Origin of the sequence: Rhizobium sp. SG570, from assembly GCF_012275345.1 — a bacterium.
Classification (GTDB): Bacteria; Pseudomonadota; Alphaproteobacteria; order Rhizobiales; family Rhizobiaceae; genus Rhizobium; species Rhizobium lusitanum.
Map to the genome: position 1 here is coordinate 1 of NZ_JAAZQI010000011.1, position 115,343 is coordinate 115,343.

At 60.7% G+C, this 115,343-nt stretch carries 100 protein-coding genes and 3 pseudogenes (1 of these 103 running past the window's edge); 50 read left to right on the top strand and 53 right to left on the bottom strand.

Annotated elements, in window-relative coordinates; genetic code table 11:
* From FHT28_RS21335 to FHT28_RS21350, 4 genes and pseudogenes are all read right to left on the bottom strand, one after another.
* A pseudogene (locus tag FHT28_RS21335) lies at positions 1-416 on the bottom strand (galactosyl transferase); the annotation flags it as partial.
* 90 nt (positions 417-506) lie between these two features.
* Positions 507-1,997 carry a lipopolysaccharide biosynthesis protein gene (locus FHT28_RS21340; protein ID WP_168597285.1) on the bottom strand — a complete coding sequence of 497 codons (1,491 nt, stop codon included), beginning with the start codon at positions 1,995-1,997 and terminating at the stop codon, positions 507-509.
* 295 nt (positions 1,998-2,292) lie between these two features.
* Positions 2,293-2,925, bottom strand: coding sequence for a DnaJ domain-containing protein (locus FHT28_RS21345; protein WP_037193235.1), 633 nt, complete (start codon positions 2,923-2,925; stop codon positions 2,293-2,295).
* A gap of 196 nt (positions 2,926-3,121) precedes the next feature.
* On the bottom strand, positions 3,122-3,817 hold the full coding sequence (locus tag FHT28_RS21350; RefSeq protein ID WP_168597286.1) for an NUDIX domain-containing protein: 696 nt from the start codon (positions 3,815-3,817) through the stop codon (positions 3,122-3,124).
* 129 nt (positions 3,818-3,946) lie between these two features.
* On the opposite strand from FHT28_RS21350, the gene FHT28_RS21355 reads away from it, so the two are divergent.
* Positions 3,947-4,966 (top strand): SPFH domain-containing protein, encoded by a 1,020-nt coding sequence (locus FHT28_RS21355; RefSeq protein ID WP_037192525.1) that lies wholly within the window; start codon positions 3,947-3,949, stop codon positions 4,964-4,966.
* 4 nt (positions 4,967-4,970) lie between these two features.
* Positions 4,971-5,924: a sugar kinase gene (locus tag FHT28_RS21360; protein WP_168597287.1), complete on the top strand. Its 954-nt coding sequence runs from the start codon at positions 4,971-4,973 to the stop codon at positions 5,922-5,924.
* 60 nt (positions 5,925-5,984) lie between these two features.
* Here FHT28_RS21360 and FHT28_RS21365 read toward each other — a convergent pair whose 3' ends face one another.
* From FHT28_RS21365 to FHT28_RS21375, 3 genes are all read right to left on the bottom strand, one after another.
* A complete protein-coding gene (locus FHT28_RS21365) occupies positions 5,985-7,487 on the bottom strand; it encodes a DegQ family serine endoprotease (RefSeq protein ID WP_168597288.1) in 1,503 nt (500 codons plus the stop codon).
* A gap of 265 nt (positions 7,488-7,752) precedes the next feature.
* Positions 7,753-8,409 carry a DUF2161 family putative PD-(D/E)XK-type phosphodiesterase gene (locus FHT28_RS21370; RefSeq protein ID WP_168597289.1) on the bottom strand — a complete coding sequence of 219 codons (657 nt, stop codon included), beginning with the start codon at positions 8,407-8,409 and terminating at the stop codon, positions 7,753-7,755.
* 35 nt (positions 8,410-8,444) lie between these two features.
* Positions 8,445-9,341 (bottom strand): LysR family transcriptional regulator, encoded by an 897-nt coding sequence (locus tag FHT28_RS21375; protein ID WP_168597290.1) that lies wholly within the window; start codon positions 9,339-9,341, stop codon positions 8,445-8,447.
* Positions 9,342-9,487: 146 nt separating this feature from the next.
* Here FHT28_RS21375 and FHT28_RS21380 point away from each other — a divergent pair, with 146 nt between their 5' ends.
* Both FHT28_RS21380 and FHT28_RS21385 read left to right on the top strand, forming a co-directional pair.
* Entirely contained in the window at positions 9,488-10,681 is a 1,194-nt protein-coding gene (locus FHT28_RS21380) for an MFS transporter (protein ID WP_047554983.1), read from the top strand.
* Positions 10,682-10,709: 28 nt separating this feature from the next.
* Complete coding sequence (locus tag FHT28_RS21385) at positions 10,710-11,540, top strand: aldo/keto reductase (protein ID WP_047554614.1); 831 nt, start codon at positions 10,710-10,712, stop codon at positions 11,538-11,540.
* A gap of 51 nt (positions 11,541-11,591) precedes the next feature.
* On the opposite strand, the gene FHT28_RS21390 is transcribed toward FHT28_RS21385, so the two are convergent.
* From FHT28_RS21390 to FHT28_RS36875, 3 genes are all read right to left on the bottom strand, one after another.
* Entirely contained in the window at positions 11,592-14,852 is a 3,261-nt protein-coding gene (locus tag FHT28_RS21390; protein ID WP_168597291.1) for a cellobiose phosphorylase, read from the bottom strand.
* A gap of 186 nt (positions 14,853-15,038) precedes the next feature.
* Positions 15,039-17,510, bottom strand: a complete 2,472-nt coding sequence (locus FHT28_RS21395) for a glycoside hydrolase family 2 protein (protein WP_168597292.1) — start codon at positions 17,508-17,510, stop codon at positions 15,039-15,041.
* Between the two features lie 28 nt (positions 17,511-17,538).
* A complete protein-coding gene (locus tag FHT28_RS36875; protein ID WP_245297463.1) occupies positions 17,539-18,237 on the bottom strand; it encodes an FCD domain-containing protein in 699 nt (232 codons plus the stop codon).
* Positions 18,238-18,365: 128 nt separating this feature from the next.
* On the opposite strand from FHT28_RS36875, the gene uxuA reads away from it, so the two are divergent.
* The 3 genes from uxuA to FHT28_RS21415 all read left to right on the top strand — a co-directional run bounded on the left by uxuA (position 18,366) and on the right by FHT28_RS21415 (position 22,395).
* Complete coding sequence (gene uxuA, locus FHT28_RS21405; RefSeq protein ID WP_168597293.1) at positions 18,366-19,544, top strand: mannonate dehydratase; 1,179 nt, start codon at positions 18,366-18,368, stop codon at positions 19,542-19,544.
* Between the two features lie 186 nt (positions 19,545-19,730).
* On the top strand, positions 19,731-21,821 hold the full coding sequence (locus FHT28_RS21410; protein WP_168597294.1) for a bifunctional diguanylate cyclase/phosphodiesterase: 2,091 nt from the start codon (positions 19,731-19,733) through the stop codon (positions 21,819-21,821).
* A gap of 142 nt (positions 21,822-21,963) precedes the next feature.
* Complete coding sequence (locus tag FHT28_RS21415; RefSeq protein WP_168597295.1) at positions 21,964-22,395, top strand: glyoxalase/bleomycin resistance/extradiol dioxygenase family protein; 432 nt, start codon at positions 21,964-21,966, stop codon at positions 22,393-22,395.
* A gap of 61 nt (positions 22,396-22,456) precedes the next feature.
* Here FHT28_RS21415 and FHT28_RS21420 read toward each other — a convergent pair whose 3' ends face one another.
* The 5 genes from FHT28_RS21420 to FHT28_RS21440 form a co-directional block, all read right to left on the bottom strand.
* Complete coding sequence (locus FHT28_RS21420; protein WP_047638431.1) at positions 22,457-23,287, bottom strand: alpha/beta hydrolase; 831 nt, start codon at positions 23,285-23,287, stop codon at positions 22,457-22,459.
* A gap of 37 nt (positions 23,288-23,324) precedes the next feature.
* Positions 23,325-24,572 carry a kynureninase gene (kynU, locus tag FHT28_RS21425; protein WP_168597296.1) on the bottom strand — a complete coding sequence of 416 codons (1,248 nt, stop codon included), beginning with the start codon at positions 24,570-24,572 and terminating at the stop codon, positions 23,325-23,327.
* A 16-nt stretch (positions 24,573-24,588) separates the two neighbouring features.
* Entirely contained in the window at positions 24,589-25,512 is a 924-nt protein-coding gene (locus FHT28_RS21430) for an ABC transporter permease (RefSeq protein ID WP_168597297.1), read from the bottom strand.
* Positions 25,513-25,516: 4 nt separating this feature from the next.
* The gene (locus FHT28_RS21435; RefSeq protein ID WP_168597298.1) at positions 25,517-26,296 is read right to left on the bottom strand and encodes an ABC transporter ATP-binding protein; all 780 of its coding nucleotides are present in this window, start codon (positions 26,294-26,296) and stop codon (positions 25,517-25,519) included.
* A gap of 87 nt (positions 26,297-26,383) precedes the next feature.
* A complete protein-coding gene (locus tag FHT28_RS21440; protein ID WP_168597299.1) occupies positions 26,384-27,370 on the bottom strand; it encodes an ABC transporter substrate-binding protein in 987 nt (328 codons plus the stop codon).
* A 183-nt stretch (positions 27,371-27,553) separates the two neighbouring features.
* Between FHT28_RS21440 and FHT28_RS21445 the strand changes: the two genes are divergently transcribed.
* The 3 genes and pseudogenes from FHT28_RS21445 to FHT28_RS21455 all read left to right on the top strand — a co-directional run bounded on the left by FHT28_RS21445 (position 27,554) and on the right by FHT28_RS21455 (position 29,906).
* On the top strand, positions 27,554-28,282 hold the full coding sequence (locus tag FHT28_RS21445) for a GntR family transcriptional regulator (RefSeq protein WP_047554986.1): 729 nt from the start codon (positions 27,554-27,556) through the stop codon (positions 28,280-28,282).
* 408 nt (positions 28,283-28,690) lie between these two features.
* Positions 28,691-28,803, top strand: a pseudogene (locus tag FHT28_RS36320) (glycine/betaine ABC transporter); the annotation flags it as partial.
* A 149-nt stretch (positions 28,804-28,952) separates the two neighbouring features.
* Complete coding sequence (locus FHT28_RS21455; RefSeq protein ID WP_168597300.1) at positions 28,953-29,906, top strand: NAD(P)-dependent oxidoreductase; 954 nt, start codon at positions 28,953-28,955, stop codon at positions 29,904-29,906.
* Between the two features lie 19 nt (positions 29,907-29,925).
* On the opposite strand, the gene FHT28_RS21460 is transcribed toward FHT28_RS21455, so the two are convergent.
* Positions 29,926-31,134, bottom strand: coding sequence for a TIGR03862 family flavoprotein (locus FHT28_RS21460; protein ID WP_047554633.1), 1,209 nt, complete (start codon positions 31,132-31,134; stop codon positions 29,926-29,928).
* A gap of 257 nt (positions 31,135-31,391) precedes the next feature.
* Between FHT28_RS21460 and FHT28_RS21465 the strand changes: the two genes are divergently transcribed.
* From FHT28_RS21465 to FHT28_RS21480, 4 genes are all read left to right on the top strand, one after another.
* Positions 31,392-32,099: a TetR/AcrR family transcriptional regulator gene (locus FHT28_RS21465; protein ID WP_081938700.1), complete on the top strand. Its 708-nt coding sequence runs from the start codon at positions 31,392-31,394 to the stop codon at positions 32,097-32,099.
* A 128-nt stretch (positions 32,100-32,227) separates the two neighbouring features.
* Complete coding sequence (locus FHT28_RS21470) at positions 32,228-33,385, top strand: Gfo/Idh/MocA family oxidoreductase (protein WP_047638436.1); 1,158 nt, start codon at positions 32,228-32,230, stop codon at positions 33,383-33,385.
* Positions 33,386-33,397: 12 nt separating this feature from the next.
* Complete coding sequence (locus FHT28_RS21475) at positions 33,398-34,573, top strand: dihydrodipicolinate synthase family protein (protein ID WP_168597301.1); 1,176 nt, start codon at positions 33,398-33,400, stop codon at positions 34,571-34,573.
* Between the two features lie 20 nt (positions 34,574-34,593).
* Positions 34,594-35,418 (top strand): sugar phosphate isomerase/epimerase, encoded by an 825-nt coding sequence (locus tag FHT28_RS21480; RefSeq protein ID WP_168597302.1) that lies wholly within the window; start codon positions 34,594-34,596, stop codon positions 35,416-35,418.
* 182 nt (positions 35,419-35,600) lie between these two features.
* Here FHT28_RS21480 and FHT28_RS21485 read toward each other — a convergent pair whose 3' ends face one another.
* From FHT28_RS21485 to FHT28_RS21520, 8 genes are all read right to left on the bottom strand, one after another.
* Positions 35,601-36,707: a branched-chain amino acid ABC transporter substrate-binding protein gene (locus FHT28_RS21485; RefSeq protein ID WP_047554640.1), complete on the bottom strand. Its 1,107-nt coding sequence runs from the start codon at positions 36,705-36,707 to the stop codon at positions 35,601-35,603.
* Between the two features lie 327 nt (positions 36,708-37,034).
* Complete coding sequence (locus FHT28_RS21490) at positions 37,035-38,420, bottom strand: FGGY-family carbohydrate kinase (protein WP_168597303.1); 1,386 nt, start codon at positions 38,418-38,420, stop codon at positions 37,035-37,037.
* Positions 38,417-38,743 (bottom strand): L-rhamnose mutarotase, encoded by a 327-nt coding sequence (gene rhaM, locus FHT28_RS21495; RefSeq protein WP_168597304.1) that lies wholly within the window; start codon positions 38,741-38,743, stop codon positions 38,417-38,419. Before rhaM ends, FHT28_RS21490 begins: the two co-directional genes overlap by 4 nt.
* The gene (locus tag FHT28_RS21500; RefSeq protein ID WP_168597305.1) at positions 38,740-39,753 is read right to left on the bottom strand and encodes an ABC transporter permease; all 1,014 of its coding nucleotides are present in this window, start codon (positions 39,751-39,753) and stop codon (positions 38,740-38,742) included. The genes rhaM and FHT28_RS21500 overlap by 4 nt, the downstream gene beginning before the upstream one ends.
* Positions 39,750-40,754 carry an ABC transporter permease gene (locus FHT28_RS21505; RefSeq protein WP_047554646.1) on the bottom strand — a complete coding sequence of 335 codons (1,005 nt, stop codon included), beginning with the start codon at positions 40,752-40,754 and terminating at the stop codon, positions 39,750-39,752. Before FHT28_RS21505 ends, FHT28_RS21500 begins: the two co-directional genes overlap by 4 nt.
* A gap of 10 nt (positions 40,755-40,764) precedes the next feature.
* Positions 40,765-42,300 carry a sugar ABC transporter ATP-binding protein gene (locus FHT28_RS21510; RefSeq protein ID WP_047554647.1) on the bottom strand — a complete coding sequence of 512 codons (1,536 nt, stop codon included), beginning with the start codon at positions 42,298-42,300 and terminating at the stop codon, positions 40,765-40,767.
* Positions 42,301-42,373: 73 nt separating this feature from the next.
* Positions 42,374-43,369, bottom strand: coding sequence for a rhamnose ABC transporter substrate-binding protein (gene rhaS / locus FHT28_RS21515; protein ID WP_037192463.1), 996 nt, complete (start codon positions 43,367-43,369; stop codon positions 42,374-42,376).
* Between the two features lie 53 nt (positions 43,370-43,422).
* Positions 43,423-44,235 (bottom strand): DeoR/GlpR family DNA-binding transcription regulator, encoded by an 813-nt coding sequence (locus tag FHT28_RS21520; RefSeq protein WP_037192461.1) that lies wholly within the window; start codon positions 44,233-44,235, stop codon positions 43,423-43,425.
* Positions 44,236-44,443: 208 nt separating this feature from the next.
* Here FHT28_RS21520 and FHT28_RS21525 point away from each other — a divergent pair, with 208 nt between their 5' ends.
* Positions 44,444-46,540 carry a bifunctional rhamnulose-1-phosphate aldolase/short-chain dehydrogenase gene (locus FHT28_RS21525; RefSeq protein ID WP_168597306.1) on the top strand — a complete coding sequence of 699 codons (2,097 nt, stop codon included), beginning with the start codon at positions 44,444-44,446 and terminating at the stop codon, positions 46,538-46,540.
* A gap of 226 nt (positions 46,541-46,766) precedes the next feature.
* The gene (gene rhaI, locus FHT28_RS21530; protein ID WP_037192457.1) at positions 46,767-48,059 is read left to right on the top strand and encodes an L-rhamnose catabolism isomerase; all 1,293 of its coding nucleotides are present in this window, start codon (positions 46,767-46,769) and stop codon (positions 48,057-48,059) included.
* 5 nt (positions 48,060-48,064) lie between these two features.
* Here the strand turns inward: rhaI and FHT28_RS21535 are convergent, their stop codons facing one another.
* From FHT28_RS21535 to ggt, 3 genes are all read right to left on the bottom strand, one after another.
* Positions 48,065-48,511 (bottom strand): type II toxin-antitoxin system VapC family toxin, encoded by a 447-nt coding sequence (locus tag FHT28_RS21535; protein ID WP_168597307.1) that lies wholly within the window; start codon positions 48,509-48,511, stop codon positions 48,065-48,067.
* Entirely contained in the window at positions 48,511-48,756 is a 246-nt protein-coding gene (locus FHT28_RS21540) for a type II toxin-antitoxin system Phd/YefM family antitoxin (RefSeq protein ID WP_037192453.1), read from the bottom strand. The genes FHT28_RS21535 and FHT28_RS21540 overlap by 1 nt, the downstream gene beginning before the upstream one ends.
* A 66-nt stretch (positions 48,757-48,822) precedes the next feature.
* Complete coding sequence (gene ggt / locus FHT28_RS21545; protein ID WP_037193204.1) at positions 48,823-50,412, bottom strand: gamma-glutamyltransferase; 1,590 nt, start codon at positions 50,410-50,412, stop codon at positions 48,823-48,825.
* A gap of 397 nt (positions 50,413-50,809) precedes the next feature.
* Here ggt and FHT28_RS21550 point away from each other — a divergent pair, with 397 nt between their 5' ends.
* From FHT28_RS21550 to FHT28_RS21585, 8 genes are all read left to right on the top strand, one after another.
* Positions 50,810-51,601 (top strand): aldolase/citrate lyase family protein, encoded by a 792-nt coding sequence (locus FHT28_RS21550; protein WP_037192451.1) that lies wholly within the window; start codon positions 50,810-50,812, stop codon positions 51,599-51,601.
* Between the two features lie 528 nt (positions 51,602-52,129).
* On the top strand, positions 52,130-53,191 hold the full coding sequence (locus FHT28_RS21555; RefSeq protein WP_348645009.1) for a LacI family transcriptional regulator: 1,062 nt from the start codon (positions 52,130-52,132) through the stop codon (positions 53,189-53,191).
* A 248-nt stretch (positions 53,192-53,439) separates the two neighbouring features.
* Positions 53,440-54,369, top strand: a complete 930-nt coding sequence (locus tag FHT28_RS21560; RefSeq protein ID WP_168597309.1) for a sugar phosphate isomerase/epimerase family protein — start codon at positions 53,440-53,442, stop codon at positions 54,367-54,369.
* 11 nt (positions 54,370-54,380) lie between these two features.
* Positions 54,381-55,502, top strand: a complete 1,122-nt coding sequence (locus tag FHT28_RS21565) for a Gfo/Idh/MocA family oxidoreductase (RefSeq protein WP_047554663.1) — start codon at positions 54,381-54,383, stop codon at positions 55,500-55,502.
* 208 nt (positions 55,503-55,710) lie between these two features.
* Positions 55,711-56,958, top strand: coding sequence for an ABC transporter substrate-binding protein (locus tag FHT28_RS21570; RefSeq protein ID WP_080760457.1), 1,248 nt, complete (start codon positions 55,711-55,713; stop codon positions 56,956-56,958).
* A 72-nt stretch (positions 56,959-57,030) separates the two neighbouring features.
* Positions 57,031-57,969, top strand: a complete 939-nt coding sequence (locus tag FHT28_RS21575) for a sugar ABC transporter permease (protein ID WP_080760458.1) — start codon at positions 57,031-57,033, stop codon at positions 57,967-57,969.
* Positions 57,969-58,877, top strand: a complete 909-nt coding sequence (locus tag FHT28_RS21580; RefSeq protein WP_051963305.1) for a carbohydrate ABC transporter permease — start codon at positions 57,969-57,971, stop codon at positions 58,875-58,877. The genes FHT28_RS21575 and FHT28_RS21580 overlap by 1 nt, the downstream gene beginning before the upstream one ends.
* A gap of 3 nt (positions 58,878-58,880) precedes the next feature.
* A complete protein-coding gene (locus FHT28_RS21585; RefSeq protein WP_047554665.1) occupies positions 58,881-59,966 on the top strand; it encodes an ABC transporter ATP-binding protein in 1,086 nt (361 codons plus the stop codon).
* Positions 59,967-60,012: 46 nt separating this feature from the next.
* Here the strand turns inward: FHT28_RS21585 and FHT28_RS21590 are convergent, their stop codons facing one another.
* From FHT28_RS21590 to FHT28_RS21640, 11 genes are all read right to left on the bottom strand, one after another.
* Positions 60,013-61,074 carry a class I SAM-dependent methyltransferase gene (locus FHT28_RS21590; protein ID WP_168597310.1) on the bottom strand — a complete coding sequence of 354 codons (1,062 nt, stop codon included), beginning with the start codon at positions 61,072-61,074 and terminating at the stop codon, positions 60,013-60,015.
* Positions 61,075-61,261: 187 nt separating this feature from the next.
* Positions 61,262-61,813, bottom strand: coding sequence for a glutathione peroxidase (locus FHT28_RS21595; RefSeq protein ID WP_037192437.1), 552 nt, complete (start codon positions 61,811-61,813; stop codon positions 61,262-61,264).
* Between the two features lie 79 nt (positions 61,814-61,892).
* A complete protein-coding gene (locus tag FHT28_RS21600; protein ID WP_168597311.1) occupies positions 61,893-63,743 on the bottom strand; it encodes an ABC transporter ATP-binding protein in 1,851 nt (616 codons plus the stop codon).
* A 52-nt stretch (positions 63,744-63,795) separates the two neighbouring features.
* Entirely contained in the window at positions 63,796-64,554 is a 759-nt protein-coding gene (locus tag FHT28_RS21605) for a DUF1028 domain-containing protein (RefSeq protein WP_168597312.1), read from the bottom strand.
* Between the two features lie 5 nt (positions 64,555-64,559).
* Positions 64,560-66,347, bottom strand: a complete 1,788-nt coding sequence (locus FHT28_RS21610) for a gamma-glutamyltransferase family protein (protein WP_168597313.1) — start codon at positions 66,345-66,347, stop codon at positions 64,560-64,562.
* A 22-nt stretch (positions 66,348-66,369) separates the two neighbouring features.
* Positions 66,370-67,248, bottom strand: coding sequence for an ABC transporter permease (locus FHT28_RS21615; RefSeq protein WP_037192429.1), 879 nt, complete (start codon positions 67,246-67,248; stop codon positions 66,370-66,372).
* Complete coding sequence (locus FHT28_RS21620) at positions 67,245-68,192, bottom strand: ABC transporter permease (protein WP_037193196.1); 948 nt, start codon at positions 68,190-68,192, stop codon at positions 67,245-67,247. The genes FHT28_RS21615 and FHT28_RS21620 overlap by 4 nt, the downstream gene beginning before the upstream one ends.
* Before the next feature lie 73 nt (positions 68,193-68,265).
* Complete coding sequence (locus tag FHT28_RS21625; protein ID WP_047638450.1) at positions 68,266-69,774, bottom strand: ABC transporter substrate-binding protein; 1,509 nt, start codon at positions 69,772-69,774, stop codon at positions 68,266-68,268.
* Positions 69,775-69,867: 93 nt separating this feature from the next.
* Positions 69,868-70,605 (bottom strand): FadR/GntR family transcriptional regulator, encoded by a 738-nt coding sequence (locus FHT28_RS21630; RefSeq protein WP_168597314.1) that lies wholly within the window; start codon positions 70,603-70,605, stop codon positions 69,868-69,870.
* A 190-nt stretch (positions 70,606-70,795) separates the two neighbouring features.
* Entirely contained in the window at positions 70,796-72,238 is a 1,443-nt protein-coding gene (locus FHT28_RS21635) for a M81 family metallopeptidase (protein WP_168597315.1), read from the bottom strand.
* Between the two features lie 7 nt (positions 72,239-72,245).
* Positions 72,246-73,379, bottom strand: coding sequence for an ROK family transcriptional regulator (locus tag FHT28_RS21640; protein WP_168597316.1), 1,134 nt, complete (start codon positions 73,377-73,379; stop codon positions 72,246-72,248).
* Between the two features lie 324 nt (positions 73,380-73,703).
* Here FHT28_RS21640 and FHT28_RS21645 point away from each other — a divergent pair, with 324 nt between their 5' ends.
* Positions 73,704-75,200 carry an MDR family MFS transporter gene (locus FHT28_RS21645; RefSeq protein WP_113108899.1) on the top strand — a complete coding sequence of 499 codons (1,497 nt, stop codon included), beginning with the start codon at positions 73,704-73,706 and terminating at the stop codon, positions 75,198-75,200.
* 70 nt (positions 75,201-75,270) lie between these two features.
* On the opposite strand, the gene FHT28_RS21650 is transcribed toward FHT28_RS21645, so the two are convergent.
* On the bottom strand, positions 75,271-76,065 hold the full coding sequence (locus FHT28_RS21650; protein WP_168597317.1) for a FadR/GntR family transcriptional regulator: 795 nt from the start codon (positions 76,063-76,065) through the stop codon (positions 75,271-75,273).
* A gap of 417 nt (positions 76,066-76,482) precedes the next feature.
* Between FHT28_RS21650 and FHT28_RS21655 the strand changes: the two genes are divergently transcribed.
* Positions 76,483-77,946, top strand: coding sequence for a DHA2 family efflux MFS transporter permease subunit (locus FHT28_RS21655; RefSeq protein ID WP_168597318.1), 1,464 nt, complete (start codon positions 76,483-76,485; stop codon positions 77,944-77,946).
* A 29-nt stretch (positions 77,947-77,975) separates the two neighbouring features.
* On the opposite strand, the gene FHT28_RS21660 is transcribed toward FHT28_RS21655, so the two are convergent.
* Positions 77,976-78,116: a hypothetical protein gene (locus FHT28_RS21660; RefSeq protein WP_167669539.1), complete on the bottom strand. Its 141-nt coding sequence runs from the start codon at positions 78,114-78,116 to the stop codon at positions 77,976-77,978.
* A 257-nt stretch (positions 78,117-78,373) separates the two neighbouring features.
* Between FHT28_RS21660 and FHT28_RS21665 the strand changes: the two genes are divergently transcribed.
* Together FHT28_RS21665 and FHT28_RS21670 are read left to right on the top strand one after the other, a co-directional pair.
* A complete protein-coding gene (locus tag FHT28_RS21665) occupies positions 78,374-79,420 on the top strand; it encodes an NAD(P)-dependent alcohol dehydrogenase (RefSeq protein ID WP_047554681.1) in 1,047 nt (348 codons plus the stop codon).
* Between the two features lie 146 nt (positions 79,421-79,566).
* On the top strand, positions 79,567-81,309 hold the full coding sequence (locus FHT28_RS21670; protein WP_168597319.1) for a cation:proton antiporter: 1,743 nt from the start codon (positions 79,567-79,569) through the stop codon (positions 81,307-81,309).
* 15 nt (positions 81,310-81,324) lie between these two features.
* Here the strand turns inward: FHT28_RS21670 and FHT28_RS21675 are convergent, their stop codons facing one another.
* Together FHT28_RS21675 and FHT28_RS21680 are read right to left on the bottom strand one after the other, a co-directional pair.
* A complete protein-coding gene (locus tag FHT28_RS21675) occupies positions 81,325-82,236 on the bottom strand; it encodes an acetamidase/formamidase family protein (RefSeq protein WP_047554683.1) in 912 nt (303 codons plus the stop codon).
* A 179-nt stretch (positions 82,237-82,415) separates the two neighbouring features.
* Complete coding sequence (locus FHT28_RS21680) at positions 82,416-83,366, bottom strand: helix-turn-helix domain-containing protein (RefSeq protein ID WP_168597320.1); 951 nt, start codon at positions 83,364-83,366, stop codon at positions 82,416-82,418.
* Between the two features lie 85 nt (positions 83,367-83,451).
* On the opposite strand from FHT28_RS21680, the gene FHT28_RS21685 reads away from it, so the two are divergent.
* From FHT28_RS21685 to FHT28_RS21695, 3 genes are all read left to right on the top strand, one after another.
* The gene (locus FHT28_RS21685; protein WP_037192406.1) at positions 83,452-84,141 is read left to right on the top strand and encodes a DJ-1/PfpI family protein; all 690 of its coding nucleotides are present in this window, start codon (positions 83,452-83,454) and stop codon (positions 84,139-84,141) included.
* Positions 84,142-84,415: 274 nt separating this feature from the next.
* Positions 84,416-85,414: an alpha/beta hydrolase gene (locus tag FHT28_RS21690; RefSeq protein ID WP_246704922.1), complete on the top strand. Its 999-nt coding sequence runs from the start codon at positions 84,416-84,418 to the stop codon at positions 85,412-85,414.
* Between the two features lie 330 nt (positions 85,415-85,744).
* Positions 85,745-86,578, top strand: coding sequence for an alpha/beta hydrolase (locus FHT28_RS21695; RefSeq protein WP_173411936.1), 834 nt, complete (start codon positions 85,745-85,747; stop codon positions 86,576-86,578).
* A gap of 79 nt (positions 86,579-86,657) precedes the next feature.
* On the opposite strand, the gene FHT28_RS21700 is transcribed toward FHT28_RS21695, so the two are convergent.
* From FHT28_RS21700 to FHT28_RS21720, 5 genes are all read right to left on the bottom strand, one after another.
* Positions 86,658-86,831, bottom strand: coding sequence for a hypothetical protein (locus FHT28_RS21700; protein ID WP_168597323.1), 174 nt, complete (start codon positions 86,829-86,831; stop codon positions 86,658-86,660).
* Between the two features lie 230 nt (positions 86,832-87,061).
* Positions 87,062-87,280 carry a hypothetical protein gene (locus FHT28_RS21705; RefSeq protein WP_037192400.1) on the bottom strand — a complete coding sequence of 73 codons (219 nt, stop codon included), beginning with the start codon at positions 87,278-87,280 and terminating at the stop codon, positions 87,062-87,064.
* A 626-nt stretch (positions 87,281-87,906) separates the two neighbouring features.
* On the bottom strand, positions 87,907-88,137 hold the full coding sequence (locus FHT28_RS21710; RefSeq protein ID WP_037192396.1) for a hypothetical protein: 231 nt from the start codon (positions 88,135-88,137) through the stop codon (positions 87,907-87,909).
* Between the two features lie 47 nt (positions 88,138-88,184).
* On the bottom strand, positions 88,185-88,424 hold the full coding sequence (gene rpsU, locus FHT28_RS21715; RefSeq protein ID WP_168597324.1) for a 30S ribosomal protein S21: 240 nt from the start codon (positions 88,422-88,424) through the stop codon (positions 88,185-88,187).
* A gap of 449 nt (positions 88,425-88,873) precedes the next feature.
* A complete protein-coding gene (locus FHT28_RS21720) occupies positions 88,874-89,083 on the bottom strand; it encodes a cold-shock protein (RefSeq protein ID WP_037192391.1) in 210 nt (69 codons plus the stop codon).
* A gap of 513 nt (positions 89,084-89,596) precedes the next feature.
* Between FHT28_RS21720 and htpG the strand changes: the two genes are divergently transcribed.
* From htpG to FHT28_RS21745, 5 genes and pseudogenes are all read left to right on the top strand, one after another.
* Positions 89,597-91,483, top strand: a complete 1,887-nt coding sequence (gene htpG / locus FHT28_RS21725; RefSeq protein WP_168597325.1) for a molecular chaperone HtpG — start codon at positions 89,597-89,599, stop codon at positions 91,481-91,483.
* 185 nt (positions 91,484-91,668) lie between these two features.
* Positions 91,669-91,966, top strand: a pseudogene (locus tag FHT28_RS21730) (PIG-L family deacetylase); the annotation flags it as partial.
* A gap of 320 nt (positions 91,967-92,286) precedes the next feature.
* Positions 92,287-93,060: a siderophore-interacting protein gene (locus FHT28_RS21735; protein WP_168597326.1), complete on the top strand. Its 774-nt coding sequence runs from the start codon at positions 92,287-92,289 to the stop codon at positions 93,058-93,060.
* 341 nt (positions 93,061-93,401) lie between these two features.
* Positions 93,402-95,135 carry a type I secretion system permease/ATPase gene (locus FHT28_RS21740; protein ID WP_168597327.1) on the top strand — a complete coding sequence of 578 codons (1,734 nt, stop codon included), beginning with the start codon at positions 93,402-93,404 and terminating at the stop codon, positions 95,133-95,135.
* Between the two features lie 2 nt (positions 95,136-95,137).
* Entirely contained in the window at positions 95,138-96,448 is a 1,311-nt protein-coding gene (locus FHT28_RS21745) for an HlyD family type I secretion periplasmic adaptor subunit (protein WP_168597328.1), read from the top strand.
* A 29-nt stretch (positions 96,449-96,477) separates the two neighbouring features.
* Here FHT28_RS21745 and FHT28_RS21750 read toward each other — a convergent pair whose 3' ends face one another.
* On the bottom strand, positions 96,478-97,917 hold the full coding sequence (locus FHT28_RS21750) for a family 16 glycosylhydrolase (RefSeq protein ID WP_168597329.1): 1,440 nt from the start codon (positions 97,915-97,917) through the stop codon (positions 96,478-96,480).
* A 310-nt stretch (positions 97,918-98,227) separates the two neighbouring features.
* Here FHT28_RS21750 and msuE point away from each other — a divergent pair, with 310 nt between their 5' ends.
* The 4 genes from msuE to FHT28_RS21770 all read left to right on the top strand — a co-directional run bounded on the left by msuE (position 98,228) and on the right by FHT28_RS21770 (position 100,451).
* On the top strand, positions 98,228-98,788 hold the full coding sequence (gene msuE / locus FHT28_RS21755) for an FMN reductase (protein WP_168597330.1): 561 nt from the start codon (positions 98,228-98,230) through the stop codon (positions 98,786-98,788).
* A gap of 62 nt (positions 98,789-98,850) precedes the next feature.
* A complete protein-coding gene (locus FHT28_RS21760; protein WP_245297462.1) occupies positions 98,851-99,027 on the top strand; it encodes a hypothetical protein in 177 nt (58 codons plus the stop codon).
* Between the two features lie 65 nt (positions 99,028-99,092).
* Positions 99,093-99,677: an alpha/beta hydrolase gene (locus FHT28_RS21765; protein WP_168597331.1), complete on the top strand. Its 585-nt coding sequence runs from the start codon at positions 99,093-99,095 to the stop codon at positions 99,675-99,677.
* A gap of 114 nt (positions 99,678-99,791) precedes the next feature.
* Positions 99,792-100,451, top strand: coding sequence for a peroxiredoxin (locus FHT28_RS21770; RefSeq protein ID WP_037192372.1), 660 nt, complete (start codon positions 99,792-99,794; stop codon positions 100,449-100,451).
* A gap of 61 nt (positions 100,452-100,512) precedes the next feature.
* On the opposite strand, the gene FHT28_RS21775 is transcribed toward FHT28_RS21770, so the two are convergent.
* Positions 100,513-101,415 (bottom strand): LysR family transcriptional regulator, encoded by a 903-nt coding sequence (locus FHT28_RS21775; RefSeq protein ID WP_168597332.1) that lies wholly within the window; start codon positions 101,413-101,415, stop codon positions 100,513-100,515.
* A 93-nt stretch (positions 101,416-101,508) separates the two neighbouring features.
* Between FHT28_RS21775 and FHT28_RS21780 the strand changes: the two genes are divergently transcribed.
* Entirely contained in the window at positions 101,509-102,543 is a 1,035-nt protein-coding gene (locus FHT28_RS21780) for an aldo/keto reductase (RefSeq protein WP_168597333.1), read from the top strand.
* 85 nt (positions 102,544-102,628) lie between these two features.
* On the opposite strand, the gene FHT28_RS21785 is transcribed toward FHT28_RS21780, so the two are convergent.
* Entirely contained in the window at positions 102,629-103,660 is a 1,032-nt protein-coding gene (locus FHT28_RS21785) for an aldo/keto reductase (protein WP_047638574.1), read from the bottom strand.
* Positions 103,661-103,919: 259 nt separating this feature from the next.
* On the opposite strand from FHT28_RS21785, the gene recX reads away from it, so the two are divergent.
* The 9 genes from recX (at position 103,920) to FHT28_RS21830 (ending at position 112,530) form a co-directional block, all read left to right on the top strand.
* Positions 103,920-104,456, top strand: coding sequence for a recombination regulator RecX (gene recX, locus FHT28_RS21790; protein WP_047638464.1), 537 nt, complete (start codon positions 103,920-103,922; stop codon positions 104,454-104,456).
* Between the two features lie 103 nt (positions 104,457-104,559).
* A complete protein-coding gene (locus FHT28_RS21795; RefSeq protein ID WP_168597421.1) occupies positions 104,560-105,135 on the top strand; it encodes a DUF922 domain-containing protein in 576 nt (191 codons plus the stop codon).
* 112 nt (positions 105,136-105,247) lie between these two features.
* Entirely contained in the window at positions 105,248-106,297 is a 1,050-nt protein-coding gene (locus FHT28_RS21800) for a LacI family DNA-binding transcriptional regulator (RefSeq protein ID WP_168597334.1), read from the top strand.
* 82 nt (positions 106,298-106,379) lie between these two features.
* Positions 106,380-107,987, top strand: a complete 1,608-nt coding sequence (locus FHT28_RS21805; protein WP_168597335.1) for an ABC transporter substrate-binding protein — start codon at positions 106,380-106,382, stop codon at positions 107,985-107,987.
* 11 nt (positions 107,988-107,998) lie between these two features.
* The gene (locus FHT28_RS21810) at positions 107,999-108,967 is read left to right on the top strand and encodes an ABC transporter ATP-binding protein (protein ID WP_168597336.1); all 969 of its coding nucleotides are present in this window, start codon (positions 107,999-108,001) and stop codon (positions 108,965-108,967) included.
* Positions 108,957-109,826: an ATP-binding cassette domain-containing protein gene (locus FHT28_RS21815; RefSeq protein WP_168597337.1), complete on the top strand. Its 870-nt coding sequence runs from the start codon at positions 108,957-108,959 to the stop codon at positions 109,824-109,826. Before FHT28_RS21810 ends, FHT28_RS21815 begins: the two co-directional genes overlap by 11 nt.
* Before the next feature lie 11 nt (positions 109,827-109,837).
* A complete protein-coding gene (locus tag FHT28_RS21820; RefSeq protein ID WP_168597338.1) occupies positions 109,838-110,764 on the top strand; it encodes an ABC transporter permease in 927 nt (308 codons plus the stop codon).
* A gap of 25 nt (positions 110,765-110,789) precedes the next feature.
* Positions 110,790-111,677, top strand: coding sequence for an ABC transporter permease (locus FHT28_RS21825; protein ID WP_168597339.1), 888 nt, complete (start codon positions 110,790-110,792; stop codon positions 111,675-111,677).
* Positions 111,678-111,717: 40 nt separating this feature from the next.
* Positions 111,718-112,530, top strand: a complete 813-nt coding sequence (locus FHT28_RS21830) for a glycerophosphodiester phosphodiesterase family protein (protein ID WP_168597340.1) — start codon at positions 111,718-111,720, stop codon at positions 112,528-112,530.
* Between the two features lie 41 nt (positions 112,531-112,571).
* Here the strand turns inward: FHT28_RS21830 and FHT28_RS21835 are convergent, their stop codons facing one another.
* The 3 genes in view from FHT28_RS21835 to FHT28_RS21845 are tightly spaced (at most 55 nt apart) and all read right to left on the bottom strand, a layout consistent with a single transcriptional unit that may run on beyond the window.
* Entirely contained in the window at positions 112,572-113,297 is a 726-nt protein-coding gene (locus FHT28_RS21835) for a ribonuclease activity regulator RraA (protein WP_168597341.1), read from the bottom strand.
* Positions 113,298-113,315: 18 nt separating this feature from the next.
* The gene (gene araD / locus FHT28_RS21840; RefSeq protein ID WP_168597342.1) at positions 113,316-115,052 is read right to left on the bottom strand and encodes an L-arabinonate dehydratase; all 1,737 of its coding nucleotides are present in this window, start codon (positions 115,050-115,052) and stop codon (positions 113,316-113,318) included.
* Between the two features lie 55 nt (positions 115,053-115,107).
* A protein-coding gene (locus FHT28_RS21845; protein WP_037192342.1) for an ABC transporter permease crosses the window boundary here: on the bottom strand, positions 115,108-115,343 show its final stretch. Its footprint extends 628 nt past the window's final position; only the last 236 of its 864 coding nucleotides appear in the window; its start codon lies beyond the right edge, outside the window — the gene reads right to left on this strand; it ends in the stop codon at positions 115,108-115,110.

Here is a 115,343-nt window from a genome sequence, read left to right on the forward strand (position 1 = left end):
CCGCGGTCGATCTTCCAGCCATTGGCATCGGCGTTTCTTGCGGCAAACTCGACGATGTTGGCGCTGACGAAATCATCGTCGTCGACGATCATGAAGAAGCGCGTGTCGCGGGCGGAAAGCATTCCGGCCAACACCCGGCGACCCTTGTCCAGACGGAATGCGTCGTAGACTTTTTCGCGGTCGGCGCCGTTGATATCGTGCAGCTGATTTGGCGGGAAGGTTACGCGCTCTGCCGAGAATTTCGGTGGCAGGTCAGGCAGATCGGCGCCCTCATTGGCAACGATCACGGCGCGCCAGTCGCCGTTGGATTGTCCGGAAATCGAGGCTATCGTTTGCGACAGCCTCCTCTTCAACGAAGGCCAATCGTTCGAATTGGCCTGATGACGAACCGGGATGATGAAGGTAACCAGCGTCATAAACGCGCCCTTTCTGACAGTTGGTGCTGCCATGGCGGGGGTCGAAGTGGCATTTGCTGCCTTGTTTCGATCCGTTGTCCGCGACGGCAGTTATTGAGCTTTTGCGCGACGACCTTGCAGCGTCGTGCGCACCAGGAAGAGGATCCTTTCCCTGCACAGGAGGAGGATCAGAGCTGAGTAGGTGATGCCGCCGATCAGGATTTCGCAGACCAGACGCGAGGCTATGGACCAGTCGCGCATGGCCGACGATATCGCCAGTACCGCGACAAGCATGCCGAGATAGGCGGCGATCGGTCTGATGAACTGGCCGAAATATTGCGGGATGCTCAGGCCGATCAACCGGGAGACCATCCACAGCGTCGCAGGCCACAGCATCAGCACTTCGACCATCAGCGCAAAGACGATGGTGGTAACGCCATATTTATAAAGAAGAAGCACGGTCAGGATGGTGACGATGTTGCGCACCAGCTGGTAGTAGAACCACCAATCGGATTTACCCTGGCTTGTGATCAGGGATGCCTGGATCACGCCGATGCCGGCCATCAGGCCGATCACGCAGAAGAAGCGCACCGGCCAGATGGCAGCCGCCCAATGCGGGCCGAAGATCAGCGGGATGGCATCGTCGGCAACGGCTGCGAGGCCCATGAAAGCCGGAAAGGAAATCAGCGAGCAGCCGAAGGTGGCCATGAGGAAGGCTTCGCGGACCTTGTTCTGATCGTGCTGCAGGGAAGAGAGCAGGACATGGCTCACCGAGGTCAAGCCGCCGGCGACCACGTTGTTCAGCATCTCGTACAGGCGTCTGGCGAAATTATAGATACCGAGCGCAGCCGGGCTCACCAACGTGCCGATGATCAGCTGATCGAGGTTCATGGTCTGCAGGAACCGGTTGCCGGAGGCGAATATGCCGTAATGCAGCAACTCGCGCAGGCTTGAGAGCTTGATCCGGACGCCGGGTAGCCAATTGGCGCCCCAGAAAGCCGCGACACAGGCTGCGGCCGGCGCCGCGATCTGCGCGATCGCAAGCGCCCAGAGGCCGAAGCCGGCGAAGATCAACGACAGGCAGATGGTTGCGGACACGCAGGTGGCGATCGCGGTACGCGCCGCCGCCAGATGAAAGGACATCGTCCTGCCGATCAAGGCGTTGGGAACGATGATCATCATGTCGAAGAAGATCTTCAATCCGATGATCATCAGCAGGCTGACGATCTCGTCGTGGCCGACCCAATGGGCAACGGTCGGGGAAAGGAAAAACAGCGCGGCATAGAGAATGGCCGCCGAAAGGAAGGAGAGCCAGAAGACCGTGTCGAGATGGCTGCGCCGGATCGACTTCTGCTGGATCAGCGCTTCGCCGAAGGCTGTAGGCCCAAAGCCGGCGGTGAAACTGACGATGGCGAAGGCGAGCGCAACGAGACCGAAATCTTGCGGCAGAAGAAATCGCGACGTGACGACGAAGACGAGACTGTTGAGCGCCGTCGGGATCAACGTGTCCAGTGCCGACCAGAATGCACCCCTCAATGCGGCCCGCGATCGGTTTTCGCTCAGATGTTCAAAGACGATGTCATCCGCTTGGGAAGCCAGCAATCGCATACTCCACGTTTTAAATTTTCAACCGGCGCAGGCGTCTTCCGGCGTCGGCCGATCGCCGTGTCGTCATCTTTGATGGAATCGAACGGCTCACTTGAGGCTTGATCTAGGCCAGCCCTTCGATTTGTCTAGGGACGATTGTTGCATTGCAACATAGCGTTGCTGAAAAGAGTCGGCGATCGAGATAAGGGCGAGCAAACCGACCGTCTCAAGGTGGCTTCGATCGACCGCAAAGATCAGCTTGGACGGGCTTATCTATGTCCCCGCATGCGAGCCATGATCAATGGCGCAATCACTGGGCGGCGGAGCGGACCTTAGGCACTTCGTCCCATTCGATATCGGGCGCTAATTCCGCCTCGTCATGAGATTCGTCCATGACATAGAGATAGCCGTCGAGCATGTCGCAGGCGCGTTCGTTGGCGCCGATCTTTGATTCGGTCTCACTGATCGCGGTGGCAATCGCCTTAATGCGGGCGCGCAGCATGTGGCCGACAACGTCCTTGCCGGGGCGTTTTCCAAGACGGTCGAGATGAAGGTTGATCCGATTGGAATGCCGCTCCAGTTCGCTCTTGCTGAAATGCGCCTTGCGGATCTCTTCGAGAAGAGCCGCCCGCATTTTGGCAACCGGATCGAAGGTCCCGGGCTCGCGTTCGTCCAGAACCATATCGGTAATAAGCTTCTCGATGGCGACCAGCGCCTGCAGATCGACGGCATCGGTCAATTCGACATCATAGCCGGTATCGTCGAAGACTTTTCGGCGCACGGGATCCAGAAGCAGCTCATAGGCCTTCTGCAATTGCGAGAAGGTCTCGGTATCGCCGCCGGAATCGGGGTGTGCCGCCTTCGCCCGTTTGCGATAGGCCGCCTTGATCTGCTCTTCGCCCGCATCGCGCGCAACGCCGAGAATGTCGTATGGATCAGTCACTCCAACTCCTGCCGCCGCTTCGTCCTGTCCCAAGGGCAGAAGCCCTTTGCCGTTGAATTTTCCGGCAGACAAAAAGGTCCCCCATCGGGTCGTTCCTATCTGCCCACGACGTCTTTGTACCATCACAAAGGCAGAGTTTGGACAAAAACAATCACGTGTCAAAGCCGAAGTGTCTCTTCTGTGGAAATGCGGCTTCCTAGATCGTTCGATCGAAGAAGACGGTCGAGCGTGCCTGCTTCAGCCGATAGAGTTGGGCCGGGCGATTGCTGGCACGGCGCATTTCTCCTTCTATTGGCTCGATGAAATCTACTTCCGCCATGCGTTTGCGGAAGGCCGATTTGTCGAGACTGCGGCCCAAAAGGCGCTCGTAGACGGCCTGTAATTCGCCCAATGTGAAGGCTTCCGGCAGAAGGTGGACGGGCAGCGTCGAATATTCGACCTTGCTTCGCAGCCTTGCGGTCGCCGCCCTCAGAATGGCGGCGTGGTCAAATGCAAGGGGCTCCATAACCGCCTCGCCGCTGATTGGCCGCCAGGCAACATCAGTCACGTTACCCCCGTGCCGCAAGGTGAACGCATCCGGCGAAATCAACGCCATGTAGGTTACGCTCAAGCTCCAGCCGCGCGGATCGCGCAACGCATCGCCGAAAACGCCGACTTGTTCGAGATAGGGCGCCGTGATTCCCGCTTTGTCGGCCAGGACACGCCGCGCCGCCGCTTCGAGGTCGCGGTCCTTGTCGACATGGATCCACCCGCCCGGCAGCGCCCAATCGCCGGCAAAAGGATCCGTGCCGCGACATGCCAGCAGGACCTCGAGCCCAGCAGGTACCAGGGCAAAAATGGCAAGATCGACCGAAACGATCGGCCTTTGATAAAGGTCTTCGGGGCTATTCATGCTCCCGAATATAGCGCGCCTTCATCTTAGTGTAAAGTTTCAACTAACTTAGTTGACATTTGACACTAAGTGGTGTTTCTTCGCGACGTGGCGGCTGGGAAGGCCGTCGTGTTCGCTCAGGAGGCAGTCATGTTCGGATTTCGTTTCATCAAGGCGCAGCCGACCCAGCATGTGATCCAGTATCGCGATGGTCGGCCCCAGCGGGAGGGCGCAGGGCTTTCCTTCTGGTATTTCGCGCCTTCGACGTCGCTGGTCGTGGTGCCGACGGCGAGCGTCAACGAACCGTTTATTTTTCCGGAGGTGACGTCCGACTTTCAGGAAGTGACGATCCAGGGCCAGATCACCTACCGCATTGCCGATCCGAAGCGAACAGCGGAGCTGCTTGATTTCTCGCTCAATGCCAAGGGTACCTACGGTTCGGAGGATCCGCAGAAGCTGTCGCAGCGGTTGATCGACCAGGTTCAGGTGGCGATGCGTGCCGAGGTGCAGGCCTTGACGCTGAAGGAGGCTTTGGCGGCCAGTGAATTGCTCGTCGGGCGCGTCGCCACCACGCTTCATGGTCATCCGGCGCTGCAGGCGCTCGGCCTTGAACTCCTCAGCCTGTCCATCCTGGCGGTAAAGCCGAAGCCGGAGACCGCCAAGGCTTTGGAGGCAAGCGCACGCGAAGCGCTGCTGCGCAGTGCCGACGAGGCGATTTATGCGCGTCGCAACGCCGCCGTCGAGCAGGAGCGTACGATCAAGGAGAACGAGCTCTCCACCGAGATAGCCGTCGAAAACAAGAAGCGTCAGGTCCGCGAGGCGCAGATGGATGCGGAGCGTTCGGTTCAGGAGCGGCAGCTGCAGATCCGCCGCGAGGAGATGACCGGCAAGATCGCCCTGGAAGAGCAGAACAAGGCGCTTGTCGCTCTCGCCTCGACCAATGCGCGCGAAGAGGCGGATGCCAAGGCTTATGGTCTCGCCGTCATGATGAAGTCGTTCGGCGACGCCGATCCCAAGGTGCTGCAAGCCTTGGCGTCTGTCGGCATGGACCCCGGCCAGCTGATGGCGCTCGCCTTCCGCGATCTCGCCGATAATGCCGCCAAGATCGGCCAGCTCAATGTCTCGCCTGATCTCCTGCGCGAAATCATGCAGCCGCAAGCGAGGGGGTAAGCCAATGCCGACCTCGGAGTACGGGAAGTATGACGACAGAAAGATCGTGCTGATCGTGCGCGACACGCGTCTCGATGAACTGGTTGTGCGGTTCAACACCGTCCAGCAGGCGCAGTTCTATGTCGAGCATCTCGGTGCGGATTTCGGCGATTATCTGGCGGAGCAGCAGCATTACCGGGAAGCCGTGCACGAGGTCGAAGCCAGCCTGCGCGAAGTTGCCCGGGTGCAGACGCTCAATCGGCGCTATCTCGGCAATTTCATCTTCGCCGTCGATGATATCGTCGTCGTGCTGGGGCAGGACGGTCTGGTCGCCAACACGCTGAAATATCTCGACGGGCAGCATGTGCTCGGCGTCAACCCGGATCCGAAGCGCTGGGACGGCGTGCTGCTGCCGTTCCGTGTGGCCGACGTCCGCAAGGTCGTGCCGGAAGCTTTGGCGCAGCGCCGATCGCTTAAGCGTGTCAGCATGGCGAAGGCCTCGCTCAATACCGGCGAGGTCCTCTATGCCGTCAACGACCTCTTTATCGGTCCGCGCAGCCACGTTTCAGCCCGTTACGATCTCCAAATCGGCGAGAGACGCGAAAGGCAATCGTCGAGCGGCATCATCGTCTCGACCGGCATGGGCTCGACCGGATGGCTGAAGAGCCTCTACGCGGGCTGGGCGGGAGCGGCCGCCAGTTTCGGCATGGAGGTGCCGGCTGCGCTTGCCGACGCTACGTTTCCCTGGGATGCCGAGTTCCTGCATTACTTCGTGCGGGAACCCTTTCCCAGCCGGACGACGAGTGTCTCCCTGGTTTCGGGACAGATCGCCGCCGAGATTGGGATGACCGTCGTATCCGAAATGGCGGAGCACGGCGTCATCTTCAGCGACGGCATCGAGACGGATTTTCTCCCTTTCAACGCCGGAACCCTGGCGAGGATCGGTCTTGCCGAACGGCAGGGGCTGCTTGTCATCTGAACGCAAGCGGCCCGCCTCCCGGAATGGGAGACGGGCCGCTTTGTACTATCGGTTCAGGCGTCAGGCGGCCGAGAACGGTACGGCCACGAACGTCTTGTCGCCATCACGCTCGATGAGGAGCAGGACGGATTTGCGGCCATCCTTGCTTGCCTGTGCAACGGCGGTTTGCACCTCGTGGGCGTTGCGAACCGGCTGGTCGTTGACCGAGACGATGATGTCGCCGGTCTGGATGCCGGCCGCAGCGGCTGGCTTGTCCGGGTTGACGCTGGCAACGACCGCACCTTCGACGCCGTGCGGCAGGTTCAACTGCTGGCGTAGATCGGGAGTGAGGTTGGCGAGGCCGACGCCGATGCTCGGCTGGTTGGAAGGCTGAACCTTGCCATCGCCATTGTCATTGGCGGCCTGCTTGCTGTCGTCGTTGCCGCCGATGGTGACATTGACATCCATGCTCTTGCCGTTGCGCCACAGGGTGACCGAACGCTGGTCGCCCGGGGACAGATCGGCGACGAGCCGCGACAGATCCTTCGGCGTCTTGACGGTCTCGTTGCCGACGGCAGTGACGATGTCGCCGCTCTTGATGCCGGCACGGGCAGCGGGGGTTCCGTCATTGACGCTGGCGACGAGCGCACCCTGCGTCTGTGACAGGCCCATGGCGTTGGCGACATCCGAGGTTACGGGTTGGATCGCGACGCCGAGATAACCGTGATCGATGGAGCCATTCTTTTCCAACTTGGCGACGATCGTCTTGGCTTCGTCGGAAGGAATGGCGAAGCCGACGCCGACACTGCCGCCGTTCGGCGAATAGATGGCGGTGTTGATGCCGACCACATTGCCTTCGCGGTCGACAAGCGGGCCGCCGGAATTGCCGTGGTTGATCGGGGCATCGATCTGGATGAAATCGTCATAGGGGCCGCTGTGCAGGTCGCGACCACGGGCCGAGACGATGCCGGCGGTGACTGTTGTACCGATGCCGAAGGGGTTGCCGATGGCCAGGATCTGGTCACCGAGCTTCAACTTGTCGGAATCGCCCCAGGCAATGGTTGCCAGCGGCTTCGGCGCCTTGATCTTCAGGACGGCAAGGTCCGATTTGGCGTCGGCGCCCAGCAGCTTGGCCGGCAGTTCGGTGCCGTCGTCGAGTGTCACCTTGATGTCGACTGCGTTCTGGATGACGTGGTTGTTGGTGACGATGATGCCGTCAGGGCTTATGACGAAGCCGGAGCCGAGCGCCATGGCGTGCTGGTTCTGCTGTTGGCGCGGCGCCTGTTTCGGGAAGGGGATACCCTGGTTTTCGAAGAACTGGCGGAACTGCTCGTCCATCGGCGAGTCGCCGCTGTCGGCGCTCGTGTCCGTCGCCTTCATGGTTGTGGTGACGGTGACGACAGCGGGCTTGTCGGCGTCGACGATCGGGGCAAAGGAGCCGCCGGGAGCGATGATGCCGGCAGGCTCGGCTGCGGCTGCTGGGGTTGCGGAGGTGCCGAAGGCAAAAGGCAATGCGCCCGCGCCGACAATGATGGCGGCTCCGACAATGGCGGCGGTGCGATGTTTGCGAAGAATAGATGACATGGCAAAAGTCCCTTGCGAGATTGTTGGCGAATTGGCGTCTTGTCCATCTCCGGGACAGGCGTCGAATGGGTTCGCGTCAATTCTTTCCGGCAGCCTTTGTTTCCCGCATTTACTGTGGGGAAGCAAAGTATAAAATTGAATTGGCGCTGTCATGTAATATGATCCGCCAATTGACTTTTACAAATTAAATATTGATCATGTTATTATTGCAAAATTTTAAGATATTACATGAATTTAATGTTTGGCGGCCCGAATTTCTCCATATTCAGGGCTGTGGCGCCGGCCATCGTTTAAGCGCCTCCGCCCCGACTTCCGTCAGCGCATAGATGCCGCGATCGACGCGTTCGAACCAGCCGTAGACGTTATCCCTCAGAATTTGCGGCGCCTTTGGTGCTGCAGCACGCATATCCTTCGGTTTCTGCACGCCGTTTTCGATCGCTGCGGCGCAGGCAAGGGCCTGCTGACGATAGGCAGTCATGATCGGTTTGCGCGTGCTGCCGCCAAGTGCCGGATCGCCCTTTCGCCGGCGATGTTCGTCAACAAGCCGTGATCTGCGGCGCGCATTCTTGCGCGGCATCGGCGAGACAGGGCTGACGACGATGTCGACGGTGCCGCTGTCGGACACCGCCAGCATGCCGAAGCCCAGCCGCCGGCAGAGATCGCGGAAGCGCCGGTCGCTTTCCCGGCCCTTGCCCTTCGCCGAGACCCGGGCGGCAATCCAGACTTCGTCACTGGCCGCGGCACGATCGACCGCCTGCAGGATCAGTTCGAGATTGAAAGTGAGCTTCAGCTCGCAGATGACGACGACGGGCGGCTCGCCGTCATTGAGCCCGACGAGATCGCAGCCGCCGATCTCGCCCTTTACGGCGTAGCCCGCCATCTCGAGAAATGACTTGATCGGGAGATAGAGTTCCGTTTCCAAATCCTGCTCTCCGCTCTGGAGTGTCCGGATTCGGTTTATCCGATTCGGTTAACCAGAAAGTCGATAAAGGCGCGGATGCGGGCCGCCAGGTGCTCATGGCCGGCATAGACGGCATGGATGTTTTCGATATCCTCCGGATTGAAGTCTTCCAGAACTGGCACCAGCCGTCCAGAATCTATATCCGGCTGCACGTGAAATTGTCCGATGCGGGCAAGCCCCATTCCCTCGAGGCAGAGGCTGCGCACGGTCGGGCCGTTGTTGGCTTGGAGATTGCCCTCAACGATTTTCACAAATTGCGCGCCGGTGCGTGGATCGCGAAAAGGCCAGCCTTCGGCCGTCGGACGGAAGTTGAAGGTCAGGCAATTATGATGGTCGAGTTCTTCCGGCGTTTTCGGAAGACCCTTCCGTTCGATATAGGCCGGCGATGCAACGACGAGGCGACGGCTTTCCAGAAGCTTGCGGGCCTTTAGCGAGCTATCCCGCAATAGCCCGGAGCGAATGGCGACGTCGGCGCGCTCGCCGACGATATCGATGACGTTGTCGGTGAGCGAGATGTCCAGTTCGATCTCGGGGTAGCGTCTCAGGAAATCGGGAATGAGTGGCACAAGGCAGCTTACCCCAAAGGCGACGGAGGCGCTGACCCGCAGCAAACCACGTGGCACGGCCGCCCCGCCGGCTGCCACGATCCTCTCCGCTTCCTGAATATCCGTGAGGATCGCCTGCGCCTTTTCCAGATAGATCTCTCCTTCCGGCGTCAGTTGCAGGGAGCGGGTGGTCCGCACCAGAAGACGGGTGTTCAGCCGCTCTTCCAGCCGGGTGATGAGCTTGCTGACGGCAGACGGAGACAGGCGCAGTTTCCGCCCGGCCGCCGAGAAGTTGCGAAGGGTCGCCACCTGAACGAAGACATCCATCTCGCCGGCGCGATTGTCCACTTCTTCCTCCTGGCTTTGAATTGAATTCACAAGTGTTGCGTTTATATAGGCGATTATCGCTTGAATGTCTTGGCCCCATATTCTCTCCCGAACAAGAACCTGTGCAGCCGGAATTCTCCGGCCTGCCTTTTGGATCGGGTGATCTCATGCCTCTCGCTCTCTTCGCGTTGACGATCGCTGCCTATGCGATCGGGACAACCGAATTCGTCATCGTCGGTCTGCTCCCCACTGTGGCGAACGACCTCCACATCAACCTGCCGCTTGCCGGCCTCATCGTCAGCGTCTATGCGCTCGGCGTCACCTTCGGCGCACCGATCCTGACGGCGCTCACCGGCCGCATCGAGCGCAAGCCGCTGCTGCTTGGCCTGATGGCGCTGTTCATCGTCGGCAACGGCATGGCTGCCTTGAGCCCGGGATATGCGCCGCTGCTCGTCGCGCGCGTGCTTTCCGCCTTCGCCCACGGCGTGTTCTTCTCCGTCGGCTCGACCATCGCGGCCGATCTCGTGCCGGAAAACCGCCGTGCCTCGGCAATTGCCATGATGTTCATGGGGTTGACGGTTGCGATCGTGACAGGCGTTCCCCTCGGCACCTTCATCGGCCAGACCTTCGGCTGGCGCGCCACCTTTGCCGCCGTCGCAGCTCTCGGTGTCATCGCCTTCGCCGGCATTGCGCTGCTGCTGCCGTCGAACCTGAAGAAGGCACCCGCGGCCGGCATCGGTGAGCAGATCCGCGTGCTTGCAAGCGGCCGCTTGCTGATCGTCTTCGCCATGACGGCGCTGGGCTATGGCGGCACTTTCGTTGCCTTCACGTTCCTGGCTTCCATCCTGCAGGACGTGACCGGCTTTGAAGCCTCCGCCGTCAGCCTCATCCTGGTACTCTATGGCGTCGCCATTGCCATCGGCAATGTCGTCGGCGGGCGCCTCGCCAACGGCAATCCGGTGCGCGCGCTGACCTGGCTGTTCATTGCCCAGGCTGTGGTGCTCGTCCTGTTCAGCTTCACGGCTGTCTCGCCCTGGCTTGCCATCCCGACGCTGGCCGCTCTCGGCTTCCTGTCCTTCGCCAATGTGCCCGGGCTGCAGCTCTATGTCGTCCAGCTTGCCCGGGAGGTTCGCCCTGCCGCCGTCGATGTGGCCTCTGCCCTCAATATTGCCGCCTTCAATCTCGGCATTGCCGCGGGTGCGTGGGTCGGCGGCCTGGTGGTGGAATCTTCGCTTGGCCTCGGTGCCACGCCCTGGGTCGGCGCGATCCTGGTCGTCGCTGCCTTGCTTTTCACTCTCTGGAGCGGCGCGCTCGACCGCCGCTCGGCCTCCACGGCGCAGGCCGTCTCCTCCGCTGCCTGATCAAACTTTGCAATCGAAAGGACAATCCATGCAAATCGTCAGCGCCAACGGCGCCTCCATCCCCGCTCTCGGCTTCGGCACCTTCCGTGTGCCGGGGCCTGACACCGAACGCATGGTGGCGCATGTGCTCCGCAACGGCTATCGCCACATCGACACCGCCCAGATCTATGGCAACGAGGCCGAAGTCGGCGATGGCATCCGGCACTCCGGCATCGCCCGCGCCGATCTGTTCCTGACGACGAAGGTCTGGGTCGAAAATTATCGCCACGAGGCTTTCGTCGCCTCGGTCGACGAAAGCCTGAAGAAGCTGAAGACCGATTACGTCGATCTCCTGCTTCTTCACTGGCCGAACGCTACAGTGCCGCTTGCCGAACAGATCGGCGCGCTGAACGACGTCGCCAGGGCAGGGAAGGTGCGCCATATCGGCGTCTCGAACTTCAATCGGGTGCTGATGCGCGAGGCGGCAGCGTTGAGCGAACTGCCGCTCGTCACCAATCAGGTCGAGTATCACCCCTATCTCGATCAGTCCGCTGTCATCGAGACGGCAAGAAGCCTGGGCATGTCGGTGACCGCCTACTATGCCATGGCCGACGGGAAGGTATTGTCTGACACGCCGCTGAAGGAGATCGCCAGCCGGCATGGAAAGTCGGTTGCCCAGATCGTCCTGCGCTGGATCGTGCAACAGGGTCTGGTCGTCCTATCGAAGACCGTGTCGGAAAGTCGCGCGATGGAAAATGCCGCTATCTTTGATTTTGCCCTGACGCAGGATGAAATGGCGGCAATCCACGCGCTTAGCCGCCCAGATGGCCGCATCGTCAGTCCCGACGGCCTAGCACCTGTCTGGGATGAGGCAGCTTGAATTCTAAAAATGAGGGAGCCGCACCAGCGGCTCCCTCATGTGTTTATCGGTTCAAGCCTTGAAATCCAGCTTGACCTCGCACGCACCAACCGAAGCCGGCAAAAGCGGCTTGCGGATGCGCTGGCCGAAGTCCCGCTTGAAGCCGAAGACATTGCCGATCAGGCTCTTGGTATAGAGGCCCGGGCCGCTCGAGTACGTGCGCCAGCCGCCATCGACAGCAATATCGCCCGCCTTGACGCGCGCCCAGTCGGACGAAGCATGATAGCGATCGTCGAAGGCGGCGTCGCTGCTGCTGAAATAGGTGTTGCGCTGGCGCAGTGACGCATGGTCGAGCCGGCCGCTGACGGCGATTGGATTGGCGAGCGCCAGGGCAGCCCATACCGCTTCGGCATCGTCATCAAGCGCCAAGGCTTCGCAATAGCGCAGATGTGCATGCACATACATCAGCCCGATCTCACGCCCGAAGAAGGAGGAGGATTCGGCGCGCCGGAACAGCGTTTCAGGCCCACCGGCATAGGTCGCCGGCTTTTCCATCAGCCGAACACCATCCGGGAACAGTAGGTTCTCGCGAATAATCTTCATATGGCTGTGACGCTGCTCCGGCGTGAACAGGCCGCCGATCATCGGCTGCGTCATCGCAATCAGCGAATAATGCAGGCCGGTCCGGGTATCCTGCGGGTGCAGCAGCAGTTCGACGCCATCATGGCTCGGATCGAATACGCCGTAGCCAGCGACGATGCCGTCGCGCATCAGGAGCCGGTTGAAATCGCTGCGCATGGCGGCTGCAGTCTCTTGCAGTGCCTGCGCCTCATCGCTGCGGCTGGCGAGCGTCAGGATCTTGGCATAGCGCACCAGCTGCTCGTAAAGCAGCGAAACGGTCCAGCTGCTGACCATCCAGTCGCGCAGGTGCGGGTCGGCCGGCTGCAGGCTGTCGTTCCAGTCGCCATCGCCGTAGCGGATAAGGCTTGTGCCCTTCACGAAGCGGCTGCGCACGGTTTCGAGCAGCTTTTCGACGTGATCGGAGATCGTCGCGCGCTCCGAGGTCAGCAGCATGGTGTCGTCGGCACGCCACGGCACGGTTTCGGCAAGGAAAGCGATATTGCCCGTCGCCTCGATATAGTCGCACAACGCCTTCAGCGGCCAGACGACGATATCGCCATGGGCCTCGCCGGCGCGGATATTGGCGTAGGGCTCCAGCATGAACCATTGCGGCCAGTCGCCCCGATCCCGATACTGCTCGGAAAAGACGGTGCTCAGAACCTGCCGGGTTTCCTCGTCATGCTCATAGGCAAGCAGGAATTCCACCGGTCCCTGGCAGACGTCACGCGTTCCCCAGGCAGCGCCGGTATATTGCTCAAGTCCATGCGGCACGCTCAAGTGCACGATCGCATCATGGGCGATCCAGGGCAGCATGACGGCCTGGGCTGTTACATCCGGATCGTCGCCTTCGATGCGTGCGTTGCGCGTCACATGGCTCCAGAACCGTTGCGCAGGCGCCAGCATCTCTTCGCTCTTCACACCCGAGGCGTAGCGCGCCGAAAAGGTCTCGCCGGCAGCCGCATCGGCCATCGAACCGGTGACGGCAAAGCGCAATTCCTGCGTGGGATGCGATTTCAGCGCGATGAACGGGCCGTTGCGGGAGTTGCCATCGTCATAGAGCAGTTCGTCGCCGCCGATGGCCTCGAAGGCATCCGGCGTCGGGGTGACGAGGTGATAGGCCGCCTGCGGGTAGCGGTCCCACAGCCACGAGGGCTGCGGGCGGAAGGAAATTCGTTTGTTCTCGGTATCGATGGCGATATCGGCGACTGCTTCATAATCGCGTTCGCCGAGTACGATATGGCCGAATACCAGGAAGCGGCAGGCGGCCCCTTCGACCGAAACGCTCCACTGCATGGCCGGATCGTCGCCGGAGGCGATTGCCGACACAGTGATGGTGCGGTGGGACAGCCGATAGATCCAGCTGGTGTCGCTCAGCCCCATCTCGAAGGCAGCGGGCACGCCGAGCAGGCGCCAACCGTCGCCGAAATCGACGAGAATGCGCAGGCCGCTCGACCGCGTCAAATTGTAGGGATCGCGGGAGACGGAGAAGAGTTTGTGGAAGGAAGTGTTGCCGATGGTCAGCTGCGCGGCAAAGATGCCCTGCATCCAGCAGGTCGCCGCCAAGGTCTGGTCGTCGAGCAGCATGTTCTGCCCGCTGCGGATGATGGCGCCGTGGCGGCGCGCCACGACACGTTCCTTTTCGCTGAGCACGACGTGCCTATTATGCGGGCCATCCGGCACGAAGAAGGAAATGAGCTTCCCGTCGACATGCTCCTCGAGCATGCGCTTGGGATAAAGCGCATCGATGTCGGCCTGCTCGAGGGTGTCGCTGACGGCGAAAGATGCGTCCTGCACAAGGCTGCGGGCCGGCGGCGCGGCGACAATCGCGTCCTTGGCCAGTTCATCTCGCAATTTTGGCAGGTTATCGAGGCGCGCAAGGTCGGCATCGCTCGAGGCGGCCGGATGGTCGGCAACGAAGAGACCGAAGAAGGACGTTGTAGCTGCCGCGCCTGGTGCCAGAGAAAGCGGCTTCGACTGGATCGCCGGGCAGGCGACCTCGTGCTGTCGGCGTACGCTCGGCAGGCTGATGCCGAAGTCCGGCACCATGACGCCGTCATTGTCCTTGGACGGCACGAGGAGTTGGATCGCGTCGGTGGCAAAGGCCGCTGCACCCTCGAGGCAGCCTTGCGCCAGCCAGGGGTTGCGTTTGCCACCCTGTTTGAGGTTCTGCCGGTTCATAACCACTGGTCCGAAGACGGCATGGTTGGCGATATGGTGATCGATATATTGCGACGCGTAGGCCTCGCTGTTCATCAGGAAGCCGCGATCGCCAAGGCCGACGTCCTGAAGGAGAACGAGATCGGCCGCGAGCGTCGTGCCGGTGGTGTTTTCGAGCGATACCTGCCAGAACCACGCGGCCTCGCTCGGGTGCAGCCGCAGGCTGACCGTGTGCTTGATGCCGGCCGTCTCGCCGCTCCAGCAAAGGCCGCTCTCGGCATGGCCGAAACGCACGGCCGCCTTCGGGCCGACGATCTCGGCCGTTTCCGGCTTGGCGCCGCCGACGCGCAGATAAAGACGGCCGATGCCGCCATAGACGGGCGATCCAAGCACCTGGTTGATCATGACGCCGCCCTGCTGGTCGGCAAAATCGATTGAAAACAGCGTGCCGTTCGGCAGCGCTGAAACCGAAAGGCCGGCACTATTGGTAAGCGTGGTAAGACCGAGTTCTTCGCGACGGGGCGTCTGAAAGCTGCGATTGAAGTCCGAGGACATAAGCTAGGTCTCGCTGATTCATGGATCGGATGGGGGTACTAGATCACAAGGCTGAGCCCGATCATAGGCGGCATTTTTGCCATTCGCGACAGCAATCTTTCGTGACGGCTGCCTGCTGGCTCACGGAAAACATATGACTCGACCCGGCAAGGGCGCCGGGTCATTCGACTGGAAACGCTGTCACTTTCATCGATGCATCGGCGTCTCCGCGACCTGATTGGCGGTGCGCACGATGGTTGAAAGATCGGCGTTGTCGAAGGCTTCCTTCGAAATGCCGCTGACGTGGAAAGTCCTGCTTTCCCCCGGCATCAGATTGACGAGCATATCGTCGACCTCGGCATTCGGGCGAATGCGATCGACGAACAGGCAGAGGTCGCGCAGCAGCGTCTGTGCCGTAATGGTGACTGCAATTCCATTGGCCGCCTGCACGCTCTGGATATCGAAGCGCGGCTGCGGATAGTGCAGCTCCATGTCCTTCTCGAAGAACCACCACGCTTCGGCGTCACCCAAACGGGCACGCAGGAATTCCCGCCGGGGATCATCAGGCGTCGCCACGTCGCTGGGGATCGGAATGTCGGTATTCTCGAAACGATCGCACAGAACGCGCCAGACGGAGTGATGTGCAAGCAGCTTGCCGTTGACATCGAAACGTTCGACGGTGAAGGGCACGCGCCAGAATAGCGTCGCATCGTTCACGGCAACGGCGGCAACGCCGTCGCCGCGCGGCTGGATAGTAAGAAGATGCGGGGCATAGCTGTGGCGCAGCGCGTACCAGAGCGGCTTTTTGCGCCCCGCGCCGTCGATCGCCGCCCAGGAGGTCACCGGCCAGCAATCGTTGAGCTGCCAGACGATCGTGCCCATGCAGGTCGGCCGGTGCGAGCGCATGTGGTCGATGCCGAAGCCAATGGCGCGCGCCTGATTGAGCTGTGTGACGAACAGCCAGTCGTCGAAATTTTCCGGATGGGGGAACCAACCATCCAAGCCTTTCAGCAGCTTGTCGTTGCCGGTGGTCGCTTTCTGATGGTGCAGGACGCCGGGGGAGGCGGGTGCACGATCCTTCTCGCGCACGGATTGCGTCAATGTCGCGAAGGTTGAAGGTGCCTGCCATCCGAATTCGGAACAGAAGCGCGGGATGTAGTTGCGGTAGGTCTCGTAGCCTACCTCGTTCCAGACATCCCAGATGTGCTTGCAGCCGTGCTCGTCGGCATTCGGCGCGATTTCCATCGAGCCGGAATAGGGGCTTCCCGCCCAATAGGGCCGCGTCGGATCGATCTCGGCCACCAGTTTCGGCAGGAGATCGAGATAATAGCCGGCGCCCCAGGGGCGATTGCCGAGTACATCCTGCCAGCCCCAGTCGAAATAACCCCAGATATTCTCGTTATTGCCGTTCCAGATCACCAGCGAGGCATAGGGCATCAGCCGGGTGATTGCCTCGCGCGCTTCGGCCTCGATCTCGCTGTAGACGGGCTCTTCTTCGGGATAGGTGGCGCAGGCAAACAGGAAATCCTGCCAGACCATGATGCCCGCTGCGTCGCACTCCTCGTAGAAGGTATCGGTCTCGTAGATGCCGCCGCCCCAGACGCGCAGGAGGTTCATGTTGGCATCGCGGGCCTGGGCGATCCGCTCGCGATAGCGCTCCCGCGTCACGCGCGGCAGGAAGCAGTCGTCCGGAATCCAGTTGGCGCCGCGGGCAAAGACCGGTACGTCGTTGACGACGAGGGTAAAGGCCGAGCCGATCTCATCCGGCGTCGTGTCGAGCCGCACGGAGCGGAAGCCGACACGACGCTTCCAGCCGTCCAGCACCGCGCCATCGGAGCCCTGAAGCTGAAGATCGAGGTCGTAGAGCGGCTGGTCGCCGAGCCCGTGCGGCCACCAGACCTGCGGATTGTCGATGCGGCATTCGATCTGCGCGTGGGTCTCTCCCTGCGCGACGCGAACTTCCGAGCGCTTGCCGCCGACCGACAGCACCAGTGCCACGCTATCCGTACCCTTCGCGGCCCATTCGATCTCGACATGCAGGCGGGCGACGCCCTGGCCGCCTTGCAGCGTAATTTCCGGGCGGATGCTGCCGAGGCGTGCCTTCGACCAGCTCTCGATGGCGATGGGCTGCCAGATGCCCGAGGTGACGACGGTCGGACCCCAATCCCAGCCGAAATTGCAGGCCATCTTGCGGATGAGATTGCCGGGGCCGGGATAATTTGTGGGTATATCGGCTGCGCTGCCGAGCTGCTTGCGCACGGCTTCGCCATGCTCGTAGGCCGATTGGAAATCGACGATCAGTTCGTTGCGGCCGCTCTTGAGGTTGGCGCCGATGTCGAAGCGATAGCTGCGATGCATGTTGCGGGTCTCGCCGAGCACGGTGCCGTTCAGCTCCAGGCGCGCCGCCGTATCGAGGCCGAGGCAGGAGAGATCGATACGCTCGGCCTCTTCGCTCTCCCAATCGAAGGCGAGGCGATAGCGCCAGGCGGCGCGGCCGATCCAGTCCTGCGAGATCTCGTTGACGTCGAGATAGGGGTCGGTGATCAGCTGGGCGGCCATCAGGTCGAGATGCACGTTGCCAGGCACAGCGGCCGGGATCGTATTCGGCAGGGACGGCGCGGTGGAGGGTGCGCGAAGGCGCGAGATGGTCCAGCCGGTGTCGAGCGTCTGTCTTTTCATGTCATGGATCCGTGAAGAAATGGGCGTCTCAAACGGCGTTCGGCGCGATGAATTGCAGCCCGGCCTGCAGGTGGCGGTTCATGTGATAGGCGTAGGCGATTCGATCCCGTTTTATCAACGCCTCGATGATGTCGCTATGTTCGTCATAAGCGTTGTCGACGGCTTCGCGGGACCGCTTGCCCGCCTCCATCAGCCTTTGCAACAATGGCTGCAGAATACCATAGACTTGTGACAGCGTTTGATTGCCGGCAAAGCCGACGAGAGTGGCGTGGAACTTGAAATCCAGCGCGGCGGCCTGCGAAAGTTCCGGTGCAGCTTTCATTGAGTCGTTGATCGATCGCAGCGTTTCGATGGCGGCATCATCGATGCTTGAGAACAGAAGATCGCAGAGATTGACCTCGATCAGGCGGCGAAAACCCTGGATATCGAGGAAGCTTTCCGCCGATATGTCGATGGCGAAGGAGAACTGATCCATCAGTGCCTGTTGACGCCGGTCGGTGATGACGGCGCCAACCTTCTGGCGGCTTTCGACAATGCCGTAGGCCTTGAGGATGCGGATTGCCTCGCGGACCGTATTGCGGCTGCTGTTGAACATCGAGGCGAGCTCCGCCTCAGAGGGCAATGCATCCCCAAGGCCGAGATTGCGCTCGCGCATCAGTCGCCGCAGCGCATCGACCACCTGGTCCACTGCCGAGCCTCTATCCTCGATATCAGCGGTCTCCACCACGATTCATCCTCCATGGCCGGAAACATATTGTTGGTCAATAAGGACTGTCAAGCGCGGCAAAAGATGTGTTGTGAGTGGACATTTGCGGATACGGCGATATTTTGACCAACAAATGGAGGAGGTGTCGCATGGAGAGCTGTTGGCGTTGGTTTGGGCCGAAGGATCTTGTTCCGCTTCAGCATGCTCGTCAGGCCGGGGCGACGGGCATTGTCACGGCGCTGCATGAGGTCGCCTATTCACGCTCCTGGACGCCGGCTGAAATCGAAGCGCGAAAGGCCCTGGTGGAGGCGGCGGGCCTGCGCTGGAGCGTATGTGAATCGATCCCCGTGCCCAGCGCCATCAAGCTTGGCGGCGCCGGAGCCAGGGCCGCGATCGGCATCTGGAAGGACAGCCTGGTCAATCTCGCCCGGTCCGGCATCAAGACGATCTGCTATAATTTCATGCCGGTGGTCGATTGGACGCGGACGGATCTGCGCTTTGAAATGCCGACCACGGCGCTTGCGCTGCGTTTCGACATGGTGGAATTCATCGCCTATGACGTCTTCGTCCTGCGCAGGAAGAGTGCCGAGGCGGATTATGCGCCGGAGCTGGTGCAACGCGCCGAGGAGCGGCTGAAGGGCCTTTCCGAGCAGGCGGTGCAACGGCTGGAAAACAACATCATCGCCGGGCTTCCGGGCGGTGAGGACAGCTACGGTCGCGAGGCGATCCGCTCGGCCATCGCCCTCTTCGAGGGAACGACGGCTCGGGATCTTCAGTCCAATCTCGAGATGTTTCTGCAGGAGGTTGCGCCCGTTGCAGCCGAGCTTGGCGCGAGGCTCGCAATCCACCCGGACGATCCGCCCATTTCGCTTTTCGGCCTGCCACGCGTCGTTTCAACGGCGGCGGATCTGCGCCGCATCCTTGGCAGCGTCGACCATCCGGCCAACGGCTTGACGCTCTGCGTCGGATCGCTCGGGTCCCGCGCCGACAATGACGTGCTTGATATCGCGCGTGAATTTGCCCCACGCATCAATTTCGCCCATTTGCGCGATGTCGCGATCGAGGCCGACGGTTCCTTCGTCGAGGCTTCCCATCTGGAGGGGCGCAGCGACATGCACGCCATCCTGCGAACGCTTTTGGCCGAGGAGGCGCGCCGACGCGCCGAGGGTCGCGATGATCATCTGATCCCGATGCGGCCGGATCACGGGCATCTCATCGGCGACGATATCGATAAGCCGACCAACCCGGGGTACTCTTTGATCGGCCGCCTGAAGGGGCTGGCGGAACTGCATGGCGTCATTCACGCCATCGGTAAGGCTGGCCTGTAAGCATCACGCTTGTCCGCTGTTGGACTGCGTGGCCGTGAGCGTAGAAAGCAAAGCGTGTGGTTGCATATTCGGTAGGCTTTTGCTCAAAGTTTAGGCGAGCTACCATTTTGATTTTATTTAACTTTTTAGAATATGACTTTCCAATTCTCTGGTAGTTCAACTCGAATTTGCAAGGTCGATCCGTCCATGAATTCCGTTTGGCCCGACGCCCCGAACGACGATTTTCGGTCGCTTTTCAAGACGCATCCCTCGCCGATGTGGGTCTATGATCCCAAGACGTTGAAATTCCTGATCGTCAATGACGCCGCTCGCGATCTCTATGGCTACAGCCACGCTGCCTTTTCGGTCATGACCGTGCTCGATATCCGGCCGGCGGAGGAGCGCGAGCGCATGCTCGAAGCGGTTCACCAGCGCACCGACATGGAAACGGCGCAGCGCTGGACGCATCTGAAAGTCGATGGCCAGACGTTCGAGGTTTTGACCTATGGGCGTGAAATTTACTTCGACGGCAAGGCGGCGATCCTGGCGATCGTTCAGGATCGCACCGAGGTCAACGCTGCCCGGCGGCAGGTCGATGCCACGCAGTCGCTGCTCGACAGCATCGTCGACAATCTGCCGGTCGGCGTTTTCGTCAAGGATATGGCGAAGGGCGGCCGCTATATCCTGTTCAACGAGGCGTGCGGAGGCATTGTCGGGCTGCGGGCGAAGGACGTGATCGGCAGGCCGGACGAAGCTATATTTTCCGACGAGCAGACGGCGATCCTTCGCGAACAGGACAGGCTTGCCTTCGACGCGGCGACGACCGTCGGCTTCGAAGAAACCATCCACGCACGGGATGGAGTTCCGCGCATCGTGAAGACCGCCAAGCGGATACTGCCAGCGCCCAAAGGACAGGCGCCGCGCTACCTTCTCGGCATCTCGCAGGATGTCACGGAGGAGCGCAATGTCGAGGCGAAGCTTGCGCATCTTGCCATGCACGATTCCCTGACCGGCCTTCCGAATCGTGCTTTCTTTTCCGAGAGCATCGTCAAGCAGGTGGCTGCCGCGACACCGGAGAAGCCGATTGCGCTTCTCTACATCGATGTCGATCATTTCAAGGATATCAACGACAGCAAGGGCCATGCCGCCGGCGACATGCTGTTGCGCCAGGTCGCCCAGCGTCTCCTGCAGCTTGCCGAGAAGAACGATCTTGTCGCCCGCCTCGGTGGTGATGAGTTCGCCTTGGTCCTGAAGATGACGGATGCCGGGCGGGCCCAGCGCTTTGCCGACCTGCTGCTGCTATCGCTCTCCGTGCCTTTCGATCTCGATGGCGTCCGCGAGCACGTTACCTGCAGCATCGGCATCGCGATGGCGCCGGAACATGGCGGCGATGCCGACGTCTTGATGCGGGACGCCGATCTGGCGCTCTATGCGGCAAAAGGCAGTGGCCGATCGACCTATCGCTTCTATCAGACTGATATGCGGCTTGAGGCGGAGCGGCGCTATCAACTCACCCTGGAGCTTCGCGAAGCCCTGCAGAAGAACGAATTCGAGCTCTATTATCAGCCGATCATTCGGCTGGACAATGACGGGTTGTCGGGTTTCGAGGCTTTGATCCGCTGGCACCATCCCACGCGTGGGCTCATTGCGCCTGCCGAGTTCATCCCCGTTGCCGAGGAAACCGGCATGATCGTGCCGATCGGCGACTGGGTATTGCGGGAGGCCTGCCGGACCGCGAGGCAATGGCCAGGCGATCTGAAAATCGCCATCAACCTTTCCGTCTATCAGTTTCGTCATGCGAGCCTGCTCGCGACCGTCGTTTCGGTTTTGGACGAGACCGGCCTTCTCCCCGAGCGACTGGAGATCGAGGTTACCGAATCCGTCCTGCTTTCCGAGGTCGAGCAAAGCCTGTCGCTGCTGCGCGCCCTGAAGGAACTCGGCATCCGCATCGCCATCGACGATTTCGGCACCGGCTACTCATCGCTCAGCTACCTGCGCTCCTTCTCTTTCGACAAGATCAAGCTCGACCGCAGCTTCGTCGCCGGCATGGAGACCGATCCCGGCAATCTGGCGATCGTGCGTGCCGTCGTCGGCATTGCCTCGGGCTTCAATGCCGTAACGCTGGCGGAAGGCATCGAGACCGAGGAGCAGTTGGCGAAATTGCGCGCCGAGGGCTATAGCGAAGTACAGGGCTTCCTGCTTGGCCGGCCGATGCCGCGCGAGGAGGCGGAAGCACGCATCTTCAGCGAGATCTATCCCGCCAAGGCGCTTCGCGCCCGAAAGCCGGCGCATGGGTGATCCTCGGACAGGATGCCCCCTGCTTCCGAAAAGATAATTTAAAAAATCGATCTCCTTTTGTCGGGAAGTCTTTTCGGCCGACGTCCTTGGGGCGGCCCACCGCAAGGGCGTGACATGCAAACCCGTTCGCAAGGAGACGAACATGACCGATACAGCAGAACAGACGCAATCCTCGCAGCCCCGCGTGCCGGTTCACGGCGGCGTTGTGGCCTATCTGACGGTGGATGGCGCTGTAAAGGCAGCCGATTTCTACAAGCGTGCCTTCGGTGCCGAAGAGGCCTTCATGTTCCCGGTCGACGAGAAGGGCCGGACGATGCACATCCATCTCTACATCAACGGCAGCTCGGTCATGCTCGGCGATGCCTTTCCCGAGTATGGCCACGCGCTGGAAAAGCCGCAGTCGTTCGTGATGCAGCTGGTCGTCGAGGACTTCGATGCCTGGTGGAAGCGTGCCGTCGATGCAGGCTTGGAGGTCGTCATCGAGCCGCAGGTGATGTTCTGGGGCGATCGCTGGGGCCAGCTCCGCGATCCCTTCGGCGTCACCTGGGCCATGAATGCGCCCGTCAACGAGTGATATCTGCCAACCCTCGGCGCGGACGATGCGCGCCGAGGGCATGTTTCATTGACTGCAAGCTTCAATCCGCGAGCAAGGATCGCGTCAGTGGATGAGAGACATCGGTGAGGCCGTCGAGTACCGTATAGTGATTCCGATCCGGCTCGATTACCACTTCCGTTGCAGCGCCAAGCCCGGTCCAGATATTGGCAAGCAGCGCATTCTGACGCACGAATTCGGCACGCTCCGCACCGCCGACCCAGCACGTGAGGCGGATATTGCTTAAGGGTTCCAGGAGCGCGGGGCTCTCGCTTTGTGCCTCGGCCATATCGATGCGAAGCTGCGCGTTCATGCTCCGCTTCATGATCGGGCGCAGATCATGCAGGCCGGAAATCGCGAGGACATGGCGGATGCGTTTGAGGATCGTCTCGTCCAGCGGCGATGTCGTCGTCATCATGCGGGCCACGAGCTGACCGCCGGCCGAATGTCCCGTCAGGATCACGGGGCCATCGATGATGCCTGCCGCCGTTGTGATCGCCGCTGCGACTTCCCTGCCGATCCCGCCAATGTGGATTGCAGGGCAGAGCGTGTAGGACGGGATGGCGACTGCGTAGCCTGCAGCAATCGGACCTGCTGCCAGATGCGACCAGTAGCTTTTGTCCAGTTGCAGCCAGTAGCCGCCATGAACGAAGACGACCAATCCCTTCGGATGTCCTTCGGGCAGGAAGAGATCGAAGCGATTGCGCTCGGCGGGACCGTAGACGAGGTCTAGTCTGGCACGTCCGGCTGTTGTCAGGTTGTCACGGAAGGATCGAGCGGGCTCGACCCATGCATCCGGCCACCGATCGCCGTCGACGATGTAGGCGCCGTTGGTATAGGCACTATCCCAATCGGTGACCTTGAAATAGCTCATCTATGGCTCCTCCGTTTCGGCGATCGGCAACAATGGATCAGGTTACAGCCGAGCGCACGGCAAAGCGTGCGTCCTGCCACGATCCGCTGCTCAGAATCTCTTCCAGCACCGAAGCTGCCAGCCACACATCGCGATAGCTGACATAAAGCGGCGTGAAACCGAAGCGCAGCGTGGAGGGCGCGCGGAAATCGCCGATGACGCCACGCTCGATCAGCGCCTGCATGACCTCATAGCCATTGCCGTGGGTGAAGGAGACCTGGCTGCCACGCCTTTCGCTGTCGCGCGTGGTGTCCAATACGACGCCATATCGGCCGCACTTCGCTTCGACCAGCCGGATGAAGAGATCGGTGAGCGCTATGCTTTTTCGGCGCAGAGCATTCATGTCCACTTCGTCCCACATCGAAAGAGCACCCTTCAGCGCCCGCAACGACAGAATGGACTGCGTGCCGCAGAGGAAGCGCTTGATGCCGACGTCGCCGTCGAAGCTTCGCTCGAAGGCAAAGGGACGAGCATGGCCCCACCAGCCGCTGAGCGGCTGGACGATAGATGCATGGTGGCGGCGGGCCGCATAGATGAAGGCCGGCGCGCCGGGGCCGCCGTTCAGATATTTATAGGAGCAGCCGACGGCGAAATCGGCGCCCGCGCCATCGAGATCGACCGGCAGGGCGCCGGCGCTGTGGCACAGGTCCCAGATGACGAGCGCGCCGGCCGCCTGGATGCGCTTCGTCAGTGCCGCCATATCGCGCAGCTCGCCGCTCTTGTAGTTGACATGATTGATGAGGACGACGGCGACGCTCTCGTCGATCAATTCCTCAATGGTATCGGCATCGCGACCCTCGAGACGGAGCGTAACCCCAGGACGGGTCGAGGCCACGCCCTCGGCCATATAGAGGTCGGTCGGGAAACTGTCGCCTTCGGCAACGATGACGTTGCGGGCCGGCCGCATCGTCAAAGCCGCATGAAGCGCCTTGTAGATGTTGATCGACGTGGAGTCGGTCACGACGGTCTGGCCTTCGGCGGCGCCGATCAGCCGGCCGATGCGATCGCCAAGTTCGAGCGGCAGATGAAACCATCCGGCGCTGTTCCAGCTGCGGATCAGGCCGTTGCCCCATTCTTCCATGGCCGCCTGGCGCACTTCGGCAAAGACCTCGTGCGATGCCGCGCCGAGCGAATTGCCATCAAGGTAGATGACACCGGCCGGCAGGGCAAAACGGCCGCGGAAGACACGCAGCGGATCGGCCTCGTCCAGGGCCTCGACGGCGGCGAGATCGGGAAGGCTGTCCATGATATTGCCTCTTGATTTATTCGCGAATGGTTTCCCGCGCGGGCGCTCCCCCGCGGCTGCGGCGGATGCTCGGCAGCGCCAGCATGGCAAGCACGAACAGGCCGGTCGCAAGCTTCAGGTTCGGCGGCGGCATGCCGGCTGCAAGGCAGAGCGACACGAGCTGATAATAGATGATCGACCCCACGAAGGGGGCCAGCAGCTGACGCAGTACGCTCTGCTTACCGGTGAAGGCTTCGCCGATCATCAGCGCGGCAAGGCCGTTGATCAGGATGCCGATCCCCATGTTGACGTCGGCAAATCCCTGCGACTGCACCATCAGTGCGCCGCCTGTTGCGGAAAAGGCGCTGGCGATGCCGACGCCGCCGATGGTCGCGGCCCGGACATTGATGCCCTGTGCCTCGGCCATGTCGGGATTGGAGCCGACGGCGCGCATGGCCGTGCCCTTTTCCGTCTTGAAGTAGAGATTGAGTGCAATCAGCACGACGAGAGCGATGAAACCGGCAACGACGATCTTGCTCGCGGGAAAGCCGGCCTCCGTGAACGGCACCCAGTCGAACACGGTCGGCGAGCCGAAGACGGAAAGGTTCGATTTGCCCATGATGGCGAGGTTGATGCTGTAAAGCATGGTCGACATCAGGATGCCGGCAAGCAGCGTATGGATGCGGAAGCGCAGGTGGATAAACGCCGTGCAGCAGCCGGCGGCAAGGCCGACGGTGAAGGCCACGACGATGGCAAGCGGCGGTGTGACGCCGGCTGCAAGCAGAATGCCGCTGATGCAGCCGCCAAGCGGAAAGGCGCCCTCGCTGGTCAGGTCCGGAAAGCTCAGCATGCGGAAGGGGATCATGATGCCGAGGACGACGAAGCTCAGGATGAAGCTCTGCGCCAGCGTGACCGGGATGAGCGAGACGAAGCTCGAAAAGGTTGTCTGAATGAAATCCATGATCTCAGCTCACCAGCAGCATGCGGTCGGTCTTGACGGCGAAATGGCCGATCAGTTCGGGCACCGTGATGCGCCGCTTTCCTTCGCCGGTAATTTCGAGATGGACGCGCCCGGCGTCGAGCATGATGATACTGTCGCCGAAATCGACGGCGTGTTGCATGTTGTGCGTCACCATCAGGGTCGTCAGCTTCAGCGCTTCGACGGTGCGCACCGTCGCCTGCATGACGATGTCGGCGGTGCGGGGATCAAGCGCTGCCGTATGTTCATCGAGCAGCAACACATCGGGGGAGCCGCCGACCGCCATGATGAGGGAGAGCGATTGCCGCTGGCCGCCCGAAAGCAGCTCCACCTTGGTATCAAGCCGGTTCTCGAGGCCGAGGCCGAGAACGGAGAGGCGCTCCTTGTAGGTGGCGAGGCGGGAGGCGTTCAGTCCGGGTCGCAACCCGCGTTTCTTGCCGCGCAGTTCGGCAAGAAGCATGTTCTCGCCGACCGTCATGCTGGCGGCGGTTCCTTTCATCGGATCCTGGAACACACGGGCAAGGCGCGCGGCGCGCTTGTGCACCGGCATGGCGGTGACGTCGTCGCCGTTGATGAGTATCTCTCCGGAATCGAGGCTGAGCGCGCCCGAGATCGCGTTGAGCATGCTGCTCTTGCCCGCGCCGTTCGAGCCGATGACGACGCCGAATTCACCGGATTTGAGGGAGAGTGTCAGGCCGTCGAGCGCGACTTTCTCGTCCGGCTGGCCCCTGTAGAAAACCTTGCGCGCGGATTTGATGTCCAGCATCCGTGCCTCCCCTGCAGTGTAGGCTTGGAAAATGGCGGCGTTCGTGACGCCGCCATGGATCGAATGATCGTTAGACGATGACGCCGATCACTTCGTGAAGCAATTGCAATCGGCAAGCGATGCCGGCACTTCGGCGCCGAATGCCTTCAGCACCGTCTTGTTGATCAGCGGCGCATGGTCGGCATAGGCCGGAAGCGAAGGCTTGATCGTCTTCGGATCGGCACCCTTGAGGATCTGGGCCGCGATCTTGCCGGCATTTTCGCCGACCTGCTCGTAGTTGACGGCGAAGCTCGCGGGCACGATGCCATTGCGAACCGCGGCGTCGTCGGAATTGACGATCGGGATCTGGGCCTGACGGGCAGCGGAAGAAACGGCGGTGATTGCCGGCTGCAGGAGATTGGAGGCGGGCGTGTAGATCACGTCTGCCTTGCCGGCGAGCGATGCGATGCGCTGCTGGATGTCGTTGACGTTGTCGACGCCGACGGGAACCACTTCGAAGCCGGCTGCCGGTGCGGCCTGCTTGACCTTTTCGAGAAGGGCAACGTCATTGGCCTCGCCCGGATTGTAGGGGACGCCGAAGCGCTTGGCATTCGGAAGCAGTTTCCTGGTGAAGGTCATGATGGCGGCGATGTCCTGCAGGTCGCTGGCGCCGGTGATGCCTTCGCCGCCGGCATCCCAGGAGGGGACGAGCTTGGCGGCGACCGGATCGGTCACGGCCGAAAAGACGATCGGAATGCCGGAGCCTGCGAGCGCCTTCTTGGCGATCTGCGAAACCGGCGTCGTGACCGTGTACATCAGCTTCGGATGTTCGGACTGCAGCTTGGCGATCATCTGCGGCACAAGCGAGGCGTCGAAGCTCGTGTTGCTTTCGGAATAGACGACATCCTTGCCTTCGATGAAGCCACTGTCGGCGAGCGCCTTTTTGAAGCCGGCGATCGAGGCATTGAGCTGCGGATGCTCGCCGAAGTTGGCGATTGCGATCTTGATGGGTTCTGCCGACGCCGAGGCGACGCCTGCCATGAAGGCACCGGCAACCACGAGGCTGGACAGCCATTTGGACGTAGATTTCAGCATATTTCCCTCCCGCATGTGTCAAGGAGCCGTGTTTTTCGGCTTTCTTGGGCGGGATCATAGCGACTGCTGCAAGCCTGTCAATTTGCGATATATGATATGCACCACGGGCGGCTTTAATATATAATTTCTCGATATGGCGATTTTATATATAATCTGGGGAATGTGAGGATTGGGATGGGCGTCATGCAGGACAAGGACGCGTTGAGCAAGACGGAGGCGGCCTATTGGCTGTTGCGGCGCGACATTCTCAACACCAGGCTGAGGCCTGGCGCATCCCTGCGGCTTGCCGCCCTGCGCGATGCCTATGGCGTCGGTTGGACTCCGCTTCGCGAGGCGCTGTCGCGGCTGGAGGCCGAAAAGCTGGTAACGGCCGTCAGCAATCGCGGCTTTGCGGTCGCCCCCGTATCGCGCGCGGAACTGGAGGACCTGATGCGGGCGCGCATGGTCGTCGAACTGCCGCTGCTGTTGGAATCAATCGAAAAGGGCGGTCCGGATTGGGAATCGGCCGTCGTCACCGCGCATTATCGCCTGTCGCGCTGCAAGATCGTGCCCGACGCCGCTTCGGACGAGATGGCTGACGAATGGGACGAGAAGCATACGGCCTTTCATGCTGCGCTTGTCAGCGCGGCGACATCGAACTGGCTCTTGCGCTTCCAGGCCACCATCACCGACCAGCTTCGCCGCCACCACCGTTTCCTTGGTCTGGCGCCGACCCAGCGCGCCGCCGCCGGCCTGACGATCGGCTATGAGAAGGCAGCCGCAGCCCTGCAGGATGCGATGGCGATCGAGCATCACACGGCGCTGATGGAAGCGGCCCTCGACCGCGATCTCGAGCGCGCCAAGGCGCTGATGACGGAGCATATCGGCTATACGCTGCAGGTCTATATCCGTTCTGAGGATGAGAACGGATAGCGTCACAGTGTCCGGATATTGTAAATAACAATATAATATCAATGGATTAGACATTAAATCGGGAGCGCCCGATTGGGCAGGTCAAAGGCGCGAAGTTCGAGTTGGACGCCATGAACCCCAGGATTGCGAAGCGTTCGAACGAGAATCGCCTACTTACAGTCGATAGCAGGCGGCGTTGCTTACGCAGCAGCGCGGCGGGATTGGGGGCCAGACGGCACTTCGCTCAATTCGAAATGCGTCACCAATTCGCGCAACCGCTCTGCCTCGCCGGCGAGCGTGACGCTGGCAGCGGTGGTCTCTTCTACTTTTATGTCGCTCGGAAATTAGTCGCGAGAATACGGCTGTTTCTGCGGGTCTTCACGTTCAAGTATTATAATATTGAGGAAGAATTCCCAGGTTAGCTGTAATCGTGTCGGCCTGGCTCGCGCGATTGCCGCAAATCCGGAAATCATTCTTATGGACGAACCGTTCAGCGCAGTCCTGATCTTATCCGTTCGGAGGGCTGCGACGATGAACGGGAAGGGCCAAAGCTGCGCATCGGCGCGGCCGTAAGAAAATCCCCGTTTCCTTTCCTCTCGGAGGGTGACAAATCGGTGTGCGCTCCTATTCTCAAGGGCGGATCATTTTTTGAATTTCGATAGGATCCGGCTTTTGACTTTGGGAGGACATCATGACGCGTGCAGTGGTAATCGGCGCAACCGGCCATGTCGGCACCTATCTCGTGCCGCGGCTGGTCGAGGCAGGGTACGACGTGGTGGCGATCAGCCGTGGTCAGGCAAAGCCCTATTCGCCGAACCGGGCCTGGGACGACGTCGAAATGTTGACGATGGACCGCTCCGCCATGGAAAAGGACGGCAGTTTTGGTCCGGCGATCCGCGCTTTGAAGGCGGATATCGTCATCGACATGATCTGCTTCACGCTCGACAGCGCCAGGCACCTGACGGATGCGCTGACCGGTCATATGAGCCATTTCCTGCATACGGGCACGATCTGGACGCACGGCTTCTCGATGGTCGTTCCGACGCCGGAGGAGACACCAAAGCGGCCCTTCGGGGACTATGGAATCCAGAAGGCAGCCATCGAGGCGCATCTGCTGGGTGAGGCGCGCCGCAAGGGCTTTCCCGCGACGCTGATCCATCCGGGCCATATTGTCGGCCCTGGCTGGGCTCCCCTTAATCCGGCCGGCCATTTCAATCTGTCGGCATTTTCGACGCTGGCGCGGGGCGAAACGCTCGTCTTGCCGAATTTCGGCCTGGAGACTGTTCACCATGTCCATGCCGATGATGTCGCGCAGATGTTCATGGGGGCGATCGCCAATTGGCGGGCTTCGACCGGGGAGAGCTTCCATGCCGTCTCGGGCGGTGCGGTGACGCTTCGAGGCTATGCTGAGGCGATGTCGCGCTGGTTTGGTCACGAACCGAAGCTTGAATTCCTGCCCTATGAGACATGGGCGAGAGATCGGACTCCGGAAGATGCGCAGGCGACATGGGAGCATATCGCCCGCAGTCCGAACTGCTCGATCGCCAAGGCACAGCGACTTCTCGGCTACGAGCCGCGATATACATCGCTCGAAGCTGTTCAGGAATCGGTGGCATGGCTGATGGCGAACGGGCGTATCGGCTGAGAAGCTCAGACCTTATCGCTCAACGCTTGAGCCAGGCGTCGATGCCCTTGGCCGCCGCGCGGCCGGTGGCAAAGCAAGCCGACAGGAGATAGCCGCCTGTCGGCGCTTCCCAATCGATCATTTCCCCGGCGACAAAGATACCAGGGAGCTTCTTCAGCATATAGCCGTCATCGAGTTCGCCCCAACGGATGCCACCCGCAGACGAGATGGACTCGGCAATGGGTCTTGGTCTCAAAAGCGGAATCGGCAAGGCCTTGATCAGGCGCGCCAGACTTTCCGGATGCGAAAGGGTCGCCGGATCGGCAAGCTCCCGCAGAAGGCCGACCTTGACGCCTTCGATCCCCGCGCCCTTGCGCAGGCGATTGGAAAGGCTGGCTTTCGGATCCTGTCGAGCCAGATCGCGCGACAGCCGTGCCGCTGTTCGGCCGGGCGCCAGATCGATGATGAGCGCGGCTTTGCCTTCGCTTGTTAGGCGATCGCGCAAGGTGGCGGCATGGGCATAGACGAGACTGCCTTCTATACCCGCCTGCGAGACGACGAATTCGCCTGGGAAGGTCCCCGCCTCGGATGTTGCCGTCACGGCTTTGAGCGGCATGCCGGCAAAACGTTCCTTGAATGGCCCACTCCAGGCGACGTCGAAACCGCAATTGGCGGGCTGGAAATCGGCAATGTCGATGGCCTTGCCTCGAAGCCAACCGGTCCAGGCCGCATCCGAACCCAGCCGAGGATAGCTGGCACCGCCGAGCGCGAGCAGAACGGCATCATAATGGACGATGCTGCGCCCCTGCGGTGTCTCGAATGCCAGACCGCCGTCTGCGAAGCCAGACCAACGGTGCCGTGTCATGATACGCGCACCTTGCGCCTCCAGGCGGGCGAGCCAGGCGCGCAGCAATGGCGACGCCTTCATGGTCTTCGGGAAGACGCGGCCGGAAGAGCCGATGAAGGTCTCCGTTCCCAGCCCCGCCGCCCAGGCTCTGATATCGTCGGGCTTGAAGCCATCGAGTGCCGCGCGCAGCCGGGGCGAGGCCGCGCCAAAGCGGTCGGCGAAAAGGCCATAGGCTTCCGAATGCGTGATGTTGAGGCCGGATTTGCCGGCCAGCAGGAATTTGCGCGCGACGGTCGGCATGCTGTCATAGACGGTGACGCGATGGCCCGACAGAGACAGGGCTTCTGCCGCCATGAGCCCTGCGGGGCCGCCGCCGATGATTGCGATCTGCTTCTCAGCCATAAGCCGTCCGGTGCCAATTCCTATCCGCTCTCTTGGGCCGGACCGGTGTCGAAAGCAAGGTCAGCCCATTCATTTGTCAGGGAAATTCATGCCACAGGGAGGGTCTTGCCTGACACATATCCACATTTAAATCGATATAACCATCTGGTTACTATGACCAGCGATTCGCGAGGGACTGTCAACTTATGAGATGATCGGTTACTTATCGGCGTCAGGAATGGCCGCACAAGCCTTGAACGATGCCGCCGGGAGCCATGATGTCGGAAGCCAGAACCGTGAAGCGCCGCGCAAAGAACGCAGACCTTGCGAATATCGATCAGGCGTCATCGCGCGCAACGCCGGAACGGCCCCGTCTCAGGGATGCGGAACGCACGAGCAAGGCGATCCTGGCCGCCGCGACCAAGGAATTCGCCGAGCGCGGCTATGGCGGCGCGCGTGTCGATGCGATCGCCGAGCGCGCCAAGATCAACAAGCGGATGCTCTACCACTATTTCGGCGGCAAGGACGCTCTTTACGTCGCCGTTCTCGAAGGCAGCTACATCGCCATCCGCTCGGCCGAGGCAAGGCTTGACCTTTCGCATCGCTCGCCTGTGGAAGGCATGCGGGAGCTTGTTGTTTTCACATGGCAATATTTCTTGGATCACCCTGAATTCCTTGGTATTCTCAGCACGGAAAACATGCACAAGGCCCGCTTCCTGAAGCGTTCGGCGCGTATTTTCGAGCTGCATTCGCCCCTGGTTTCAGAGATTTCCGACCTGCTCGACCGGGGTGCGGCAGCCGGCGATTTCCGCCCCGGCTGCGATCCCGTCAAGATCTATATGAGCATCGCAGCGCTCGGCTCGTTCTTCCTCACGAACCGCTGGACGCTATCGACGATCTTCCGGCGCAATCTTTCCGACAAGGCGGAAATCGACGCCTGGGGCGAGCACATCGTCGACGTCATCTTCGCCTATCTGCGCCCCTAGGCGCCCTCTCGCGACAAGTTCAGCAATTGCGGGTGATTGCCGCCGCGGCCATCGACGATGACCGTTGACAGCCTCGCTTCGCCATGTCAGTTATGTAACTATATAGTTATTTACGGGAGGAATGACTTATGGTGACGAAGCCGATCGGTATCATCATGCACGGCATCACCGGACGCATGGGCTATAATCAGCATCTGGTGCGCTCCATTCTGGCAATCCGCGAACAGGGCGGCGTCTTGCTGGCCAACGGCGATAAGCTGATGCCCGAGCCGATCCTCGTCGGCCGCAATGCCGAGAAGATCGAGGCGATCGCCCGCAAGCATGGGCTTTCCAAAACGACGACCGATCTCGACAGCGCCTTGGCCGATCCCGACAATACGATCTTTTTCGATGCCGGCTCGACGCAGATGCGCGTCGACCTGCTGGAGCGGGCAATTGCCGCCGGCAAGCACGTCTATTGCGAAAAGCCGATCTCCGAGACGCTTGCCGAGGCGCTTTCGGTCGCCGCTTCGGCGGAGCGGCGCGGGGTCAAGAACGGCGTGGTGCAGGACAAGCTGTTCCTGCCGGGCCTGCGCAAGATCGCCATGCTGCGCGACAGCGGCTTCTTCGGCAAGATCCTCTCCGTGCGCGGCGAGTTCGGCTATTGGGTCTTCGAAGGGGATTGGGGCGTGCAGGCGCAGCGCCCGTCGTGGAACTATCGCAAGGCCGACGGCGGCGGCATGATCCTCGATATGCTGCCCCATTGGCGCTACGTGCTCGACAACCTGTTCGGTGAGGTCAAGGCCGTCAGCTGCCTCGGCGCCACACATATTCCGAGCCGCGTCGATGAGAGCGGCAAGACCTATGTCGCGGATGCAGATGATGCGGCCTATGCCACGTTCGAACTTGAAGGCGGCATTGTCGCCCATATCAATTCCTCCTGGGCGGTGCGTGTGCGGCGTGATGATCTCGTTACCTTCCAGGTCGACGGCACCCATGGTTCCGCCGTCTGCGGCCTGATGCGGTGCTGGACGCAGCATCGCGTCAACACGCCCAAGCCGGTCTGGAATCCGGACCAGCCGCAAACGATCAATTTCTTCGACACCTGGGACGAGGTGCCGGACACCCAGGTCTTCGACAATGGCTTCAAGGTGCAATGGGAAGGTTTCCTGCGCCATGTCGCCGAGGACGCGCCGTGGAAGTTCACGCTTCGCGAAGGCGCCAAGGGCGTGCAGCTGGCGGAGCTGGCGCAGAAGAGTTGGACCGAGCGTCGCTGGGTCGATGTGCCCGCACTGACAGCGCTATAGGAGATCGGCCTCATGACGAGAAGCCTTCGTTTGCCGACGGTCGGCGGCGGCCTTGCCGACTTCACGCTCACCAACGCACCGTTGAGCGCTCCGGTAGAGCCGGCCGGCGGTCATCATTTCAACCGCGTCGCCTACGCTGCCGCCCACGTCGTCGTCGACCCCTTGGCAGACAACGATCCCTGGCTCGATCGCAACATCGACTGGGAACGCACCATCGCCTTCCGGGAATACCTCTGGGATCTCGGTTTCGGCGTGGCGGAGGCCATGGATACGGCACAGCGGGGCATGGGTCTCGATTGGACCGGCGCCAAGGAGCTGATTGCGCATGCGCAATCGGCCGCCCGCAATCGGCCGGATGCGCTGATTGCCTATGGCGCCGGCACCGATCACGTGCCGCCCGGCCCGGATGTGACGATCGACGATGTCATTCGCGCCTATGAGGAGCAGATTGCCTATGTGGAAGGGCAGGGCGGCCGCATCATTCTGATGGCGAGCCGCGCGCTTGCCGCGGCGGCCAAAAGTCCGGACGATTATATCCGGGTCTACGACCGTATCCTCGGGCAGGTAAAGGAGCCTGTGATCATCCATTGGCTCGGTTCGATGTTCGATCCGGCGCTGTCAGGCTATTGGGGATCGCCCGACGATCTGCAGGCGATGGAGACAGCGGTCGCAATCATCAATCAGAACGCCGCCAAGGTCGATGGCGTGAAGATCTCGCTGCTGTCGGCCGAGAAGGAAATCGTCATGCGCCGCCGGCTCGACCCGTCGGTGAAGATGTATACGGGCGACGATTTCAACTATGCCGAACTGATCGCCGGCGACAGCCAAGGCTATTCGCATGCCCTCCTCGGCATCTTCGATGCCATCGCGCCGGCGGCGAGCGTGGCCTTGGCGAAACTCGCCCAGAACGATCTCGATGCCTTTCATCGGATACTGGCACCGACCGTTCCGCTGTCGCGGCATATCTTCAAGGCGCCGACACGCTTCTACAAGACCGGCGTCGTCTTCCTCGCCTATCTCAACGGCTTCCAGGATCACTTCCAGATGCTCGGCGGCCAGCAGAGCACGCGTTCCATCCTGCATCTTTCGGAACTGTTCCGGCTGGCGGAGGCGGCACGTGTTTTGAAGGATCCGGATCTGGCGGTGCGCCGGATGAAGACGATCCTCGCCACCGTCGGCATCGACTAACGGACAAGAGGATCATCGCAATGGCCGTAGAGGGTCTGTCCATCAATCTGGCGACGGTGCGCCAGCAATACGACATGCGCCAGGCGGTCGAGGCCTGCCTGAAGCAGGGTATCGTCGCGATCGCCCCCTGGCGCGATCAAGTGCACAAGATCGGCCTCGCGGAGGCCGCAAGGATTGTGGCAGACAACAAGCTCAAGGTGACAGGCCTTTGCCGCGGCGGCATGTTTCCCGCTGCGGACGCCAATGGGCGGGCTGTGGCGATCGACGACAACAAGCGCGCAATCGATGAGGCCGCCGCGCTCAATGCCGATTGTCTTGTCCTCGTCGTCGGCGGTTTGCCTGAGGGTTCGAGGGATATCAGCCACGCCCGCGAGATGGTGGCCGACGGTATCGCGGCGATCCTGCCGCATGCCCGCAGCGTCGGCATTCCCTTAGCGATCGAGCCGCTGCATCCGATGTATGCCGCCGACCGCGCCTGCGTGAACACGCTGGAGCAGGCGCTCGATATCTGCGACCTGCTGGGTGAGGGCATCGGTGTCGCCATCGATGTCTATCATGTCTGGTGGGATCCGAAGCTTTACGAGCAGATCGCGCGCGCCGGTGCCGGCGGCAGGATCCTGGCGCACCATATCTGCGACTGGCTGGTCCCGACCACGGATCTGTTGCTGGATCGCGGCATGATGGGCGATGGTGTCATCGATCTGAAGGGCATTCGCGCCGAGATCGAGAAAGCCGGCTATTTCGGCCTGCAGGAGGTCGAAATCTTCTCACAAGACAATTGGTGGAAGCGCCCGGGTGAGGAAGTGCTGGCCACCTGCATCGAGCGGTTCCGCACTGTTTGTTAGAGCAATTCCAGGAAAAGTGCGTAGCGGTTTTCCGTCCGGAATTGCGCAAAAATAATAAGCTAGAGCGGTCAGGCGATTCCGTGAAACGCGTAACCGCTCTAGCCAGCATAGTGTGAATTAGGCATAAAAAAGCCGGGCCAGCATGTGGCCCGGCGAGATTTTGAGAGCGTCGATCCGACGGCTTATTCGGCCGAAACGATCTTACCGCCTTCCCATTTGTAGAGCGAGAAGCTCTGCGAGGTGAGGTCGCCGGTTTCGCCATAGGTGACCTTGCCGATGGCGGTATCGACAGGCTCGCCCTTCTTCAATGCAGCGCCGGCGGCTTCGGCGTCGTCTGGCTTGCCGGCCTTCTCGATGCCGGCCTTCAACACTTGCACGGCGGCATAGGCGTTGAGCGTGAAGGCTTCAGCCGGAATGTTGCGTGCCTTGAGCGCGGCAACGGCGCTCTGCGAAGCCGGGTTCTTCAGGGCGTCGGCCGCATTGGTGAAGATCGTGCCGGCAGCGGCGTCATTGGCGATCGCCCAATATTCGGTGTTGGAAAGTCCGTCGCCGCCGATGATCTGCGCCTTGACGGAGATGTCATGCAGCTGGCGAGCCAGCAGACCCGCTTCCGGATGATAGCCACCGAAGTAGATCACCTCGGCACCGGCCTGCTTCAGCTTCGACGTCAGGGCGCTGTAGTCCTTTTCACCTGGCGTCAGGGAATCGTCCAGCACCTCGGTCACGCCGCCCTTGTTGAGGGTAGCCTTGAAGGCGTCCGCCAGGCCCTTGCCGTAGGCGCCCTTGTCGTTGAGGATGGCGATCTTCTTGTCCTTGAAGTTCTTCACGACGTAGTCGGCCGCAACGGTTGCCTGCTGGTCATCGCGGCCGCACGTGCGCAGGATGTTGGTCAGGCCGCGATTGGTCAGGTCCGGAGCGGTCGCGGTCGGCGTCACCATCAGGATGCCGTTTTCGGCAAGCGCATCCGAAACCGGAATGGCAACGCCCGATGTGACCGGGCCGACGACGAAGTGGATGCTGTCACCGACGAAGCCGTTGGCGACCGATACGCCTTGCTTCGGGTCGCCGGCATCGTCGCCGAGCTTCAAGACCAGCTTCTGGCCGAGAACGCCGCCGCTCTTGTTGATTTCCTCGATAGCGGTTTGCGCGCCGTTCTTGACCTGTTCGCCGTAAGCGGCGACCGGGCCGGTCAGTGGCGCGATGAGGCCGATCGTGATGTCCGCGTGCGCGAGAGGCGCAAAGGCCAGCGAAGCGACGAAGGTCGCGGCCGTCAATGTCTTCAGACTCATTTTATCTCTCCTTGGATGGGCGCGGCAGCGCCCTTTGAACCCGCCCAATGGCCTGTCTCGACGCGCAAACTGCCGTAAGGCGTGCTCTTAAAGAGAACAGAACTGACATCGAAGCTGACGACCGCTTTCGGACATTTTTGACCTCGAGAGCGCTCATAAGAGTATTTTCTGTAGGAATATTGCGACGATTCCGCAAGAAAATAACCGTCGCGAAGACAATTTTAGCGACTTTTCGGAAATTTTCGTCGAGGGATGGTTGTTGTAGTCTTGCAGTCAAGGGTTGTTCCCTGTCCCGACCACCCGTCACTCGGCGCGGATTGACCAAACCTACCCGGCCAAAGCCTCGCGCCAGGTCTGCCGATAGCGAATCAAACCCGGCAGGTCGGCGTGGACTGGCGGATTTTCCGTCGCAGCCGGCGGTCGGATGCCGGTGAGCAAGGCCGCACCCTGGCTGGTCCCCGTCGAGCCCGCCACAGCGATGACGTCAGTCCTCGTCAGGGCGGACAGCGCGACGAGATAGGCGCGATTAAGGGCAAAAGGTCCCTCGACGAAGATCGGCCCTCTGGCGCCGATCAGGCCGAGGCAGGCTTCCGTCATCAGGGCAAGATAGAGGCTGACGGCTGCAAGACGTTCGGCATTGCTTGTTGAGGCATTCCCGATCCACTGCATCTTCCTGTCAGGGAACGGTCCCGATCCCTCGACAATGTTCGGCAGCAGCATGAGGCCATTTCCGATCACCGTCTCAAGAGCGGCTTCGATCGCCTCGGGAGGTGCTTCGCCGATGTCTGCAGCCAAAATCTCGAACTCGCGGCCGCCCATGAAGCGGGACGAGGGCACGGCGCGGCCATAGGCATCGACATTGGCAAGCGCATCGCGTGCCGGGTCGAGATGTTCGAGATCGCCGCCGACGGCGAAGTTGATCACCCAGGTTCCCGTCGACACCACGGCGAAAGGTGCCTCGTTCTCGACCAGATGCGGCAGTAGGGAAGCATTGGAATCATGGATGCCGCAATAGACCGGGGCCGGCGCCGCAAGGCCGATATCAGCCGCAAGTGCCGGCAGTACCGGCCCAAGCGCGTCGAAAGCCGAGCGAACCGGCGCCATCAAAGTGCGAATGCCAAGCGTGTCGACCAGGGAAGAATAGGTTCCGGTCGTCGGGTTCCAGAGATCCGTGTGGCAGCCGAGCGAGGTCACCTCGCTGGCAGCGACGCCCGTCAGGCGAAACGCCCAATATTGCGGATAGGTCAGGATCGTCGCGACGTGGGCGAAGTCTTCGGGAAAGACGCTTTTCTGATAGTGGATCTGCGCGCCGACATTCAGGCCGCCGGAGAGGCTTGGCGAGAAGGTTTCCGTAAAGGCCGGGCGCAATTGCCCATAGGCGTCCTGTATGGCTTGCGGATAGGTGTGCTCATAATCGAGAACCGGCAAGGCAAGGCCGCCATCGACATCGAGCAGCACCGCCGAGGCTCCGTGCGTGGTGATCGATATGGCATCGAAGCCCGGCGCTGTTGCAAAGCCCTTCAGCGCAATGATGATGAAATCCCAAAGTCTCTCGATATCGTAATGCGGATAGAGGCCGGTCTTCAGCACGCCGTTGCTCGTTTTGACGACGGCGATTTCGCCCCCGGTCTCAGCATCGAGCACCACGACCTTGGCATTGGTCTTGCCGATGTCGATCACGGCGATATGGCGATAGGCTGATACGGCGGTCATGGCAGATGGAAGACCGTAACGAGATCGCTCTGAACCGGCGAATTGTCGGGATTGGTCACCATGATATCGGCCATGTGCGCCCACCATTTCTTCATGATGGGATGGTCTGGCAGGCTCGCCATCGCGTGATCCTTCGGTCGCGTCAGCACGCCGAAGAGCGTGTTCGTCTCACGATCGAGATGGATGGAATAGTCGCTGGCGCCGGCCTCATGCAGCAGCGCCACGAGTTCGGGCCAGATCTCGTCATGGCGTCTTTTGTATTCCGCCTCCATGCCGGGATTGAGCTTCATCTTGAAGGCGTGGCGTTCGAGAGCTGCGGTCATCTGGAACTCATGGTCTTGATGCGTCTTGCGACGATCGGCAGTGCGATGGTGATGATGAGAAGGAGGCCGATGAAGATCGACATGACGATGCCCGGGACGTTGAGCAGGCCGAGGCCGAAGGTGACGAGGCCCATAACGAAGGCGGCGATGACGACCCCGCCGATCGTGCCTGAGCCACCGAGGATCGAGACCCCGCCAAGCACGACCATGGTGACCACTTCGAGCTCCCAGCCGAGCGCGATCGACGGGCGGGTCGAGCCAAGCCGCGAGGTCAGGCACACTGCTGCGATGCCGCTCATGAGACCGGTCAGGAGAAACAGGATGAATTTGACCCGTTCGACAGGGATGCCGGAGAAGCGTGCCGCAAAGTCATTGTTGCCGATCGTATAGACCTGCCGGCCGAAATTCGTCGCATGCAGCAGGATCGCGAAGACGATCGCCAGCACGATGAAGAGAACGAATTCGAAGGAGAAGACCCAGACGACATAGCCCTGGCCGAAATAGGCGAAGCTGTCTGGGTAGTTGCCATAGGCCTGGTCGCCGAGAACGATGTAGGAGATGCCGCGGAAGAGGCTCATCGTGCCGATGGTGACGACGATCGACGGCAGCTTCATCCCGGAGACGAGGAAGCCGTTGAACAGGCCGCAGAACAACCCGACCCCAAGCCCGATGGCAACGAGGCCGACCGTATCGACGCCGACCTGCGCCGCAGCGCCCATGGCCGTCGAGGCAAGCGCGATGATGGCGGCGACCGAAAGGTCGATCTCACCGGCAATGACCAACAGCGCCATGGCAAAGGCGATCATCGCCTTTTCGGTGAAATTGAACGTCGCGTCCGAGAGATTGTAGGGATCGAGGAAGTAGGGCGAGGCCAGCGAATTGAAGATGAAGATCGCGACTGCGACGCCGAACAGCAGCGTTTCCCAGCTTGCCAGAATGCGTTTGAGCGGTGTTCCCAACCGGTCTGGAATGGCGCGCTTTTCCGTCTTTGATTGAGAAACGGTGCTCATGCGCTTGCTCCATGGCTGGCGGTGTCCTTCGCCGCCTGATCCCGCAGGATGATACGGCCGCGATTGCGCTCGCGCCGGGCGTTGAAGACGACGGCGAGGATGATGACGGTGCCTGATATCGCCATCTGCGTGAACGGCGAAATGCCGATGACCGGAAGGGCGTTCTTGATGACGCCGAGGAAGAGTGCGCCGAGTACGGCGCCCGCCACCGAGCCGACGCCACCGGCAATCGAGATGCCGCCGATGACGCAGGCTGCGACGCTGTCCAGTTCGAAGCCGCTGGCGATATCGACATAGGCGACCGCATAGCGCGACACCCAGAGATAGCCGCTGAGGCCGGCAAGCGAGCCTGAGAGTACAAAGGCGAGGAAACGCGTCCAGCCGACGTCGATGCCGGCATAGACCGCCGCCACCGGATTGCCGCCGCTGGCATAGGTGGAGCGGCCGAACCGCGTGTAGCGCAGCACGAAATACATGATCAGCACGATGGCGATGCCGATCCAGGCGAGCACGGGCAGGCCGAGCAACGGTGTGCGCGGCACGCTGAGGAAATTCGGCGTGAACTGGTGGGCGTTGACCCAGGCGCCACCCGACAACACGAAGGCCATGCCGCGATAGATGGTGAGTGTGCCGAGCGTGACGACGATCGGCGGGATCTCCAGCGCCCAGACGAGATAGCCGTTGATGGCGCCGAGAGCCGCGCCCATGACGATCGCCGTGATCACGAGGACGATCAGCGGCAGATCGGGATAGGCAGCATTCAGCATCGCCACCGCCATGCCTGTAAAGGCAAGATTGGCGGCAACCGACAGATCTATCGATTTCGTCAGGATGACCGTCATCTGCGCCAAGGCGAGGATGATGAGGATCGACGTATCATTGAAGATATTGGCGAGATTGGCGGGCTCGGCAAAACCGGCCGCGCGTGTCGCAAAGCCCGCGATCATCACGGCGATGATGATGGCAAGCAGCGTTTCGCGTCTTTTGAGGATGCGTGGCATCCCGTCCTCCCTATGCGTTGCCCGTGGCGGCGCGCACCAGCGCTTCCGGTGTCAGCCCTTCGCGCTCGAACAGGCCGGCCGACAAGCCCTCTTTCATGACCAGCACGCGATCCGCCATGCCGATGATCTCTGGCAGCTCGGAGGAAATCATGATGATGCTGAGGCCTTCTGCCGCCAGTTCGCTGATGAAGCCGTGCACGGCCGCTTTCGAGCCGATGTCGATGCCTTTTGTCGGTTCGTCGAGAATGATGATCTTCGGCTGCGTCGCCAGCCACTTGCCGATGACCACCTTCTGCTGGTTGCCGCCGGAGAGCGTGCCGACCGGAACGGAAAGGGCAGCGGCGCGAAGATCGAGACGTTCGGCATATTTGCGCGCCAGCGCGAATTCGTTGGCGGCCTTCAGGAAGCCCTTGCGCGAGGTGCGTCCGAGTGAGGGCAGCGACATGTTCTGATAGATCGGCATCGGCAGTGCCAGACCGTGGCGTCCGCGTTCTTCCGGCACATAGACGATACCGGCGCGAATGGCGTCCTGCGGCGAACGGACGTGGATTTCCTGCCCATTGAGCGTCAATCGTCCGGAAAGCGGTTTGGTAATGCCGAAAAGGGACTGACAGAGTTCGGAGCGTCCGGCTCCGATCAGGCCGTAGACGCCAAGGATCTCGCCGCGGCGGAGCTTGAAGGAGATGTCGCGAAATTCTGTGCGGTGGCAATAATTTGCGACGTCCAGCACCGTATCGCCAATCGTCACCGAGACTTTCGGGAAAGCGTCCTTGACGTCTCGGCCGACCATCATGCGGACGATCTCGTCCTGCGGCGTTTCCTTGAGCGTGCCGTGCCCGACGGCGCGGCCGTCACGGAAGACGGCGAAATTGTCGGCGATCTCATAGAGTTCGTCGAACTTGTGGCTGATGAACAATATGGCCTTACCCTTGGCCTTCAACCCCTCGACGATGCGGAAGAGATCGTCGATCTCCTTGCGGGAAAGGGCGGCGGTGGGCTCGTCCATGATGACGATGCGGGCATCGATCGAGAGTGCGCGCGCGATCGCGACGAGGTGGCGCTGCGCGATGGAAAGATCTTTCAGACGGGTGGAGGGATCGATGGCGCTTTCCAGCGATTCCAGCAGTTGCCTGGAGCGGCTGTTCATCGTCTTCCAGTCGATGGTGCGCCAGGACGTGCGCGGCGCATGTCCGAGAAAGATGTTCTCGGCAACCGTCAGTTCGTCGAAGAGCACGGTTTCCTGATGAATGGCGGTAACGCCGGCATCGATGGCGGCCTGGGCATTGGTAAAGGTCGTTGGCTCGCCGTCGATGAGGATCTCGCCTTCGTTCGGGCGGTAGATCCCCGTCAGGATCTTGACGAGGGTCGATTTGCCGGCGCCGTTTTCGCCGATCAGGGCGGTGACCTTGCCGGGGTAGAGAGAAATGCTGACGCCATCCAGCGCTTTGACGCCCGGGAAGATCTGAGAAATGCCGCGCATTTCCAGGATGGCCTGACTGTTCGCGGCTGGTGTGTCCGCTAGGGATCGTTGAAGGACTGTGGTCATCAGCAATGTACCGGATCAATGAAACCAGGTCCGGCGGCTGACGCCGCCGGAGAGCTGCGGATAAGATCTTCGATCAGAAAACCTTGGAGAACTGATCGATATTCGTGGCGTTGTAGACGAACGGATCGGCCATGGCGGCTTCGCCGTTTTCGCCAACCTTGATCTTGCCCATGCGACCGGCATTGATCTCGCTGCCCGGCTTGCCGTCGGTCTCACCCTTGACGAGGCGGTAAGCGATCTGCGTTGCCGAATAACCAAGGTCGATCGGGTTCCAGATCGCGAATTCCTTCGTCGCGCCCGACTTGATGGCGCCGGCCATTTCCGACGGCAGGCCGAGACCGGTCACGTAGACCTTGCCGATCTTGCCGGCATCCTTGACGGCCTGTGACGCGGCCAGCACGCCGACGGTGGTCGGAGCGACGATGACCTTGACTTCCGGATGCGAGGTCAGGAGGCCCTGGGCTTCGCGATAGCTCTTGTCCGAAAGGTCGTCACCGTAAACAGTGGTTACCAGGTTAAGGCCCGGGAAGTCCTTGAGCTGCTTCTTCATCTCGCCGATCCAGATGTTCTGGTTGGTCGAGGTCGTCGTGGCCGACAGGATGGCGAAGTCGCCCTTGCCGCCGTCAAGATGATCCTTCGCGAGCGTCAGGCACATCTTGCCGATCAGCGCGTTCGAAGAGGGGTTCAGCTGCAGGATGCGGCCGGCCGGCGCGACGCCGGAATCCCAGGAGATGACCTTGATGCCGCGTTGTGTTGCCTTCTTCAGGGCAGGGACGACAGCGTCCGGATCGTTGGCGGAAATGGCGATCGCATCGACACCCTGCGCGATCAGCGAGTTGATCACTTCGATCTGGCCTTCGGCCGTGGTCGAGGTCGGGCCGGTGTAGATCACCTGCACGCCGCCGAGGTCCTTGGCTGCTTCCTGGGCGCCCTTGTTGGCGGCCTCGAAGAAGCCGTTGCCCAGCGACTTCACCACAAGACCGATCTTGATGTCTTTCGCGCTTGCCGTGCCGGCCATCAATGCCGCAGCGAGTGCGACGCCGATCGCCAGTTTCTTTGCTATGTTCATGTTTCTTCCTCCCAAGTTGATAGGCTATGCTCACCCCGCCACAGCCGCGTCCCTTATGCGACCGACGGGGAATCTTCCTCCTCGGCCTCAGCCGAAACGCTTGTAATAATCAGCGATACGCCTGCATCCTCGATCATCCGCACGGTGTCTGCCGAAATGCCGTCATCGGTGATGATCGTCGTTACTTGCTCGAGCGGGCAAAGGATCAGGCTGGAGCGCTGACGGAATTTGCTCGAATCGACCATGAGGATGAGTTCGTCGGCCTGGCGCATCAGCTTCTGCTCGCTCTGGATCAGCAGCCCGTCGGCCTCCATGATGCCGAGCGGGCCGACGCCCTGCGCGCCGATGAACATGCGTCGTGCGTAGAAATTGCGGGTCGTGTCGTTGTCGAAGGGCGAGAGAATCAGGCTCTGCTCGCGATAGATCGCGCCGCCCGGAACCGTCACCGTATTTTTCGAATGCTTGACCAGATGTTCGGCGATGGCGAAGGAATTGGTCATCACCTGCAGCCGGAAACCCGAAATGTAATGCACCAGCTGAAAGGTGGTCGTGCCGCCATTGATGATGATGGCGTCGCCCGGATTGCACAATTCAGCGGCCTTGCGCGCAATTGCGCGTTTCTTATCGATATTGACCGCTTCTGAGACACGGAAGGGGCGGCCGGCCAGATTGCCGAGCTGCGGAGGGTGGATCGATTCTGCGCCACCACGGACGCGGCGAATCTTCCCTTGCACATGCAGGGCTGCGATATCACGGCGTATCGTCGCTTCCGAAGCTTCTGTCAGCTCGGAAATATCCTGAATGGTCACCACAGGCTTTTCCTGTACGGCGCTCAGAATAATGCGATGGCGTTCACGTTCGTGCATCGGCTCCTCCTTGTTGGCGGTTATTTCGCAAATATGACAAAGTGTCAATCATAAACGATCACAAACTTTCATATTGCATCGCAGCATTATCGAATATGATCGTTTTCGATTGACAAGGTGACTGTGTGTGAGCGATACCCTGCTCACAAAGAGTGGTACCTGCATGTTCCGGTTCCGCTTGCAAGACTTGATTTCAAGGGAGGATGACATGGCGGCTGACGTTCAGCTTCTGAAGAACCGTTGGGATGATGCATATGCGGCCGGCCTCGATGAGCCGGGCAAACTGCTTTACCGGTCCAACCTGCTTGGCGCCGACAAGCGTATCACCAACTACGGCGGCGGCAACACGTCGGCCAAGGTCATGGAAACCGATCCGCTGACCGGCGAGAAGGTGAGGGTTCTCTGGGTCAAGGGCTCCGGCGGTGATGTCGGCACCATCAAGCTCGATGGGTTTGCCACGCTCTACCAGCAAAAGCTCGATAGTCTGAAGGCCATCTATCAAGGCGTTGCCGATGAGGATCGCATGGTCGGCTTCCTGCCGCATTGCACCTTCAATCTCAATGCGCGCGCTGCCTCCATCGATACGCCGCTGCATGGCTTCGTGCCGTTCACCCATGTCGACCATATGCACCCCGATGCCATCATCGCCATCGCCGCCTCGAAGAATTCGCGCGAACTGACACGGGAGATCTTCGGCGAGGAGATCGGCTGGCTGCCATGGCGCCGTCCCGGCTTCCAGCTCGGCCTCGATCTCGAAGCCTTCGTCAAGGCGCATCCGAATGCCAAGGGCGTCGTGCTCGAAAGCCACGGCCTGTTCACCTGGGACAATGACGCCAAAGCCTGCTACGAGCTGACGCTTCAGATCATCAACAAGGCCATCGAATGGTTTGCCGCCAAGACCGAAGGGAAGACGATCTTCGGCGGTGCGGCCGTCCAGAGCCTGCCACAGGCCGAACGGCGTGCGGTCGCTGCGCGGCTGATGCCGGAAATTCGCGGCCGGATCGGCAAGGCGGAGCGTAAGCTCGGCGACTTCGACGATCAGGCTGCCGTGCTCGAATTCGTCAACTCCAGGAATTTGCGGCCGCTCGGTGCGCTCGGCACGAGCTGCCCGGACCATTTCCTGCGCACCAAGATCCGCCCGCTGATCGTCGATTTCGATCCGGCCAAGCCCGATGTCGATGCCGTTATCGCCGGTCTCGACAAGGCGCTGGAAGACTACCGCGCCGATTACGCCCGCTATTACAACGACTGCAAGCACGACAACTCGCCCGCCATGCGTGATCCCAATCCGGTGATCTTCCTGGTGCCGGGCGTCGGCCTGCTGTCCTTTGCCCGTGACAAGGCGACCGCCCGTATCGCCGGCGAATTCTATGTCAACGCCATCAACGTCATGCGCGGCGCCTCCACCGTGTCCGAATATCAGGGCCTGCCGGAGCAGGAAGCTTTCGATATCGAATACTGGCTGCTGGAAGAGGCAAAGCTGCAGCGCATGCCGAAGCCGAAGAGCCTTGCCGGCAAGGTTGCCTTCGTCACCGGCGGTGCCGGCGGTATCGGTCGCGCCACGGCGGCGCGTCTGGCCGGCGAGGGTGCCTGCGTGGTGCTGGCGGATATCGATCACGCGGCACTTGAGGGGACGCACGAGGATTTCGCCAAGAAATTCGGTGCCGATACGGTGCGCAGCGTCAAGCTCGATGTCACCAAGGAAGACGCTGTCATTTCCTCCTTTGCCGAGGCCTGCGTCGAATTCGGCGGCATCGACATTCTGGTATCCAACGCCGGCATCGCCTCCTCGGCGCCGATCGAAACCACCGAGCTTTCGATGTGGAACCGTAATATCGACATCCTCGCGACAGGCTACTTCCTCGTTTCACGGGAGGCTTTCCGGCTGTTCCGTCGGCAGAACCTCGGCGGCAATGTCGTGTTCGTCGCCTCGAAGAATGGCCTTGCTTCATCGCCGAATGCGGCGGCCTATTGCACGGCCAAGGCCGCCGAGATCCATCTCGCACGTTGCCTGGCGCTGGAAGGTGCCGAAGCCGGCATTCGCGTCAACACGGTCAACCCGGATGCCGTCCTGCGCGGTTCGAAGATCTGGAACGGCGAATGGCGCGAACAGCGGGCGGCCTCTTCGAAGATCGAGGTGGACGAACTCGAGGAACATTACCGCAAGCGCTCGATGCTGAAGCTCAACGTCTTCCCCGAGGACATTGCCGAGGCGATCTACTTCCTGGCTTCTGACCTTTCCGCCAAGTCGACAGGCAATATCATCAACGTCGACGCCGGCAACGCGCAAAGCTTCACGCGGTGATGGATACGCTCTCCCTTCTCCCCGACGGGGAGAAGGTGGCCCGAAGGGTCGGATGAGGGGGCGCGGCAAAACGCAGTTTTATCTTTTGCTGGTGCTCAAGATACTCGTCGCCACGCTCCTTGTCCCCCTCATCTGCCCGTTGGGCATCTTCTCCCCGCTGGGGAGAAGAGGAGGCCGCACGATCGAAACGCTGTAACATTTCGAATGACGTATCTGGGAGGAAAGAATGGCCGAGTTTAGAATTGCGCCTGATCTGGTCGCTGCCGAAAACGACAAGCGCGCCGCTGCGCTCAAATCCGATTACGAGGCGCTGGGCGCCACACTCGCCCGCCGTGGCGTCGATATCGAAACCGTGACGACGAAGGTCTCGGAATTCTTCGTCGCCGTCCCGTCCTGGGGTGTCGGCACCGGCGGCACGCGCTTTGCCCGCTTCCCTGGCACCGGCGAGCCACGCGGCATTTTCGACAAGCTCGACGATTGCGCCGTCATTCAGCAATTGACGCGCGCAACGCCCAAGGTCTCGCTGCATATCCCTTGGGACAAGGCGGATCCCCGCGAATTGAAGGCGAAGGGCGATGCGCTCGGCCTCGGCTTCGATGCCATGAATTCCAACACTTTCTCCGATGCGCCCGGCCAGGCGCATTCCTATAAGTTCGGTTCGCTCAGCCATGTCGATGCCGCAACCCGCGCCCAGGCCGTCGAGCACAACATCGAATGTATCGAGATCGGCAAGGCGATCGGCTCGAAGGCGCTGACCGTCTGGATCGGCGACGGTTCGAACTTTCCCGGACAGAGCAATTTCACGAGGGCATTCGAGCGCTATCTCGCGTCCATGGCGGATATCTACAAGGCGCTGCCTGATGACTGGCGGTTGTTTTCCGAACACAAGATGTACGAGCCGGCCTTCTATTCCACGATCGTGCAGGATTGGGGCACCAACTACCTGATCGCGCAGACACTGGGCCCGAAAGCCCACTGCCTTGTCGACCTCGGCCATCACGCGCCGAACACCAACATCGAAATGATCGTCGCGCGCCTCATTCAGTTCGGCAAGCTTGGCGGCTTCCACTTCAACGATTCCAAATATGGCGATGACGATCTCGACGCCGGCGCCATCGAGCCCTACCGCCTGTTCCTCGTCTTCAACGAGTTGGTCGATGCCGAACGGCGCGGCGTCAACGATTTCAATCCGGCGCACATGATCGACCAATCGCACAATGTCACCGATCCGATCGAGAGCCTGATTTCCAGCGCCAACGAGATCCGCCGCGCTTATGCGCAGGCGCTGATCGTCGACCGAAATGCGCTGGCGGACTATCAGGATGCCAACGACGCGCTGATGGCGTCGGAAACGCTGAAGCGCGCCTATCGCGCCGATGTCGAGCCGATCCTCGCCGAAGCCCGCCGTCGCGCCGGCGGCGCCATCGATCCCGTCGCGACCTACAGGGCAAGCGGCTATCGCCGCAAGGTTGCCGGCGAACGACCGACCTCGGTTGGCGGCAGCGGCGGGATTATCTGAGGACCTTATAGTTCCGGTGGATTGGCGAACGGATCGAGCGAGCGAACATCCATTAACTCGAAGTGTCTCAGGTTCCGGGTGAGAACCGTGTAATCATGCCGCAGCGCCGTTGCGGCGATGGCTGCATCTTCGAACCCAGGGTTTCCGCCACTCCCGACCGCTTGGTCGAACAGGCGACCGGCGATGCGGGCCGTTGCCGCGTCGAACGCCAGGATACGTTCGCCATAGAGATGGAGGACGAGCGCGAGCCATTCGCCAAGCAGACTGGCTTTCTGGCTGGCACCTGTTCGATGGGCCTTCGCGATCCCAGTTTCTATTTCAGCGACGGTTATCGCGGATAGGAAAAGCCGATCGGCATGGGCCGCAACCCATGCCCGAACCGTTTGTGACAGTAAATCTTGCGCACGCAGCGGCGATGTCGCGGAAATGATGTTCGTATCCAGAAGATACATCAGATATCGTTATCGCGCAGCAGTCGGCCCGGCTTGCGCACGGGCAGGTCGTCATCTTCCAGCGGTGCATTGGTTAGCAACCAACCAAAGGACGGAACCTGCTTCAGCTTTTGATATTCGTCATAGGAAATGATGACGGCGGTGCGTTCGCCATGGCGGGTGATGACGGCCGCATTGCCGCTGAGAGCGTCATCGACAACGGCGGAAAGTGTTGCCTTCGCGTCCTTCAACTGAATTTCTCTCATAGGTCACCTATATGACTAGTGTAGTCATAATATAGGCCCCACCTCTTGCTCCGTCAATATTCGAACTCAATAGCCAAGCGCGATGCCATCCTTGCGGTGGTCGGATCCGCCGAGCAGGATGCCGCGCTCGTGATCGATCATGATCGCTTGCGCACCGCCGATCGGCTCGTCCGCCCATTCGACGACATGGCCGCGGCGTTCGAGATTTCGCTTGGTTTCTTCCGATATCGTCGGCTCCAGCGACAGCTTGCCGCCGAAGCAGAAGCTGCGTGGCTGGTCGCTTGCCTGCTGCGGATCGAGATCGCGGTCGAGGATCTGGGTCAGCATATGGGCATGGCCAGCCGCCTGATATTGCCCGCCCATGATGCCGAAGCTCATGAGCACCTTGCCGTTTTCCATCAGCATCGCCGGGATGATCGTGTGGAAGGGCAGTTTGCCGGGGCCGATGGCGTTTGGATGGCCCTGCTTGACGACGAAGCCGGCGCCGCGGTTTTGCAGCAGGACACCCGAGCGCGGGGCATAGATGCCGCTGCCGAAGGCCATGAAGACCGAATTGATCAGTGAAATGGTGTTGCCATCGCGATCGACGACGGAGACGTAGACGGTGTCGCGATGCGTCGGCCCATCCCAGATTTTGGCATCGGCGGCGCGCTCGAGGCTGATCTTTGCCCGCATGGCCGCGACCGAGTGCTCCGACAGCAGTTCGTCTATGTCGAAGGTCAGATAATCGGGATCGCAGATCAGTTGATCGCGCATGGCATAGCCCGCCTTGGTCGCTTCGGCATGCAGGTGGATGCGATCGGCTTCGGAAAGCTTCGGGTCGCGAAGATCGAAACCGTCGAGGATGCGGGTGATCAGCAACGCCGCAAGGCCCTGACCGTTCGGAGGGCATTCCAGAAGATCGCGGCCGCGGAACTTGCCGGAGATCGGCTTGGTCTCGAACGCCTTGTAGTCGGCGAAATCGCTTTCCTCGTGCAGGCCGCCCAGCGATTTCAGAAGCGCGGTGATCTCCTCGGCCACCGGGCCGCGATAGAAGGCGTTGCGGCCATCCCTGGCGATGGCCTTCAGCGTCGCGGCGAGGGCGGGATTGGTGACGCGTTCACCCGTTCTCGGCGCCCGGCCGTTCGGCAGGAAGTAGGCGGCCGAATCCTGATATTTGGCGACGCGGTCGCTGTAACGATGCCAGTCGAGTTCGACACGCGGCGTGATGCAATAGCCGTCTTCCGCGGCGGCGATGGCCGGAGCCAGTACGCGGCCCATATCCAGCCTGCCGTAGGTGCCGATCAGCCGGCACCATGCATCGATCGCGCCGGGAATGGTGACGGCATGTGGGCTGTCGTCGGGAATGGCGGTGAAGCCCTGTTCGAGGAAATAGTCGAGTTTTGCCTTTTGTGGCGCGCGGCCGGAGCCGTTGAGCGCGACCGGCATGCCGCCGGCGGCACTATAGAGGGCGAAGCAGTCGCCGCCGATGCCGGTCATGTGGGGATCGATGACCGACTGCAGCGCGACCGCAGCGACCGCGGCGTCGACGGCATTGCCGCCGGCACGCAGGATGTCGACGGCGGCGAGTGTTGCCAGCGGATGGGAGGTGGCGGCCATGCCCTTGTCCGAAACGGTGACCGAACGGCCGGGCTTGAAAAAGTCTCGCTGCTGCATGTCGTCGACGTCCTCTGTCTGCCTTGTGTGCATCCGCGCGCATGGCGCGGCGTCGATAGTGTTTTACGGTGTTTTTTCCGTCATGGAAGCCATGGCCTTGCCGCGTTGTGATTTTCAAACATCTTGTCATCAACCGATCGTGCTATCGGCCAGCCAAGCAGCGAAAATATCCGGATATTTGTCATGTTCATCTGTCAGGTTCGGGATGAAGCGGCCCGCCGTGCGGTGGCAATCACGCTAGGGTCGGCTTTTTTGACGCGCTTGCGTCGGATGGTCACTTTCGAGTGGCCCGGGCGTCGGAATTGAGTATTGTCGGCGGTAGTGGCGGCCTTGATTTGATTGTCGAAGGCCATCTCGAAAGATAGGGCTTGCGCTCGATTAGGTGAGGAAAATCAATATGACGACTGACATTAACGGCTTTGCCGGGCGCCTGAAGCGTCGCGAGAATGGCGGTATGATCTCTGCCTGGATCGGCACACCCGACCCGCTGTTCGTCAATCACCTGGCGCAGGAAGACTTCGATACCGTTGTGCTGGATATGCAGCATGGCATGTGGGACATGGCGTCGGCCGCCAACGGCATTGCGCATGTAAGGCTCGCCGGCAAGCCGGCGATCGCCCGCATCCCGGTCGGCGATTTCGCCTCCGCCTCGCGGCTTCTGGATGCGGGTGCCTCCGCCATCATCGCGCCGATGATCAATTCCGCCGATGACGCTCGCGCTCTGGTGAAGGCGACGAAATATCCGCCGCTCGGCGAGCGTAGCTGGGGGCCTTCGCTTGCGCTCAATCATTTCGGCATTTCAGCGGAAGACTATCTGCAGAGCGCCAATAGTCTGACCGTCACCATCGCTATGGTGGAAACCCGCATGGCGCTCGACGCCATCGACGAGATACTTGCTGTCGATGGTATCGATGGCATTTTTGTCGGCCCATCCGATCTTTCCATCGCGCTTTCGAACGGTGCGCGATTGGCGCCGGAAAGTGCGGCGATCGATCAGGCGCTGTCGACGGTGCTTGCACGTTGCCGCGCCCATGGCAAGGTGATCTGCGCCTTCGGCGGCGATGGCGATCGCGCCGGGCAATATCTGAAACTTGGCCTCGATCTGGTCATCGCCGGCGCGGAAACGGCGCAGTTGCGGGCCGGTGCCCGCACGGCCATTCAGACTGCACGAAAAATCGCTAGTTCATAAACGATTGGGTAGCAAAGAGGCTGCCCGGGAGCACTTCCGGGCATGCCATTGCCACTATCTGCGATGTCGATCCGCAGTTTCGGATCCGCCGATATCGGCCCAAACGGCAGATCCGGAGAATCCGGTCAGCGAGCTCGGGCTGCGAACGATGGGTTTTGTTAGTTTACGAGCTTTACGTAGCAGGGCCTATAAGTCTCCAAACCACAACCGCCACCGACGGCTTGTGCCGGCGTGATCGTGTTTTGGATGGCGATCGCTGCAAGCGCGACGGCAATGATTGACAAAACAGTTTTGGTATATTTGTCCATGAGCTATTCTTTCAAAAGTAGCGAGCAATGATTTGCACTTTAAAATTGCCTTTATGAATGTCAATTACAAAAAGTTGCATTAAGCAATTTGCTGTCGAGCATATGCGCCGGCGGGGCCTGCTGGTCTTTCCGTTGCGATGAGCGCGGCTCCGCGCTTGCGTCGCCATTCGCCGGCGGGCATTGTCACGTTGATATGACGGAGCAGAAAGATTTGTCGAAAGTGCATGGATTGGGACTAGGGCGCGGCCTGCGGCGCGAAGCTGGCCAGCGCGTGACTTTGCGAACGGTCGCGACTGCTCTCGGCCTTTCGGTCACAACCGTCAGCCGGGCTTTGAAAGAGGGACCCGAGGTCAATCGCGAGACGATCGAACTGGTCAAGCGAGCGGCGAGCGAGCTTGGTTATCGCCCCAATCTCGGCGGTATCAATCTGCGCACCGGCAAGACCCACGCCATCGGCATCGTGCTGCCATTCGGGCGCGAGGGCGAGGTGAATATCGTCGTCGCCTCGCTGATCGAGGGTGCGTCGCGCTACATGAAGGCGCGGGGATACCGGACCACCATCGTGCCGCAACTGCAGGCGGATGATCCCTTCGCGACGGTGCGCGATATCGTCGAGGAAGGGTCCGTCGACGGCATCATCATCACGCATACGACGCCGCAGGACGACCGCGTCAAATATCTGCTTGAGGTCGGCATGCCTTTTGTCACCTTCGGCCGCACCGAATTGTTGAGCGTCCATCCGAGCATAGACCTTGATCACGAGGTGATCGGCGCGCAGGCCGCGCGCCTGCTTCTGGATGCCGGTCATCGCAAGCCGTTGCTGATCGCGCCCAGCAGTCAATTCACCTATAGCCTTCAGTTCGTCCGGGGATGGCGCAAGGCCTTTGCCGAGCGGCATCTCGATGTTACGGGCGAACAGATCCACTTCACGGCGGGAACGCCGGATAATGGTCGCGAATTGGCAAAGCGCGTCGTCACGCAAAATCCGGAAGCGACCGCCGCCTTCGTCGCGAGCGAGGAGGCGGCTCTGGGCTTCCTGGCCGGCTTGCGGGACGCAGGCCGACAGGGTGGGCAGGATTTCGCGCTGATCACCTATGGCGGCACGGCATTGCCCGATTTCTTCAATCCACCGCTCAGTACTTTCTATTACTCCAATCATGCGATCGGCGAGCGGTTGGCCGCCTTTCTAACCCGGGCGATCGCCGGTGACGATCCCGCTGAGCTACGCGAAATCGTTCAGGCCGAATTCGTCGATCAAAATAGTCAGCTACTCTCTGCCTGATATGCGCAGCAGTCGGTAACATCAGCCGAGCCCTGGAAGATATTCGTAACGTTACGATTTTGCGCATTTATGGGAAATGCCGCGCCTGTTGCTGAGAAAATGATCGCTTGACAGCATCGTGATTATCCAACAATCGTAACGTTACGAATTGTCATTCGGAGGGGTTTGAGGCTCCGATTGGCAAAAATATCGACGAAGGCACGGAGGCCCTGCCGCAGGCGGGCAGCCACATTCCAAGGGAGGATGACGTGAGCCAAGGCGCGCTTTTTTTCGGATCGCCAATCTGGACGTTCAACTGGAACCCGCCTTACGCGGCACCGCTGCGGCGACTTGCCCGCACCGGCTGCAAGGGCTTCGAACTCACCGCATGGTCGGTCGACATGCTGGCCTATTACACGCAGGAGACCATTCGCGAGCTGAAGCAGATCGCCGATGGCGAGGGGCTGGTGCTCACCAACTTCTTCTTCAATCTGCCCTTCAGCCGCGTGGCGGAAGCGGCGACTTCAAGCGTCGATCTCGATGGCTATAAGCGCGGAATGGATGTGGCGGCGGAGATCGGCACGCCCATCGTCACCAGCATGACGCCCTATCCCTTTCAGTCCGACGTCAAGCCGATCTTGCAACGGCCGATTTCGCAGGAGTGGACGGCGGCGGTCGAGCCGCAATGGGACTGGACGGGCGAATATGATGTGGTCGTCGATGGTTTTGCCAAGGCTTGCGAAATCGCTGCTTCGGCAGGCCTGCGCGTGGCGATCGAGCCGCATCCCTATCGCTGGGTCAGCTCTGGCCAAGGCATGCAGCGTCTGATCGAGCGCACAGGCGCTCCCAACCTCGGCCTGAATTTCGATCCGAGCCACCTCTTTCCGGCCGGCGACATGCCGCACTACGTCGTGCTGGCACTCGGCGACCGCATCTTCAACACCCATTTCTCCGACAATGAGGGCCATACCAATGCCCACTGGCGGCCGGGGCGCGGCAAGATCGACTGGAAGGCGATTTTCGCGGCACTGCAGGCGATCGGCTATTCCGGTCCGATCACGCTGGAGCTGGAGGATGCGCCGGGAGCGTCTCACTGGACGCATTTCCGTGAAGCGACACCGGAATTCGACGAGGAGATGCGACGCGGCATGAGCTATCTGCGCGCCGCCGCCGCCGAACTCGACATCATCATTTCCTAGAGGCAATCCCAATGAGCAATGAGCCCATGAAAGTCGGCATCGTCGGCGCCGGCAATATCAGCGCCACCTATGTCGCAACCCTGCATATGTTCGATTTTATCCGTGTGAAATCGATCTACGATCTCTATGATTCATCGGCGCAGAAGCTGGCTGCGCAGTTCGGTATTGAGGCCGTGGCGCTGGATACGATGTTGGCCGATCCGGAAATCGGCCTGATCATCAATTTGACGACGCCAGTCTCGCATTATGCCATCAGCAAGAAGGCGCTTCTTGCCGGCAAGCATGTCTATTCCGAAAAGCCGCTCGGCGTTTCCATGGCAGAGGCCGAGGAACTCATGTCGATCGCCCGTGCCGGTGACCTGCGGCTCGGTTGCGCGCCCGACACCTTCCTCGGCGGCGGTCATCAATTGACACGGCGGCTGCTGGATGAAGGCCGCATCGGCAAGACGATCTCGGCCACCGCCATGCTGCTCTTGCCCGGCCATGAGCATTGGCATCCCAATCCGGCCTTCTTCTACGGCCGTGGCGGTGGGCCGATGCTGGATGTCGGTCCCTACTACGTGACCAACCTCATTGCCTTGCTCGGCCCCGTGCGCGAGGTTTTCGGCACCGCCAAGATCACTCGCATCGAGCGCACGGTGAAGACCGATCCGCATCGCGGCGAGACGATCAAGGTACTGGTGCCGACGCATCTGACTGGCGTCATGGAGTTCCATAGCGGCGCGACGGTGACCATCGCGACCAGCTTCGATGTCATCAAGCACAAGCACAACCAGATCGAGCTTTATGGCTCGGAAGGAACCATGGTGACGCCGGATCCGAACAACTTTACCGGCAAGGTCGAGATATTCCGCGAAGGCACTGATGCCTGGGAGGAGGTTCCGGTCGACCATCCCTATACCGAGGGTGTGCCCGGCCATCTCGGGCTGCGCGGTTTGGGCGCGGCTGAAATGGTTGATTCCCTTCGCTCGGGACGCCAGCATCGGGTATCGTCGGAACTTGCCTTCCACGCCTTGGAAGTCATGACGGCATTCGAGCGGTCGGCCCAGTCACGCGGCGTGGTTGCAATCCACAGCAGCTGTGGTCGCCCGGATCCGATAGATCGCACAATTAATGAGGGACGTTTCGCATAGGCTGCGCTATAGGTTGGGAAAATGCAGTCCTTTCGGACTGTGGGCTTGACGAAGGGACGATGCGTAAGGGAGCATTGGCCACTCGCCGCAGGGAATGGAGGCCCGGCGGTACGGTTTTGGAGGACCGTGAAATTCGGCATCCGATGTCTGAAGATGGCGGCGGCTGAGCACGGGCGTTTGGAGAACGTTATCAAAGGAGGAGGAACGTATGCGTAAATTGATGATGGCATTGGTCGGCGCCACGGCGCTGGTCGCGGCAAGCGTGACCGGCGCTCTGGCCGACGGCAAGAAAGCCGAAGTCTTGCATTGGTGGACATCCGGGGGCGAAGCCGCCGCCGTGAAGGAACTGGCCAAGGCCTTCAACGCTGCCGGCGGCGAATGGGTGGATACCGCGATTGCCGGATCCGGCTCGACCGCTCGCCCGATCGGCATCAACCGCATCATCGGCGGCAACCCGCCGACGGCCATGCAGTTCAACACCGGCACGCAGATGAACGACCTGGCCCAGCAAGGTCTGCTGCGACCGCTTGATGATCTGGCCAAGGAGCAGGATTGGAAATCCGTCCTGACGCCCGCCTTCTATCAGGCGATTCAGTTCCAGGACCATATCTACGGCGCGCCGATCAATGACCACGGCCAAAACTGGCTGTTCTATTCCAAGCCCGTTTTCGCCAAGGCGGGCGTGACCGAGGAGCCGAAAACCTGGGATGAAATGTTTGCCGCGCTCGACAAGATCAAGGCCGCCGGGCTGATCCCGGTCGCCGTTGGCGGCCAGCCCTGGCAGCTCCAGTTGATGTTCAACGCCATCCTTCTCGGTGAGGGCGGCAAGGATCTCTACGGCAAGGTCTGGAAGGATCTCGATAAGGATGCGGTCAAGTCCGACAAGTTCAAACATGTCGCCGAGGTCTTCGCCAAGCTGCGCAACTACCAGGATCCGGGCAGCCCGAACCGCGACTGGAACGTCGCGACCGGCATGCTGATCGACGGCAAGGCCGGCATCCAGTTTATGGGCGACTGGGCCAAGGGCGAATTCATCCATGCAGGCCTCGTCGCCGACAAGGATTTCGGCTGCATCCTCGGGCCGGGCGAATCGAACTTCATGATGGGCGGCGACATCTTCGTCTTCCCGGTCCTGAAGGACAAGGCAGCGGTCGACGCTCAGACCCTGCTGGCAACGGTCATCATGTCCAAGGAAGGCCAGCTCGCCTTCAACTCCAAGAAGGGTTCGGTACCGGTTCGTCTCGACGTCGACACGTCGAAGCTCGATGCCTGCGCTCAGAAGGGTCTGAACGCGCTCAAGGATCCGAGCCGTCAGATCCTGACCTCCGACGTGCTGACATCGCAGGATATCGTTCAGACCGAACAGGACCTCGTCGCCCAGTACTGGACGACACCGAGCATGACGCCCGATCAGTTCGCCGACCAGTTTGCCAAGGTCATAGAACAGGCGAAGTAAGCTTCAGTCGACATCCATGCGGCGGCAGGGCCGGCCTGCCGCCGGTTTTCATGAATGCTGAGGAGGAGCGTCATGAGCACACCTGAAACAAGCGCCGCCACTGTCGGTGTGACCGTCGTAAAGACGGGCGCCACCCGCAGGAGAATGCGTTTTTCGCCCTATATCGCCCTTTTCCCTGCTTTCGTCATCGTCCTTCTCGCCTATGTCGTGACGGTTGTCTGGAACATCTGGATATCTTTCACAGACAGCAAGGTGCTGCCGGTCAACATCTTTGTCGGCACCAAGCAGTACGAGCGGCTGTTTGACACCGCACGCTGGCAGATATCGCTGCAGAACGTCGTGCTTTTCGGCTTTCTGTTCATTGCCGGCTGCCTGATCCTCGGCTTCCTTCTTGCCGTGGCGCTGGACCAGAAGGTTCGCTTCGAAAATACGTTCCGGACGATCTTCCTCTATCCCTTCGCCATGTCCTTCATCGTGACAGGCCTTGTCTGGCAGTGGATCATGAATCCGACGCTCGGCCTGCAGAAGGTTGCAGACAGCATCGGCTTCACCTGGTTCCGCTTCGACTGGATCGTCCAGAGCAATCTGGCGCTCTACGTCATCGTGCTTGCCGGCATATGGCAATCGACGGGCCTCGTAATGGCGATCATGCTGGCGGGATTGCGCGGCGTCGACCGCGAGCTGTGGAAGGCGACGCGCATCGACGGCATCCCGAGCTGGCGCGTCTATCTCCACATCGTCATACCGATTCTGAGACCGACCATTATCACCGCCAGCGTTCTTCTGGCGATCGCCGTGGTCAGGGTCTATGAGCTGGTTCTGGCGACCACCGGCGGCGGCCCGGGAATTTCGACCGAGGTGCCCGGGAAATTCATCATGGATTACCTGTTCGGCCGCGGCAATATCGGCCTTGCCACAGCGGCGTCGACCGTCATGTTCGTCACCGTGGTCATCGTGGTAACGCCCTGGCTCTACTACGAATATTTCCGTGAAAAACCGAGGGGGAACTGATGACGATGCCATCTTCCGTCGCAGCCGCCATGCAGGGCCCGACCGGGCGCAAACCGCAGCACTTTACTCCCGGGCGCATCGGCCTCTACGCCTTTCTCGTCATGGCGGCAATGTTCTTCCTGCTGCCGCTTTATGTGATGCTCGTCACCTCGTTCAAATCCATGCCGGAGATCCGGCAGGGCAATATCTTTGCCTTCCCGCTGATGTGGACGACGGAGGCCTGGGTGCAGGCGTGGAGCACGGCCTGCACCGGCCTTGAATGCGGCGGTATCAGCGTCGGCTTCTGGAACTCGGTAAAGATCCTGATTCCGAGCATGATCCTGTCGATCTTCATCTCGTCGCTGACCGGCTATGCGCTTTCCTTTTGGCGGGTGAGGGGCTCGAATGTCCTTTTCGCCATCCTCTTGCTGGGGGCCTTCATTCCCTACCAGGTCTTCATCTATCCGCTGGTTCTCATCTATCGCGATGTCGGCATCTATTCGACGCTGCCCTGCATCATCATCACCCATACGGTGTTCGGCCTGCCTGTTCTGACGCTGCTGTTCCGCAATTATTATTCCAGCCTGCCGATGGAGCTGTTCAAGGCTGCCCGCATCGACGGCGCGGGGCTATGGCAGATCTTCTTCCGGCTGATGATCCCCATGTCCATTCCGATCCTTGTGGTGGCGGGGATCCTGCAGGTCACCGGTATCTGGAACGACTTCCTGTTCGGCGTCGTCTTCGCCGGCCGGGAAAACTTCCCCATGACCGTGCAGCTCAACAATATCGTCAACTCCACCCAGGGCGAGAAACTCTACAACGTCAACATGGCGGCAACCATTCTGACCGCCCTGGTTCCGTTGATCGTCTATTTCGGTTCGGGTCGCTGGTTCGTGCGGGGTATCACCGCCGGCGCAGTCAAGGGATAGTTCATGGCCAATGTTTCCATTCGCGAACTTGCAATCGGTTTCGGCAGCGTCGGCGTCCTGAAATCGCTCAATCTCGAGGTGAGGTCGGGCGAGTTCATCGTTCTGCTCGGTCCGTCCGGCTGCGGCAAGTCGACCCTGCTCAATGCCATTGCCGGCCTCACCGATATCAGCGATGGCCAGATCTGGATCGGCGACAAGAACGTCACCTGGGAGGAGCCGAAGGATCGCGGTATCGGCATGGTGTTTCAATCCTATGCGCTCTATCCGACGATGACGGTCGAAGGAAATCTCTCCTTCGGGCTGCGCATCGCCGGCATGGCGAAGGAGGAGATTGCCAAGCGCGTCGACCGCGCCGTGCAGATCCTGCAGATCGACCCCCTGCGCAAGCGGCGACCGGGAGAATTGTCCGGCGGCCAGCGCCAGCGCGTCGCCATCGGCCGCGCCCTGGTGCGCGACGTCGATGTCTTCCTGTTCGACGAGCCGCTGTCCAACCTCGATGCCAAGCTTCGAACCGAACTGCGCGTCGAGCTGAAGCGCCTGCATAGCGGCCTCGGCTCCACCATGATCTACGTCACGCACGACCAGATCGAGGCGCTGACGTTGGCCGATCGTATCGCTGTCATGAGCGGCGGCGTCATCCAGCAGTTCGCCACGCCGAAGGAAATCTATCGTCGCCCTGTCAATCGCTTCGTGGCGGGCTTCGTCGGCTCGCCCTCCATGAACTTCCTGTCGGGGAAGGTGACGAGCAACAACGGCTTGCCTGCCTTCGTGCTGACCGATGGCCGCACGATCGATCTCAACGGCTACCAGTTTTCCGGCACGCCCGGGGAGGGGCGTACGGCAACGCTCGGCGTGCGGCCGGAACAGATGCAGTTCACGCCCGCCAGCGATCGTGCCTCGAATCTGCCGGCGACCTTCAGCATCGTCGAGCCGATGGGCTCGGACAATCTGATCTGGGGCCAGGTCGGCAACGAGACCATATCGGTGCGCATCGATGCCGACGAGGAGGTTGCGCTCGAAAGCGAGCAGCCGGTCTATTTCCAGCCGGCGCTCGCGTCGCTGTTCGGCGAAGACGGGCAGCGTCTATAAAAGATCAGATGGCGTCGCGCGTTCTGCGGAGCGCGCGGCGCCATTTTCATGCCTTGACTTCGAAGACCATATTGAACGGCGTTTCGGTCGCCTTTCGGAAATGCGAATAGCCCGCATCCATAGCGACCTTGCGCAGTTTCAACTCGCCGGCTTGCGCGCCTAAACCCAGCCCGACTTCCTGCGACAGCGAGGCCGGCGTGCAGATCATCGTCGATGCGCCGTAGAAGACGCGGCCGACCGGGTTGAGATTGTCCTTCAGGCAATCATGCGCAAAAGGCTCGACGATCATCCAGGTGCCGTCGTCGGTAAGGCTGTCCTTGACATGTTTGCCGGCGCCGACAGGATCGCCCATGTCGTGCAGGCAATCGAACATCGTCACGAGATCATAGCCGGCAGCCGGGAAGTCCTTGGCACTCGCCTGTTCGAAGGTGATGCGACCGTCGACGCCCGCTTCCTTCGCCGCAGCTTTCGCTCGCTCGATGGAGGGAAGATGATAGTCGAAGCCGAAGAAGGTCGAGTTTGGATAGGCTTCCGCCATCAGGATGGTCGAGGCGCCATGGCCACAGCCGACATCGGCGACGGCGGCGCCGGCTTTAAGCTTTTCCTCTAAACCCTTCAGCGCCGGTATCCATTCCGAGACGAGATGGCTGTTGTAGCCCGGCCGGAAGAAACGCTCCGTGCCGCGGAACAGGCAGGCGCTGTGCTCATGCCAGCCGAGGCCGCTGCCGGTCCTGAAGGCATTGGCGATCTTCGGTTCGTCAAGCCACATGGATTGAACGACATCGAAGGCGCCGGTGAAGAAGGCGGGACTGTTTTCCTCCGCAAACACCATCGCCTGTTCCGGCGTCAGGTGGAAGCGCTCGGTCTTGTCGTCATAGCTGACATAATCGGCCGCCGCCTGAGCCGAAAGCCATTCGCGCACATAGCGCTCTTTCACGCCGACTTTGTCGGCTAACTCAGCCGAAGTCATCGGTGTTCCGTCCGCCATGGCCTTGAACAGGCCGAGATGATCTCCGAGTGTTACCAACACACCCGAGACTGCCGCGCCGAGATCGCCGACCAGGCGTCCGACTAGGGCATCGAGTTTCTGCATATCAGGTTCGCGCATGACATCCTCCCATCAGAATTGATGCAGCGTTCCGTCCAGATATATACGGAAGCTGAAACATACTCTCGGGCGGGAGGGGAGGCAATTACGTCATACGGCTGAGCAGGCCTCGTGCTGCAGCCTTGGAAAAGGCGCAACCTATTGAGGTAATGCCTTATTTTGGAAATGCGCGAGGTGCCGAGCTGCCTCAGCCGGCGCGCGCCAGCTCCTTTTCCAAAACGGAGAGCAAGCGCGGATCGTCGGCCGTAACATCAGGTGCAAAGCGGGCGGCGACCTTGCCGTCGCGGCCTATCAGGAACTTTTCGAAGTTCCAGACGATGCCGCCGTCTTGGCCGGTCTCAAGGCCGTGTTTCGCCAGGCGTTCGCGCATCGGGCCGTCGCCGGTCGTTTCGACGCCGGAGGCGATCAAGCCGTCGTAGAGCGGATGCCGCTCTTCGCCCGTGACAGCGATCTTGGAAAACATCGGGAACTGCACGTCATAGGTCAGCGTGCAGAAGCTCAGAATGTCCTCGTTCGTGCCGGGTTCCTGGCCCTTGAAATCATTGGCCGGGAAGCCTGCAATGACGAAGCCTTCGTCGCGCTTGTCCTCGTAAAGCTTTTCCAGCCCCTCATATTGCACCGTCAGCCCGCATTTGGAGGCGACGTTGACGACCATGATGACCTTACCGCGATAATCGGCGAGCGTCGTATCGCTGCCGTCGATCTTCTTTACCGGAATATCGAGCACGTTGTCGGTCATTTCGTTCACTCCAAGTGAGATGGAAAATAGGATGCCGATATTTGCTTGGATTTGACGGCCGTCAAGGTCAAAATCCTGCTCAGGCGGCCTCCTCCATCCGGACCAGATGGCCGTTCGACACTTCACGGTAGTGTCGCGTCGGCGTGATGTATCCGACCGGCCGCACCGGGCTCTTCAATTCGTCGACGCCCAGATTGCGCTTGATGCCGCGACGCGACGGATCCGGCACGGGCACTGCCGCTATCAGCTTCCTCGTATAGGGATGCTGCGGGTTTTCGAACACCGAGGCACGCGGGCCGATCTCGACGATTTCGCCGAGATACATCACCGCAACGCGATGGCTGACGCGCTCGACCACGGCCATATCATGCGAGATGAAAAGATAGGATAGATTGAGGCTCTGTTGCAGGTCCATCAGCAGATTGCAGACCTGCGCCTTGATCGACACGTCGAGCGCCGAGACGCTTTCGTCGGCAACGATCACCTTCGGATCGAGGGCGAGTGCGCGGGCGATACAGATGCGCTGGCGCTGGCCGCCCGAGAATTCGTGGGGGTAACGGCCCATCATATCAGCCTTGAGGCCGACGCGCTCCAGAAGATCGGCGGCCTTTTCGCGGGCTTCCGCGCGTGAACCGAGACGATGCTCGATGAAGGGTTCGGCGACCGCCGCTCCGATCGTCATGCGCGGGTTGAGGCTGGCGAAGGGGTCCTGGAAAATCATCTGGATGCTGCGGCGCATGCGGCGCAGATCGAGCGCGCCGAGCTTCATCACGTCATAGCCGTCGAGACGAACGTCACCGGATTTGGGATTGATGAGGCGCATGATGGAGCGCCCGGTCGTCGACTTGCCGCAACCGGATTCTCCCACCAGCGACAGTGTTTCTCCTTGGGCAAGATCGAAGGAGACGTTTTCAACTGCGTGGATGGCGCCGGTCGGGCGCCCCAGCAGCCCACCGCGAAGATCGAACCGGGTGACGAGGTTCTTGACCTCGAGAACCGGCGTCTTGCCGCGATCGACGGTGTCGGCAAGCGCCTTGGGTTCGCTGCGCTCGCCGGTGCTGATATCGACGATGGGGAAACGCAGCGGCTGGGCCTGATCCTTCATCGAGCCGAGCCGCGGCACGGCCGACAACAGCGCGCGGGTATAGGGATGCTGGCCGCGATGGAAGATGTCGTCGGTCTTGCCGGTTTCCACCGCCTCGCCGCGATACATGACGATGGTGCGGTCGGAAATCTCGGCAACGACACCCATGTCGTGGGTGATGAAGAGAACGGACATGCCTTCCTCCTCCTGCAGCACCTTGATGAGGTCGAGGATCTGCCCCTGAATGGTGACGTCGAGAGCCGTCGTCGGCTCGTCGGCGATCAATAGTTTCGGGCGGCTGGCGAGCGCCATGGCGATCATCACGCGCTGGCGCATGCCGCCGGAAAACTGATGAGGATATTCGTCAAAGCGCGAGATTGCGTTGGGGATGCGCACCTTCTCCAGCAGGCGGATCGTCTCTGCCCTGGCTTCTGCCTTGGAGATATCGCCGTGGCAGGTGAGCGCTTCGGAAATCTGCCGGCCGATGGTGAAGATCGGGTTGAGGCTGGTCATCGGCTCCTGAAAGATCATGGCGATGTCCTTGCCTCTGACCCTGCGCATCTCCCCTTCCGGAAGAGTAAGGATATCGCGGCCTTTGAGCCTGACGGAACCTTCGATACGGCTGCCGCCCCTGGCAAGCAGGCGCATGATCGAAAGCGAGGTGACGCTCTTGCCGGAGCCGCTTTCGCCGACAATCGCAACCGTTTCTCCCGGCATGACGTCGAAGGAGATGTTCTTGACCACCTGATGCCATTCGCCATCGACGAGAAACGAGGTCGTCAGATTGGAGACCGAGAGAACAGGCTGTGCATCCGGTTTGGTTTGCTGCGTTGTAACGGTTGTCATGGCGTCCCCTTTTTATGATCTTGCGCACTGGCCGGGCATCAATCGACGCTGTTCATGATGGTACCGGCGCGGTGGCGAAGGAGGCCGAAGGACGACCCTCGGCGATCCTTGCGGCTTCAAGAGCAGCAATCCTCTCGTCGATCTCGCGGCGGTCGGTCATCCCGCTCGGGTTCTGCCGTGTCGGCATGGTTTCGGCGACGTGCAGATAGCGCTCCTGCGCGACGGCATAGAGTCGTTCGAGTTCGGCAAGCGGGTCGGCGCTGTCGTCGACGCGGATGTTCAGCCAGGCATAGTCCTGATCGCGGTAAATCACGAGCGCGGCCGATTGCTTGCCGCGCTTGTCGCCACCGGCATGCTCGCCGGCGCGCATGGCTTCGAGCAGCCGCTCGGCGAGCGGCTTTCCTGTCGTTTTCTTAAAGGTCGCAAGCGTCTCGGCAATCACCTGCGGTCCCGCCAGCATATTGCCGGCAACCGAGACATTGTCGTCAACGAGATGGCCTGCCCAGTCGATGCATCGGGCGCCGGTGAAGGCGGCGCTGTTGCCCTTGCTGTCGATCAGATGGAACTGGCGTTGCTCGCGGCCTTCGTCGCGGGCACTCAGCGCTTGCAGAATCTCGGTCGGTGTATGACCGGCGGCGAGCATCGCAAGTCCGTCGATGCCGTAGAGCGGGCTTGCGAAAGCCTGCGTCGCGACGGCGCCGATGCCGCCGCGAATATGCGGCACGATGCTGCCGACGGCGAAAAAGCGGGTCGCGACGGCAATGGCGAGATGGCCGGTTTCCGGCTCACGGGCAACGATCGACCAGGTCATCGGCTCTATCTCCCAATGGCATAGGCTTGCATCAAACGCGGTGTTGCTGCAGCGCGCAAGAGGCCATCTTTATCTCGCCGTGCTGCGGTGAGCCGCCCCACGGTCCATTCGGGTGCGACGGTCAGCTGATGGCCCTTCCTGCGGAGGGCATCGAGCACTTCGGTATTGAAATTGGCCTCCGCCGTCAGGCCGCCGGGCTCGCGGGTGCGCGGATAGAAGGAGCTCGGGAAATGCGTGCTGTGGAACAGCGGTTTGTCGATCGCTTCCTGCAGGTTCAGCCCGTGGTGAACATAGCGCAGGAAGAAGGAAAGCTGCCATTGCTCCTGCTGATCGCCGCCCGGTGTGCCGAAGGCGAGCGTCGGCCGGCCCTCGTGCAGCGCAAGCGTCGGCGTCAGCGTCGTGCGCGGCCGCTTGCCCGGAGCAAGCGAAGAGGGCAGGCCCGGCTTCAGCCAGAACATTTGCGCACGCGAATTCAGGCAGAAGCCGAGACCGGGAATGATCGGCGAGGACTGCAGCCAGCCACCGGAAGGGGTGACGGAGACCATGTTGCCCTCACGGTCGATCACGTCGATATGCACGGTATCGCCGCGCTTTTCGGTCAGGTGCGACATGGTGGGCTCGTAGACCGCGCCGCCCTTGGCTTCCGGAGTTTCGAGCATCTTCATGGTGAGATCGTATTGGTCTTCGAAGCCCGGCAGCTTGCCCGGGCGCAACGCAAGCGAGGCCTCCGGGGAAATGAGCTTGCGGCGCTCATCGGCATAGGCGTCCGATAGCAGGGTATCGAGCGGTACGGTCGTGAAATTGGGATCGCCGTAATAGACCTCGCGATCGGCAAAGGCGAGTTTCATGGCCTCCGTGATCGTGTGGACGAAGTCCGCGCCGGCAGGATCCATGCCAGCGAGGTCGAAACCCTTGAGCAGCGACAAAGTCTGCAGAAAGACCGGTCCCTGGCCCCACGGGCCGATCTTGGCGACGGTCCAGCCATGATAGTCGTAGGTTTGCGGCTCCTCGACGGTGGCGGACCAATTGGCCATGTCATCAGCCGTCAGGACGCCCTTGTGGCGCTGGCCGCTCGCATCCATCACTTCGGCCTTGCCGACATAGCTGTCGATCGCCTCCGCGACGAAACCGCGATAAAAGGCATCGCGTGCCGCCTCGATCTGCGCTTCGCGGCCGCTCTTCACCTCCGCCTCCGCGACGACCCGCTTCCAGGTTTCGGCAAGAACCGGATTTCTGAAGTTGGACCAAGGTTCCGGGGCGGAGCCTCCGGGAAGCCAGGTCTCATAGGAAGTCGGCCATTCCTTGCGGTAGAAATCGGCGAGCCCCGCAATAGTGGCGGAGACGCGGGGCAGGACGGGGTGGCCGTTCTCGGCATAGTGGATTGCCGGCTCGAGAACATCGCGGACCGTAAGCCTGCCATAGTCGCGCAGCATCAGCATCCAGCCGTCGAAGGAGCCGGGGATGACGGTGGCGAGCAGGCCATCGCCAGGGATCAGCTTCAACCCCTCGCTCGTATAGTGCTCGATCGTCGCTCCGGCCGGCGCCGGTCCCTGGGCGCAGATGACCTCGACCTTGTCCTTTTTCTTCGAATAGAGGATGGCCGGCATATCGCCGCCCGGTCCGCAAAGATGCGGCTCGACGATCTGCAGCACGAAGCCGGTCGCTGCGGCGGCGTCGAAGGCGTTGCCGCCCTTTTCGAGAATGCTCATGCCGACGGCCGAGGCGATCCAGTGCGTTGACGTAACGACGCCGAAAGTGCCGAGGATCTCGGGGCGCGTGGTGAATGCGGTCATTGGGGGCATCCTTTCGGTTTATTCATGCTTCGCGCGGGTCGAGCGCGTCGCGCAGGCCGTCGCCGAGGAGATTGAAGCCGATCACGACGAGAAAGATGGCGGCCCCCGGCCACATGGCCATCCAGGGCGCCTGTTCCAGATAATTCTTGGCGACGTTGAGCATCGAGCCCCAGCTCGGAGCCGGCGGTTGCTGGCCGAGCCCGAGGAAGGAGAGGCTGGCCTCGGCGATGATGGCGGTCGCGATGGTGAGTGTTGCCTGCACCAGGATGGGCGCAAAGACGTTCGGCAGGATATAGCGGGTGATGATGCTGAAGTGGCGCAGGCCGATCGAGCGGGCGCCTTCGACATATTCCTCCGTCTTGACCGCGAGCACCTGACCGCGTGTTAGCCGTACGAAGACAGGCGTTGCCGAAAGGCCGATCGCGATCATCGCATTGGTGAGGCTCGGTCCGAGAAAGGCGGCAAGAGCAATGGCTGTGATCAGGAACGGCATGGCCAGAAAGGCTTCGGTGATGCGCGAGATGATCTGGTCGATCCAGCCGCCGTAATAGCCGGAGATCAGGCCGAAGGGCACGCCGATGGCGACCGCAATGGCGACAGAAAAGATGCCTGCCATCAACGATGCCTGCGCGCCCCAGATCATGCGGGACAGAATGTCCCGGCCGATATCGTCGGTGCCGAACCAATGGGCTGTTGATGGCGCCTTGCGGATCGCCGACCAGCTGGTGGCAATGGGATCGGCGATCGGCAGGATCGGCGCCAGCGCGGCGAGCACGGCAAAGAAGAGGATGATGGCAAGCCCGACCAATGCTCCCTTATTGGCCTTCAACTTGCGCCAGGCGCGGTTGGGAGCGCGCTTGGCCGAGGGCGCGGCTACGGCCGTCTGTACGATCGTACTCATAGCGCTGCCCTCATGCGCGGGTTGAGAAGGACATAGAGAATGTCGGCGATGAGGTTCATGGCGATGAAGCCGATAGCCGTGCAAAGCACGACTCCCTGGACCACCGCGTAATCCCGGTTGAAGACGGCATCGACGATCAGCTTGCCGAAGCCTGGGATGGTGAAGATCTGCTCGGTCAAAACCGCGCCGGCCAGCAGCTCGCCGAATAGCAGCGCGCTGACGGTGACGATGGGCAATATGGCGTTGCGGAAGGTGTGCTGCAAAACGACGGCGGCTTCGGAAAGACCTTTCGCGCGGGCCGTGCGGATATAGTCGGCGCTGAGCACGCTCAGCATCGAAGAGCGGGTGTGCCGCATCAGCGTGGCCGCGAGCGCATTGCCGAGCACGAAGGCGGGCATCAGCATGGTCTGGATCGAGCGCCAGGGGTCCTCGAAGAACGGCTGGTATCCGGAGGCGGGCAGCCAGTGAAGCTTCACCGAAATCAGCAGGATCAGCATGATCCCGAGCCAGAAATTCGGCACGGACAAGCCGCAGAGGGCGACGATATTGGCGAGAAAATCGATAAGCGTATTCTTCTTCACCGCTGCGAGGATGCCCATGGGAATGCCGATGGCGAAGGCGAAGATCATCGACATGACGGCGAGCTGGATGGTGACCGGCAGCTTTTCCGCGATGAGCGTCAAGACCGGCTGATTGGTGCGCAGCGAAACGCCGAGATCGCCCTTCGCGACGCCCTGCAACCAATAGCCATATTGGTAGATGACCGGGTCATTCAGCCGGTATTTTTCGCGAAGCAGCTCAAGAACCTGCGGATCGCGCTCCTCGCCTGCCATGGCCAGCACCGGATCGCCCGGAAGGAGCTTCTGCAGGGAGAAGACGAAGATCGAAATGATCAGCAGCGTCGGTATGGCGACGAGCAACCTCTTTCCGATATAGCTATACATGGGCAGATCCTCGCCGCGCATATCGAATGCCGGAAATGCCATGCGGGGAGAGCGCCCGCATGGCGTTTTTGGCTCAGTTGCTCTTCTTCACGCCGGCAAGACGGATCATACCGTCCGGGGCGGGCGCGAAGCCGGTCACTTTCTTGTTGTAGGCCCAGATCCAGGCCTGATGACCGAGAAAGATGATCGGCAGATCCTCGTTGAGGATGGCTTCTGCCGCATCGTATTTTTGCTTGCGCACCGCAGTGTCCTGCGACTGGCGTGCCTCGAGCAGCAGCTTGTCGACCTCCGGATTGCTGTATTTGGAATCGTTGAGGCCGGCACCGGTCGTCACGAATTGCTGGATATTGCCGTCGGGATCGGAGCGGCCGGACCAGTCGGAGCGGCTGAGCTGGTAGTTGCCGCTCGACTGCGCATCAAGCAGCGTTGCGAATTCGGTGGTTTTCAAGGTTACGTCGAAACCGGCTTCGGCAACCATCGACTGAATGATTTGCATCATTTGCATCGAGACCGGATTGTTGGCGACGGCGAGTTCGACGGGGATGCGATCGAAACCGGCGGCCTTGACCAATGCCTTGGCCTTGTCGATGTCGCGGGCAGGAACCGGAATGTCCTTATCGTACCAGGGGCTGTTCGGTGCAAAGGGCTGATTGCCGGCAAGCCCGGTGCCGTCGAAGACGATCTGCATGGCGGCTTCGCGGTCGATCGCCAGCGAGAAGGCCTGGCGCAGGCGCTTATCCTTGCCCAGTGGATTGTCTGCGCGCGCACCATTGCCGACATTGGCATAGACGCCGAGCCACCCCGTGCCGATCGCATCGGCATAAACGAGATTGGGATCACCCTTCACCGTGCCGACATCGGATGCGGCGACGCGCTCGATCATGTCGAGATCGCCGGAACGTAGGTTTGCGAGGCGAACCGTCGTGTCGGGGATCGGCAGATAGGTCACCTTGTCGATGAAGATGGTGTTCTTGTTCCAGTAATCCTGGAATTTTTCGAGTACGATGCGGTCTTGCTGCACACGCTCGACGAATTTGAACGGACCGGAGCAAACGGGATGATCGCCGAATTTGGCGCCGGTCGCCTTTGCCGCGGTCGGCGAGACCATCATGCCGGAGCGGTCGGAGAGCTGGGCAAGCAGAGTGACATCGGGCGCTTTCAGGGTAAAGGTGACTTCGTATTCGCCCGATGCCTCGACCTTGGCGACGGAGGAGAGCTCGCTCTTGCGGCGCGATTCCGGCATCGTTTGGTAGCGCTGGATGTTATCGACCACTGCTTGCGCGTTGAACGGCGTCTCGTCCTGGAATTTTACGCCTTGACGCAGTTCCATGATCAGCTGCTTGCCATCAGCCGACCATTTCCAGGATGTGGCGAGCTGCGGCACGAACTGCAGATCCGGCGTCACGTCGACCAGCTTGTCGCAGAGCGCGGTATAGACGATACGGCCGACGAATGTGCGCGACTGGGCCGGATCCAGCACGTCGGCATCGTCCTGCAGGCCGATCTTCAGCTCGACAGCGAAAGCCGGCAGCGCGATCAATGCGCCGGCGGCAAGCGATGTCAGGAATTTGGCGATCTTCATCTTGTTCTCCTGATTATGAATTATGATTTTCGTTTTTTGCAGTCTCGACCGGTTTCCTCTCCGGTCGTTGTCTGGTGCGGGCAGAGCTTTTGGTCAGCCTACCTCTTCGGTCAGCGGTGCCTGTGCTTGTCGCGCATCGAGCGAGGTGATGCGGATCAAGCTCTCCTGAAGCATCAGAAGGTGCTTACGCATGGCTTCGGCGGCCTTCATCGGGTCACGCGCCGCAATCGCATCGATGATCGCCATGTGCTGCGCATAGGAGATCGGGCGCGTCTTGTTGATGCTGCGGGCCAATTCGCGAATGGTTTGCCATGCCTCGTCCTGGCGGACATGGTTGATGACGTCGAAGATGGTCAGAAAGAACTGATTGCCGGCACTCTCGGCGATCAGCCGGTGCAGCGCGCCATCCCAGAGCTCGCGACTGTCGGCATCGTCGCTGGCGGTGATTTTCTTGGTCAGCTCATACATGCGATCGATGTCATCGGGCTTGGCGCGCATGGCCGCCAGCTGGGCCAGCTGCGGCTCGATGCGCAGACGAACCTCCATGACCTCCATGAGATCCGTGCGGGCGACAAGCGAACTGACATGCTCGCTCCAGCCGTCCGGGCGCTGTCCCGCATAGGTTCCCGAGCCCTGGCGCCGCCAGACGCGGCCTTCGGCCTCCAGCACCTCCAACGCTCGCCGGATGGCACGACGGCTGACGCCCAATGTCTCTGACAGAACCCGTTCCGTCGGCAACTTCCCGTCTGCCGGCAGATCGGCCGAATTCAAAAGCCCTCTGAGCTTTTCCAGGGCGTAGATCGAATTCTCCGGAAGGCTGCTGATTGCCATAGTGGGGAGTGAACCAATTTCGAATTGGTTCAATAGAAGTTCAACGCAACCCTGCCGTCAAGCTCTTTTTTGTGCAATTTATGCAATGCACAATGTTTGTGCGTGGCACGCAAAAGCGAACCGTAAAACGGTGCCGCCCGAGTGCTATTCCGGAAGGTTTTGCCCGACCTACCGCTGCCGGCTTTGGAGCTCAGCGACTGATAGCTCGCGCCGAGACTACCGTCTCGGGCGTGAAATCGAAATCCTTGTCGAAGGGATAGGTTGGCTTCTGCTTGCGCAGCCGCGGCAGGCGTTCGACGAACTGATCGACGACCCCCGGCGAAAGTGCCATCAGGTTCGGATTGGCGATCGGCGCCAGTTCCGGCGAGAGATAGCCGGACTTCACGACGATGATCCTGGTCTTGTGCGGATCGAGGCCGAGGCGCGTGAAATCGGAGAGGTTGTGATAGGGCCGGCGCTTTGCCGACAGCACTAGGTCGATACCGCCGATGGAAACAACCGCCTGGGCGTCGATCGGGTCTGCGGCCTCAAGTAGAAATTTAACGGTGAAGCTGCCTTTCACGGGCTTGCTGCCCTTCGTGTCGAGCGATGCGCCGACCGAAAGATCGAGGGTGGCGCCGACGCCTGCCACATAGCAGGCTTCCGTGGCAGCCTTGTCGGCAATGCCGGCGAAAATGACGCCCTTTGCGTTATTGGCGATAAGTTCAGCAAGCACATCAGCGCGGTCGCCGACGCCGCCGCCTGTGGGATTATCGCCGGATTCGGCAAGCACCACGGGCACGGTCTCGCTGGCAATCGCCTTGGCGACGCAATCTTCGATCGTGCCTGTCTCGCAACCGAAAACGAAATCCTTGCGCACGTCCCAGTAGGCCTGCGCCAGGCGTTTCGCTTCCCGTTCGAGAACGGCGCGATCCGTGCCAGTCATGATGGCGGCTGCCGTGGCGCGCGGTTCGTCGGCCCAGACATAGCCGACCATCAGCGAGGCATCCCAGACGCCATCGATGGCGTCTATCTCGGGCAGTAGATCGTAGAGGCTCTTGGCCGGCTCATCGACCGTGCTGGTGCGTTCGCCCGGCAGTACCACAGGGATCGGTGCCCAAAGCAGGATCGGCTTCACGCCGGTCTTCAGGCTCTCCGTCAGCATCTTCACGGCGCGACGCATGGTCTCTTCGACATCAATATGCGGCGCGGTGCGATAGGTGGAATACATGTCGAGCGCATCGATAATGCGTTGGGTGACGTTGCCGTGCAGGTCATAGCTGGCCGAGACCATGCAATCGTCGCCGACGACGGCACGTGCCGCGCTGATCCAGTCGCCTTCGGCATCTTCCATGCCTTCGACATACATGGCGCCGTGCATGGCAAGATAGAGCCCGTCGAGCGGCAGCAATGGTTTGAGACGCTCCAGAAACTCCGCCTTGAAGGCCTCGTATGTATGGCGGGCGACAGGACCGCCGGCGATTGCCCTGGCATGAATGGTCGGCAGGAATTCGCCATCGTAATCCCTAAGGAAAGCGAAATAGGGCGCGGCCGTCAACTCCTCGCCACGCAGAACGCGAAAATCCCTTTCCTCGTTCAATACGGGATTATAGGTGCTGCATTCGATGTGAATGCCTCCGACGGCAATGCGCATGGGAACCTCAATTCGGGGTGGGACCAATCAGGAAATTGTGGGCGGCAATGCTGGCGGCGCCACGCGCCCAGACATCGCCATCGACGCGCTGGGTGCGGATCGGCGTCTGGCCGGCATAGCGCGGCAACACGTTCGCCTCGGCCGCCTGCCGCATGACAGTGCCGAAGAGACCATCGAAGCGTCCATCGACATGGGTGATCAGGATCATGCCGGGATCGTTGAACTGGATCAGATGGGCGATGGCCAGACCGAGTGCATTTCCGGCCCGATGCAGGATGCGGATGGCGGCCGCGTTGCCGAGCGAGGCCTCGTTTTCCAGATCGTCAAGGGAACTGCAGGCAAGGCCTTCCGCTTTCGCCATTTCCTTGATTGCCTTCATCGAGGCGACGGTATCGAGGCAGCCGCGCTTGCCGCACCGGCAGGGCGAGCCATTGGGTTCGATGGTGCAATGGGCAATCTCGCCGGCGCCGCCATGATTGCCGCGATAAAGCTTGCCGCCGACGAAATGGGCGCAGCCGATGCCGTCGTCGAAAGAGACGACGCTGAAATTCTGGACGTCGCGTGTGCTGCCGAACAGCTTCTCGCTGACGGCGACCGCCTTGGCGTCGTTTTCGATGAAGGTGTCGATACCGGTCTTCTGCCTGACGATGCTCGCAAGCGGCACATCCTTCCAGCCAAGCAGCGTTGATTGAACGCAGTTTGCTTGCTTCTCGTCGACAAAGCCTGAGAGGGCAATGCCGATGCCATAAAGCTTGCTGACAGCATCCTCGCGTTCTGCCAGCAGCTTCGGCAGCGTCTCTGCTATCAACTCGGCGATAACATCCGGATCGCGCGACCGCGGCATGGTCTGGCGCGCGACGATACTGCCGTTGAAATCGCTAAGCACCATCGCTGCCGGATCTTCGAGCAGTGAAATGCCGACGAAGAAGGCGCCTTCGGGATGCAGATCGAGCAAGATCGAGGGGCGGCCCTGGCCGTAGATCGTCTCCGTTTCGTGCAGGACGCCAAGGGAGATCAGATCGCGGGCAATTCCGCTCATGGCGGCCTTGCTAAGACCCATGGATGTCGCAAGATCTGTTCGACTCAGTGGTCCGGATTGACTGATCACGCGCAGAAGCTGTTGCTGGGAAGAAGTAAGCAATTCGACGTTCCGCCTGGATTTCAGCGTGTTTTTCCGATAATAAGTTCAGAAAATGAACAAATCAACGGAAATAAATTTAGCTGAGAGCTTATTTGCGGACGTGACAACAGATGGATTCCAGTCAATCTGCGCGATCTGCAGTTGCGTTTAAACAGTTGACATCGACCTGTATCAGTATGCAATGCTTATCATAGCAATCTAGGCAAAAATCCCCCCAGTCGCCTCGTCTTCGGGCGTCGATTCCAAAAATGAAACGCTCGATCATGGTCGCCTCGACGGCCTGTGCGTATTCGACATCGGGCGCGGCAGTCAGAAAGGAATACCATGTCCAGCACGGTCGATCGTTCGAGACGCCCGTTGGTCATCGTCTCGATCATGCTTGCGACCTTCATGGTCGCAGTGGAAGCGACGATTGTTGCGACCGCCATGCCGCGCATCGTCGGCCAACTGGGCGGCTTCACCTATTACAGCTGGGTCTTCTCCGCCTTTCTCCTGGCGCAGTCCACCACGACGGTCATCTATGGCAAGCTTTCCGATATGTTCGGCCGCAAGCCCATGCTTATCGTTGGCATCCTGATCTTTCTCGTGGGATCTACGCTTGCGGGCTTTGCCTGGTCGATGGCCTCGCTGATCGCGTTCCGGCTGCTTCAAGGGATTGGCGCCGGCGCCATTCAGCCTGTGACGATGACGGTTGTCGGCGATCTCTACAAGCTGGAAGAGCGTGCCAAGGTGCAGGGTGCCCTTGCCAGCGTCTGGGCTGTTTCGGCCGTCATAGGTCCGCTTGCCGGTGGCATCATCGTCGATCATCTCTCCTGGGCATGGATTTTCTGGATCAACCTGCCGTTAGGCGTCCTGTCCATCGCCGGCTTCGTATGCTTCCTGCATGAGCGCATCACCCCGCGCGAGGCGAAGATCGACTATCTCGGGACGATCCTGTTTTCGATATCGATCGTATCGCTGCTGGTCATTCTGACGGAAACCGGTTCCGGTTTTGCCGTCCTTGGTTTGCTAGCGATCGTCTTTGTGGTCAGCGGCGTCCTGTTCATATGGCAGGAGCGGCGGGCGCCTGAGCCGATCATCTCGATCGCGCTGTGGAGCCGGCGGCTGGTGGCGACCAGTAATGCGGCAACCCTGCTTGCCGGCATGGCCTTGATCGGCCTGACGACGGTTCTGCCGATCTACGTTCAGGGTGTTCTCGGCCGATCACCGCTCGAAGCCGGATTCACCTTGACCATGCTGATCGTCGGCTGGCCGCTGGCGGTCATGCTTGCGAGCCGGTTCTTTCGCATGTTCGGCATCCGCCGGACCTTGCGTGCCGGAAGCTTCATGTTTCCGTTCGGTGCGCTGTTTCTTTTGTTCCTGACCCCGGAAAGCAGCCCGATCATCGCCGGCGTAGGCTCGTTTCTGATGGGCTTCGGCATGGGTCTCATCAGTCTCACCAGCGTCGTGCTCGTCCAGGAAAGCGTCGAATGGTCTATGCGCGGCAGCGCCACGGCCTCGATCATCTTCTCGCGCAGCCTCGGCAACACGCTTGGCGCCACGGCGCTCGGCGCGATCATGAATATCGGTATCGCTCATTTCGGCAGCGGCGAACTGGCAACGAGGCTTCACGATATTCTGAACCAGCCGACCGGCCTTTCCGATCTTGTCGGCGATCCGGCGATCAGGAACGTTTTCGACGCCGCGCTTCACTGGAGTTTCTGGGGCGTCGTCATCGTCGCCATCACGACGTTCGCAACCGTCTGGCTCATTCCCGTCGCCCATGATGCCGGCCGCCGATCGGTGCCCAAGGCGGATGCCCAGGATGCGATGACGCATTGACGGAGCGCGACCGGCAACGGGCCACGCTTCCCTCCGCCGGCATTCATCGTGACGCTTGCGACGTGCTGCGTCAGAAATCGTAGTGGCTGATGCGCCAGGACTCCAACAGGCTCCGTGATGCCTTGATCGCGGCGTCGGAATCGCGGGCGACGATCGCGTCAAGGATGGCCTTGTGGTAGGGCAGGGAACGCTTCTGACCCTCCGCCACTTCATCATGGTCCGAAAGCGTGCGATTGGCGTAGATCCCAACCGCAATCAGGTCGATAAGCTGTGAATAGATCATGTTGTGCGTGGCGGCGAAGATCGCGGTATGGAAGCGCAAATCGGCGTCGGCATTGGTATTGATGTCGCCGATGGTGGAAACCATTTCCTCGTAAGCGGAACTGATTGCCGTGACGTCTTCGTCCGTGCGGCGTGTGGCGGCACGCGCGGTAGCCTCCGGCTCCAGCGCCAGCCGCAAATCCTTGATGGAGCGCATGATTTCCACCGAAGGTCCGGTCTCGTAGTACCAGACCATGACGTCGGTATCGAGGTGATGCCAGTTGGAGCGCTCCTTGACGCGGGTGCCGACGCGGGTCTTGATCTCCACCAGTCCCTTGCCGGCAAGGCATTTCATCGCTTCGCGAATGACGGTGCGGCTGATACCGAATTGTTCCACCAGATCGGGCTCGTTCGGCAGCGTGGCGCCTACCGGGTAATTTCCACCGACGATGCGGCGACCAAGCTCGTGGACGAAATAGCCGAAGACGCCGCGACGGGGGATCGTACCGTATTTTCGCACAAAGGCATCGAATGGTGACTGCGTTACGATCAGTTTCGCCTCCGGTGTTGCCGCAGTGGTCTTTGCATCAAGGCCATGTTTCATTATGCGGAGCTCTCATTCCTTTGATACGCGATTGCGAAGCTAATCTTCAGCCGATGATATGTTTTGCGGGCTCTATGCTGATGTCTCGGCTTGTTCGAGGCTGTTTCATATTGTTTTTGTATCGATCCTGTCGTTCTTGGCGCGGCATTTCCGATAAAAAACCCTACCATGTCTTGTGCGCAAATGCCTACTGGCACCGGATTGACCGGTCCGTTCACCAAGGCGCATTGGCGGATCGTCATGATTTCCGGCCCAGCCGCATGGCGGAAGGTGGCAGCACGGCAATCAAATTCTGCGCCACCCACTAAGCGAAACGTGATTGACCAATCGATTGATGGGACGATTTCGATCTATCGGAAACGATGCCGAACCGATTAAATAAAGGGGGATGCGAGGCGGATTCGGAGTAACTGGTTGATGAACGACATGTCCACGCATGGGCGGGAGAAGGAAATGCAGGCGGCAGGCTCACGGTCGGTCTCGATTGCGTTGCTCGTGGCCGGTGCTTTCTTCATGGAAAACCTGGATGGTACGGTCATTGCAACCGCGCTGCCGCAGATGGCCGTTTCCTTTGGCGCCCGACCGGTGGATCTCAATATAGGCATGAGTGCCTATCTTCTGACGCTCGGCGTCTTCATCCCCATCAGCGGCTGGATCAGCGACCGGTTCGGCGCGCGACTGGTATTCACCACGGCCGTCGTCGTCTTCACGCTCGCTTCCGTTTTGTGCGGTTTTGCCAACGGTGTCGGCTCCTTCGTCGCTATGCGCATCCTGCAGGGGATCGGCGGCGCGATGATGGTGCCGGTGGGCCGGCTCGTGGTTTTGAACAATACCCCGAAGGACAAGCTGATCTCGGCGATTGCGACGATCACCTGGCCGGCGCTGGTGGCGCCCGTTCTTGGACCGCCACTCGGCGGCTTCATCACCGACCATGCGAACTGGCGCTGGATCTTCTTTCTCAACTTGCCGCTCGGCATATTGGCGTTTGCCTTCGCGCTCATTCTCATTCCGGAAACCAAGAATGCTGCGCGGCCGCCTTTCGACTGGATCGGCTTCGTCGTCAGCAGCATCGGTCTGGCAAGCCTGATGTACGGGCTGGAGCTGGTCGGCCGTCCCGATCTCATATGGCTGGAAGCCTCGGCCTATGTGGTCGCGGGGCTGGTTCTGCTCACCGTAGCTGTGTTTCATTTTCTGAGGACGGAGCATCCGCTCATCGATCTCTCAGGGCTGAAGCTGCCGACCTTCGCGGTCACGATCTCCGGCGGATCACTGTTTCGTACCGCTATCGGTGCGGTGCCGTTTCTGTTGCCGCTGATGTTCCAGGTCGGCTTCGGGCTCAGCGCCTTTCATGCCGGCATGCTGACCTTGGCGGTCTTTGCCGGCAACCTGGCGATGAAGCCGGGGACGACGCCGATTTTGCGGCGTTTCGGCTTTAAACCGGTATTGATCGTCAACGGCATCCTGAATGCCGCCTTCATTGCAGCCTGTGCGTTGTTTTCGCCCGATACGCCGGTCTGGCTCGTCGTACCGGTGCTGTTCATCGGAGGCATGTGCCGCTCGATGCATTTCACGGCATTGAATACGATTGCCTTCGCCGACATTCCGCCGCAGAAGATGACAGGCGCCAACACGCTGTTCAGCACCGTCTTTCAGCTGACCATGGGCATGGGCATCGCTGTCGGTGCCATCGGCATTCGCATCGGTCAGGCTGTCAGTGCACCGCTTGGCGTAGGCGGCATCGTCGCCATCGAATTCCGCCTCGCCTTCGTGTTGCTCGGCATCATCGCTCTCTTTGCCGTGCTGGATTGCCTGCCGCTCGACCGCAGGGCCGGCGACAACGTTGCGCGCAAGCAGAAGGCGGGCGCGAAAAAGGCGGCTTGAAAATCTCCGCTATGAACGACATGTGCTGCTCAATGGGGATACTGAATGAGATTATAATGCAACAGCACCGCGGGTATCGCCATCAGGATGATAAGAAGCATTGCAAAGCTTGCTGCACGCAACATTTTCATCCGGCGGGCGCGCTGACCGGTCCAATCATATACTGCCATAATGAGCCCCTCCTTTTCCTCAATCATTACAAAGGCAAGAAATGGAACTCCAGTCAATATTGGCAATAGGGCGTTAAATAATAAGTTCATTCTAATATAATGGGGTAGTATACCGCCATTCTATTGGGCACCAGCACAACGCGTCTTCTCCGGCATTGGCGCAAGCTCGTTTCGCGACACCGGTTGGACGCTGGAAGAACAAGAGTTTGGGCCTTGCGCAAGCAGGCGCCGTTTGCTTCGAAAAGAGGAAAAATGCGATGAGTAAGATGCGCGCTTTGGTGCTGGAACGCCAGCATGAACTGGCAATCCGCGATATAGACCTTCCTCAGGAGGTCGGGCCGGGTCAAGTCAAGATCAAGATCCATACGGTCGGCGTCTGCGGATCCGACGTCCACTATTACACGCACGGCAAGATTGGCCCCTTCGTCGTCAACGAGCCGATGGTGCTTGGCCATGAAGCCGCCGGCACTGTCGTCGAAGTCGGTGCTGGCGTGACGCATCTGAAGATCGGCGACCGCGTCTGCATGGAGCCGGGGATCCCCGATCCCAATTCCAAAGCGAGCCGTCTCGGCATGTACAATGTCGATCCCGCCGTCATCTTCTGGGCAACGCCGCCCGTCCATGGCGTGTTGACGCCCTTTGTCGTGCATCCGGCCAATTATACCTTCAAACTGCCTGATAATGTCAGCTTTGCCGAGGGCGCGATGGTCGAACCCTTTGCGGTCGGCATGCAGGCAGCGACCAAGGCGAGAATTACCCCCGGTGACACCGCCGTCATCCTCGGCGCCGGCCCGATCGGCACGATGGTCGCGATCGCGGCTCTTGCCGGCGGCTGCGCACGGGCGATCGTTGCCGATCTCGCCCAGCCGAAGCTCGACATCGCCGCCCAATATCAGGGCGTCATCCCTGTCAATATTCGCGAAAACAATCTGGTCGAGGAAGTCAGCCGCCTTACGGATGGTTGGGGCGCCGACGTCGTCTTCGAGTGCTCCGGTTCGCAGAAGGCCTGGGAAACAGTCATGGCGCTGCCGCGCCCGGGCGGCGTGATCGTCGCCGTCGGTCTGCCGGTCGATCCGGTCGGTTTCGATGTTTCGACGGCATCGACCAAGGAAATCCGTATCGAAACGGTCTTCCGCTATGCGCATCAATATGAGCGCTCCATCGCACTGATCGCGTCCGGCCGTGTCGATCTGAAGCCGCTGATCTCGGAGACATTCGCCTTTGAAGACTCCATCGAGGCGTTCGATCGTGCCGTCGAGGCCAGACCAACAGATGTCAAGCTGCAGATCATCCTGGATCAGTAAGCGTCTGTTTACTCGTCGCCTTGCATGGGCGAGGCGACGTTTTCCTCCGGTTTCGCACGACCCCGTAGACGGGTAGGCAAAAGCGATGCTAGTTAGCCTGAAAAGAGAGGAACAGGCTTTAACGCCGTGAAACGGGAAGGATAGCCGTGCCGCACGACGTCGCATTGATCGCACTGATTGCCGGCGGGTTCGTGTTCGCGGCCATTTTCGGCTATCTCGCCGACAGGCTACATCTGCCGCCGTTGGTCGGCTATCTGGTTGCCGGCGTCATTATCGGCTCATCCACACCGGGCTTTGTCGCCGATGTTTCACTCGCATCGCAATTGGCAGAAATCGGCGTCATCCTGCTGATGTTCGGCGTCGGCCTGCATTTTTCGGCCGCTGATCTGCTGGCGGTGCGCGGGGTCGCCATCCCCGGTGCCATCGGTCAGATCGCGATCGCAACGCTTTTAGGCATCGGCTTGACGTCCCTCTGGGGCTGGGGCATCGGCGCAGGCGTGGTCCTCGGGCTAAGCCTTGCCGTCGCCAGCACCGTTGTACTGTTGAAAGCGCTGGAAGAGCGCAATCTGGTGAATTCGACCAACGGGCGCGTGGCTGTCGGCTGGCTGATCGTCGAAGATCTGGCGATGGTGCTCGCACTTGTCCTGCTGCCGGCCTTTGCCGGCGCCATGGGCGGCCATGTGAATGCCGGTGACCATGCGGCTTCCGGCTCGATCTGGCTGACGATCGGCATGACGCTGGTCAAGGTGGCGGCATTTACTCTTGTAGCGATCTTCATCGGTCCGCGCGTCGTACCCTGGCTGTTGACGTCGGTCGCCCGCACAGGCTCGCGCGAATTGTTCACGCTGTCGGTTCTGGCGATCGCGCTCGGCATCGCCTTCGGGGCGGCGGAAATATTCGGCGTTTCCTTCGCGCTTGGAGCCTTCTTTGCCGGGCTCGTGATGAGTGAATCGCATCTCAGCCATCGGGCTGCGGCCGACTCCCTGCCATTGCAAAATGCCTTTTCCGTGCTGTTCTTCGTGTCCGTCGGCATGCTCTTCGATCCGACTATCCTGGTGCGCGAACCGCTGATGATCGTCGGCGTGCTTGCGCTCATCATGATCGGCAAGTCACTGATTGCTTTCGGCCTGGTGCTGTTGCTGCGTTACCCGGCGAGCATGGGCTTTGCGGTTGCAGCCGGCCTTGCGCAGATCGGCGAATTTTCCTTCATCCTGGCCGGGCTCGGCGTTTCGCTCGGTCTGTTGTCCCGGGAAGGACAGGATCTCATTCTTGCAGGAGCGATCCTGTCGATCACGCTCAATCCGCTGGCCTTCTTCGCCGTCGAGAAGCTGGAGAAATGGACGTTTTCCCGATGGCCGTCGTTCGCGAGCAAATATGGCACGGCCAAGCAAGATGGGCTGCGTCGCGAACTGACCGCCATCAACAAGCAGCGTGAGGAAAGGGATCGGCAGCATAGTCTCGAGATCGAAGAGCTGATCGAGACCTTTCCGATGTTTGCCGAGCTGGATGACAATGCGCATGAGGAGCTTCTGCTGCTCTTCCGGCCGAGATCGGCTTCGCCGGGCGATCGCGTCATTCGCACGGGCGATCGCGGCGACAGCATGTTCTTCATCGCGTCCGGCGCCGTCGAAGTGCAGCTTGAGGACGATGAGGTTCCGCTCGGCGCCGGTTCATTCTTCGGCGAAATGGCACTGTTGACCGGCGCGCGCCGTACCGCCGATGTCGTTGCCGTCGATTTCTGTCAGCTTTTCGTGCTGGAGCGCCGTGATTTCAACCTGTTCATGTCGCGGCATCCGCAACTGCGCGCCGCCGTCAGCCACATGGCGCGCGAGCGGCAGGAAAGCAATGTGTCGCGCCAGCGGCGCGACCAATCAGAGGATGCGAGCTGACACCCGATATGGGATTTAGCGGCGCCTCAGCCAGGATTTCGAAACGCGGCAGGCCATCGTATAGGCCGGATCGAAGACATTGCCGACATCGTAGCGCACGACTTGGCCGAGCAGGTGGCTGGCGGCAGTCTTATCGAGGCCGTAGTCGGAGCCGAGCCAGCGCAGCATTTCACTGGTTGCGTGCTGCAGGGCCTGGTCGAGCGGCCGGGCGTTGCCGATGGTGAAAATGTCGTCCACCGTCTCGCCGCGCGGCCAGACGATCGTCTTTTTCTTTTCGACGCTCAGCCGTACCGTCACCTCGAAGGTGGTTTCGATTCCCGTGCCGACGATCTCGCCGTCTCCCTGCACAGCGTGGCAATCGCCCAGGAAGAAAAGTGCGCCTGGCGCCGATACGGGAAACCAGATGGTCGTGCCCGGCCCCAGCAGCCGATAGTCCATGTTGCCGCCGAATTCGCCGCTGGTGGCGGTCGATATGGCCTGGCCGAGCGCCGGCGCAACACCGAAGCAGCCGATCATCGGCGAAAGCGGCAGCGTCAGGGCCTCAAGGCCGGCCACCGGCTCGGAAAGTCTCGTTGTCAGGGCTTCGCGGTCGATCTGCCAGATCACCTTTTCGCTGGCCGGCAGTGTCCGCACATCCTGCGGATCGACGACGTTGCCTGCCACGACGCTGCGGGTGAATCCCGTATCGCGCGTCGGCACCATCGTCAGGATTTCGACTTTGAGGGAATCGCCCGGTTCCGCACCCTCGACGAAGATCGGGCCGTTCATCGGGTTGGGACCCGAGGCATGGCGAATATCATGCTTGTCATAGCCGGCAGCGTCGAGCGTTTCGGTAATGACGGTATCGCCATCGGCGACATGCAAGGCCGGCGGCAGGGAGCCGATGACGTTGTGATAGACGGTGGGGGTAAAACGGTGCGTTGCCATTGCCTACAGCCTTATCCTGAATTTGGTTCGGTCAACCTATGACAGCTTTGCCGTGTCACGAAAGACCGCGTTTGCGGATATTATGGATTACCGCTTCGGACGATCCCAAGGACGATAATAAACAAGCGACAACGGCGCTCTGCGGATTCCGCCGGCCGCGACCTGGAATGCAGGTCGATCTAGGCGAAATGATCGCGGAACGCCTGTGGCGTGGTTCCGAATTTTCTCAGGAAATTGCGCCGCATGGTTTCCTCCGAGCTGAAGCCGCAACGGATGCGCGCCTGGTGAACCGTAAGTCCCTCTTCCAGCAGACGCCGCACCGCCTCGGTGCGGATATCCTCCACAGCCCTTGCGGGCGTGCGTCCGGTCGCCTTGAGGTAATGCCGGGAAAAGCTGCGCGCACTCATATTCGCCCGTTCGGCGAGAACGGGCAGAGAGAGGTCCGCGCGCAGATTGCTCATGATCCAGGCATGCAGTTGGTCGAAGCGCTCGCCGCTTTCCTGCAGGCGCAATGCTGAACTGAATTGCGCCTGGCCGCCCGGCCGCTTCAGGAAGACGACGAGCTCGCGGGCGACGGAAAGTGCCAGTTTCCGGCCGAGGTCGTCTTCGACCAAAGCGAGGGCCAGATCGATGCCGGCGCTCACGCCCGCCGAGCTCCATAGGTCGCCGTCCCGCACGAAGATCGGATCCGGCTCCAGTTTCACTTGTGGGAAGCGCTTTGAGAATTCCTCGCAGCGGTTCCAATGGGTCGCCGCGCGTCGCCCGTCCAGAAGTCCCGCTTCGGCAAGAAGAAAGGCGCCGCTGCAGACGGAGGCGGTTCGCCGGGCGCTTGCCGACCGCCTGCGCACCCACTCGACCAGGGCCTGATCTTCGCATGCCTTGTTGACGCCCCAGCCGCCGGCGATGATCAAGGTGTCGAGCGGGACGCCAACGTCGCTGAGTGGCGAAGTCGTCAGCACAAGGCCTGAACTGGTCCTGGTCTGCGCGTCCGTCGCGACTGCGACTGCCTCATAGGGCCTTGGCAATCCGCTTTCGATTGCCGCCTCATTGGCACTGGTGAAAACCTGCAGCGGACCGGCTATGTCGAGCAGTTGGGCGTTGTCAAAGGCAAGTATCTCGATGTGGCGCATGATTGGCACAAAATGACGGGAGTTTGGCAAATACGCCAGATTGTGATCGCATAGGCTGGTCGAAGTCAACCATAGGAGATCCACCATGACCGTTCGCTTCGGCCTGCTCGCCTTTCCGGGCGTCCAGCAACTCGACCTGACCGCCCCTTACGAGATATTTGCGTCGATGGAAGGTGCGGAGGTTCACCTCGTCTGGAAGGATACGTCTCCGATTGTCTCCGCCACCAAGCTGGTGCTGCAGCCGACGACGAGCTTTGCGGCGTGCCCGTCCCTCGATGTGATCTGCGTGCCGGGGGGCAGCGGCGTCAATGCGCTGCTCGAAGACGAGACGGTTCTCTCCTTTATCCGCGCGCAGGCGGCTCAGGCACGCTTCATAACCTCGGTGTGCACAGGTTCTCTCGTTCTTGGCGCCGCCGGTCTGCTCAAGGGCAGGAAGGCGACGACCCATTGGAATGCGCGCGATTTCCTGGCGGAATTCGGCGCCATCGCGACCCCTGGACGGGTCGTCCGGGACGGCAATCTTTTCACCGCGGGCGGCGTGACGGCGGGCATCGATTTCGGACTGACCATCGTTGCGGCCCTGCGTGATCAGGCGGAGGCGGAAGCGATCCAGCTTTCGCTGGAATACGCGCCCGCACCGCCGTTTCACTCCGGATCGCCGGAGGAGGCGCCGGCCGATGTGTTGATCGAGACGAAACGGCGGCTTGCCGGCTCGCGGACGGCCCGGGAGGCCATCATGGCTCGTCTCGCGGCTCGCCGGCATCAGGCCGGTTGAGCGCCGATCCTGTGCGCAAGCGATGTCACCTCGCTGAAATGGAACGTCGATAAGGACACGATCTGACTTTTGATCGTAGCGACAATCCCATCGAGGTGACGATGCCCAATCGGGCGAACAGGATCCTGATTTCACGTAGCCTCTCATGCTTGACAGGAACAGCATTTCTGCGACCGTGGCATCACGATGTCGTGTGCGGCCTTGTGGTGGGCGAGAGGCTATTCTGATGAACAAGTTCCGATCATTTCGCTGCATTCCCCGTTTTGCCATGGCGATGAACATTCTGGTCGCCGCGGTTTTCTCGCTGATGCTGCCGGCATCAGAAGCTCACGCGCTTGAGGTCGGGCAGCAGACGAAGGCATCGGGTGAGCAGATCGAGAAGCTGATCAAAGCGCTGCGCGACAGCGGTGCCATGGCCGACAAGGACCTGTTGCAGCGGCGTGCCGACTTCGAGAATCTGATGGCAGCGACGCCGGATCCGACGCGGGTGCAGATTCGCCGCGTTGACGCCAACGGCGTTGCCGGCGATCTGATCTGGCCGGCACGGCTGCATTATGGAATCGGCAGGCGTGCCATTCTCTATCTGCATGGAGGGGGCTTTTATAGCGGCTCGCTGCGGACACACCGCAATATTGCCGCCTCGCTTGCCAAGGGGGCGTCTGCCGATGTGCTGCTCATCGACTATCGTCTCGCGCCCGAACACGGTTTTCCCTCGCAGATCAACGATGCGGTGGCGGCCTATCGTTGGCTCCTGTCGTCAGGATACAAGGCCGGAAACATTGTCATTGCGGGAGAGTCGGTCGGCGGAACCCTGGCCATCGAGATTATCCTGAACCAGCTTCGCCTCAAAGGAGCGCTTCCCGCGGCAGTGGTTGCCATGAGCCCGGTGACCGATTTCGCCGCGACGGGGGCGTCACTGGTTGCAAACGCTTCCCGTGACCCGTTCATGGGCAAGGAGGAATTGACCATCATCCACAATGCCTATGTTGCCGACCGATCACCGGTCGATCCCGAGATATCGCCGCTCTATGCCAATTTGGCCGGCTTTCCACCCCTGCTGATCCAGGTGGGTTCGCGGGAGACGCTGCTGGATGACAGTGTACGGCTGGCGGACAAGGTGCGGCAGGCGGGCGGAGACGTGGCCCTGGAAATCTGGCCTGGCATGATTCACCAGTGGCAGATTTTCCCATTCTGGCTCGAGGATGCCAGGAAGTCGAATGGGAGAGTGGCGGAATTCGCGATTTCGCATTTCGTCGACAAACCCGCGCAATAGTCTTGGCGTACAATCGTGCAATGATCCTGGTTTCCGGGGAAGCGCGGGCCGATCGGGTTTCGCGGAGCATTCTATAATTATTTATCGCGCGATATAATCGTAAGATAAATTTTTGTAGACAACGCGTGGCAAGTGCTCTATGCATAATGATGTTGCGATAATAAATCGCGCAATATATTATAAGTGGAGATTGAAATGAGCCAGTCGATCAATCAAGCTACCCGTCGTGGCGTTATGACCGCCGGACTAGGCCTTGCCGCCGCCGCCGTCATGCCCTTCGCTCAACCTGCACAAGCTTCTGCAAAGCAATCTTCGAAAGGTAAGGACACAATGAGCAGCAGCACGATCACCACCAAGGACGGAACTCAGATCTTCTACAAGGATTGGGGAACAGGCCAGCCGATCGTCTTCCATCACGGATGGCCGCTGAGCTCGGACGATTGGGACGCCCAGATGCTCTTTTTCCTCAATCAGGGCTACCGCGTTATCGCCCATGATCGCCGCGGCCACGGGCGCTCGAGCCAGACGGCGACCGGAAACGAGATGGATACCTATGCTGCCGACGTGGCCGCACTCGCGGAGCATCTCGACCTGAAAGGCGCCATTCACGTCGGCCATTCGACCGGCGGTGGCGAAGTCGCCCGCTACGTGGCGCAGTATGGCGGTCATGGCCGGGTTTCCAAGGCGGTGCTGATTGGCGCCGTGCCGCCGATCATGGTCAAGTCCGACAAGAATCCCGGTGGCCTGCCGCTGGAGGTATTCGATGGCTTCCGCGCGGCGCTTGCCGCCAATCGCGCGCAATTCTTCCGCGACGTTCCGTCAGGACCGTTTTACGGCTTCAATCGCCCCGGCGCGGTGGTTTCGCAGGGCGTCATCGATAATTGGTGGCGTCAGGGCATGATGGGGGGCACCAAGGCGCATTACGACTGCATCAAGGCCTTCTCGGAAACGGACTTCACTGAGGATCTGAAGAAGATCGAGGTGCCGACGCTGGTCATGCATGGCGATGATGACCAGATCGTCCCGATTGCGGACGCGGCCCTTCTGTCCATCAAGCTGCTGAAGAACGGCACGCTGAAAGTCTACAAAGGCTTTCCGCACGGCATGGCGACCACGCATGCGGATATCATCAATGCGGATCTGCTGGCGTTCTTCAAGGCTTAAAGATCCCCCGAAGAGTGAAGCGCCCGCCTTCCGGCGGGCGCTTCACAGCCGGCCGGGTGCTGTTACCACGCCTGCCGCTTCAGCTATCAAGTTTCAATGAAAGCTGAACGGCACGCGGCAAGGGTGGTAGCGGCCGGCTGATGTCGACGCGGCGTTTCCAATTGGCGAGCCGCTCCTGCTCGCGCTCCCGAAGTGCCTTCGAGACCGCGACAAAGGTCATGGCACGCTCAATGACTTGTTCAGCTTTGGTCATGGACATCTCCATATGTTCACTTTATGTTCTCATATTGAGTGCAATAAGTCAAGCCTATGGCGGGGAGCGCCCAGCGCTCTCGGGTTCCGAATATAGGGCGAGCATATTCCGACTTCTCTGCGGAATGTCCCGGACTTGCAACGCCAGTGAATGGGGTTGACGTTCGCAGCCAATCAAATGCTTAGAAAAGCGTCGCGGTCGTCTTTTCCAATTCGGACGTTGACGGTCAACTAGCCTTTCAGCTTGCGCCCCTGTTTTTGCTTCGGCTTCTCAACGGATGGGTCCGACACTTCCTTGGCCAATCTTGCCTGGCGAAGGCGCTCTGTCTTGCTTTCACGTGCAACGACTTCGTTTTGAATGATGGTCCGTGCTGAATCATTCGTGGCAATCGCCGCTTTTTCGGCTCTGGACAAGCGCTGCTCTGACCGATTGACTCTAAATGCACTCATGTTGCCTCCTGGAGCTGCCGGCAACAAAAAAGGCCGGAGCGAAACCGCGCCGACCTTCCTCACATCGCCCTCGCACCAATGCCAGTACATCCGTGGTCAAAAGAGGAAAACGACTAAAACATCGCGAGCGTCAAATTTCGTTAGCGCTCACCAGCAATGTTACTTCATGGGTGTGGGGTGTCATTCCGTCGAATGCAAGTACTAGAGAAATTTATTTCGATTTATTAGGCGTCCATAGGGAGTTTCCGGACGTTTTTTCGATGCAGCTAAGGAGATGATGAGTATCCGTCTTCTCCGAAACTTAAATGGCTGATAAACTACTTGAGATCGATGCGACACGGAAATTGCTCCGCCCCCATCCTTCTCGGTGGCCCATGTCGAAGCTTACATTCAGATACAGCGTTCGTGAGGAGCGTGATTGTACCTGGACAGTGTACGATGTCTTCACGGGAAGGGCTGCGGAGCCCACGCATTGGATACTGAACGTTCTGACTGAGAAGGAAGCAAAGGCCTATTGCGCCATTCTTAATGTCAAGGACATGGAAAGACGTGAACGCCTGGGCTTCTAGCGCGCGCAGGCGAGATTGCCTTGTCCCTTAATGGTTAGGCGATATTCTCCCGCAATGTCACGCCCGGCCACGCCGGATGGGCTTTTTTCTTTCCTTTACCAAGGTGGCCGTTTTCGGTTCTTCCGTGGCTTCTTGTTGCAGGCGAAGAGTTCGCAGCGCCTCGGTTTTCTTTTCCCGGGCGGAGTTTTCCGCCGCCACGATGGATTTTGCCATGCTGGTGGTGGTCGCGGCTTTGTCGTTGGTGAGAGACGCAGCCTTCTTGAAGAATTGGTCCTTGGTGGCTGTCATGATCGCTCCTTCGCGCACAGCAGTAAATTGGGGAGGGTTGTCGAAGATTAACGACTTTGGGTCCGGCTTCGGGTGCTCTTGGGCAGCAGACCGTCTCTTTGTAGCTTCTTGCGCATCAGCTTGCGGTGCCGGCGAATGGCTTGCGCTTTCTCTTGAATACGCTGCTCGGATGGCTTCACAAAGGCTGAACGCACTTTTATTTCGCGAAAAATGCCTTCACGGATCATCTTCTTCTTCAGTACGCGCAATGCTTGATCAATATCATTGTCTTTTACAAAAACTTGCAAATCATACCTTTCCGTAGCGCACAGCATGTCGCTCCGCGCCCTATCTGAAGGCTTGTTTTTTGCCTCCCGCGGTAAGGGGTTTCAGCCAAGGCTCCGGTCTTGCGGATGTGGAGTTTTGGCTGTCGGCAACTGGATCCGCGCAAAGCTGCTCGATGTCCGCCTCCGAGATGCGGCGTTCAAAGCTCTCATGCGTGAAGCGAACCTGATAATATGCCTCGGCGGAGTCGGAGGGGAGCATGCTTATGATGCGGCATGTCCTTGGGGCTGCTTTCAGCCGAGTGAGATCCGCTTTCAAGACCACTACGTCTCCAGCCGAAAACTTCATTCTGCTCATGGCATCCCCTCGCTGATGGGCCGCAGAAATACAAAAGGCCGGGCATTACCCGACCTTTCCCTGCCAGTTCGATCTTTGCTGCCAGTACATCCGTGGTCAGCATGACGAATGACAATCAGATAGCTTTGAGATTGTCGGCAGAACTCTTGCCGGTCTTGCGATCGCGAACCAGTTCGTAATCGACCTTCTGGCCTTCGGCGAGAGAATTCATACCTGCGCGCTCCACAGCGGAAATGTGAACGAACACATCCGTTGCGCCGTCTTCAGGTTGAATGAAGCCAAAACCCTTGGCGCTATTGAACCACTTTACAGTTCCAGAGCTCATGACAATTTCCTTTCAATTAGACATAGAATTTCGCTCCGCGGCAAACCATTTGCCGCAGTATCACGACCAAAATTGAAAGAAAATTCGGCTACGCTTCCGCGTTAACAAAGATCATCAAGCAAGATCGACATTATTAACATAGGGCTGAAACAAGGCAAAGGCAAGGCTGCATTTATGGCCGACGATTTTAACCGGCAGCCGCTCCGATACAATAAATGAAAATAACCGTTGATTTACAATCGCCATGGGGTGTTCGCTACACCCACTCGGCCGCGGTCGCAAGGCATGTGTCGACGATCCCGCGGGTATCGGTACGGCAGGTGCCGCGACCGGCTGGCGGGCGACGCTGCGGGTCGCGCGGCCGGAACATTTGCCGGATGGACGGTTGTGTCGAATGAGAGCGAAAATCATCTGGCCGCTAGCGTATGAAGCGACAACGCCCGCTTGAAATTTGCCTCATCTTCCGCCACCTGTTCGGCGCGACTTTCAATATTCCCAGGAGACTAGACGCACATGACAACCACCGCAGAAAACACCGCTGAGAGCCACGTCTTTGAGGCTGACGTTGCCCGCCTTCTGCATATGATGGTTCACTCGGTTTATTCGGATAAGGACGTCTTCCTGCGCGAGCTGATCTCGAACGCGGCCGATGCCTGCGAAAAGCTGCGCTATGAGGCGATCGCCGAGCCCGCGCTGCTCGCCAACGACCCCGACAGCCGCATCCTGCTGACGCTCGATGCCGACGGCAACAAGCTCGTCGTCGAGGACAACGGCATCGGCATGAGCCGCGACGAGCTGATCGAGGCGCTCGGAACGATCGCCCGCTCGGGCACGCGCGCCTTCATGGAGCGCATCGAGGCCAACAAGCAGGGCGAAGGCGCGCAGCTCATCGGCCAGTTCGGCGTCGGCTTCTATTCCTGTTTCATGGTCGCCGACCGGGTTGACGTCGCCTCCCGCCGCGCCGGCGCGGAGGAAGCCTGGCTCTGGTCATCCGACGGCAAGGGTGGCTACAGCGTCGCCCCGATCGATGTGGCCGAGGCTCCCGCTCGCGGCACGCGCATCACGCTGCATCTGATGGACGATGCCAAGAGCTATGCATCGCGCTGGACGGTGGAGCGCATCGTCAAGGAGCAGTCGGGCCATGTGCCGGTACCGATCAAGATCGCCGAGGCGCCCGGCGCCGAGCCCACGCAGTTGACCGACGGCACCGCGCTTTGGACCAAGTCGAAGAACGACATCACCAGCGAGGAATATACGGATTTCTATCGCGGCGTCTCCGGCCAGTATGACGAGCCGGCGCTGACGGTGCATTTCCGCGCCGAAGGCCGCCACGAATATTCCGCCCTCGCCTTCGTGCCGGGCTCGCAGCCATTCGATCTCTCCGATCCGGATCGCAAAGGCCGCATGAAGCTCTATGTGAAGCGGGTCTTCATCACCGACGAGGCGGAATTGTTGCCGCGCTATCTCCGCTTCGTGCGCGGTCTTGTCGATACGAACGACCTCCCGCTCAACGTCTCGCGCGAGATGATCCAGGAAAGCGCGATCCTGTCGGCGATCCGCAAGGGTGTCACCAACCGTATCATCACGGCGATAGAGAAGCTGGCTGAAAGCGACCAGGATGCTTTCCTGAAGCTCTGGGAAAATTTCGGCAGCCTGATCAAGGAAGGCCTCTACGAGGATTTCGAGCGGCGCACGCAACTGCTGGCGCTGTCGCGCTTCCGCACCACCGCCTCCGGCGATGGCTACCGTTCGCTTGCCGATTACGTCAAGGACGCCAAGGAAGGCCAGCAGTCGATCTACTATCTCGTCGGCGGCAGCCTGGATCAGCTGAAGGCATCGCCTCAGCTCGAAGGTTTCCGCGCCCGCGGCATCGAAGTGCTGTTGCTGACGGATTCCGTCGACAGCTTCTGGGTGACAAATGCGCCGGAATTCGAGGGCAAGAGCTTCAAGTCGATCACCCAGGGCTCCGCCGATCTCGCGCAGTTCAAAAAGCTGGACGAAGACAAGGCGGAAAATGCGAGTGCTCCCGCCGAAGTGCAGGCCTTCATCGATTTCGCCAGGGAAAAGCTTGCCGATGAGGTGTCGGACGTGCGCGCGTCCGATCGCCTGATCGAAAGCGCTGTCTGCCTGGTCGCTTCCGAACAGGGTTACGACCGGCAGCTCGAGAAGATCCTGCAGGGGGCCGGCCGCTTGCAGTCCGGCGCCAAGCCGATCCTGGAAATCAATATGGATCACCCGGTCGTCAAGGCTATCGCCGCCAAGGTCGATGCACCGTCGCTGCGCGACGATGCGGCATTCCTGCTGCTCGATCAGGCGCGCGTGCTGGATGGTGACAAGCCGGCCGATCCGCGCGCTTTCGCCGAGCGTCTGGCGCGGGTGATGGAAAAGGCTCTCCAGTAATCGAAAGGGCCGGCACGACTTTGATGAGGCCGTGCCGGCCTGGATCTTTCGAGTGCGGTCGGGAAGGCTGAATACGTTCGACAGAGCGGGTTGCTATAGCCAAAACTTATCGCCAGGGCACGAGATCCGAATTGGCAAACCACGCCGCGCGGCGTGAAATCGCTGTCGTTCGGAAGGAGTTTCCCATGTCGGAAGAAAAGACGGCACTTGCTATCAGCGCGCATGCTGCTGACTTCGTATCGCGCTGCATGCGGAGCGGGCTATAAGGTCACCGTCGTCTGCCTGTCCCTCGACGAGCGCGGTGAGTCGGCAAAGCTCCGGAAGCAGCCGGGCATGACGCTGGAGCGGGTCAAGGCAGCGCAACGGGCGGAATCGGAAAAGGCGGCAAAGGCGCTCGGCGTCTACGATCTCATCAGCTTCGACCTCGGCGACTATCCGCTGCGCCTGACGGACGAAGACAAATACTGCCTGGCCGATGTCATCTCTTATCGAACATCCGGCGGGCCTGATGGAGGTTTCCTGGACCACGACGAGGGCGGCCATCAATGGGGCGGGAACGGTCAGGACAGCGCGAAAACTGGTCGATGGCCGCGTGTTTCCTATGCCATAAACTTGAGTTTCGTTTGAAGCTTTTTATTGCGCGCCGCGCATTCTTCTCCTATAGAGGAACCCGAAATGGCCGGGTGTCGCCCGGCCACGTAAGCGTTAACGTCACTCAACGCGTATGATCGAACGGCTCTGCGGCTTCGGTCTGCGCGGCTATGTCCTGCGGATCAAGGTTTAAGAGCCTCGAAGGGACACAGATGGATAACCCCCAAACCTCAAATCTGAATAGTTCGGTTCCGAAGATCGAGCGTGTGCGCCATGAGCTGAAGCGGCGTACCCTGACCGTCTCCAACGTCGAAAAGATCACGCCCGGCATGCTGCGCATCGAGCTTGCCGGGGAAGACCTTGCCGATTTTGTCAGCCTGGCGCCCGACGATCACATCAAGGTTCTCGTGCCGGGCCCTGGCGAAGAGATGGTGCGGCGCGACTATACGCCTCGCCGCTACGATACCGATGCCCGCACGCTCGTCATTGATTTTGCCATTCATGAAGCAGGACCTGTCACTCAATGGGCACTCGGCGCCCGCCCCGGTGACAGCCTGGAGATCGGCGGTCCCCGCGGCTCTGCTGTAATCTCCGACGACGTCAAGAATTGGCTGCTCGTCGGCGACGAGACGGCGTTGCCGGCCATCGGCCGTCGCATCGAGGAGGCCGGCAGCGATGTGCGGATCACGGCCATCATGGCGGTTGCGGACGCTGCGGAGCACCAGATCTTTCAAACCGACGCCCAGCTGGAGACTCATTGGGCGCATCGGCCCCTGTCGGAGGCGACCGACGCGTCTGCGCTGATGGCCGTTCTCCAATCGGTCGAGCTCGCGGCCGGCACCTTCGTCTGGATTGCCGCTGAAGCCTCGGTGACGCGTGCGCTGCGGACCTATTTCGTCGAAGAACGCGGCTATCCGCTGAGCTGGATCAAGGCATCCGGCTACTGGGTCAAGGGCAAGGCGGACGCGACCGAGAAATTCGACTAGGTGTCGATATGGCAGGCGGCTGCAAGAAACCGCCTGCCAATCCTGATATGAAGGCCGGCTCATCTTGCCGGCAGATGTTCCTGCCCCATCTGATGGCACAGCTGTCCCGTAAAAGGACAAGGGGCTCAATGCTAAGATTGAGTTCACCGAGACTGAAGCCGGGGCAGATTTCGACTTCCTAAATTGCGTGGAATCGCCGAAGGTTAGGCGCGAAGCGGAAATGGTGACGAAGTCATCGCCGGCCAATTTACAGGTTCGAGGCGCCGAGCGGGAGGCGGTGCCGACGAACGTCGCGCAAACCCCTGCCGCACGCGACGGCCGATATTGAGGATCAAAGCGAAGTGCCTGCCGTCCCGAAAGAACCGCCGCAAACATTCGTCTCGCTGATGTTGTCGTCTCTGCGTAAGGCCTTCTTCAGCATTGCGCTTGCGAGTGCTGGTATCAACGTGCTGGCGCTGACCGGCTCCTTCTTCATGCTGCAGGTCTACGACCGGGTTATTCCCAGCCGCAGCCTGCCGACGCTATCGGGACTCGTCATCATCGTCGCAACCCTGTTCCTCTTCCAGGGAGTGTTGGAGCTGCTGCGTTCGATGCTGCTTGCGCGCATCGGCACGTCGCTGGATGAGCGGTTGAACCGAAAGGTCTTCCGCTCGCTCCTGTTCCTGCCGACTCAAAGGCAGACATCGGATGACGGGTTGCAATCGGTTCGCGATCTCGAGCAGATCCGCTCGTTTCTGTCCGGCAGCGGCTCGACGGCGCTTTTCGACCTGCCTTGGATGCCTTTCTACCTGATCCTCTGCTTCCTGTTCCACGTCTGGATCGGCGTCACGGCCCTATGCGGCGCCATCCTGCTCGTCGGCATAACCTTGCTCGCGGAAATATTGTCGCGACGGCCGGCCTTGGAGGCCGCCAAGTCCTCCGCCCTGCGTCTCGGCTTCGCCCAGGCGGCACGGCGAAACTGGGAGGCCGCGATATCAATGGGTTTTGCCGGCCGGCTGACCGAGAAATGGGCTGTCATGAATGACGATTACCTGAAGCATCAGGCGGCTGCCGGCTCCATCGTCGGAGCGCTGACGATCGCGGCAAAGATGGCGCGCATGATGCTTCAATCCGCGGTGCTGGCGGTCGGTGCGATCCTTGTCATCCGTCAGGAGGCGACGGGCGGTATCATCATCGCGAGCTCGATCCTGGTGACGCGGGCGCTGGCACCCGTCGAGCTTGCGATCGGTCAATGGAAGGGCTTCGTTGCCGCGCGCCAGGGCTGGGCGCGGCTTGCGGCGCTCCTCGATGTCGCACCTGCCGAGCAGCATGCTCTCACCCTGCCGGCACCGGCGCGCGAACTCAGCGTCGAGAATATCAGCGTTGCCTCTCCGGGCGGCCGCGATCTCATCCTGCGCAACGTCTCGTTCAAAGTACCGGCGGGAACGGTGCTGGGCGTCATCGGTCCGAGTGCATCGGGCAAGTCTTCGCTGGCGCGCGCGATCACGGGTCTCTGGCCGGCTGCGATCGGCACCATCAGGCTCGACAAGGCAGCGCTATCGCAATGGGAGCCGAACGAACTTGGCCGGCATATCGGCTATCTGCCGCAGGATGTCGCTCTCTTCGACGGCTCGATTGCGGACAACATTTCCCGTTTCGATAAGAATATGGAGCCCGAGCCGGTCATCTCAGCTGCAAAGGCTGCCGGCGTCTACGACATGATCGTCAAGCTTCCCGATGGATTCGATACGGTGATCGGCGAGGGCGGCTCACGGCTTTCGGCCGGCCAGAGGCAGCGCATCGCATTGGCGCGCGCGCTTTACGGGGATCCATTCCTGGTGGTCCTGGACGAGCCGAATTCTAACCTGGATGCCGAAGGAGAGACGGGCCTGACCGCCGCGCTGACGGGCGTGCGGGAGCGGGGCGGCATCGCCATCGTCATCGCTCACAGGCCGAGTGCGCTTGCCGCCGCCGACAAGGTGATGATCGTTGCCGGCGGCCAGATGCAGGCATTCGGGCCGAAGAAGGAGATACTCGGCGCCCCGCCCAAGCAGGTCGAGACGGCAGCCCTTGCGATTGCTGGCGGAGAAGTATGAGGATGAACGACAGCGCATCACCTTCAACCGAACGCGCCATCCGCCGTCTGTCGCTGCTCGTGGTGGCCGCCATCCTGCTATTGTTCGGCGTCATGGGCGGCCTTGCGGCCGCAACGAAGATTTCCGGCGCGGTGATTGCTTCCGGCAGCCTGGTTGTAGACAGCTACGTGAAGCCGGTGAAGCATCTGAAGGGCGGTATCGCGAGCGCGATCTTCGTGAAGAACGGCGATCATGTCGGTGCAGGCCAGGTGCTCCTGCGGCTAGACGACACGCAAACCAGAGCCAATCTCGCCATCATCCGCAAGCGCCTCAGCGAACTGTCCGCGCGCACGGCGCGTCTGGTCGCCGAGCGCGACGGCAAGGATGAGATCGCCTTTCCGGCCGATCTGCTCACTGCTGCCGGCAACGAGGATGTCGGGGCCATTCTGGACGGTGAGCGGCGGCTTTTTCGAGACCGGGAGGCTTCACGCGAGGGCCAGAAATCGCAGCTGCGCGAACGAATTCAGCAGCTGAAGCAGGAGATCGAGGGGCTTACGGCGCAGGAGCAGGGCAAGCGGAGCGAGATTGCGCTGATCGGCAAGGAGCTTGGCAGCCTCGAGGGGCTGCTCAACCAGGGCATCATTTCGGCGACGAAGGTGTATTCGCTGCAGCGGGAAAGCGCCTCGCTGAACGGCGATCTCGGCAATCTCGTATCGTCGATTGCCCAGACCAGGGGCAAGATCGCGGAAACCGAACTGCAGATCCTTCAGATCGATGCCGATCAGAGCTCGCAGGTCTCCGATCAATTGCGACAGGCGGAGAGTGATGCCGGCCAGTTTTCGGAACGCCTGGTCGCCGCCGAGGACGATCTGAAGCGGATCGACATCAGGGCGCCGCAGGCGGGCATCGTCGATCAGCTGGGCATCCATGCCGAAGGCGCGGTCATCTCGCCGGCCGAAGCGATCCTGCAGATCGTCCCCGACAAGGATGCGCTCGTGGCCGAGCTGAAGCTCGCGCCGCAGGATATCGATCAGATCGCTGTCGGGCAGCCGGTCTCATTGCGATTTCCCGCCTTCAATCAGCGGATTACGCCGGAGCTGAACGGGCATGTGGAGACGGTCTCAGCGGATCTGGCGATCGATCAGCGTTCGGGCCAGAGCTATTATATCGTGCGGGCAAGGGCGCCGAAACAGGAATGGGACCGGCTGGGGAAACTGACGCCGCTGCCCGGCATGCCGGTGGAGGCTTTCATGCAGACAGGCCAAAGAAGCATTCTGGCCTATCTGACGAAGCCGATGACCGATCAGATCAGGCGGGCATTCAAGGAGGATTAGGGTGCCGCCGTGAGGCACCCTTGATCTTCTCAGATATGCCAATCCGACGTATGGGCTGTTTGGGCCGAGGCGGCGAGTTGCGCTGCATGGTCGTCCAGCGAATAGGCCTTGATGTAGTCGATCTTCATTTCGGATCCGTGCTGGAGCCCGTCCGACGGCGTGCCCGCCAGGCCTCCGACGGCGAGATCGACAAGCATATACATTGGACCATGCATATCGGCGGGCGTGGCGGCATGGGCGACGGCGACGTCATCGAAATACCAGGTGATCTGATCCTTGTCCCAGAGCACGCCGTAATTGTGGAAGCCGTCGGTGCTCGGCACTTCCACTGGAATGGACGTCATCGTGTGCTCGCCGGTGGCATTCGAATGAACCGTGACGTTGACCGTATTCGGGTTCTGGCCGCGCATTTCCGCCACGTCGAGTTCCGGCGGCCAGGAGCCATCCTCCGGCAGCAGCCAGAAGGCCGGCCAGACGCCCTGGTCATGCGGCATCTCGGCGCGCATTTCGAAATACCCGTAGGTCTGGGAGAAGGAGGAATGGGTGGTCAGTACGCCGGACGTGTAGTTATGGTTCTCGGTGATTGTCTTCAATGCGTCGGGCGTCGGTTTCGCGGTGATGGTGAGAACACCGTCGGATGAAATTGAAAACGGATTTGCCGATGCCGTCGGCGCATAGGACGGGTTGATGTACCATTGCAGCTCGTCGTTCAGGCTGCTGCCCTTGTCCGGTGCCCAGGAATATTTCGCATCCCAGGTGCCCTGTGTTCCCTCGTGCAGCGAGAGCGCGTTGAAATCGTCTGAAAAGGTTTGCGTCAGCAAGGATCTGTCCAATCCGAGCTGGAACTGATTTTCGTGCAGATCGGCAACCGTCTTGTTGGCGAAGACCAGGCTTTCGCCGTTACCGAGATCGAGATGCAGGTTGGCGCCATCCTGGCTGGTATGGCTGACGACCTGATCGAAGGAAGTCAGACCGTATTGGTTGAGGCGCACCTTGTCGTCAGTGCTGAAGTCGGTAATGAGATCGCTGCCGTTGCCCTTGGTGACGATGAAGGTATCGGCACCGCCGCCGCCTGTCAGCACGTCGTTGCCGGCGCCGCCGTCGATGGTCTGGCTGCCGCTGCCGCCTGTGATGATGTTGTCGGCGCTATTGCCATAGGCATGGCGGTTGTTGCCGGTCACCGTGAGATTTTCGAAATTGTCCGGCAGGGTGTAGTCCATCCAGGTGTTGATGGTATCGACACCGGCATTGGGCGCCTCGTAGGCGTGGTTGATGCTTGAATAGAGATAGTAGATATCGTCGCCGGTGCCACCCATCATCGTCACGTTGACGGTGTTGTCACCCCACATGGAATCATTTCCGGCGGTGCCGTGGAGCGTAGGGCCGGAGCCGGTGGCCGAAAAGAAACCCGTCGACGTATCGCTGTAGTAAAGCGGCTGTCCTAGGGCATTCAGAACCGAATTGGGCATCGCAAACCTCTTCCTTTGTGCCGGGCTGTCTCCTCCACAGACCTGATATTATATTCCTCCACGCTCATGTGCCTCAGATAGCGTGCTTTGTTTTTTCGCCCAGCCCCGCGAGACAAGTTTTTCGGCGATGTGAGTGAAATGGCTTGGCATCGCGCATTTTGTATCAACCGGGACGGGCAGCTCCTACAGGCAGGGAAGATATTTTCGGTTTTGCGACCAACGAGAGATCGTGGTTTCTTTTAATCTACCAATTTTGTGGACAATATTCGCATTATCGAAATGCGTGCCCGACGCTCGGAAAGGAATAAGAATGAGCGCCCCTAAACTCGTCGGCATCGCCGGCAGCTTCAATCGGCCATCAAAGACCTCCGCGCTGGTTCGGACCGTCGCTGGCCTGGCGAGCGACCGATATGGATTTGCCAGCAAGGTCTACGACCTGCACGATGTCGGTCCCTCGCTCGGCGCAGCGCAATGGCGCAAGGATCTTGACGATCAAGCCAAGAGCGTCATCGACGATATCGTCTCGTCGGATGCGCTGATCATCGGTTCGCCGACCTTCAAGGGATCCTATCCGGGGCTCTTCAAGCATCTCATCGACCTTATCGATCCTCATGAACTGCGCGCCAAGCCGATCATCATCACGGCGACGGGCGGAGGCGACCGGCATGCGCTGATGGTGGAGCACCAACTACGGCCGCTCTTCGGTTTCTTCATGGCCCACACGCTGCCGACTGCGGTCTATGCCTCGGATCGCGATTTCACCGATTACAAGGTTTCCTCGGAGCCGCTCGCCAACCGGATCAATGAAGTCGTCGGCGAGCTTGCCGCCTTCTTTCCGCATCCGGTGAGGATGCTGGTTGCCGCGGAATAGTGCCTGAAAGGCGGTTCGATCTGCAAGCGCTAAGCCTGGAATTCAACGAGATGGAGGGTTGCATGAGATCTAGTATCATCAGTCGCCTGAAGACGATTTTCGGCTTCTTTCCGTTGGATAGAAAGAGGGATGGGCTTGTGCCCGTACAAGGGGCGCCGATCGCAAGCGACGGCCGGGAGCCTTCCGCGCGCGAGTATGAGCTCTATTATTGGTGCTCCACGCCGGCGCCCTGGTATTGAAGGGGCACGCCCTTGGTTTCGTGTCGCGGATTGCGGTTCTCGCTGAAATCGGCTGCGAGGGTATCATGAGCAGAGTGCTGATCGTGCCCGGATTGTTCGGATCGGGCGAGGGGCATTGGCAACGCTATTGGCTGCAGGATCATCCCGATGTTCGGCTCGTGGAGCAAGACGATTGGGACTATCCCAATCTCGGCAATTGGATGGAAAGCCTCGAGGCGGCGCTGGAAGAGGCCGGCGAAGCCTATATCGTTGCCCATAGCCTGGGCTGCCTGCTGACCGCGAGATTGGCAGGTCGCCCGGCTGCGCGAAGGGTCAAAGGAGCACTTCTCGTCGCCCCTTGCGATATTCCCGCAACCGAGACGCTTCACGTCGGCCATCTTTCCTTCGGCACGATGCCGACGGAGGCGCTGCCTTTCCCTAGTATCACGATCGGCAGCCTCAACGACATCTATATGAGGCTCGACCGCCTGACCATGTTCGGCCGGCTCTGGAATTCCGATGTCCGCAACATCGGCCTTGCCGGGCACATCAATATCGCCAGCGGGTTTGGACGATGGCCAAGCGGCTACGGGTTTCTGGAAATGCTGAAGGCGCGCACGAGGCATCGCCGGCCGCAAGGACTTGCTCTTGCAATCACGGCGCTCCCTTGAAAGAGGGGCTTCCCATGAGAGCCATTCGACGCCATTGTGCGGTCGACTTTTTGACCGTTTCCTTTGCTCGCAATCCAAGGCATGCGACGAGGATCACATTTTGGAGGTAGGGTAATGAGCTTGCGTATCAACGATATTGCTCCCGATTTCACCGCAGAGACGACGCAAGGGGAAATTCACTTCCACGACTGGATCGGCAGCGGCTGGGCCGTTCTGTTCTCCCACCCGAAGAACTTCACGCCCGTCTGCACGACCGAACTCGGAGCGATGGCAGGCCTGGAGCGGGAATTCGCCAAGCGCGGCGTCAAGGTCATCGGCATTTCCGTCGATCCGGTCGAAAGTCATGAAAAGTGGAAGAGCGATATCAAGACGGCGACCGGCTTCGAGGTCGAATATCCGCTGATCGGCGACAAGGACCTCAAGGTCGCCAAGCTCTATGACATGTTGCCGGCCGGTGCCGGCGAAAGCTCCGAGGGGCGCACGCCCGCCGACAACGCCACTGTTCGCTCGGTCTTCGTCATCGGCCCGGACAAGAAGATCAAATTGATCCTTACCTACCCGATGACGACCGGGCGCAATTTCGGCGAAATTCTCCGCGCCATCGACTCCATCCAGCTGACGACCAAGCACCAGGTCGCGACGCCGGCAAACTGGCAGCAGGGCGAAGATGTCATCATCACCGCCGCCGTTTCCAACGAGGACGCCATCAGCCGGTTCGGCTCGTTCGATACGGTATTGCCCTATCTGCGCAAGACCCGGCAGCCGACTGCCTAAGTCGCCACGTTGGCGCGACTACCAATCGATGCGATGCGACCTCAGGGGCCGCATCGCCTTTTCATAGCCTGACATTCTCGCGCAGGAACTCCAGGAGCGCCCGCACCCGCGCCGGCAGGGGGCCACCCTGGCCGATATAGACGGCGTAGAATTCCTCGACATCGCCCGGGTTGAGCTCTTCCAACACCGGAAGCAGCCGGCCGGCATCAAGATCGGCCTTGACCGTGAAGGCGGCGAGGCGCGCAATCCCGGCGCCCGCAAGCGCAAGGTGGCGCATGGCTTCGCCGTCGCCAACCAGCAGGTTGCGCGTCGCCGGAAGTGTCATCATTTGGCTGCCGGACTGAAGGGGCCAGTCTTCGATCGCCCGCGAATAGGAAAAGCCGATGCGGCAGTGCCTTTCAAGCTCTGCGGGTGAGCGCGGCACACCATGCCGCCGTAGATAATCCGGCGATGCAACGATCATCTTACGCGTCGCGCCGAGCTTGCGGGCGGTGAGGCTGGAACTCTTCAGCGGGCCGGCGCGGATTGCGACATCTGCCCGCTCTTCCATCAGATCCACGATCCGATCGGTATGAAAGACCTCGAGCGAGACATCAGGATATAGCGCGATGAAGGCGGGAACGAGTGGAGCGAGCACATGATTGCCGAACGAGCCGCTGGTGTTGATGCGGATATGCCCCGCAACCTGCTCGCCTGCCGAAGCATGGCGTTCGGCCTCGCCAATATCGGCGAGGATCGTCACGCTGCGCTCATAGAAGCCGCAACCCTCGGGCGTCAGCAGCAGGCGCCGTGTCGAGCGATTGATGAGACGCGCGCCGAGACGCTTCTCTAGCCTCGCGACGAGTTTGCTCACGGCTGAAGGGGTCATGCCGCAGGCCTTAGCGGCGGCGGTGAAGCCGCCGAGTTCGACGGCGCGGACGAAGACCTCCATTTCACCGGAACGATTGATGTCCTGACGGCTCATGATGAATTGAAATCACAAATCAGTTTCTTTCCGGCAATCTATATCATCACTGTCGAAGCGTCTATCTATGAGGGGAACCAAAGGAGACAGACGATGGATTACAGAAATCTTGGTGCTTCCGGCTTGAGAGTGCCCGTGCTCAGTTTCGGAGCCGGCACATTTGCCGGCAGCGGGCCGCTCTTCAGCGCCTGGGGTTCGACGGACGCGACGGAGGCGCGGCGTCTCGTCGATATCTGCCTCGAGGCGGGCGTCAATCTCTTCGACACCGCCGATGTCTATTCGGCCGGCGCCTCCGAAGAGGTGCTCGGTCAGGCGATCCGGGGCCGGCGCGACGCCGTGTTGATTTCGACCAAGACTGCACTGCCGATGGGGGATGGACCGGGTGATTGGGGCGCTTCGCGTTCCCGGTTGATCAAATCGGTCGACGCTGCGTTGCATCGTCTCGGCACTGACTATATCGACCTGCTGCAGTTGCACGCCTTCGATGCCTCGACGCCCATCGAGGAGACGCTTTCCACCCTTGACGGTCTCGTGAAGGCGGGCAAGATCCGCTATATCGGCGCTTCGAATTTTGCCGGCTGGGAGCTGATGAAATCGCTTTCCGTCTCCGACAGGCATTCATATGCGCGCCATGTCGCCCATCAGGTCTACTATTCGCTTGCAGGTCGCGACTATGAATGGGAGCTGATGCCGCTTGCTGCGGATCAGAATGTCGGCGCGCTGGTCTGGAGCCCGCTCGCGTGGGGCAGGCTCACGGGCAAGATCCGCCGTGGTCAGCCGCTGCCGGAGAAAAGCCGCCTGCACGAAACGGCATCCTTCGGGCCGCCGGTCGATGACGAAAAGCTGTTCGATATCGTCGATGCTCTGGATGAGATCGCTGCCGAAACCGGCAAGAGCGTGCCGCAGATCGCAATCAACTGGTTGCTGAGCCGGCCGACCGTTGCGAGCGTCATCATCGGCGCGCGCAACGAAGAGCAGCTGCGACAAAATCTCGGTGCGGTGGGCTGGACGCTTTCCAAGCAGCAAATCGAAAAGCTGGACCGGGTCAGCGCCGTGGCCGCGCCCTATCCTTATTTCCCATATCGACGGCAGGAGGGCTTTGCCAGGCTCAATCCGCCGCTGGTCTGACTGGCAGCCCTTGTGCTTGCCCGAGACTGGGACAAGGAAAACGCTGGCGGCGAAGAACAATCTCTCTTCGCCGCCAAGCTATATTTTACCGGCCGCCTTCGATCTTGCGATGGCGCTGGTTCCTGCCGCTCTCGCCATAGGGATAGGCGGCGGGTTGCGGTGCGCTGATCTCGTTCAGCCTATCCATCTCCGCCTCCGACAGCTTCAGCTCGCCGGCGCCGAGATTGTCTGCAAGCTGCTCCCGCGTGCGGGCACCGAGGATGACGGAGGTCACCGCCGGCCGCGCCGCCGTCCAGGCCAGTGCGACCTGCGCCATGGTGACGCCGCGTGCCTTGGCGATCTCTTCCACGGCAGCGATGATTGCCCAGGTCCGCTCCTGCGCGTTGCGCGGTGCATAGGATTCGCTGCCGCGATTGGGGTTCTCGCCAAGCCGGGTAGCACCGGTCGGCGCCTCGTCGCGCCTGTATTTGCCGGTCAGCCAGCCCCCGCCCAGCGGTGACCAGGGCAGCATGCCCATGCCGGCATCCAGGCATGCGTCGACGATCTCAAGCTCGATATCGCGTACGAGCAGATTATATTGCGGCTGCAGCGTGACCGGCCGCGTGTATCCGTGCGCCTTGGCGATCTCGACGGCCTTGGCGATGTGCCAGCCGACATAGTTGGAGAAGCCGTAATAGCCAATCTTGCCGGCGCGCACCGCATCGTCGAGAAAGCGCAGCGTCTCCTCGATCGGGGTCAAGGCATCCCAGGCATGCATCTGATAGAGATCGATGTGGTCGATGCCGAGACGGCGCAGCGAGTCGTCCAGAGCCTGCCCGAGGTGCCGGCGCGAGAGGCCGATGTCGTTCGGGCCGTTGCCCATCGGAAAACGGCCCTTGGTGGCGACGACGGCCTGTCGTGCCTCGGTCGGACGCGCCTTGAGCCAGCGCCCGATGATCTCTTCCGACTTGCCGGCGCTATAGACGTCGGCGGTGTCGATGAAATTTCCGCCCCAGGCGAAGTAATCGTCCAGCAGTTTGTGCGATGCGGCTTCGTCCGCTTCCGCGCCGAAAGTCATGGTGCCAAGGCAGTAGGCGGTTACGACGGCCCCGCTTGGGCCGAGCTTGCGATAATCCATTCCTGTCTCCTCTGACGGAGCGACGGCACCCGATTCGCAAAAGCGAGCGGCAGAGCCGGGGGCTCCGATATCCATAGCGATGTCGTGGTTGAGACGGCCTCCACCGTCGATGACGTATGGCGCCCGACACTCCAGCGTCGAGGCCACAGCAATACAATAGCCAATCATCCCATGATAACCAAGCGCATTCATTGCCTGGACGACTTGGCTTGCGTAAAATTCTCCGTGATGATTCCTCTTTCGCCGAATGTCTTCCTTCATGGATGAAACGCCGACAAGCCGCATGCTCTCCTGGGCGCGCAACTCCACGATCTATCGCCTCGAACGCCGGATGATGACCGAGAAGCAGCTGTTCGATGCGATCGCCAGAAAGGCGAAACAGAAATTCGAGGATATCAGTGATGCGCAGATCAAAGCGCTTGCCGATTTTGCCGTCAAATTCGCCTATGAGCTGAAAGTACTCGATGATGTCGTTTACGCCGAAATCAGTACGCGCTCCGCAGCTCGCTCCGGCAAATCGAAGAAAGCCATCGCCTTCAAGCTCGCGTCCAAGGGGATACATAGTGAAACGGTCGTCGCCGCAGTGGAGGAGGTCGACGATCTCCACGCGGCCGTGATCTTTGCCAGAAAGCGCGGCTTCGGCCCCTTTCGGCGCGGTGATCTGGATGAGAAGCGCAAGTCAAAGGAATTGTCCGCCTTCGCCCGCAACGGCTTCAGCTTTGCGGTCGGCAAGAAGGTTTTCGATATGGAGCGTCAGGACGCCGAAGAGGTGCTGCAGTCGACCTCTGCATTCTGAGGCCTGACACTCATTGAAATAGCCGGGGTCACCGGCTAGCTTGCCGCGCTTGAGAGCAGCGTGCACGGGGAAGTTTGTGAGATCAGCTATTCGATTGTCCGCGATGGCGCTATGCATCGCTTTTCTGCCCATGCCTGCCTATGCCGATTGGCAGCCTGTCGAGATCATCAAGGCCTATGCAATTACTGGAACGTCCGGCGCCGAACTTTATGATTCGATCGGCGAGCGGGGTCCGTTGCTCGGCCCCAAGGTGCGGGCGATCGCCCATACCGATTTTAAGCTCACCTGGACCCGCAAATACGAGCCGCAGCCGGATGGCGCCTGCATGATCACCGTCAACATTCCCAAGGTGATCATCACCTACACATTGCCGAAACCCTCGGCACAATTGCCGGCCTCGACGCGCAGAAGCTGGCAGAAGTTCATTGCCGGCGTCGAGGCGCATGAGCGGGTGCATGGTGGGTTCATCAAGGATATGGTCAAGGAAATCGAGACCATGAGCGTCGGCTTCTCCGTGCCCGACGACCCGAAATGCAGCAGGATTCGCGTGGAGTTGACGAAGCGGCTTGGCGAGATTTCCAAGAAAGAGCGGCAGCGCAACGTCGACTTCGACAAGGTCGAATTCAGCGACGGCGGCAATCTCCAGCAGCTCGTTCTGAAACTGGTGAGGGAAGAATAGGCGGTGACAGAGATATCGAAGCTCGCAACGCTATTGTCGTCTCCGCCGCTTGCCCCGATATCGACCTTTCGCCATTGTCACGCCCGGGGCGGAAGAGGTTGTGCAAGGCGATATGAAAACACCCAGGAGAATCGGTATTCTTGAGGTTGCGCGGCTGGCCGGCGTTTCCGCTACGACGGTTTCCCGCGTCCTCAACGGTCATGCCGATAGCCGCATCAGCCTGGAGACACAGGAACGCGTCAGGGCGACGGCAAACAGTGTCGGTTATGTCGTCAACCGGCTGGCGACATCGCTCAGAACACACAGAACCGGTGTGTTCGGTGCCATCGTCAACAGTCTTTCGGGTCACTATCAGCCGCATCTGACAAGCCGCCTTCAGGCGGCGGCTCAGCGGCGAGGGGTGGAACTGCTGGTCGCGCAGGCGAAGGCGGAGGCTGGCGAGGTCGCCGGCCAGCTACGCCTGTTCCAGGAGGATTTCTTCGACGGCGTGATCATGGTCAGCGATCTCCCCGGTCAGCAGGCCCTTTGCGATCATCTGGATCGCATGGGCAAGGCGCATGTGACGCTCGGCGCGGGGTTGACCGGTCCGCTGCCTGCAGTCGTGACGGACGACCGTCATGGCATGACCCTGCTGTTCGACCATCTGACGGGATTGGGACACCGCCGCATCTCCTTCGTCTACCGCGTGAGCCGCAGCGCGCTTCGTGATCGCCTGTCGATCTTTCAGGACGTGGTTGGCGGCAGCGCGGGTGCCATCGTCGGCGATGTCATCTCCTTCGAGAGGAGTGATAGCGATCGTGACGCGTTCAAGAGCATCCTGGCTTCGCCCATGACGCATCCGACGGCCCTCATCTGTGGGAGCGATGGCCTTGCGATCGAGGTCGTCGCATTTCTGCGCGACATCGGGCTGCGGATTCCCGCCGATATATCCGTTGTAGGCTACGACAATGTGCCCGATACAGCCTATTGGGCGCCGCCGCTTACGACAGTGGCACAACCGACGGATTCGCTGTGCGAAGCCTCGCTTGACCTTCTGGTTGAGCTGTCGAATCTTCCACTGGAAGCACGCATTACAAAGCGCCCGATGCGCTTCGTGCCGCCTGAACTTGTCATACGTGCGTCATCGTGCTCCCCTAGTTTGCGGCCATTCTCCCTTGCGTAGTTGAAACGGCAGTTTTGAGCGCAAGTGGTCCTTTCTTATTTGCGCAAACGTTTGTGCAAGCCCTTAAAAGGAGAGCGTGCCGATGTCCGATACCCTGCTCACCGGCCTCAATATGGCCATTACCCGCCGCACGACGCTTTTCATGGGAGCGGCGGCAGGACTCTCCGTCTTCGTGCCGGCACTGTCTGCTTCCGCTGGGGATGGCGATGACAAAAGACCCGAGCTTCGCATCGCGGTTCAGCAGAATCCGGTATCGCAGGAGCCCGTCGATGCGGCCAGCAACGTCGCCTTCCGAAACAATTATTCCATTCACGAGACGGTTCTTGCGCTCGACATGCGCGGCGACTTCTCGGTGAAGCCCAATCTTGGGGTATCCTGGACCTGGGTCTCGCCGACCATTTTGGAAATGAAGCTGCGTCCGGGGGTGATCTTCCACGACGGCCGCGAGATGACGGCCGAGGATGTCGCCTTCTCTTTCGGCCCCGAGCGACTCCTGAACAAGGATGCGCCGGGCTACCCCGTCTATCGCACCAATTTCACCAGCCTCGATCATGTCGAGGTGGTCGATCCGCTGACGGTTCGCTTCATCACGAAATTCCAGGATCCGATCTTCCTGCAGCGCCTGGCATCCTATGCCGCCGTCGTCATCAGCAAGGACGCATGGCAGAAGAACGGCGGCAACTGGACCACATGGCGCCAGAAGCCGGTCGGCGCCGGCCCCTACAAGGTCGAGAGCTATGCGACCAATGAAAATGTGATCCTCGCGTCGCATGATCAGGCATATCGCGGCAAGCCGGCCGCCAAGCGCGTGACATTGCGCATCGTCCCGGAAGTCTCCTCGCGCATCGCCGGACTGCTCGCCGGCGACTACGACATCGCGACGGACCTGCCGCCGGATCAGCTTGCGGTCGTGACCGCCAGCGCCGGCCATGAGATCGTCGGCGGTCCGGTTCCCAATCACCGCATCCTGTTTTTCGACAAGAACAATCCGGCGCTCAAGGACCCGCGCGTACGCCAGGCACTCATTCTCGCTATCGACCGTCAGGCGATCGTCGATACGATCTGGAACGGCCGCACCAGGGTGCCGAACGGCCTGCAGTTCGAACTCTACGGTCCCGTCTATCTCAAGGACTATCCGGCTTACAAGTACGATCCGGATCAGGCGATGCAGCTCCTGAAGGATGCCGGCTATAACGGCGAAGAAATCGAGATTCGCTCGCAGAACAATTATTATACGGCGGAAAATCCCGTCACGCAGGCCGTCGTCGCCATGTGGCAGGCCGTCGGCGTCAACGCCAAGATGAAGTTCGTCGAAAGCGGCAAGCTGTTCGAAAACTCGTCGACCCGAGCCACTGGCAACTGGTCGAGCACCGGGCAGATCCCCGACCCCTATATTTCCTTCTTCACGCAATTCAGCTCGGCCGGCTCGTTGAACTCGTTCAAGATCTGGCAGAATGCGGATTTCGACGCCCTGGGCGCGAAGATGGAGCAGGCCGTCGATCCGGCCGAACGTGCCAAGATCTTCCGCGACATGCTGCATCTGATCGAGTGGCAGGATCCGGGTGTTACTGTCCTGCACCAGAATGCCGTCTTCTTCGGTATCCGCAAAGGCATCAAGTGGCAGCCGCTGCCGGCCTTCCAGATGGATCTCGGTGCCGGCAGCCTTGCCTTCGAAGAGCAGAAGAGCTGAGCATCGTCGCGATGGCAACGCCCATTCTTTCGGTCGACAATCTGAGTGTCTCGTTCAGAACGGGCGCGGGCCGGGTTCATCCGATCAACAATGTCTCCTTTGATCTTGCCGAGGGTGAAATCCTCGGCATCGTTGGGGAGAGCGGGTCGGGCAAGAGCATGACTTGTCTTGCCCTTGCCGGCCTCTTGGGTCCGACGGCGAGTGCCACCGGCTATATTTCCTTCGAAGATGCCATGTACGATGCTGCGGAGCTTAGCGGGATGGCGCGCGCAAAGCTGCCGCCCATCGGCCTGATCTTTCAGGAGCCCGTCTCCTGTCTCGATCCGGTCCGCACGATCGGCTCCCAGATCGCCGAAGCGGCTGTCAGCGCCGGCCTGTCGGCAAGCGAAGCCAGGGCCGAGGCCCTGCGGCTGCTGGCGGAGGTCGCTATTCCGCAGCCGGAGACGCGTTACAACGCCTATCCCGCGCAATTTTCCGGTGGCATGTGCCAGCGCGTGATGATTGCCATGGCGCTTGCCATGCAGCCGCGGCTGATCATTGCCGACGAGCCGACCACCGCGCTTGACGTCACCGTTCAGGCGCAGGTCGTGGCATTGCTGGTCAAGGCGGTGCGCGAGCGCGGCATCCCGATGATCTTCATCAGCCACGATCTCGATCTGGTTTCCGAGGTCTGCGACCGTATCGCGGTCATGTATGCGGGCTCGCTGGTCGAGATCAACCGGACAGACGATCTCTACGACAATCCGCGCCATCCCTATACGCGGTTGCTGCTGGAGGCGATGCCGGGCCGCGGCAAGCCGCTCGAAAAGCTCGCCGATATTCCAGGCGAGCTGAAGCTGCACGATGCCAAGCCTTTGGCCTGCGCCTTCGCGCCACGTTGTTCGCGGGTCGAGACCCATTGCGCGACGGCCGTTCCGCCGCTGATCGCCGGCAGGGCGTCGCTTGCCTGCTTCAATCCATGGAGCTCCCATGACGCTTGAGAAACCAATCCCATCGAATGGGGATGAAGCCGGCCTCGCGCTTGCCGCCCGCAATCTGCAATTTTCCTATTCGCCCGGCTTCTCCCTCTGGCCTGGGCGAGCCCAGGGATTTCACGCGATCAAGGATGTGAGCCTGGAATTGAAGCCCGGCGAGACGCTGGGTCTGGTCGGGGAGTCCGGTTGCGGCAAATCCACGCTCGCCTCGCTTCTCTGCGGCGACCGGATGCCGACATCGGGCGCCATCGAATTGTTCGGCCAATCCTTTGACGACTTAATGAAGCCGAACCGGCGCGGGCTGGCCAGGCATCTGCAGGTAATTTCGCAGGATACGCTGGGCGCGCTCGATCCGCGCCGCAGCGTCGGCCACCAGATGCAGGAGACACTGGCGATCCACCGCATTGGCCATCCGTCGAGCCGGTCCGACCGCGCTGCCGAGACCTTCAAGGCCGTCAGCCTGCCGGTCTCCGCGCTACAGAAGTTCCCGCATCAGCTTTCGGGCGGCCAGCGCCAGCGCGTGGCCATCGCGCGTGCTCTAATCGTCGAGCCGAAGATCCTGCTCTGCGACGAGCCGGTCTCGGCGCTCGATGTCTCGGTGCAGGCTCAGGTTCTCAATCTCCTGCTCGATCTGCAGCGCGCCCGTGGCCTGTCGCTGCTCTTCATCAGCCACGACGTGCGGGTGGTCCGCCATGTCTCGCATCGCGTAGCGATCATGGAGGCTGGGCAGATCGTCGAGACCGGCCCGACCGAGGAGGTCTTCGCAAACCCAGCTCATCCCTACACGGCAAAGCTTCTGTCTGCCGTTCCGCGCGGACGTCGCCACAAGATGCGGCAGGCAGCCGCCGTTCTTGAAACGCTCTGAAGGAACGGGCCATGCTTCAATCCATCCTGCGCGCGCTCTTCAGGGCCCTCGTCACGCTCTTCTTGGCGATCACCTTTACCTTCATCATCCTGCGTATCAGCGGCGATCCCCTGCATTCGCTGTTGCCCGTCGAGACGCCGCCGGAAGTGGTGGCGCTGATGCGGCAGCAATGGGGTCTCGATCAACCGCTCTACATCCAGTATTTCTCCTATCTCGGCCATCTGTTGCGCGGGGATTTCGGCACGTCGCTGCTGAACGGGCAGGATGCCTTGACGCTGGTCCTTTCGAAGGTGCCGGCGACGCTGGAGTTGATGGGCGCGGCGCTGATATTGGCGTTTGGCGCCGGCGTGCCGCTTGGCATTCTGGCCGCGCGCAATCGCGGGGGTCTGATCGACCGTTTCGTGATGATGCTGGCGGTGCTGATGCATTCCCTGCCGAATTTTCTGATCGCAATCCTGCTTATTCAGTTGTTCGCCGTGTCGCTGCGGCTGCTGCCAAGCGGCGGCGGATCGACGGCGGCGCATCTGGTCATGCCTGTTCTGGTGATCGGTCTTTACAATGCCGGTATCATCGCTCGTTTCGTTCGTTCGAGCGTGCTGGAAGTGCTAGGCCAGCGCTTTATCCTGGCCGCCCGCGCCAAGCGGATCGGCGAGAGCGCGGTACTCTGGCAGCATGTCATGCCGAATGCGGCCCTGCCGCTCCTGACCATGCTCGGCTTTCTCGTCGGCGGCATGGTCGGCGGCGCGGCTGTTGTCGAGACCGTCTATGCCTGGCCCGGCGTCGGCCGCTTTCTCGTTTCGTCGGTGGCGCAGCGCGACCTCAACATCGTGCAGACCATCGTCATCCTCATCACGGCGACGATGGTGAGCGCCAATCTCCTCATCGATTGTCTCTACATTCTCGCCGATCCGCGCCTGCGGCATCGGGCATCGGCCTGATCGGCCACTTCGAAAGGTCATCATCATGACGAACGCCGCGACCGGCGCCGATGCGCTCCCCAAGATCAAGTCGGAGAAAGCGTCGCGTAGCCCGCGTCTCGATCTCACGACGGCGGCTTGCGCGATCGTGCTTGTCACGTTCATTCTGGTTGCGATCTTTGCCAATGCGCTTGCGCCCTATGGCTTTGCGCAGATCGATCTCCATGCCCGCAAGGCGCCGCCGCTCCTGTTCGGCGGCACATTCAAGCACGTTCTCGGCACGGACGAGCTTGGCCGCGATATTCTGAGCCGGATTTTGTATGGCGTGCGGACCAGCCTGCTGATCGCGCTCGGCGCCTCAGTGATCAGCCTGGCGCTCGGAACGACGCTTGGACTGCTCGCCGCGTTTCGCCGCGGCTTTGCCGACATGCTGATCCGGGTGGCGGTGGACTTCCAGGCATCGATGCCGTTTCTGATCATCGCGCTCGCCGTTCTCGCCTTCTTCGGCGACAACCTCTGGCTTTTCATGGCGCTGCTCGGCCTCTACGGCTGGGAGCGTTACGCCCGGCTGGTTCGCACCATGGCCGGCCTGGAACTGGAGCGGGGCTATGTCGCAGCCCTGAAGCGCAATGGCGCCGGCACACCCCGCATCGCCTTCCTGCATGTCTTGCCGAATATCCTCTCGGTGGTTCTCGTCAATCTCACAGTGATCTTGCCCGAAATCCTGATGCAGGAATCGGCGCTGAGCTTCCTGGGCCTCGGTATCCAGCCGCCGCTCGTCAGCCTCGGCAGCATGGTCGGCGCAGGGCGTGATTACATCATGACCGAATGGTGGATTTCGACGCTGCCGGGCATCGTGATCTTCCTGCTGTCGCTGTCGATCAGCCTGATCGGCGACTATTTGCGCGACGCCTTCGACCCGACGCTGCACTAAGCTTTTGCTGAAAACATTCGATTATCCAAGGAGACTTCCATTGCCTTTACCTCTTCATGCCGCTCGTCACGGCCTGCTGCGCATCGCAGCCCATCGCGGCTTCAGCCGACATTTCCCGGAAAATACCATCCTTGCCTTCCAGAAAGGGGTGGACGCCGGCGCCAACGAATCCGAGATCGACCTGATGCTGACGCGCGACGACAAGATCGTCGTGATGCACGATAAGACGCTGGATCGCACCACGAGCGGCCGAGGCTTCGTCGCCGATCATGATCTCGACCATATTCTGACGCTCGATGCAGGCGCGAAATTCGATGCGCGTTTTGCCGGCACGCGCGCGCCGGCGTTCGCCGAGGTGGTCTCCTGGGCGAAGCGGACGGACACGCGCCTCGCCATCGAGATGAAGGAGCAGGAGCGGCCCGACAGGCTGGCCGACATCATGATCGGGACGCTGAGGGACATGGATGCCTTCGAGCACGTCGCCATCTCCTCCTTCGATCACCTCGATCTGCGGCGGGTGAAGGAGATCGAGCCCCACCTGCAGACGGAAGCGATCCTTCATCATCGTCCGGTCGATATCGTCGCCTCCATGCGATCAGGCGGGATAGATGGCGTGTCGCTGGAGCTCAATCGCTTTCATCGAGCCGATGCCGAGGCCCTGCAGGAGGCTGGGATCGCTGTGCGATTGAGCCTGCCGCTACCGGAAAAACTCGCCATCTTCTGGCAAGGCGGCAGGGACCTGCTTCCCATGATCCGGCATTGCGTCAAGGACGGCATTATCGACGCCCTGATCGGCGACGACGTGGATTTCCTGTGCATGCTGGCGAGAAGCGCAGCCGGAATCGAGGAGTAACGGACATTCCCGTGGCTACGTTGTTGCCATGAGGGCCGCCGTCAGCGGCCCTTTTTCTTTCGCCATTCGGCGAATTTGAGCTTCGGGGCGTCGCTGGTTGCTGGGTAGAGACCGATGATGGTGGCGCCGTTCATGACCTCCTCGGTCACGAAGTCCTCGTAAGCCGTCATCTCCACGGTCTCGTCTGCTATTTCGTCTGCCAGATGTGCGGGAATGACGATGACGCCTTCATTGTCGCCGACAAGGACGTCGCCGGGGAAAACGGCGACGTCGCCACAGCCGATCGGACCGTTGATCTCGATGGCCTGATGCAGCGTCAGGTTTGTCGGTGCGGACGGCCGGTGATGATAGGCGGGAATATCAAGGGCGGCGATTTCCGGGCTGTCGCGGAAACCGCCGTCGGTGACGACGCCGGCCACGCCGCGCATCTGCAGGCGCGAGATCAGGATCGAGCCCGCCGATGCGGCGCGCGCATCCTTGCGGCTGTCCATGACCAGAACGGCGCCGGGCGGGCACTGTTCGACGGCGGCACGCTGGGGATGTTCCGGATTACGGAAGACTTCGAGCGTGTTGAGGTCTTCGCGCGCCGGAATATAGCGCAGGGTGAAGGCCTGGCCGACCATGTTCGCCTTCTTCGGCGAGAGCGGCCGGACATCCTGGATGAACTGGTTGCGCAATCCGCGCTTGAAGAGGGCCGTGGCGATCGTCGGTGTTGCGACCCCCATCAGCTTGTTGCGCGTCTCGTTGCTCAGCACGTAGTTGCTCATACAGAATATCCTTTGCGATCAATAGATGTCGGGTTCGCCCGGCGTCGGGCCGAAGCTGGTTTCCAGGAAGTCGAAGTCGCAGCCCGTATCGGCCTGCGCCACATGGCGCGAGAACATCCAGCCATAGCCGCGGCCGAATTTCTCGGCAGGTTTGACCCAGGCGTCGCGCCGCCGTTGCAATTCGTCTTCGTCGACAAGCATGTCGATGCGCCGCGCTTCGAGATCGAGACGAACGATATCGCCGTTGCGCAGCAAGGCCAGCGGGCCGCCGACATGGGATTCCGGGGATACATGCAGGATGCAGGCGCCGTAGCTGGTGCCGCTCATACGGGCGTCGGAGAGGCGGAGCATGTCGCGATGACCCTGCTTCAAGAGCGCCTTGGGGATCGGCAGCATGCCCCATTCCGGCATGCCCGGCCCGCCCTGTGGGCCAGCACCGCGCAGCACCATGACGTGGTCTGGCGTGATGTCGAGATTTTCATCGTCCACCGCCGCTTTCATCTCCGGATAGCTGTCGAACACCAGCGCCGGCCCCTGATGCTTGTGGAAGCGCGGATCGCAGGCGGCCGGCTTGATGACGGCGCCTGTTGGAGCAAGGTTGCCCTTCAGCACCGCGAGCGAGCCTTCATGATAGACCGGATTGTCGAGCGAGCGGATGACGTCGTCATTGTAGCATTTGGCACCTTCCAGCGTTTCGCCGAGCGTAACGCCGGATACGGTGAGTGCCGACAGGTCGAGCTTGGAAGAGAGCTTCGCCATCAGCGCTCTGAGGCCGCCGGCGTAATAGAAATCCTCCATCAGATAGGTCTTGCCGGTCGGCCTGATGTTGGCGAGCACCGGCGTGGTGCGGCCCGCCGTGTCGAGATCGTCAAGCGAGAGATTGACGCCGGCCCGCCGCGCCATGGCGATCAGATGGACGACGGCATTGGTGGAACAGCCCGTCGCCATTGCCACCGCGACGGCATTGTTAACCGCGGCTTCCGTGACGATCTTGGAGGGAATGAGATCTTCCCATACCATCTCGACGATGCGACGGCCGACGGCTGAGGACATGCGGATATGGTTGGCATCCGGTGCCGGAATGGAGCTGGCGCCGGGCAATGTCAGGCCGAGCGCCTCGGCGATCGCCGTCATGGTGCTTGCCGTGCCCATGGTCATGCAGTGGCCGTAGGAGCGGGCGATACCGGCCTCGACGTCGACCCATTCCTTCTCCGAAATGGTGCCGGCGCGGCGCTCGTCCCAGAATTTCCAGGCATCCGAGCCGGAGCCCAGATATTCGCCGCGGTAATTGCCGCGCAACATCGGGCCGGCCGGTAGATAGATCATCGGCAGCCCCGCGGAGAGCGCGCCCATGACGAGGCCGGGCGTAGTCTTGTCGCAGCCGCCCATCAAGACAGTGCCGTCGACCGGATGCGAGCGCAGCAGCTCTTCAGCTTCCATCGCCAGCATGTTGCGATAGAGCATGGTCGTTGGCTTCACATAGCTTTCCGACAGCGACAGGGCGGGCAGTTCCAACGGAAAGCCGCCGGCCTGCAGGATGCCGCGTTTCACATCCTCGACGCGATGCTTGAAATGAGCGTGGCAAGGGTTGGCATCGGACCAGGTATTTAGGATGGCGATGACCGGCTTGTCGGTCCATTCTTCGGGCGCATAACCCATCTGCATGGTGCGCGAACGATGCCCCGAACTTCTGAGATCGTCCGGGGAGAACCATCTGGCGCTGCGCAGTTCCGACGGTGTTTTCCTGCTGCTCATTGTATTCCAGCCTTGTATCCGAATGTTGGTGGAAGCGATAAGTCGATGCGCCGCATCATTCCTTCATGCCCCATTTTTGCAGGGTCCGACGCTCGATCGTCTGGAAGACCAGGTTCTCGACAATAAGCCCGATGACGATCACAGTCAGCAGGCCGGCGAAGACCGAGGGTATGTCGAGAAGATTGCGGTTTTCGAAGATGAACCAGCCAAGGCCGCCCTGGCCGGAGGAGACGCCGAATACAAGTTCGGCGGCAATCAGCGTACGCCACGAAAAGGCCCACCCGATCTTTA

Excerpts from the sequence above, each read along its gene's own strand:
- FHT28_RS21445 (WP_047554986.1), top strand. The coding sequence starts at position 27,554 with ATGCAGGACAAGGACGCGTTGAGCAAGACGGAGGCGGCCTATTGGCTG.
- FHT28_RS21535 (WP_168597307.1), bottom strand. The coding sequence starts at position 48,511 with ATGTATCTTCTGGATACGAACATCATTTCCGCGACATCGCCGCTGCGT.
- FHT28_RS21655 (WP_168597318.1), top strand. The coding sequence starts at position 76,483 with ATGAACGACATGTCCACGCATGGGCGGGAGAAGGAAATGCAGGCGGCA.
- uxuA (WP_168597293.1), top strand. The coding sequence starts at position 18,366 with ATGGAGAGCTGTTGGCGTTGGTTTGGGCCGAAGGATCTTGTTCCGCTT.
- FHT28_RS21710 (WP_037192396.1), bottom strand. The coding sequence starts at position 88,137 with ATGACAGCCACCAAGGACCAATTCTTCAAGAAGGCTGCGTCTCTCACC.
- FHT28_RS21700 (WP_168597323.1), bottom strand. The coding sequence starts at position 86,831 with ATGACCAAAGCTGAACAAGTCATTGAGCGTGCCATGACCTTTGTCGCG.
- FHT28_RS21590 (WP_168597310.1), bottom strand. The coding sequence starts at position 61,074 with ATGCGCGAACCTGATATGCAGAAACTCGATGCCCTAGTCGGACGCCTG.
- FHT28_RS21365 (WP_168597288.1), bottom strand. The coding sequence starts at position 7,487 with ATGTCATCTATTCTTCGCAAACATCGCACCGCCGCCATTGTCGGAGCC.
- FHT28_RS21810 (WP_168597336.1), top strand. The coding sequence starts at position 107,999 with ATGGCAACGCCCATTCTTTCGGTCGACAATCTGAGTGTCTCGTTCAGA.
- FHT28_RS21410 (WP_168597294.1), top strand. The coding sequence starts at position 19,731 with ATGAATTCCGTTTGGCCCGACGCCCCGAACGACGATTTTCGGTCGCTT.
- FHT28_RS21520 (WP_037192461.1), bottom strand. The coding sequence starts at position 44,235 with ATGCACGAACGTGAACGCCATCGCATTATTCTGAGCGCCGTACAGGAA.
- FHT28_RS21650 (WP_168597317.1), bottom strand. The coding sequence starts at position 76,065 with ATGAAACATGGCCTTGATGCAAAGACCACTGCGGCAACACCGGAGGCG.
- FHT28_RS21720 (WP_037192391.1), bottom strand. The coding sequence starts at position 89,083 with ATGAGCTCTGGAACTGTAAAGTGGTTCAATAGCGCCAAGGGTTTTGGC.
- FHT28_RS21380 (WP_047554983.1), top strand. The coding sequence starts at position 9,488 with ATGCCTCTCGCTCTCTTCGCGTTGACGATCGCTGCCTATGCGATCGGG.
- FHT28_RS21525 (WP_168597306.1), top strand. The coding sequence starts at position 44,444 with ATGGCGGCTGACGTTCAGCTTCTGAAGAACCGTTGGGATGATGCATAT.
- FHT28_RS21690 (WP_246704922.1), top strand. The coding sequence starts at position 84,416 with ATGAACATTCTGGTCGCCGCGGTTTTCTCGCTGATGCTGCCGGCATCA.
- FHT28_RS21605 (WP_168597312.1), bottom strand. The coding sequence starts at position 64,554 with ATGACCTGGTCGATCGTTGCCCGTGAGCCGGAAACCGGCCATCTCGCC.
- FHT28_RS21440 (WP_168597299.1), bottom strand. The coding sequence starts at position 27,370 with ATGCTGAAATCTACGTCCAAATGGCTGTCCAGCCTCGTGGTTGCCGGT.
- FHT28_RS21395 (WP_168597292.1), bottom strand. The coding sequence starts at position 17,510 with ATGAAAAGACAGACGCTCGACACCGGCTGGACCATCTCGCGCCTTCGC.
- FHT28_RS21595 (WP_037192437.1), bottom strand. The coding sequence starts at position 61,813 with ATGACCGACAACGTGCTCGATATTCCGGTAAAGAAGATCGACGGCAGC.
- ggt (WP_037193204.1), bottom strand. The coding sequence starts at position 50,412 with ATGCAGCAGCGAGACTTTTTCAAGCCCGGCCGTTCGGTCACCGTTTCG.
- FHT28_RS21620 (WP_037193196.1), bottom strand. The coding sequence starts at position 68,192 with ATGTATAGCTATATCGGAAAGAGGTTGCTCGTCGCCATACCGACGCTG.
- FHT28_RS21600 (WP_168597311.1), bottom strand. The coding sequence starts at position 63,743 with ATGACAACCGTTACAACGCAGCAAACCAAACCGGATGCACAGCCTGTT.
- FHT28_RS21350 (WP_168597286.1), bottom strand. The coding sequence starts at position 3,817 with ATGAATAGCCCCGAAGACCTTTATCAAAGGCCGATCGTTTCGGTCGAT.
- recX (WP_047638464.1), top strand. The coding sequence starts at position 103,920 with ATGGATGAAACGCCGACAAGCCGCATGCTCTCCTGGGCGCGCAACTCC.
- FHT28_RS21610 (WP_168597313.1), bottom strand. The coding sequence starts at position 66,347 with ATGACCGCATTCACCACGCGCCCCGAGATCCTCGGCACTTTCGGCGTC.
- araD (WP_168597342.1), bottom strand. The coding sequence starts at position 115,052 with ATGAGCAGCAGGAAAACACCGTCGGAACTGCGCAGCGCCAGATGGTTC.
- FHT28_RS21820 (WP_168597338.1), top strand. The coding sequence starts at position 109,838 with ATGCTTCAATCCATCCTGCGCGCGCTCTTCAGGGCCCTCGTCACGCTC.
- FHT28_RS21795 (WP_168597421.1), top strand. The coding sequence starts at position 104,560 with ATGGCGCTATGCATCGCTTTTCTGCCCATGCCTGCCTATGCCGATTGG.
- FHT28_RS21565 (WP_047554663.1), top strand. The coding sequence starts at position 54,381 with ATGAGCAATGAGCCCATGAAAGTCGGCATCGTCGGCGCCGGCAATATC.
- FHT28_RS21800 (WP_168597334.1), top strand. The coding sequence starts at position 105,248 with ATGAAAACACCCAGGAGAATCGGTATTCTTGAGGTTGCGCGGCTGGCC.
- FHT28_RS21825 (WP_168597339.1), top strand. The coding sequence starts at position 110,790 with ATGACGAACGCCGCGACCGGCGCCGATGCGCTCCCCAAGATCAAGTCG.
- FHT28_RS21780 (WP_168597333.1), top strand. The coding sequence starts at position 101,509 with ATGGATTACAGAAATCTTGGTGCTTCCGGCTTGAGAGTGCCCGTGCTC.
- FHT28_RS21705 (WP_037192400.1), bottom strand. The coding sequence starts at position 87,280 with ATGAGTGCATTTAGAGTCAATCGGTCAGAGCAGCGCTTGTCCAGAGCC.
- FHT28_RS21835 (WP_168597341.1), bottom strand. The coding sequence starts at position 113,297 with ATGAGCAACTACGTGCTGAGCAACGAGACGCGCAACAAGCTGATGGGG.
- FHT28_RS21735 (WP_168597326.1), top strand. The coding sequence starts at position 92,287 with ATGGATAACCCCCAAACCTCAAATCTGAATAGTTCGGTTCCGAAGATC.
- FHT28_RS21500 (WP_168597305.1), bottom strand. The coding sequence starts at position 39,753 with ATGAGCACCGTTTCTCAATCAAAGACGGAAAAGCGCGCCATTCCAGAC.
- FHT28_RS21695 (WP_173411936.1), top strand. The coding sequence starts at position 85,745 with ATGAGCAGCAGCACGATCACCACCAAGGACGGAACTCAGATCTTCTAC.
- FHT28_RS21575 (WP_080760458.1), top strand. The coding sequence starts at position 57,031 with ATGAGCACACCTGAAACAAGCGCCGCCACTGTCGGTGTGACCGTCGTA.
- FHT28_RS21490 (WP_168597303.1), bottom strand. The coding sequence starts at position 38,420 with ATGACCGCCGTATCAGCCTATCGCCATATCGCCGTGATCGACATCGGC.
- FHT28_RS21635 (WP_168597315.1), bottom strand. The coding sequence starts at position 72,238 with ATGCGCATTGCCGTCGGAGGCATTCACATCGAATGCAGCACCTATAAT.
- FHT28_RS21355 (WP_037192525.1), top strand. The coding sequence starts at position 3,947 with ATGTTCGGATTTCGTTTCATCAAGGCGCAGCCGACCCAGCATGTGATC.
- FHT28_RS21665 (WP_047554681.1), top strand. The coding sequence starts at position 78,374 with ATGAGTAAGATGCGCGCTTTGGTGCTGGAACGCCAGCATGAACTGGCA.
- FHT28_RS21805 (WP_168597335.1), top strand. The coding sequence starts at position 106,380 with ATGTCCGATACCCTGCTCACCGGCCTCAATATGGCCATTACCCGCCGC.
- FHT28_RS21550 (WP_037192451.1), top strand. The coding sequence starts at position 50,810 with ATGACGACTGACATTAACGGCTTTGCCGGGCGCCTGAAGCGTCGCGAG.
- FHT28_RS21390 (WP_168597291.1), bottom strand. The coding sequence starts at position 14,852 with ATGTCCTCGGACTTCAATCGCAGCTTTCAGACGCCCCGTCGCGAAGAA.
- FHT28_RS21415 (WP_168597295.1), top strand. The coding sequence starts at position 21,964 with ATGACCGATACAGCAGAACAGACGCAATCCTCGCAGCCCCGCGTGCCG.
- FHT28_RS21485 (WP_047554640.1), bottom strand. The coding sequence starts at position 36,707 with ATGAGTCTGAAGACATTGACGGCCGCGACCTTCGTCGCTTCGCTGGCC.
- FHT28_RS21475 (WP_168597301.1), top strand. The coding sequence starts at position 33,398 with ATGACGAGAAGCCTTCGTTTGCCGACGGTCGGCGGCGGCCTTGCCGAC.
- rhaM (WP_168597304.1), bottom strand. The coding sequence starts at position 38,743 with ATGACCGCAGCTCTCGAACGCCACGCCTTCAAGATGAAGCTCAATCCC.
- FHT28_RS21645 (WP_113108899.1), top strand. The coding sequence starts at position 73,704 with ATGTCCAGCACGGTCGATCGTTCGAGACGCCCGTTGGTCATCGTCTCG.
- FHT28_RS21625 (WP_047638450.1), bottom strand. The coding sequence starts at position 69,774 with ATGAAGATCGCCAAATTCCTGACATCGCTTGCCGCCGGCGCATTGATC.
- kynU (WP_168597296.1), bottom strand. The coding sequence starts at position 24,572 with ATGGACAGCCTTCCCGATCTCGCCGCCGTCGAGGCCCTGGACGAGGCC.
- FHT28_RS21465 (WP_081938700.1), top strand. The coding sequence starts at position 31,392 with ATGTCGGAAGCCAGAACCGTGAAGCGCCGCGCAAAGAACGCAGACCTT.
- FHT28_RS21745 (WP_168597328.1), top strand. The coding sequence starts at position 95,138 with ATGAACGACAGCGCATCACCTTCAACCGAACGCGCCATCCGCCGTCTG.
- FHT28_RS21470 (WP_047638436.1), top strand. The coding sequence starts at position 32,228 with ATGGTGACGAAGCCGATCGGTATCATCATGCACGGCATCACCGGACGC.
- FHT28_RS21570 (WP_080760457.1), top strand. The coding sequence starts at position 55,711 with ATGCGTAAATTGATGATGGCATTGGTCGGCGCCACGGCGCTGGTCGCG.
- FHT28_RS21455 (WP_168597300.1), top strand. The coding sequence starts at position 28,953 with ATGACGCGTGCAGTGGTAATCGGCGCAACCGGCCATGTCGGCACCTAT.
- rhaI (WP_037192457.1), top strand. The coding sequence starts at position 46,767 with ATGGCCGAGTTTAGAATTGCGCCTGATCTGGTCGCTGCCGAAAACGAC.
- msuE (WP_168597330.1), top strand. The coding sequence starts at position 98,228 with ATGAGCGCCCCTAAACTCGTCGGCATCGCCGGCAGCTTCAATCGGCCA.
- FHT28_RS21460 (WP_047554633.1), bottom strand. The coding sequence starts at position 31,134 with ATGGCTGAGAAGCAGATCGCAATCATCGGCGGCGGCCCCGCAGGGCTC.
- FHT28_RS21685 (WP_037192406.1), top strand. The coding sequence starts at position 83,452 with ATGACCGTTCGCTTCGGCCTGCTCGCCTTTCCGGGCGTCCAGCAACTC.
- FHT28_RS21785 (WP_047638574.1), bottom strand. The coding sequence starts at position 103,660 with ATGGATTATCGCAAGCTCGGCCCAAGCGGGGCCGTCGTAACCGCCTAC.
- FHT28_RS21675 (WP_047554683.1), bottom strand. The coding sequence starts at position 82,236 with ATGGCAACGCACCGTTTTACCCCCACCGTCTATCACAACGTCATCGGC.
- FHT28_RS21360 (WP_168597287.1), top strand. The coding sequence starts at position 4,971 with ATGCCGACCTCGGAGTACGGGAAGTATGACGACAGAAAGATCGTGCTG.
- FHT28_RS21760 (WP_245297462.1), top strand. The coding sequence starts at position 98,851 with ATGAGATCTAGTATCATCAGTCGCCTGAAGACGATTTTCGGCTTCTTT.
- FHT28_RS21505 (WP_047554646.1), bottom strand. The coding sequence starts at position 40,754 with ATGCCACGCATCCTCAAAAGACGCGAAACGCTGCTTGCCATCATCATC.
- FHT28_RS21765 (WP_168597331.1), top strand. The coding sequence starts at position 99,093 with ATGAGCAGAGTGCTGATCGTGCCCGGATTGTTCGGATCGGGCGAGGGG.
- FHT28_RS21580 (WP_051963305.1), top strand. The coding sequence starts at position 57,969 with ATGACGATGCCATCTTCCGTCGCAGCCGCCATGCAGGGCCCGACCGGG.
- FHT28_RS21660 (WP_167669539.1), bottom strand. The coding sequence starts at position 78,116 with ATGGCAGTATATGATTGGACCGGTCAGCGCGCCCGCCGGATGAAAATG.
- FHT28_RS21770 (WP_037192372.1), top strand. The coding sequence starts at position 99,792 with ATGAGCTTGCGTATCAACGATATTGCTCCCGATTTCACCGCAGAGACG.
- FHT28_RS21585 (WP_047554665.1), top strand. The coding sequence starts at position 58,881 with ATGGCCAATGTTTCCATTCGCGAACTTGCAATCGGTTTCGGCAGCGTC.
- FHT28_RS21430 (WP_168597297.1), bottom strand. The coding sequence starts at position 25,512 with ATGGATTTCATTCAGACAACCTTTTCGAGCTTCGTCTCGCTCATCCCG.
- FHT28_RS21510 (WP_047554647.1), bottom strand. The coding sequence starts at position 42,300 with ATGACCACAGTCCTTCAACGATCCCTAGCGGACACACCAGCCGCGAAC.
- FHT28_RS21815 (WP_168597337.1), top strand. The coding sequence starts at position 108,957 with ATGACGCTTGAGAAACCAATCCCATCGAATGGGGATGAAGCCGGCCTC.
- FHT28_RS21775 (WP_168597332.1), bottom strand. The coding sequence starts at position 101,415 with ATGAGCCGTCAGGACATCAATCGTTCCGGTGAAATGGAGGTCTTCGTC.
- rhaS (WP_037192463.1), bottom strand. The coding sequence starts at position 43,369 with ATGAACATAGCAAAGAAACTGGCGATCGGCGTCGCACTCGCTGCGGCA.
- FHT28_RS21680 (WP_168597320.1), bottom strand. The coding sequence starts at position 83,366 with ATGCGCCACATCGAGATACTTGCCTTTGACAACGCCCAACTGCTCGAC.
- FHT28_RS21435 (WP_168597298.1), bottom strand. The coding sequence starts at position 26,296 with ATGCTGGACATCAAATCCGCGCGCAAGGTTTTCTACAGGGGCCAGCCG.
- FHT28_RS21750 (WP_168597329.1), bottom strand. The coding sequence starts at position 97,917 with ATGCCCAATTCGGTTCTGAATGCCCTAGGACAGCCGCTTTACTACAGC.
- FHT28_RS21420 (WP_047638431.1), bottom strand. The coding sequence starts at position 23,287 with ATGAGCTATTTCAAGGTCACCGATTGGGATAGTGCCTATACCAACGGC.
- FHT28_RS21385 (WP_047554614.1), top strand. The coding sequence starts at position 10,710 with ATGCAAATCGTCAGCGCCAACGGCGCCTCCATCCCCGCTCTCGGCTTC.
- htpG (WP_168597325.1), top strand. The coding sequence starts at position 89,597 with ATGACAACCACCGCAGAAAACACCGCTGAGAGCCACGTCTTTGAGGCT.
- FHT28_RS21630 (WP_168597314.1), bottom strand. The coding sequence starts at position 70,605 with ATGGCAATCAGCAGCCTTCCGGAGAATTCGATCTACGCCCTGGAAAAG.
- FHT28_RS21540 (WP_037192453.1), bottom strand. The coding sequence starts at position 48,756 with ATGAGAGAAATTCAGTTGAAGGACGCGAAGGCAACACTTTCCGCCGTT.
- FHT28_RS21480 (WP_168597302.1), top strand. The coding sequence starts at position 34,594 with ATGGCCGTAGAGGGTCTGTCCATCAATCTGGCGACGGTGCGCCAGCAA.
- FHT28_RS21615 (WP_037192429.1), bottom strand. The coding sequence starts at position 67,248 with ATGAGTACGATCGTACAGACGGCCGTAGCCGCGCCCTCGGCCAAGCGC.